Below are 115,343 nucleotides of genomic sequence, written 5' to 3'. Positions count from 1 at the left end.
GATGTCGGACTCGACTACGTAATGTTATCATAAAATTCTTTTGAAAAAACCTGGTAAATGTGTCCAAATGAAATTGGGACCTTAATAAAGTCAAAGAGACCTGCTTCCCGCGGCAGGCCCCATTAACTAGATAATGTCGATGAGCAAAAACTCATCTGGAGTACTTTCATAGTAACAAGTAAAATGTGTTTTGTGTATTGAGAAAGAAGAATTGCATAATTATATGTGAACAATTTAAATCCCAACAATTTATGATTATCATTAATTGTTGGGATTTAAATATGGTTATAAAATGGAAAAAAGACTTGGAAGTGAGATTGAGGTGTAGAAGTAAGTAATCATGAAAAAGACCTGCTAATATAAGCAGGTCAACTTAAGGGGTTTATCCAACAGATTATTATATATGGTAACAACTGAATTGTAGTAAGTCTATACATTTAATATTGAGAAAAATTCTGCAAATGATATATTTTTTGCGCATATATTAACGTCTAAAAAGTTGAGAAAGAAAATTAAAAAGCTTTTTATAAGAGAATAATGGCTGGTACTTATAGTATGATTCATATTTCCACGCATCATTATTAGAGAATTGGAGTTGTGTTGTTTTCTTTTTTGCCGTGATGGAACTCATATTATGATGTTTCATATAGAAACCTCCTGAATTTATACGTATACGATTAGTAGTATTCAAGAAAGGGAAATAAAATGAATATTTAAATTGAAACTCTTTCTTCATGTTTACTGGATTTACGTTATAAATGTTGTAAAACATATAAAACACGGATGCTAATTCATATTAAATAGGTGGAGAAACATAGAATAATGAAAAAACAATAAGCATCTATTCATCCCTTTCAAGTCGCATAAGTGATTGATATAATAGAAGTAGATGAAAGATAAAGAAAAGCAGGTGACTCTTTTTTGTTTACTAAAGCACAAGAACTTTTAGCGTCCTACTTTGGTTATTCTTCGTTTCGAAGAGGACAAGATGAAACAATTAAAAATGTACTAGATGGGAAAGATACAGTATGTATTATGCCAACGGGTGGCGGTAAGTCGATTTGTTATCAAATTCCGGCATTAGTATTTGAAGGAACGACGTTGGTTATATCGCCTTTAATATCACTTATGAAGGATCAAGTAGATACATTGGTACAGAATGGCATTTCAGCTACATATATTAATAGTTCTATTTCTATTGCCGAAGCAAATCAGCGAATTCAATTAGCGAAACAAGGACATTACAAATTACTTTATGTCGCGCCTGAGCGTCTTGATTCGATGGAGTTTGTTGACCAACTTATCGATATGAAAATCCCTATGATTGCGATTGATGAAGCACACTGTATTTCACAGTGGGGACATGATTTCCGTCCAAGTTATTTACATATACATCGCATATTAGATTATCTTCCAGAAAAACCGCTCGTATTAGCATTAACAGCAACAGCAACACCGCAAGTACGTGATGACATTTGTAACACACTTGAAATTAATCAAGAAAATACAATTATGACAACGTTTGAGCGTGAGAACTTATCGTTTTCTGTCATTAAAGGGCAAGATCGAAATGCATATTTGGCGGATTATATTCGTCAAAATCAAAAGGAATCTGGGATTATATATGCAGCTACTAGAAAAGTAGTCGATCAGTTATATGAAGATTTAATGAAGGCAGGAGTTTCTGTATCAAAATATCATGCTGGTATGAGTGATAGTGATCGAAATGAGCAACAAGAACTCTTTTTACGAGATGAAGTAAGTGTAATGGTAGCAACATCTGCATTCGGGATGGGTATTGATAAATCGAATATTCGTTACGTAATTCATTATCAGCTTCCAAAAAATATGGAAAGTTACTATCAAGAAGCAGGACGTGCTGGTCGTGACGGATTAGATAGTACATGTATATTGTTATATTCTTCTCAAGATGTACAAGTACAGCGTTTTTTAATTGATCAATCAACTGGAGAATCACGTTTTTCAAATGAACTTGAAAAATTGCAAAATATGACCGATTACTGTCATACAGAACAATGTTTACAATCATTCATTTTGCAATACTTTGGAGAAGAACCGAAAGAAGATTGTGGACGCTGTGGTAATTGTACAGACAATCGCGAGAGCATCGATGTGACAAGAGAATCACAAATGGTTTTATCATGCATGATTAGAACGAACCAACGCTTTGGAAAGCAAATGATAGCGCAAGTATTAACTGGGTCGAAGAATAAGAAAGTTATTGAATTTAATTTTCATACTTTACCAACGTATGGGCTTTTATCGAACCGTAGTGTAAAAGAGGTCAGTGAGTTTATTGAGTTTTTAATTTCAGACGAGTTAATTGCAGTTGAACATGGCACTTATCCGACGTTAAAAGTAACTGAAAAAGGGAAAGAAGTATTACTTGGTAAAGAGAATGTTTTACGAAAAGAACGAGTAGAGACAAGACAAATTGTTCAAGACCATCCTTTATTTGAAGTGCTTCGTGAAGTACGTAAAGAAATTGCACAAGGAGAAGGTGTACCTCCGTTCGTTATTTTCTCTGACCAAACATTAAAAGATATGTGTGTGAAAATGCCGCAAAATGATTCTGAATTGTTGACGGTAAAAGGTATCGGAGAACACAAACTTGTGAAATATGGCTCGCACTTCTTACAAGCAGTTCAGCATTTTATTGAGGAAAATCCAAATTATGCTGAAACGATTAAGACAGAAGTAGTTTCAGAGCGTAAAAAGTCAGGAAAAGCATCCGCAAATTCTCATTTAGAAACATATGAAATGTATAAACAAGGTATTGATTTGAATGAGATTGCAAAAGAACGTAACTTATCAAGACAAACAATTGAAAACCATTTAATTCGCTGCTATGAGGATGGAATGGAAGTAGATTGGCAAAGCTTTGTTCCAGCAGAGTATGAATCTCTTATTGAAACTGCCGTTCAAAATGCAGAGGGTGGGCTGAAATCTATTAAAGAACAGCTTCCGAATGAAGTGAGTTACTTTATGATTCGTGCTTATTTACAAATAAGAAAGTAGAGACATATAAAGGGGATAAGAATTTATGTATCATGTGTTCGTTTATGGCACATTAAGAAGAGGACAAACGAATGCTCATTATATGCAAGGTGCAACATGCATCGCAGACAGAGCTTGGACATATGGAAAATTATTTGATACGAATGAAGGATATCCGGCCATGACTTATTCGATTGAAGAACAGGTGTATGGAGAAGTTTATGTAGTAAATGATGAGATATTGTGTAAGTTAGATGAACTAGAAGAATATACAGGTAATGCGGAGACTGATTTATATGATCGAATCACGCAAACAGTATATGTTGCTGATAGGGAAATTGAGGCATATGTGTATATCGCTCAGAATAAAAAGATGTTAAAGAAAGTGATAGACTCTGGTGACTGGCTTATGTATCAAAAAATATAATAAGGTAGTTTTAAAAATTGGAAAGCAGATAATGACGAATTCATTATCTGCTTTTTATTGTGTGAATAATTGTCGTTCTCTTTCTATTCTTATAGTTCTTAGTACGATTCCAATTCCGAGAAATAAAACAGTAGCAGCGACCCCGCTAGTAGGATTTAACCAAAAATCACTACTGTTTGTAAGAGTAATAATCCCTGTTATTGTAACTAAAACAGTAGAAACAGCATCCTCGATCGCATGCATGATAACACATGGCCAGACGGATTTTGTAAGTCTATATATTTCAACATACATAATTGACCAACAAACCATAAGGATACAGCCAGATAAAAGCATATTTAATCTTGAGATGGATTCGAAATATTAAAAATATTCATTCGAAGAGCCTCCTTTACTTTTATTTATCCTACTATTTGTGGGCAGTAAAACGCCCATTGATTAAAGTCTTTAATTTTTACAATATTTGTTAATAGATAAATTAAATAGGAGACAAATAGAAAGTAGTATCTTTTGTATGCATCACTATACTATATGTGTATTTGTGTGATTTTGATGTTGCATATTCTTTTTAAATTAGAAAGATGAAAAGTAAGTTTTTTCGGAAAATTTAAACGAAAACTATTGACTTTATGATTGGGTTTTTAATACAATGATACTTCGACTGAAAAATTAGAACGGACAGGAGGGAATCGTCGAAATGAGCAACATATTTGAAGATGAGTTACAAAAAATGAAGGATACTTTACATACGATGGATGAGCAATTGGATAAGCTTGAAAAAACCCCGGTTTATTATGGAGAAGATTTTAAAGAGCAAATTCTTGAAAGTATGAGGGAGTCTAATAGACAAAACTTACGTATTGGTGTGCAAGAGCCGTACTTTGGAAGGTTAGATTTTCAGGAAGATGGAAAAGAAGAAGTTATGCCGATTTATATCGGAAAAGTAGGGGTTTCGGATATGGACACGATGAAGCCAATCATTATTGATTGGCGGGCGCCTGTCGCAAGTATGTTTTATTCATTTACCGGTGGAGAAGAATTAGCATTTTATCAATCACCAGATGGCTTAGTAGAAGGTGATGTGTATTTAAAACGAAACATTTCCATTCGAAAAAGAGAACTTGAACGTGTTGTTGATACATATGTAAAAGGAAATGAAGATGTATCGCATGCCGATGATTTTCTTCTATATCGATTAGGTGAGAATAAAGATAATAAGCTAAAGGATATTGTTTCAACGATTCAATCGGAACAAAATGATATTATTCGAGCGGAAAGAAATTTACCATTACTTATTCAAGGGGTTGCAGGGAGCGGAAAGACAACAATTGCTTTACATCGCCTTGCTTTTTTAATTTATGAATATCGTGAACAACTAGAAGCAGAAAGAATGATCGTATTTGCGCCGAATAGTCTGTTTTTAGACTACATTTCGAGTGTACTTCCTGAATTAGGTGTAGGGAATATTAGTCAAACAACGTTTCTGGATTGGGCATTACGTACGTTAGATGATTCAGTGAAACTAAAGCAGACAGAAGAAAAATTGAAAGAAGCATTTTCAATTAATCGTGATGAAAAGAAGATAATGCTAGGTAAATTAAAGGGTACGTTGGAATTTAAGACGTTTATTGAAGAGAGAATGATCCAATTTGAAAATGAGTTAGTTCCGACAAAAGATTTTGAGGCGTGGGATAGAGCGATTATTCCAGTAGAAGATATTAAAAAATGGATGCAAGTTGAATATAAACATTATCCTTTACAGAAAAGAAGAGAACGATTAGTAGGACGAATGAAGCGCTGGATTGAAATTGAACTTAAAAAATTCGGGGAAACAAACGAGAAAAAATTACTTAAAAAAGAAGCGACTAAGAGACTGAACGCATATATGAAGTTTTGGCCGAAAATGAGTGCTCTTTCACTGTATAGTTCAATAGTAAAAAGTAAAGAAATACTCGAGGTATTACCTGAAGAACTTGTTAAAGAAACAGAAAAGAGTTGTCGTAAAAAAGAAGTGTATGTAGAAGATTTACCAGCTTTAATATACATACATCATCGTATAACAGGGATTGAAATCGGGCAGAAGTTTCATCACGTTGTTATTGATGAAGCGCAAGATTTTTCGCCTTTCCAAGTTTATGTATTAAAAGAAATTACATTAGGTAATTCTTTCACTATATTAGGTGATTTATCGCAAGCGATTTATGATTACCAAGGAATTGAAGATTGGAATGCTTTTAAGGAAGTATTCCAAGAAACCGGTTATTATGAATTGACAAGAAGTTATCGTTCTACAAAAGAAATTATTGAATTTGCAAATGAAATAATTAAAAATGCAGAGATTCCAGTTGGGCTCGCAACACCAGTTTTTCGCAGTGGTGAAGATGTTAAGGTAATCCATGCAGAAGATCAATTTAATGAGATTATGAAGACGTTAAAACATCTACAAAACGAAGATGTGAAAACCATTGCGGTAATAGGAAGAACAGACGATGAATGCCGCGATATATATGAGAAATTAACAAAAGCAGGATTGGCTGTAAACGTTATTGAAGCAGATCAAAGTAAATATGAAGGTGGTATTTCAGTAGTACCTGTATACTTGGCAAAAGGGCTAGAATTTGATGCTGTTCTATTAATCGATGTTGATGAAGAACATTATAAAAATACGAAACATGATGCGAAGTTACTTTATGTCGGATGTACAAGGTCACTCCATGATTTATGGATTTTCCATAGCGGAGAAATATCACCTTTAATTAATGGATTAAAATAAATATTACATACAAGAGGATTTTCTAGTAACAAAAAGAAGAACCTCTTGTTTTTCTATATAAAGACATGGAGAGAGGATAACTATGATAACAAAAGTAATAACAAAAAGAAATTGGGAAATCGCAAAGGTAGATGGAGAAGTTAATGAAGCTTCACTTAAAGAAGAGGGATTTATTCATTGTTCATTTTTACAGCAAGCTTTAAAAGTTGCTGAAAAATATTTTAATCATGAAGAAGATGTTTTATTACTGACAATCGATCCATCCTTAATAAAAGCAGAAATAAAATATGAACTTGCTTCTAACGGTCAAGAATATCCGCATGTATATGGAGTAATTAATATTGAGGCAATTGTAGGCGTTATCCCATTTACTAAAGAAAAAGGAGAGTTTCTATTACAAGAGGTACAAAATTAAGGTTGTAATAGCCGTTCAAATTAACAAGAAAAGCACAAATTATATAGTTTGTGCTTTTTTATTATCTATTTTTTGTAAATACGCATTGTTTTTATCACACTAATACTGTACGATACATAGTATAAAACACACACTGTATGACATATAGTAATGGAAATGAGGTGAGTGAATGGATACTTTATTAAACTCGTTAATTACTGAGTTAAGAAGAGGGACATTAACGTTAGCTGTTTTAAGTCAATTAAGAACGCCGCAGTACGGATATTCACTTGTCCAGTTATTGGAGCAATCAGGGGTTACAATTGATCAAAGTACTTTATATCCACTACTTCGCCGATTAGAAAAGCAGGAATTAGTGACGAGTAGTTGGGATAAAACGGAGAGTAGACCTCGTAAGTATTATGTTTTAAGTGATTATGGATTAGAAATATTTTTGCAGTTGAAAAAAGAATGGATAAAGGATTCGAAAGAACTTTATAACTTATTAAAGGAGGAGGAAGAGAATGAATTTAATTGATCTCTATATCCAAGAGGTTGCGAAGAGATTACCTGAAAAAAATCGTGAAGATATTACACTTGAACTAAGGTCAACTATAGATGATATGTTACCTGAAGATTATAATGAGAAAGATGTAAAGAGCGTTCTCGAAAAATTGGGGAGTCCGGTTTCATTGGCTAATGGTTATTTGGATAGACCGATGCATTTAATTGGACCACGTTATTTTGATGTATATACAACGTTGTTAAAAATGATTATACCAATCGCAGCTGTCATTGCACTCATATCAATGGTTGCAGAAAATTTTATAGGCTATAGTGGTGATCAAGCGGTATTAAATGTTATTTTACAATTGATAGGTAAAGGCATTGGGGGGATTTTTGAAGTGGGCCTCCATGTATTTTTCTGGTTGACACTTGTGTTTGTTATTTTAGAAAGAACAGATAAAGACAAAGGTATCGAGCCGTTGACGACAAGTTTAAAAAAATGGACACCAGATGATTTGAAAAACATCTCGTATATCCCAAAGAAAAAAGCAATCTCGAAGTTTGAAGTTTTTGGAGGTTTAATGTGGACAGCAGTTTGGGCTACACTTTACTTTTATGCGAATTATCTTGTTGGCGTATATAACGGTACGGCAAATGGACTGAAGTTTGTCTCGCCAACTTTTAATCAAGATGTTTTATTGCAGTACTGGCCAATCGTTGTAATTATGATCGTTTTTGAAATATGTATATCCCTTTATAAATTAGTGCAGGGACAATGGACGCAAAGATTGGCGATTGGGAATGCTATTCTTCAAATAGCTGGGACGATAGTATTCATTGTAATTGTAGTAAATCCACATGTATTTAACGCAGGGTTTATTACGTATTTGGCAAATGCATTTACTATTTCCTCAGAGGAGTTTAAAACGTGGCTCATTGGGGGAGGAATTTTCTTCTACATGTTATCTGCTGCAATAAATATATTTGATGGTTTCCGAAAAGCTAGTATTCGTATGTAGATAAAAATCGGAAATTTCGATAAAATAAAACTATTAAAAAGATAGTAAAATAAGGTGAACATGATGAAAGGAAGAAAATAATGATAAGGGAAGCAACGAAAAAAGATTTAGCATACATTTTAGATATTTATAACGATGCGATACTTTATACAACAGCTGTATATGCGTATAAACCTGTAACCCTTGAAAATAGAATAGATTGGTATGAACAAAAAAAGGCTGAAGAGTATCCAATTATCGTATATGAATTAGATAATAAAGTAGTAGGATTTGCGACATTCGGCCCATTTAGAGCGTGGCCTGCTTATAAATATTCAGTTGAACATTCTGTGTATGTAGATAAGGCATATAGAAAAAATGGCATTGGGTCTTCATTAATGAAAGAATTAATCAAAATTGCAAAGGAAAGAGAGTATATGACCTTAATTGCTGGAATTGATGCAGAGAATGAGAAAAGTATTGCCTTGCATCAAAACTATGGATTTGTTCATGCAGGAACAATAAAAAAAGCTGGTTATAAGTTTAATAAATGGCTAGATTTAGCTTTTTATCAGCTGGAACTTAACGGTCCTGAAAATCCTATAGAAGAATAAATATTTTTCGGTAGCAAGAAAAAATTCATGCTACCTTTTTCTTATTTTAATAGCTAATGAAAAGGTTTTTTACATTCAATGTTGAAATATTAGAAGTTAATATAACGATATAAAAAGAGGGATAGAAATGGAAACTGTTATAAATAAAATAAAAGAGGTACAATCTAATTATGTGGGAATGGAAATTTATTCTACAAAAAATAATCGTATAGTTGCTTCGTATAATAGTGAATTAAATATTCCGTTAGCATCAGCAGCAAAATTAGTCATTGGATTTGTAGTAACGCAAATGGTGAAGGAAAATAAACATAATTGGAATGATATACTTCATTACATTAAATTTAATCCACATGAAGATAGTGCGCAGTTATATCCGCATTTACAAGGAAGAACTTCTTTAACACTTAGTCAAGCGGTAGAGGTAATGATTGCTTGTCATGATAGTTACGTTGCACAGTCAGTTGTAATGCACTGTGGTGGATGGGATGCTGTGAAAATGTACGCACAAACGTACTTTTCAAAAATTCATATACAAGAGAATGCTAGAGATGAGAAAAATGTTGGAGAATTAAGTGAAGTTCTTGCCCTTTTCATACAAACCTTTCAAGGTTATAAATCAGAACCAGAATTATGGGAACCAATTATTAGCGGCATGGTAAGACAGCAAGGAGAGTATGAAGAAATTCCATATTATCATATAACTCATATGACAGGTGGATTACTCACAGCTACAATAAATATTGGTATAATAGGAATGTTTAACGAATTTCCACTTCTTTATGTGATTGGGGGAAAAGATTTACCGAATCGCCGTGAAAATAAAGAGGTAGATGAAGCTTTTGCAGTAGTTTTAAAGTACATATACAAAGAATATAGTGAAAGCATGCTAGGAGTGAGCGATTGAAAAGAAACTTAAAGACTTTAACAATCATTATTTTAATTTTAACGATTATTGCTCTTGAAGTTGGAATCGCCCTATATGATCACAATTTGTCATTAGATACAATTTACTTTGCAGCGATCCTTATTTGTATTGTATTGCTTTTTGGCACACGTGTTTCTGAAGAGAAAGAAAGTACATCGAAACGAGGGCGAAGAAAAATAGCTGTTATATTTTGGCCATCTATTTTATTGTCTATCGCTTGTTTTGCAGTTATAAATTACATAAGGGTAGGCTATGTCTCTGTACCAGGGATAATTGGCTTTTCATGCTTTGTTACATATGGTGGATTCGTTTTGATTAGTATTTTAAAGGGGAAAAATAAAATGTAGCTTACTAAGTTGAAAGGAAGCAATGTATATGAAACATATAGAGAACGGTACACGTATTGAAGGAGAATACATTAAAAATAAAGTCATTCAATATAATATGTCCATCTTAACAGATGAAGTAAAACAGCCGATGGAAAAAGTAAGCCTCGTAGTAAAAAATGAAGAAGGAAAAATATTTGGTGGTGTAACAGGTACGATGTATTTTTATCATCTTCATATCGACTTTTTATGGGTTGATAAATCAGTTCGTCATGACGGTTATGGTAGTCAACTGTTACATAAAATTGAAGAAATTGCGAAGGAAAAAGGGTGCAGATTAATATTGCTAGATTCATTTAGTTTTCAAGCGCCAGAATTTTATAAAAAGCACGGTTACCGAGAGTATGGTATCGTTGAAGATCATCCAAAAGGTCATAGTCAGCACTTTTTTGAAAAGAGATTATAATAATATTATGTATACTGATTGATGGGAGAAAGCATATGTACACGTATAAATTGCAACAAGAACAACCAATCTGTGCAGAAAAAATTAAGAAGCTTTATGATTCTGTCGGTTGGTGGCCAGAAAGAAAAGAAGTCGATATTGAAAAAATGTTAAAGAATAGTATAGCCATTGGAGTATGGGAAGAAAATGAATTAGTTGGATTTGCTAGAGTCGTTTCTGATGGTGTTTTTCGAGCATACATTGAAGATGTTGTCGTACATGAGAATGTAAGAAATAAAGGTATTGGAGAGAAAATGCTTACAATATTACTTCGAGAAATATCTCATATTGATATTGTTAGTCTATTTTGCGGAGAGAAGCTAATAAAGTTTTACGGTGAGCAGCAATTTCAAGCAACGAAGCAAATTGTGATGCATCGTAATCAAACAGGGAAAGAATAAGAGGTGCCAATTAAAATGAATGCAACAAGAGCGTACTGTTTATCGAAAAGAAAAGCGACAGAAGATTCTCCAGATGGCTGGAGTGCAACATGTATGAGGCTTAATAATAAAATATTTGCGATAGTAAATCATGAAGAAGGTGAAAAGGCTGCGATTACATTGAAGTGTAATCCAGAAGTCGCATTAAGAATAAGAGAAGATTATCCAGAAACAATTATTCCAGGGTATCATATGAATAAAAAACATTGGAATACCGTTTATATTCATAAGGGTATAGAGCAGGAGCAAATTAATAAAATGATTGATTGGTCGTATGATTTAGTACTACAATCATTTTCAAAGAAAAAGCAGCAGGAGTTAATGGATTAATATGTATTAGGAGTGTGTGTAATGAAAGATTCGATTAAAGATACGTATGATAAATTAGCGAGTACATATAAAGAAAATCTAGATTTCGCAAATCCATATAACAGTTATTATGAAAGACCGGCGATGATGGAGCTTATTCCAAAGGAACTAGAAGGAAAAAAGATATTAGATGCTGGATGTGCAGCTGGATGGTATACTTCTCAATTCATAGGAAGAGGAGCAAATGTTACAGCAATTGATGTAAGTCCTGAAATGGTAAAAGCAGCAAAAGAAAATATAGGAGAAGAAGCGACGTTCCTTTGTCATGATCTGCAAGAAACATTGCCATTTGAAGATAATACGTATGATGTGATTGTAAGTTCATTAACTCTTCATTATATAGAAAATTGGAATCAAGTATTTCAAGAATTTCGTCGTGTATTGAAGCCAGGTGGAGAACTTATTTATTCTATTCATCATCCTTTTATGGATTTCACAAAGTTTCCATGTGAAAATTATTTTGAAAAACAGTTATTAATAGATACTTGGGTTAAACCGAATATTACTATTGAAGTCAAGTTTTTTAGAAGATCATTACAAGACATACTAAATGAAACTACAAATTATTTTGTATTAGAAGAGATAGTGGAACCGAAGGCAATTGAAAAAATGAAAGAAGTAAGCGAAAAATCATATCATTATTTAAATATGAATCCACATTTTCTTATCATAAAAGCAATCAATAAATAGCTAGTAAAATAACTTTGTTTTACTAGCTATTTACAGTTTTATATTACATATTAGGAGACTTTAAAATGAATACGAAACGAAATAGAGTAGTATATGCACTATTTACTATAGTTGTTATTATTTTAGGTCTTAGCTCAAGAAAGTTTGCTTTTGCACTACCACATCTATTAAATGATTATTTAGGTGATGCATTATGGGCATTAATGATTTTCACTGGCTTTGGATTTTTGTTTCCTAAAACAGAGACGAAGAAGTTGGCTTTTATTAGTTTAATGTTTTGCTACGGGATTGAAGCGAGCCAATTGTATCATGCGGAATGGATAGATAGCATTCGTGCAACGACTTTGGGGGGACTCGTGTTGGGATACGGTTTTTTGTGGAGTGATGTAGTGGCTTATACAATTGGTGTTGGAGTGGGAATACTGTGTGAGGTTATTTTTCGGAAGAAATAAGAATTGTAAAAGGGGTATTTGTAAATGGAACAAGCACTGGAAATTGCAAAGCTTTGGTTTCGAAATGAACATGTCACAGCTACTGTAATGCAACCAAAAGTAGCGAAGGTTTTATGCAAGAATAAAGAGTACATTTTAAAGAGAACGGGATCGATAAAGCAACTTCTAGTTGAATTCGATGTTTTGAAGCAACTGTATGAAAAGGGAATTAAAGTACAGAGAGTAGTAAAGACAGAAAATGATGAACAATATGTATTATATAAAGAAAAATATTATTGCTTATATGAGTATGTTGCCGGAAGTGTTTTAGAAATAAAAGATACGAATAAGCTGGAAAGGCTAGCAAGTACAATTGGAGAAGAAATAGCTAATCTGCACAAAGCATTACATTCGGTGAATAGTGACCATGAGTTAATAAAAAGAGATTTATATAAGATGGTATTTGAATGGGCTATACCGATTTTAGAAAAGAATGAGTATGTTCATCGAGAGGTAATTCAAAAGATGGAGCGAATGCACGCAGCTTTCAAGGAAACGGTCCATTCATTACCGAGACAAATTATTCATCGTGATATGCATCTATCGAATGTAATCTTTAAAGATGATAAACTGGAAGGGTTTATAGATTTTGAGATTTTAGAAAATAATGTAAAAATATTTGATTTATGTTATTGCTGTACAAGTGTATTAAGCGAGCTATTTAGTAATGAAAGATTAAGAGGGAAATGGTTACATATCGTTAGCAAAGTCTTTGAAGGTTATTATAAACAAAATGATTTAACGAAAGAAGAACTAAAAGCTATTTGGTATGTTATGCTTTCAATTCAAATTATCTTTATTGCTTATTTTGTCCAGTTACCAGATTTATTAAAGTTAAATGAAGAAATGTTCTTCTGGATTTTTGCTAATAAGGAAGCTATTGAAGAAGTTATAGAATGTATCGTAAAGGTATGAAAAAAATAATATTAATTGGTTCTGGTGGTTCAGGAAAATCTACATTAGCAAGGCAGTTAGGAAATAAATTAAATATTAAGGTGCATCATCTTGATGCATTATTTTGGAAACCGAATTGGGAAGGTGTTCCGAGAGAAGAACAAATAGCAGTTCAAAATAACTTAATTAAAGATGAGAAGTGGATTATTGATGGGAATTATGGCGGGACGATGGATATCAGACTGAATGCAGCTGATACAATTATCTTCCTTGATATTCATAGAACAATTTGTATTTATCGTGCGTTTAAAAGAATTGTAAAATACCGGAATAAAACAAGACCAGATATGGGCGCGGGATGTGAAGAAAGATTTGATTTGCAATTTTTTAAATGGATATGGAAATATCCTAATGCTAAACGACCTACAATTTTAAAAGGGTTAGAGCAATTGTCCGAAGAGAAAAAGGTTATTGTTTTAAAATCTCCAAATGAGGTTCGGAAATTTTTAGAGCACATATAATAATAGAATGTGACACAACAATTCTTTTTGGATCTTACCGATTAGTTTAATTAAACTAATCGTTTTTTATTATGAAAAATTTAACGCTTTTTGAAAATTGTATTTTGTAATGAGTATATGACTATAAATTCATATAAAATGAACGTTTGGAGGAATAGAAAATGACTAATGATTTAATTCAAACAATCGATTCATTAATGGTAAATATTCCAGCTGGAGAGGTAGTATTAAGAGATGATCGAATAAAAAAAGAATGGCTAGTACAAATTCAACCATTTCTTCTTGCAAAGTATGCTGTAACAATCGAACTATATGATGCTATTACAAATAGCACATTAAATAATTTTGAAAAAAATCATAAACCAGTTGTAAATATTTCATGGAACGATGCCATTGCGTTTTGTAATGTACTTTCAAAAATAGCGGGATTAAAAGAATATTATTCTATTAGTGATGGTGGTCAAATTGTGAAATGTAATTTAGATTCAAATGGCTACCGATTACCATGTGAGGCAGAGTGGCAATATGCATGTAAAGCAAGTACAACCGGATATACATACGGGAAACTTCATGATATAGCGTGGTATAATGAAAATTCAAATGGAGAGATTCATGACGTTGGCCAAAAAGAACCGAATGCATGGGGACTTTATGATATGCTAGGGAACGTTTGGGAATGGTGTTATGATTTGTATGATGAAACAGTGTACGGATCATACCGCATTTTTCGTGGTGGTAGTTGGGCTGAAACAGCGAGAGGGTGCGGCGCTACTTGTCGTCGTCGAAGCCATCCTACATTTCATATAGATGATCTCGGTTTTAGACTTGCTAGATCAATTTAGTAGGAACATGATACGAACAACTAAGAAAAGAGTATGGAGAGAATCCGTACTTTTCCAACATAGAAACGATTTAACGTAAGGAGTGTTTATTATGGCGCGTGTTTTATTTATTAACGCTGGATCAGAAGGACATATAAATCCAACTTTACAAGTTGTAGAAGAATTGATTTCTCGTGGTGAAGAGGTCGTTTATTTTTCAATAGAAGCTTTTAGGGAACGAATTGAGAAGACAGGTGCTACTGTACGAACGATTGACGATCAAAAATTTATAAAAGCGTTTCTATCTGGAGGCAGAAATTATTTACAGGAAAGAATAAACGGTCTTCTACATACAGCAGATGTTGTTATACCTAGTGTTCTAGAACAAATTGAAGGTGAACATTTTGATTACATAATTCATGATTCTATGTTTGGCTGTGGGCACTTAATTGCTCAAATTCTTAAATTGCCATCTATAAATTCATGTACATCTTTTGCGCAGGATGAAAAATCTTTTGAGCAAATGTTAGGTCATCTGTCAAAAAATATCCCAGTAGAAATTCATGATAAAATACAGAATGATTTTCAAAACTTAACGAAGGGAATTGCTGAAAAATATGGTGTTGAAATAAAATCACCGTATGAAGTTTTCTGTAATCCTGCACCCCTTACTATTGTGTATACAATTAAGGAGTTCCAGCCTTTTGGTGATACGTTTGATGAAACATATAAATTTGTAGGACCATCTATCTCTGCACAAGTAAAAAACAGAGACGTTGATTTTACTTCAATTCAAGAAAAAAGTCCGATTTATATTTCATTAGGTACTGTTTTTAATGAAGCGATTGATTTTTATAAACTGTGTATGAAGGCCTTTGAGAATAGCGAGCATACAATTGTCATGTCTATTGGTAATAAAACAAAAATAAGTGATCTAGGCGAAATCCCTAAAAACTTCATTGTGAAAAACTATGTGCCTCAAACCGAACTGCTTACTTATACGAAACTATTTATTACACACGGCGGGATGAACAGTGTGCATGAAGGACTGTATAATGGGATTCCGCTCGTTGTAATACCGCAAAGTGCAGATCAGCCAGCAATCGCAAAGCAAGTGGAGAGTCTTGGAGCAGGAGTTCAATTACATATGAATGAATTAACCGTGGAGAAATTGCGTGAAAGTGTGGAGTTAGTTTTAAATAACCCTTCATATAAAGAGGCTGCTTTGAATTTGAAGGAATCATTCCGAACATCGGGTGGATATAAAGAAGCTGTTGATGAAATCTTTACATTTGTAGGTCAGTAATAAATATAAAGTTATACATGAAAAAAGTGTCTATATTAAATGATATAGACACTTTTCTGTTGTAAGAAGAGAAGAATTATTTAAATGGAAAAAATGAAAATACTAAATGTGAATTTTGAGAACTAAGTCTACAATTTCTGCTGCACACTTTTATTTTATCCCGTATTAACCGACCGTAAAACCCCAACTAATTAAAGTTTTACTTTATGATTTCAGGATGTGGTTTTATATGTTAGTAATAATTTCACTGTTTCTGCACAACTTCTGCACATGCTTAGGCGAGTTCTATGTCATGATATATTCATAAAGTGAAATATTTCACAAGGAAAAAATATATTTTCACTGCGGTGTATGCATAATTAACACATACATCGGTACAAGTTTGTCTCTTGTTATTCTTTTACATCAAAGCCCACATTCCACTACAAAGTATAACAAGAAGGGGACATGAACATGAATAATCGATTTTTAAAACAACTACAAAATATGAAAATGAACAAAAAAAGTTTAGGAGTTGTAGCATTAACAGCTGGAATTATTAGTACGACACTTATTCCTCAAAATGCTTATGCGCACGGTTTTGTTGAAAAGCCCGGTAGCCGATCCGCTTTATGTAGTCCAACTTATGGTGCGCTAAATGTAAACTGTGGAAGTGTTATGTATGAACCACAAAGTTTAGAAGCTCCAAAAGGGTTCCCACAAGGTGGTCCAGTAGATGGACAAATTGCTTCAGCAGGCGGAAAATTTGGTGGTATTTTAGATCAACAAACAGCAAATCGTTGGTTTAAAAATACAATCACTGGTGGGGAAAATACATTTACTTGGAAGTATACTGCGCCTCACTTAACGAGTAAGTGGCATTACTATATTACTAAAAAAGGATGGAATCCAAATAAAGCGCTAACAAGAGCAGATTTCGAACCAATTGGAACTGTACAACATGATGGTTCTGCAGCTTCAAATAATTTAACTCATAAAATCAATGTACCTACTGATCGTAGTGGATATCATGTGATTTTAGCAGTATGGGATGTAGCTGATACAGCAAATGCATTCTATAATGTAATTGATGTTAATCTTATTAATGATGTGAAACCAGACATAGAAGCACCAAGTATTCCAAATGGACTTCAGACGCAAAAAGTAACAGCGAATAGTGTAGAACTAACATGGAACGCTTCTACGGATAATGTAGGGGTAAAAGGATATCAAATCTTCCGTAACGGAGAGATGATTGATACAGTACCAGGGACTCATTTTATTGATAAGAAGTTACAACCAAGTACAGAATACTCTTATACTGTAAAAGCAATTGACGCAGCTGGCAATGTATCGACAGAAAGTACAGCGCTTACAGTAAAAACGACAGTTGAGACTCCTGATACAGAAGCACCAACACAACCAAAAGGATTACATGGTATGGGAACGACAGCGTCAAGTGTGGATTTAATGTGGAGTCCATCTGACGATAATATTGGTGTAGACCATTATGATATTTATAGAGAAACAGAAGGATCAATGAAAAAGATTGCAACATCCAATACAACTTCTTATTTGGATAAAAATCTGCTCGCTAATACTACTTATAAATATGTAGTGAAAGCTGTTGATGTAGCTGGAAATGAATCCGTACAGAGTGATATATTCACAATTACTACAAAAACCGAAAGCGCTTCATATGAAGCGTGGGATGCAAAAAAAGCATATAAAAAGGGAGATAGAGTTCTACACGAAGGAAAAGTATATGAAGCAGTCCAGAGTTATCAAGGAAATGGTGATCCAAACTGGATTTATGCATTATCATTATGGAAAACAGTGTAAGCTTTACTTAGGTATGAACTAAGAGATGATGGGCTTTGATGCAAAAGGTAATCTTGAGAATTCACTTTTCTATTAATAAAAAAGGGTAGTGTATGAATACATAAGATTCATATACTACCCTTTTTATTATGATAACATTTTCGTCATAAGTATGTGCGGAATGCCATCTTCCATAAATATATCAGAAGAAGTTTCATAGTCTAATTTTTTATAAAATCCTTCAGCTTGTGTTTGACCGTGTAGTTTCACTTTCGTAACTTGTTCGTTACGAGCAAGTGCTTCTAACGTTTGAATGATGACTTTACCTAATCCGTATGTACGATAATCTTTTAAAATACAAATACGTTCTAATTTTCCTGCGCCCTCAACAAATCGTATACGACCTGTGCCTACAGGAAACTCATGATAATAAACTAAAATATGTTTACATTGCTCTCCGATTTCATCGAATGTATCGAATTCATCTGCAAGAGGGACACCTTGTTCTTTTACAAATACTTCTTTTCGAATGTGAAAGGCAGTTTCTAAATCAGCAAGTTCTGTTATAAGTTTGGATTGCAAAATGTTCAGTCCTTTCTAGTGTAATTAGCTTGTGTTTTCATAGTATATCATAATAAAGTGCTATTAAGAGAAGAAGAACATACTAAAAAGCCAACTTTAAAAAGTCAGCTTTTATTACAATTCCTTTATCCCATTTTTAGTGCCGATAATTGCTTTACTCGTCATACTTATAAACAATCCTGTTTCAACTACACCAGTAATCATTTTTAATTGGGTGTGTAAATGGGCAGGATTAGAAATATGATTAGAGAATATACAATCGATAATCATGTTATTGTTATCGGTTATATAGGTTTCATTATTTTTCAAACGTAATGTTGTTTGAAACCCTAAAGACTGAATTTTATTTTCGGTTTGTTTCCATGAAAAAGGGATGATTTCAACAGGTAATGGAAAATTACCTAAATGTGTTACAAGTTTCGATTCATCAGCAATGATAATTAGTTCTTTAGAGGAAGAGGCAACGATTTTTTCACGAAGTAATGCACCACCACCGCCTTTTATAAGTTGTAAATTTGAACCAATTTCATCCGCTCCATCAATTGTAAGATCAAGACTTTGTACGTCGTTTAACGAAATTAGGGGGATATTTAGTTGCTGTGCTAATGCTTCAGTTTCCTTTGATGTCGGTACAGCTTGAAATGATAATCCTTCTTTTACACGCTCACCTAATTTTTGTATTGTCCAATATACAGTAGAACCTGTACCAAGCCCAATCTTCATGCCATCATTTACAAAGTTAGCAGCATATTCGCCAGCGAGTTGTTTTAAATTCATCGCTTTACTCCGCCGGACGTGGCCCAGCATCAAGACTTGAATTTTCAACTGTAAGTACCGGACGAACGACTATATCTTTATGTACACGCATTTGACAAGATAATCGTAAATGATCTTCAATCCCTTTTTCCGTCATTGCATGTTTCTCATTCGCACTCGCTTCACAGAAATCACCTGCTAGTATTTCTACTCTACAAGTTGTGCAACGTGCATTCCCGCCGCAACGATGGAGAATGTTGACACCGCTATCTTCAATTGCTAGTACTAACTTTGTTCCTTCTTTCACATCAAAAGTTCCCGCACCTTCAATTGTTAATTTTGGCAAATTTGTTCCTCCTCACGTAAAATTGTACATAACATATTTATGACCGCGAATTCTTGAACATAAACATTATTTTTTTATATCCCCGTAACTTTTTTAAATGTAGAATCGTTTATTAAGTAAGCGCTGAAAAGGAGTGGTTATTTTGTGCACAAAAGTAACTCATGTTTTAAAGAACCATATCGATATGAATCATTCAAATATAAATTTTTTAATTGAACAATATGGAGAGCTAAAAAGATACTGTACTTTTTTAACGAAAAACAAATGGGATGGAGAAGATCTCGCCCAAGAAACAGTGTGTAAAGTGCTTCAAAAATATAGAAATAAAGATATTTGTATGACACTCGTCTATAAAATAGCTAGAAATCGTTGGTTAGATCAGATGAAGTCTAAGTCTGTTCATGAAAAAATAAGAGAACAAATCACTTTTGAAGAACCACATGAGAACATTGCAGATTTGCATGAAATGGTAGGGAAAGTATTGTCTTCATTAAATGTACAGCAATCCGCAATTTTATTATTAAAAGATGTTTTTCAATATAGTATCGCTGATATTGCTAAATTGTGTTCTGTATCAGAAGGTGCAGTGAAAGCTTCTTTATTTCGGAGTAGAAATAGGCTGAAAACTGTAAGTGAAGAAGGGATCGAGATAGTCGAATTCACAGAGGATATTGAAGTTGTTGTAACGTCTATTCGTGAGGAAAGACCGGAATTGTTAACGAAACTTCTTCCGACAATAGATTTTACTAAGTTACCATCTAAACAGCCAGTCTTATTATTTAGTGTGAAAGAACCTTCTTCCTACAGTTGTATGCTTTGCGTTGCATAACAAGTATTGGAGGGATTTAAAATGAATGCAATTCCATATGTAGTAGAACAAACAAAATTAGGAGAACGTTCCTATGATATATATTCAAGGCTATTAAAAGACCGCATTATTATTATCGGTTCAGAAATTAATGATCAAGTAGCGAGTAGTGTCGTAGCTCAACTATTATTTTTAGAAGCAGAAGATGCAGAAAAAGATATATATTTATACATCAATAGCCCAGGAGGTTCAACGACAGCAGGTTTTGCAATATTAGATACGATGAATTTAATTAAACCAGATGTACAAACGCTATGCATGGGCTTTGCGGCATCATTTGGTGCATTGTTATTATTATCAGGAGCAAAAGGAAAACGGTTTGCGCTCCCTAACAGTGAAATTATGATTCATCAGCCGCTTGGTGGTGCACAGGGGCAAGCAACAGAAATTGAAATAACAGCAAAAAGGATATTAAAGTTAAAGCATGATATTAATAAAATGATTGCAGAAAAAACAGGCCAACCGATTGAAAGAGTAGCGCATGATACAGAAAGAGATTATTTTATGACCGCAGAAGAAGCTAAGGAATATGGAATTGTAGATGATGTTGTTACGAAAAAATAAGATGAAAAAGGCTAGAGGATATGTTAATTCTCTAGCCTTTTTATTAATCTTTTACCCATTCATCAACTAATGCTTGATTTTTTTTAATCCATTTTCGCGCAGCTTCTTCAGGATCTTTTGTTTTATTTAACGTGACCATTAACGTACCAAGTTGTTCATCGGTCATTTTCCATTTATCAAAGTATTTTATAACATCTGGGTGATCTTTTTCAAAACCTTTACGAACGGAGTAATAAATGTCATCTTTTTCACCATATACTTTCTTAGGGTCTTTTAAATATTTTAAGTCAAATTCTGAAAAACCCCAATGCGGATTCCAAAGCGTAACAGCGATTGGTTTCTTTTTCGTATATGCTTTCTTTAATTCACTCATCATCGCAGCTTCTGAGGATTGGACAAGTTTTAGTTTTATATCATATTCTTTCATTGCTTTATTCGTTAAATTCATAAGACTACTACCAGGTTCGATACCGACAATTTTATTATCTAATTCATCTTTATGAGCATTTAAGTCTTCAATACTGTTAATATTTTTCACATAGGAAGGTACGACTAGACCAAGTCCAGTACCTTCGTACCATTTTGATTTTAAGACAATATCATCTTTATAACGATCGTTTAGCGGCTTATCCGTAACGGGTAGCCATACTTCTAAATTCGCATCAACATCACCACGAGCGACACCAGTCCAAATTGCGGCTTTTTCTAAATACATGAGCTCAACTTTGTAGCCTTTTTCTTCTAATAAAACTTTCCACATGTTTGCAGTTGCAATATTTTCTTTCCAACTTGTTACACCAAGTTTAATTTTTCCTTTCGAATTTGCATTTGTTGCATTACATGAAGTGAAAATCATAGTAATAAATAATGCAAGGCATATAAACCAAATTTTCTTTCGCATCGAAAACCTCCTAAGTAGTGTTTGCCTTATAAAATAAATGTATAAGTAAGCATTCTTATTATGAACGGAAACGAGAATTTTAAAGAAATCTTATGAATGTCATTTTTATGTAATATTTCTTTGCAAAATCGCAACACTATGTGAATAGATGGGTAGAAAAGGAGTAGTGACATGGATAATACAAAGGTGCGTGTTGAAAACGTAACAAAAGTATTCGGGAAACATCCGCAAAGAGCCCTTTCTTTATTAAAAGAGGGGAAAAGCAAATCGGAAATTTTAAAAGAGACAGGAATGAACGTTGGTGTAAAAAAAGCAACGTTTGAGGTATACTCTGGAGAAATTTTCGTTATTATGGGTTTGTCTGGTAGCGGGAAATCTACGCTAGTTCGTATGTTAAATCAATTGATTAAACCAACTGCAGGTCATATATACATAGATGGTGAAGACATCGCAACGATGGGAAAAGAAGAGTTACGGAGAGTAAGAAGAACGAAAATGAGTATGGTATTTCAGAAGTTCGCTCTATTTCCGCATCGTACGGTTATACAAAATGTTGCATATGGTTTAGAAATACAAGGGGTTTCGGTAGAAGAGCGAGAGAAAAAAGCGTTAGAATCGCTACAGTTAGTAGGACTCGATCATCATAAAGATAATTATCCAAGTCAACTTAGTGGTGGTATGCAGCAGCGCGTTGGAATCGCAAGAGCACTAACGAATAATCCAGATGTATTACTAATGGACGAGTCATTCAGTGCATTAGATCCACTTATTCGAAAAGAAATGCAAGATGAATTGTTAGAGTTACAAGATAAAATGGAAAAAACGATTATATTTATTACACATGATTTAGATGAAGCGCTTCGAATTGGGGATCGTATCGCATTAATGAAAGATGGAGAAATTGTCCAAATTGGAACGCCAGAAGAAATTATGATGAGCCCCGCTAATGAATTCGTAGAAAAGTTTGTTGCGGATGTGAATTTAGGAAAAGTAATTACAGCGGAATCTATATTAAAACGACCAGAAACTTTATTAATTGATCGTGGACCACGTGTAGCCCTTCAAATTATGAGGAATGCAGGTGTTTCAACTGTATATGTTGTCAATAAAAAGTATGAGTTTTTAGGTATATTAACCGCGGATGATGCGAGTAAAGCAGTTCAAAAACAATGGCCGATTGCTGATTTATTACTTAATGATATTCCGCATGTGTATTTAGATACTTTACTGGAAGAGACATATGCAAAAATGGCGGAGATGAAATATCCGTTACCAGTAATCGATGAGAAGAAAAGGCTAAGAGGAATTATTAAACGTGAAAGTGTCATTCAAGCTCTTGCAGGAAACATTGAGGAAGAGGTGAAAGACGATGAATAATATACCACGTATTCCTTTAGGAGAATGGGTCGACTCATTTGTTGCAAGTTTATATGAGCACCTTGAAGGCATATTCCGAGGGTTCTCTTATATTATCGGCGGATTCGTTGATTTACTCACTAATTTTTTAACAATAATACCGGCCATATTGATGATTATTATCCTTTGTTTCCTCATTTGGTACACAACGAGAAAAGTATCATTAATTATTTTTACACTAATCGGCTTATTGTTTATTTTAAATATTAACTACTGGGCACAAACGATGCAAACATTAGCACTCGTACTTACGTCTGTTATTATTTCAATTATTGTCGGAATTCCAATTGGAATATTAGCATCTCAAAATGAACGTTTTTCAAAATTTTTAAAACCAACATTAGATTTTATGCAAACAATGCCGGCATTCGTATACCTCATTCCAGCGATTACATTTTTCGGAGTTGGTGTAGTACCTGGAATTATTGCATCGGTAATCTTTGCAATGCCACCTACAATTCGTTTTACTGACTTAGGAATTAGACAAGTTCCAGAAGATTTAATTGAAGCAGCGAATGCATTTGGATCCACAGCATCACAAAAACTATTTAAAGTACAATTACCACTTGCAACCGGAACGATTATGGCTGGTGTGAACCAAAGCATTATGCTTTCGTTATCAATGGTTGTAACAGCGTCACTTGTAGGAGCTCCTGGGCTTGGAGTTGATGTATATCGCTCGGTAACACAAGTTAATATCGGAATGGGATTTGAAGCTGGATTAGCTATCGTAGTAATCGCAATTATATTAGACCGAATTACACAAGGGTTCCATACGAAAAGAAAATAATGACCAAAAAACACACTTTTATAATACAAAGTGTGTTTTTTATTGCATCCAGTTTACTTACGAACGATAACAAAACCTCCAGCTGGTGCACAAACTTGATTTTGCTGTTGTTCCATGGATTTAATTAATTGATTATTTTCTTCGATTAATGAGATTAATTTAGCTAACTGACTTTCAAGGCTAGCGATGCGCTGCATCATATATTGTGAATCATGATGCAATGTAGTCCTTACAGGATGGGGGAATAAACATACTGTTGATTTATATTTGGATTCCAATGAGGATGCATTTGAATCTTTCCTCCTTCAATAAATTACGGATCTTTCTTATAGTAAATGCCTATATATATTTAATGGTTACTTGAAATTTTTTCATTATAAAAGGAGTATGTACAGAAAATGGAAAATATTACATGTGAAGTCAAAGTGCATTTTTTGAAAAGATTCAAGCGAGATAGTGCGTATATTAATACATTTAAGTGAGTGCATGTTGTTTAGGGAGAAATGATGGGAGGAGATGCAATTTTGGCTAAAAATAAAAAAAGAAATGATGCTTTGGCAATAGGTGTCGGTATAGGGGTTGTAATCGGTGTATTTCAAGGGCACTTTACAAATAATTTAGTAATCGGAATTGTGATTGGGATTATAATTGGGATTGCGTTTTTGAAGAAATAATGAGGTGTAAATTCATTTCAAAATTGCAGTATCAAAAGAATGAATATTCGGAATATTAAACCTGTTTTTCCTTTTTTTGTGATATTATATATGAAAAGGATGGTGATGGATATGTCAACAAACAATCAAGTAGAACAAAACTGCTTCATTTGCGAAAAACATAAAGGAAATATTATAGTTCCAGGTGGAGCTATTTACGAAGATGAACTCGTTTACGTTGGACATGTCTACTGGGATAGTGAAGAATCATACCTAGGTTATGTAATGATAGATATAAAAAGACATGTACCTGGCCTCGCTGAACTAACAGATGAAGAAGCGAAAGCGTTCGGACTTATAACAAGTAGAGTAAGTAAAGCGCTAAAAGAAAGCGAAGGTGCAGAGCATATTTACACTTTTGTTTCAGGAAATGGTGTACCACATATGCATATTATTCCGCGTTATCCGAATACACCAAAAGAGTTTTGGTCACCAACCGAGATAGCGAAATGGACTGATGCACCATATGGTGACGAAGAGAAAATAAAAAAACTATGCGAAAGAATACGTAAGTATATGGTAAATGAGTATGCATACAACAAATAATACACATTATTCATGGATTGGAAATACAGAAATGTGCTTAGGAAAAATTTCAGTTAAGCAATATGGTGATATTGTACTTGGTAAATATGGCGGGAATATAAGTGCTGGAGCTAAAAAGAATGAAGATGGTGCATTAGTTTGGTCAAATGGAGAATGGGAATTTGCAGCTATATTAGATGGACATAATAGTGCAGAAAGTGTTGATTTAGTAGTAAATACAATCGAAAAAGAATATGAAAATATAAAAGTAATTTTGAATGAACCAATTAATACAGTGTTCCAATCTGTTGAAAATCATATACTGACAATTTTTCAGTCATCTTCATTTAAGGAAAAGTGCAAAAAAATTAAAGGTGAAACAGCTTGCTTACTATGTGTAAGGAAAGAAAATTATATATGGTGGCTTTCTATTGGTGATTGTTTAGTGTATGTATTTCATGAAGAGTTACATAAGCTAGGACAATATGCATTAAATCAACGTCATTTTTACGAATGGATTGGAAATGTAAACACATTTGATTTACCTGTTCCTTGCTATTCATCAGGTATTCGTGAATTACGTACTGGAAAGAACCAAATTGTAATGGTGACAGATGGAGTATTAGAATGCGGGGAACGCCGATATGAAACACCATTAAATCTATATAATAATATGAACAGAAATAATAAAAAGCTTGAAGAAAGTGTTCATCATGTATTAGAGCACGTTCATCATCAATTCGGACGTGATAGTGCGACTATAATTAGTTGGGACGTTGAAAATAAAGAGAATGCCACGTATCCTAGTGATCAACCTGATAAAAGGTAAAGGAGGAGGCCTTTCTGTTTCTTTTGAAACTAATTGTCTTATTGTTATGGATTATAATTTTAATTTTTTTAGAAAAAATCGTGAGGAAGAAGTTAAATATACCGAGACAAACAGGATGGAATAGTAAATATGTCAGCCAATCACATAAATGGGGACAATGGATTATCATTATTTCTTATGTAGTACTTATGATGATAGGTTCAATGTGGAATCCAATATACATGACTTATATACCAATTTTCTTTTTTATGACGTTGTACATTTTTCAAGGATATATGCAGTGGAAATATGATAGGAAAGCAAAAGAATATATTATTTCGTTTGGAATTGTTCCGTTATTAATAATTACAGGTATTATTTTGAATACATTCTATAATACGTATTGGTGATGAATGGTCATACAAATAAAGGGTGAGAAAATGATAAGACCACGTTTACGGGCTGAAGTAATGATTTTAAATGAAGATCATTCTAAAGTACTTGTACAATGCGATGAAAATGAATCATTTTATCGTTTTCCAGGTGGCTCTATTGAATTTGGTGAAACGTCAAAAGAAGCAATAATTCGAGAGTTAATAGAAGAATACGATTTGAAAGTTGATGTTCAAGAGTTAGCAATTGTAAATGAACACATTTTTGAGTGGGACAACGAAAAAGGTCATCATTGTACATGGATACATTGGGGGACTGTTGAAAAAATCATTACAAATGAAATAAGGCATAAAGAGCATGAGGATATTATATTAATTTGGAAAAGTCTAGAGGAATTACAGGAGAAGCCGACATATCCTGAAGGAATTATAAGTTATTTAGAAGAGGATAACCGTAATATAGTCCAATTTATTTCAAATAATTAAATGAAATAATAGGAGGAGTGAAAATGGGAGCTTCTACTTTTTGGATTATAACTATTGTTTTTTGTATAGCTGTCTATTTTCTCGATAAGTTTTTAAGAAAAAAATTGAATATGCCCAAGGGTGGTTTTTGGGGATATAAGAAACATGTAAATAGTCTACATAAAAAATTGGAAATAGGACTACTTTTTATTTATTTAATAACTAGCTTTATATTTATCTTTAAATTTGAAAGTGTTAATATTGCTTATGTCATTTTTACTTATTTAGGTGGGACGTTAATTTTAAGAGCATTGATGGAATGGAAGTATGATAAAGAATCGAAAGAATATATATTTTCGGTAATTGGGGTATTTACGTTTATTTTTATGACTTCGATACTATTTTACTTCTTTCCACCTGCTATATAATAAAAAAATTGATAGTATAAATAACGAGATGACTAACGAATAAGAAACCATTTACTTAGGAATAAATGGTTTCTTATTCTGTGTATGAAATTCTGTCTTCTTCATTCAATCATTTATTTTAGCTAGTATGAATGTAATGAAATTTGTTTTATCCTCTGCATACTTATGTTTATCAGTAGGATTAGCTTGTGAAAGTTGAATTTTTAATTGTTCATACTGTATACGAGATGTTTTATTGTCTATTAAGTAATCTCGAAATTGTAATTGTTCTATTAAATATTTATTTCCTTGTTCATACATATGAATTTGATGAGTTCGTGGCTTTCCTTTATTAAAATAGTATCGTTCAGGCAGTACATCTTTTCTATATTTATAGTTTAGTAGTTCTAACTTTTTGATACACTTTAAACCATCTTTATAATCTACTAGTTCAATTGCAATATCAATAATAGGTTTTGCACTTAAATGTGGAATAGAAGTACTACCAATATGGTGTATCGCCAAAATATGTTCGCCAATTTGTTCCTCAATGATTTGTTTCTCTTTCATAAACTCAATTTCCCATTCTTCAGTCCACGGCACTAAAAACACTTTCCCATACGGTAAACCTAACATTTAATTAGCACCTCTTTCAAAAAGTTTATTACATTTTCTTAAAGCTTCTCAAAACAAGGTGTTCCCACAATCTCCAAGGAAGAATCTTCTTCATAAAGATCATAAATTTTACACCTTTACCGATTGGATATCGTAAATTTGTACGCTTAGATTCAGCAATTTCTACAATTTTATTAGCAACATCTATCGGATTATCAAATGTATCACTACCGCTATTAATATGTTTTTGTATTTTATCCATATATTCTTTGTAAGGAGATGTTGTATCAGATTGGTTTTCAGCTAGTTGTTTACCAACCGCCCATATATTTGTGTTGTAAGAACCAGGTTCAATTAAAGCGACGTCTATTCCGAAAAGTTTTACTTCTAACCGAAGCGATTCACTCCAGCCTTCTAATGCATATTTTGAAGATACATAAGGAGATAAACCAGGGAATCCAATTTGGCCGCTAATGCTGCTTATATTAATGATTTTTCCGCTTCTTTGTTCTCTCATATATGGTAAAACAAGCTGAGTGATTGATATAGCTCCAAAAAGGTTTGTTTCAAATTGCTTTCGATATTCGTCTACTGGGATTTCTTCTACAAAGCCCCCATTTGCATATCCTGCATTATTTATAAGGAGATCTATTCTATTAATTTCTTTTAAAAACAATTGGAAACTATGTATAGAATTTTGATCTGTTACATCTAATTGTTGAACTTTTATATTTTGCTGTAAGTTGAGTTTAGTAACTTGAGATAGTAAGGTTCCTTGTTTTTCTAGGTTTCGCATTGTAGCGATGACTAAATAGTCTTTTTTCGCAAGTTCAAGCGATGTTAATAGGCCGAATCCACTTGAAGCCCCAGTAATAATTGCAATTTTTTTATTCATTGTTGGCTCGCTTTCTTTTTCTTTTATCATAACGAGATATAAAGGTAAAAGCTATTTATTGTATAAAGATATTTGTTATAATTGAAAATGATTATCAATTAATTTAATTTGTATATAAAAGGGGTGTGGATTTCATGGAGACTAACAGTTTTCATGATATTTTTAATAAATATTTTCATGGGTTACAAGTTGTAGAAGAAAGATATATGTATGTGCCAAAAACAATCGGTAAGGGTGAAGTGCGAAGGTGGAGCTCGTTTTCTGGAATGGAAATAGTGCTATCAAATTATCAGTTTCATAAAAAACATCGTATTCAATTTGCATCGGATGCAGCAATGGTGGAACTTAATTTTTGTTTACAAGGATCCGGGGAAGTACAAGTTGGTCACTCTACAAATAAATTAATGGCTGGAAATAGCTATTTATATTTTATGAATGACTTTGAAGTTCTATTTGAATATGAAAAAGAAACGCCACTATATTCATTAGCAATTGGAATTCCTGTACAGTTGTTTAATCATTTTATGCTAAATTGTGCTATTGAAAAAAGTCATGATTTTCATACTATAATAGGAAATCAATCTTTTAAAAAGTTTCAAACCCCTATTGATGCCCTAACATCTAATCTTATTAAGAGAATGTTAGAGAATCCCCAAAAGGATCGTATTAATCAACTCGAAATAGAAAGTAAAGCGCTCGAATTGCTTTCTATATACTTTGGGAAAGTATTACTTAATGATCGTGACGCAAATAAAAGGAGTCAATTATCCAAAAAGGATTTGAATAAAATAAAACAAGCTGAAGAAATTTTACTTCAAAGAATGGAGTCACCCCCATCATTATTAGAATTGGCTAAAATAGTAGGATTAAATGATTATAAATTAAAAATTGGTTTTAAAGAATTATTTGGCACGTCCACATTTTCCTATTTAAGAGAACAGCGAATGGAAAGAGCAATGCTTTTATTGCGTTCGGGAACTAGTAATGTGACCGAAACGGCAGTTGCTGTTGGATACAATAATATTAGTCATTTTTCAGAGTCATTTAAAAAGAAATATGGAATGAAACCTTCTGAAATTTTGCGTATGTATTAAAAATCCGTTATACCGTAAACTCCTCCGCCATTTGGTAGTTGTGTTTTGTCATAATCATTATAATTACAATCAACATCCAATTGGAAATAACTTTTTATGGAGGAATTTAAATGAAAGAGCGGAATGAAAGTCATTTTTGGATATTTGTATTAATAGGAATCTTTCTTATTATAACAACAACTGGTTTCGCCCGTATGGCATATGGAATTATACTGCCATTTATGCAGGAAGGACTTCATTTGTCTACGGCTCAATCAGGTATGCTAGGAACTATACTTTTTTTAGGTTATTTATTAACTGTAGGAACATCTGGAATATTTACTATCCGTTTTGGCGCAAAATCCGTTTTATTAATAGGCAGTTGGCTGGTCGTGATAAGCTTAATGGGATTAGCGTTTGTTTCTTCATTTTGGATAGTTGCTTTTTGTATGCTATGTGCTGGAGCTGGTAGTGCTCTTGTATATACACCACTCATGTCCATAACGGTAGGGTGGTTTCCAAACAAAAGAGGAACTGTAATGGGGCTGTTATTAAGCGGTGCAGGTATAGGTATGCTATTTAGTGGAATAATTGTTCCTTATGTCGTGCGCACCTTTCCTGAGTATAGTTGGCGTGGTGCATGGTTTTTGTTTGGCGTTATTGCATGTATCGTTGTATTCGCCGCTTCAGTTGTTTTGAAAAATCCAGAAGTTACTGAAGATGAGAGGAAAAGGAGTAATAAATCGCTTTTATGGAAAACGAAAGAACTATATATCATTGCATGGATGTATTTTATTGTTGGTGTTGTATATTTAATTCCAAATTTATATCAAACTAGTTTTATGATTGATAGTGGTATTTCAGCATCAATTTCGGGAACTGTTTATGCGATTGCTGGTATTTGTTCAATAGCAGGAGCACCTGGCTGGGGATTTATTTCGGATCGGATTGGTATAAAGAAGAGTTTATGTATTGCGCTTTTATTAGCTGTTATAGGAGATATGGTTCCAATTATATTTGGAAATATAACTGGTTTTATCGTATCGGCAATGATTTGGGGTTCTAGCCTCGGAGGTATACTTTTATTAATTCAAGTTGCAGCTTCCAAGCAAGTATCTCCGAAATATGTATCAATGGCAATTAGTTTTATTTCTGTTTTCTATGCAGTTGGTCAAATGATTGGACCAGGACTTGCGGGCTTGATTATTGGAGAAAGTGGTTATACAGCAGCTTATGGATTAGGTGCTTTTGGTTTTTTTATGTGCATATGTTTGGAATTGCGTTTAAAAAGAGGAAATCTTACAAACTCAGCGTATTTAGAGAAGTGAGTCTTGTCATGAAATGAATCTTTTTAACAGGAGGGAGAAAAATGGTCCATGTGAAAGATGTATTAGCAGATCAGCTATTAGCGAATGCAAATGATCCTAGTTGGTATATGCCATTTTCCGATGCAGTTAAGGATTTATCTGAGAGGGAAGCTTGCTGGAAACCGAATGAAGAGAGTAATAGTATAGCTGAAATCGTACAACATTTACTGTATTGGAACTCTACGTGGCAAACTAGGTATAAAGAATCAAATGTGAATGCAGTACCCGCTATAGGAGATAATAACAAAAGTTTTATGCTTTCAGATAATCAAACTTTCGATGAATTACGGGAAAAACTACTAGAAAAACTGTTACAATGGCAAAATCTCATCAATGAAGAAAAGGTTGAAAGTGATGTAGTGGGATTTCCTGTTTCTGCAAAGTGGTGGGAAGTGTTAGCGAATGTAACAACTCATAATGCATATCATATTGGGCAAATTATTTACATCCGAAAATTACAGCAGAGCTTTGATAATGAATAAGATAATAGTTCTCAAATTAGGTGAACAAAAGTGGACAAAACGAGACATCTGTCTCATTTTGTCCACTTTTTTATTATGAAAGAAAAGAGAAAACCTATTAAATCAAGGATTAGAATTTGGCATAGTACTTGCAATATAACAGACGAACAAGAAAATAGGAGGGCTGAACATGTTAAAAACAACTGAAAGTAAAGGGAATGAAATTACGAAAGAACAAGCTCGTTGGATGTACAAAAAAATGTTAGAGATTCGTAAATTTGAAGATAAGGTGCATGAATTGTTCGCGCAAGGCGTTCTGCCAGGTTTCGTTCATTTATACGCAGGTGAAGAAGCGGTAGCAGTTGGTGTATGTGCCCACTTAACGGATAGTGACAGTATTACAAGTACACATAGGGGTCATGGACATTGTATCGCAAAAGGTTGTGATTTAAATGGTATGATGGCTGAGCTTTTCGGGAAAGCGACAGGGTTATGTAAAGGCAAAGGTGGTTCCATGCATATTGCCGATTTAGATAAAGGAATGCTTGGTGCAAATGGCATTGTAGGTGGCGGTTTCCCACTTGCTTGCGGTTCAGCATTAACAGCTAAATATAAAGGAACAAAGGATGTAAGTGTTTGCTTCTTCGGTGACGGAGCAAATAATGAAGGGACATTTCATGAAGGGGTTAATTTAGCGGCGATTTGGAAGTTACCGGTTATTTTTATCGCAGAAAATAATGGTTATGGTGAAGCAACTACATTTGAATATGCTTCAAGTTGTGATTCTATTGCCGATCGTGCAAAAGCTTATAATATTCCAGGTGTTCAAGTAGATGGAAAAGATCTTCTCGCTGTATATAAAGCTGCTGCAGAAGCAGTGGAACGTGCGCGTAATGGCGATGGTCCAACAATTATTGAATGTATGACATATCGTAATTATGGTCATTTCGAAGGTGAAGCGCAAACATATAAAACAACAGAAGAAAAAGAAGAACATTTAAATGAAAAAGATGCAATTGTGAATTTCCGTAAGCATTTAATTCATGAAGGTTTATTAACGGAATCTGAACTTGTTGATATGGAAAAAGCAGTAGATGATGCAGTACAAAGATCCATTGAATTTAGTGAAAATAGTCCATACCCAGAGGATGAAGAATTATTAAAAGATGTATACGTTTCTTACAAATAAGAGGAGGGTGAAAAATTATGACTAGAACAGTAAGTATGTCAACTGCAATTAATGAAGCGATGAAAATCTCAATGCGTCGTGATGAAAATGTAATTTTAATAGGTGAAGACGTTGCAGGTGGTGCACAAGTTGATCACCTGCAAGATGATGAAGCATGGGGCGGTGTACTCGGTGTTACAAAAGGACTTGTACAAGAATTTGGCCGAAATCGTATTTTAGATACACCAATTTCTGAAGCGGGTTATATGGGAGCGGCGATGGCAGCTGCGGCAACAGGATTACGTCCGATTGCTGAATTAATGTTTAATGATTTCATCGGCAGTTGTCTTGATCAAGTATTAAACCAAGGTGCAAAATTCCGCTATATGTTCGGTGGTAAAGCGAAAGTACCAGTTACAGTACGTACGATGCATGGTGCTGGTTTTAGCGCAGCAGCTCAGCATTCGCAAAGTTTATATGCATTATTTACGAGCATTCCAGGTATTAAAGTTGTCGTTCCTTCCACTCCATATGACGCAAAAGGCTTATTGTTAGCGGCAATTGAAGATGATGACCCAGTAATCTTCTTTGAAGATAAAACACTTTACAATATGAAAGGTGAAGTGCCAGAAGGATACTATACAATTCCATTAGGAAAAGCAGATATTAAACGGGAAGGTTCTGATGTAACAATTGTCGCAATCGGAAAGCAAGTTCATACAGCGCTTGCAGCTGCAAAGCAATTATCGAAAAAGGGGCTTGAAGTAGAAGTAATTGATCCACGATCTTTATCACCGCTTGATGAAGATACTATTTTATCATCTGTTGAAAAAACAAATCGTCTTATCGTCATTGACGAAGCGAATCCTAGATGTAGTATTGCAACAGATATTGCGGCAATTGTAGCGGATAAAGGTTTTGATTTGTTAGATGCACCTATTAAACGAATTACAGCACCACATACACCTGTTCCATTCTCACCGACACTTGAAAAGTTGTATTTGCCAACGCCAGAAAAAGTAATTGAAACTGTATCAGAAATGATCGGAGACCAATCTTTATTACATGTGTAATAAAACGATGAGAAGGGAGAGAGACACATGGCTGTAGAAGTTGTAATGCCGAAGTTAGGTATGGCGATGAAAGAAGGTATTATTACGAGCTGGAATATTAAAGCAGGCGATAATGTAGCAAAAGGAGAACTGATCGCTAGTATTAATTCAGAAAAAATTGAAACGGAAATTGAAGCGCCAGCTGATGGTACGGTACTTGATATAGCTGTAAGTGAAGATGAAGGAGTGCCGCCTGGTACTGTAATTTGCTACATCGGTAAACCGAATGAAAAAGTAGAGATGAAGGAAAGTACACCTGCTATAGAAGAAAAAACATCTAATATAGAAGCGCAAAATGTACAACATCCAGAACCTTATGCGAAAGAAATGGCGAAGCAACGAATCAAAATTTCACCTGTAGCGAAGAAAATTGCAAAGTCTGAAAATCTGGATATCAAGGTGGTAGTTGGTACAGGTCCTGGGGGAAGGATTACAAAGGCAGATGTATTAAAAGCACTTGAGGTAAGAGAAAACGTTCCAGAAGTATCCGAACGAGAAGAAGATAACGCGGTTCCTGTTACTGGTATGCGTAAAGCAATCGCAAATCGTATGCACGCAAGCTTACAAAATAGCGCACAATTAACGTTAACGATGAAAGTAGATGTAACAGATTTAGTTGCTTTACATAAAGAAATAGCAGAAGTTGTACAAAAAAGATATGATAACAAACTAACCATTACGGATTTCGTCTCTCGTGCTGTTGTATTAGCACTTGGAGAGCATAAAGAAATGAATAGCGCTTATATAGATGATGCAATTCATCAATTTGAACATGTTCATTTAGGCATGGCAGTCGCATTAGAAAAAGGATTAGTCGTTCCAGCTATTCGCTTTGCAAATAATTTATCTTTAGTAGAGTTGTCTAAAGAGATTAAGAATGTGGCACAAAAGGCACGAGCAGGTAGCTTAAGTAGTGATGATATGCACGGAACGACATTTACAATTAGTAATTTAGGTAACTTTGGTATTGAATATTTTACACCGGTATTAAATACACCTGAAACTGGTATTTTAGGTGTAGGTGCAATTGAACATGTTCCTGTATATAAAGGGAAAAAATTTAAAAAAGGTAGTATGCTACCTTTAAGTTTAACATTTGATCATCGTGTATTAGATGGTGCACCAGCAGCTGCATTTTTACGCACAATTAAACATTATTTAGAAGAACCTATAACAATTCTTTTATAAAGAGAAGGTGAGAGAATGGGTAAATTAGTTGTTATTGGGGGCGGACCTGCTGGCTATGTAGCAGCAATTACCGCGGCTCAAAATGGCAAAGATGTCACTCTTATTGATGAAGCTGACCTTGGCGGAACATGTTTAAATGTTGGGTGTATGCCTACGAAATCACTGTTAGAAAGTGCTGAAGTACATGACATTGTGAGAAAAGCGAATGATTATGGAGTTACGATTAATACAGAAAATATCTCAATTGATTGGGGTCAAATACAGGCGAGGAAATCACAAATTGTAATGCAACTCGTCCAAGGAATACAATATTTAATGAAGAAAAATAAAATTAAAGTTGTAAAAGGAAAAGCGAAATTCGAAACGGATCATCGTGTGCGAGTTGTACAAGGAAATAAAGAAGAAGTAATCGATGGAGAGAGCTTTATTATCGCAGCTGGTTCCGAGCCTACAGAATTACCATTCGCTCCGTTCGATGGAAAATGGATTTTAAATAGTAGCCATGCAATGTCTCTTGAGAGTGTACCATCTTCATTGTTAATCGTTGGCGGTGGTGTAATAGGATGCGAGTTTGCAAGTATTTATAGTAGACTTGGCACAAAAGTATCGATAGTTGAGATGGCACCGCAATTACTACCTGGTGAAGATGAAGATATCGCGAATATTTTAAGAGGAAAATTAGAAAAAGATGGTGTGGAAATTTTTACGGGAGCAGTTTTAAAAGGATTAAATAACTATAAGAAGCAAGCTTCATTTGAATACGAGGGAATTACTCACGAAGTAACTCCAGAATTTGTTCTTGTTTCTGTAGGAAGAAAACCACGAGTACAACAATTAGGATTAGAAAAGGCAGGAGTTCAGTTTTCAAATAAAGGGATCGCTGTGAATGAACATATGCAAACGAACGTATCGCATATTTACGCAGCTGGTGATGTGATAGGTGGAATTCAGCTTGCTCACGTTGCCTTCCATGAAGGAACGACAGCAGCATTACACGCAAGCGGAGAAGACGTGAAAGTAAATTATCATGCTGTGCCCCATTGTATATACACAACTCCAGAAATAGCTAGTGTCGGGTTAAGTGAAAAAGGTGCAAGAGAACAATATGGTGATATTCTCATCGGAGAATTCCCTTTTACAGCGAATGGAAAAGCTCTTATTTTAGGAGAACAAGCGGGTAAAGTAAAAGTCATTGTGGAACCTAAATACCAAGAAATTGTAGGGATTTCTATTATCGGTCCTCATGCAACTGAACTTATTGGTCAAGGAACCGTAATGATTCATACAGAAGTTACCGCGGATATAATGAGAGATTATATTGCGGCGCATCCAACTTTATCTGAGGCTATTCATGAAGCGTTAATGCAAGCGGTAGGATATGCTGTACATGCTTAGATGGAAATATAATAAACCACTATTCTCTAAATAAATAAGAGAATAGTGGTTTGATTTTTTATTAGCAATGGAATATATTATTATTTTTTAACTTCAATCGCTGAAGTAATATCGTTCCAATCAGCAGCTAAATTAGCAGTTTTACCGTACCAATCAGCGTGTTTAAATAAAACGCCTTTTCCATATCCTTGTGTTGAAGTGTGTTCCCAAAGTGTTGTTGAATAACTTGCAGAAGGCGACGCTGTACTTACAGAAGAAATTCTGTCATTCCAGCTAGATGGTAAGTTTTTAAAGCCACTGCTCCAGTAAATATATTGACCACCTTTATCTTTATGTTCATAAAAATCAGTACTACCAGCACCGCTACCTAAAGGATTAATATTATTTTTAATTGCTTTTTTATCCTTTGCAATATACGCATCCAATGTTTCGCGGCTAGTAAAACCATAAGCTAGCCAATCTCCATTTTCATTTTGCTTAGGTAATACCATAGTAATTTGGATATCTTTCTTATCATGATCACTTAATTTTGCAAATGAATTAACATTTTGTTCATCCACTTTTAAATAATCAAATGACTTAATTGTGTTACTTTTTTCCTCAGCACTTACCGCACCTAGTCCTCCAGTTAATGCAAAACCCGCTACTAATGTCCCTGCTACTAATTTCTTCAACATATAACCATCCCTTTTTGTTTGAATTTTTGTACAGGTGAATCTTGTACAGCTAAAATGTATTCTAATTTTATACTTTTGTAAATATTATGAAGTTTTAGAAAAAAATAGGCGGAATATTTACAGTTTTACATTATTTCTTTAGAAAAAATGGTTATTGGAATGATATAATAAGTGGATGTATTGTTTTTACTGGATGTAAAGATATTTTAGGAGAGGTGTTATTGGAATATTTCACAAGAGATTGGTATAAAAAAATGCAAGTTTTAGAATTTGTAAGTTTTATAGAGTCTATAAAAGAATGGTCGGAAATAGATATACAAAGTTTAAGGGAAGAAATAGAGGAAAGGAAAATAGATTTATTAAAATTCCTTCCTGAATCGATATACTCAATTATACAAAACATCACAATTAATTCAGAATACCCCTCAGGTGAACTGAAAAAACTTATGCAAGAGTGGACAATAGATTATGAGAAAAGAATGGCACAATTAGATCAATCATACGTAGAATATTTTAATTCCATTGAGAAAAAACTTCCGTCAAATGTCGCTCAGCTACATGAGACATCACTACATGATAGTGTGATTAAAGTAGTAAAGAGAAAATCAGAAGATACTTTGTCTATTGTATTAGATTGCAGTGGTACTTTTAGTGAATTTGATAAACTTGAAGTAACTTTTATCCCGCATTAACGGGCAGTAAGACACCCACCTCAAAATGCAGCGAAAGCAAAGAAGTTAGGTGGGGATCAACTGCCCGTAAAAGCCCGATTGGTTCAACTAATAATCAGTGGGAGATGAACAAAACCCCCACTGATTAAAGTTTCACTTTATAGGAGTAACAAAGTGTTCTATGCCGGAAAACTTTGAAAGTGCTTGGTGGCTATATCATGAAATAGCTCTTACTGAAGATGGTTTTGAACTAGGTGTTTTATTTGACTGTCCATTTAGAGAAGTGACGATTTGCGCAGCAGATGTATTATTTGTGAAGAAATAATGTTGTATGGAGTATTATAAACGTTTGACATAATAAAAAAATAAAGTTATTGTAGATACATGAAGTCTACAATAGGGGCTGTACTATGAAATATTCTAAAGCTACAAATTATGCTCTTCATACAATGCTTTTTCTGGCAAAGGCTACACCAAATAAGTTAGTTAGTGTTCACCAATTAGCAGAAATGCAAAATGTTTCACCAACGTACTTGTCTAAAATACTAACTAAGTTGACGAAGGAAGGGATGATACATTCATCATCTGGTCCAAAGGGCGGTTACTCGCTTAGTAAGAATTGGGAAGATATTTCATTTTTAGATATTATACATGCAATTGAAGGTAAAACATCATTGTTTGACTGTTGTTTACATGACAAACCTGGATGTTTAATTAATGAGGCAATGCTCGCAGCAGAAGAGAAAATGGAAGAAGAGTTAAGAAATCAAAAAATCGTAGATCTTGCGAAAAAAATAAAAGTGGATTTTTAATCTGCTTTTATTTTTAAATTAATTAAGGATAAAAAGACTCTTTAATGTCTTTAATTGTAGTTAGAAAATAATATGAAGAAGGAGAGAAGATGATGAATAACTTTTGGAATGATCGATATAAATTAGATGAATATTTTTACGGGGAAGAACCTAATACATTTATTAAAGAACAAGGATTTCGTTTAGTAAATCACAATAAAGTAATAGCTTTCGCAGAGGGAGAAGGTAGAAATGCTGTATTTCTAGCAAGACAAGGGAACGAAGTAACAGCTATTGATTATTCAGAAGATGGATTAGAAAAGACAAAAAAATTGGCAGAGAAGCATAACGTAAACGTGCATACAAAAAAAGTAGATTTATTAGCTGATAGTTTGCCAGAAAATGAATATGATGCAGCAATTATGGTATTTGGACATTTTCATGATGATCATAAAAAAATGATATTAGATAAAATGATACAAACGATAAAGCCTGGTGGATTAATTATGTTTGAAGTTTACTCAAAAAAACAAATAAACTATGGTACTGGTGGACCAAAAGATGTTGATATGCTGTATGATCCAATTGATATCCTTACTTGGTGTGAAGAACATAAGGTAATTCATTTCTTTAATGGAGAACAAGAGCGAGTTGAAGGGAAAGGGCACACTGGTTTAGCTGATGTTATTCAAGTTGTTATTAGAAAATTAATATAAGTGTTAATGAAAGTTAAATGTATGAATGTAAAAAGACCAGTCGTATAAGACTGGTCTTTCTATTTAGATACTAAATTATCAAGCTTCCAATATGTATTTGTTAACGGCGCAGCTTTGCTATCTATGTATAAATACATATTATTTAAATCTTTTGGTGAAGTTTTCAGTTCAAATACAACGTCAGTAGTTAAAGAGAATTCGTGTGGAACATTTTTATAGTGCTCGTCACCTATCGGATGAGCTTCACCTTCATATTTCTGACCAGTTTTTTCATCTTGTATGAAATATTTTATTTCCGAAAGATCAATAGTTTGTCCATCGTCTCGAACATTATTAATCATAACACGAGTAGTAAGGCGCCGCTCTTCGTCTATTTTTTCAAACTTTGCATTTTCAACTGTCGCTCTATAGTATTCGTTTTTAACTATTTCTCCATAGTGCATTGCATTCTTTTCGAGAGCGCTCTTTTCTTGTTTTGGTGTAGTATTGCTATTACATCCTGTTAATATTCCTGTAAATAATAATGCTGTACATGTCGTTTTGATTAATGATTTCATAGTAATCCCTTTCTGTATTAAAAAGTAAAACATAGGAATAATTTTACATGAATAAGGAAATAAATAGAAGTCTTTTAGTAGAATATGCAAATGTGCATTTATTTTATGTAAAGTTAACAAAATAGAAAAAGAGAGAAAACCTGCATAAAGACGGAAGAAAAAGGATTGAAAATATTGTGAAACGGAAGAAACGTGCATATAATTAACATAAAGTTCAAATTTCTGAATCTTCAATAACGGTGGTGATAACATGTTTACTGAAGAACGTCGAGAGAAAATTTTAGAACTACTTAGTACAGATGGAAGAGTAATCGCAAAGGATCTTGCGGAAAGATTTGATATGTCTATTGATTCTATAAGAAGAGATTTGTCTATTATGGAAAAGGATGGTTTATTACAAAGAACACACGGAGGTGCAATTGAACTTACGCGAGTGAGAAACTTAGCTGCGGAACCAGCTAAATGTTATAGTGATAGCTCAATATATGAGGACACAATTGCAAGAGTTGCGGTATCTTATATACAAGAAGGTAATTCAATTTTTATTGGTGGGGCTTCCGTTCATAATGCGATGCTGAAATATTTACCGGAAGTATCATTTACGGTTATTACGAATTCTATAGAAATAGCTGGTTATCTACGAGAATATAAGAATATTGATACGTATTTAATTGGCGGAAAAGTAAAACCTTCAGGAAATATTACTGATACACTTGCCTCTGAATTGATAAGTAGATTTTCTATTGATCTTTATTTCTCTACAGGTGGAGGCATTTCATTACAAGGTATTAGTACTGCAACACCTGAAGTTGCTTATTTTAGTAAAAGAGTAAGTAAAATTGCTAGAAGAAATATTTGTTTAGTTCCGCATAATAAACTTGGAATAGATTGTTTTATAAGAGGAGAGTCTCTAAAAGAAATTGAAATTATTATAACTGACGAAGAGGCTAGTAAAGAAACTGTTCAGGACTTTGAGAAACAAGGTAAACAAGTTGTAATAGCGCCATTATATTCATTTGAAAGGAGTTTGACATGATTGTAAAAGAGCAAGAGTTTCATATAAATGGATTAACTTATACAATTCGTTCTGCAGCTGAGAAAGATGCTGAGCAGTTATCGAAAATTAGAGTTCAGATTGATGGAGAAACTGAAAATATGGATAGAGATGCTGGAGAGGGATTTATAGATGATATAGGATTTCAAAAAATAATAAAAACAGATAGTGAAGAGACGAAAAATCTCTTTTTAGTTGTAGAAGTGCACAATCGAATCGTTGGATTTTCAAGGTGTGAAGGATCAAATTTCAAGAGATTATCTCATAAAGTGGAGTTTGGCGTTTGTATTTTAAAAGAGTTTTGGGGATATAGAATGGGTAAGAGCCTATTACAACAATCTATTAAATGGGCTGACGAAAATGAGGTAAAAAAGATATCATTACAAGTATTAGAGACAAACGAGAAAGCTATTCATCTTTATAAAAAATTAGGTTTTGAAGTAGAAGGCATTTTGAAAAATGACAAAAGACTATCGGATGGAAAGTATTATAATACAGTAGTGATGGGAAGATCTACTGATACTTTTCATAAAAGAGGTGAAGAGGAATGTTTTACAGAAGGAAGTACTATGTAGTGAGAAATGAATTCATAGAAGTATTTAATGATCATTTCAATAACACGAACTTACCTAATCAATTAAAGTATGGCTCTAGGCTAATAGGACGCTGGATGAAAGGTAATAAGAATGGTACGTCTGAAGCATTCGCCATATGGGAATATGATAGTTTTGAACGGTATAAAGAAATTGAATCGAAAATTAGAAGTGACGAGATTCATGTAAAAAGAATACATGATTGGTATGAAAAACATGGCGGAAGAGAATATGTTTTACAGAAGTACATAGTAGAGATGAAAAATGAAGAGTTAGTATGTACTGTAAAATAATAGGAGCGAAGACTAATGCAGGTCAGAACGAAATTATATATTAGTTTATCAGCGGCTATTTTATTTGCAATAGCCGTGATTGTTTTCTTTATAAATGGTAATCCACAAAAGTGGTTTTGGTTATGTATTTTCTTTGCGTCCATTATACAAAATATGGTGCTACTAAAAAAGAATAAAGACGCGCATTAATATATTCAAATTATTAACATATTTGTGTCATCTTTCTAGTTGTATTGAAAACGCTTTTATTCAGTTTTATAATAGAAGTATGTTTTATAAATCTCCAAAACAATTAAAAGGGAGATGATACAATGTTAGCTTCACCGTTTTACTTACATACATGGAAAAAGTTTATTGATGAAGGAGTCTTTGATTCGAACCGTATAAACGAAAGAATTTCAGAGTCATGGCATCGATGTAGACAAGCAAATGTGAATCCTTATATGAATAAAGGTCAGAAAATTTTGTCTTCTAATGTTTTTCAAGAACAAAAGAAAAAGAGTGAAATTTTTCTTGATATAGCATTACCTCAAATACAAAATATGAGAAAAACCATTGATGAACTACAAATGATGGCATTATTAATCGATCCAGATGGTTATGTTCTATCGTTAAGTGGAAATAAACAAACGTTAAAGCGAGCGAAACATATTAATTTTATTGAAGGTGTAAAATGGACGGAATCAGCTGTTGGCACAAATGCAATTGGAACAGCGCTAGAAATTGAAGAAGCTATTATGATAAGTGGTACTGAACATTATTCCGTGGTATCTCATAGCTGGAGTTGTGCGGCCGCTCCCATTCATAACGATGACGGGAAATTAATTGGTGTTCTAAATTTCTCATGTCCAATTGAATTTTCGCATCCATATATGCTCGGTATGGTAACTTCAATGGCACATGCGATTGAACGTGAATGTAGCATAAGAGTTCATCAAAATGAATTACACTTAATCCATCGTTTTTTAGATGTCATTGATAGTGATGAACAAGTAGTTATTTGTAATCATCGTGATGTTATCGTTTCTGCGAGTAAGAGCGTTCGTGAACGAATAAATAATTGGTCAAGAATGAAACTTGAAGAGTTAATGCACCATGGATTGGAAACTAAATTAGAAATACCAGTATATAGTAATGAAAGAATGATCGGGAAATGTATGTATTTAAAGGAAAACAAACAAATGAATACATATTCTGCTCTCACATTTATAAAAGGGATTACTTTTCCAGGAGTTACCGGGACAAGCAGAGCATTTCAACACACACTAGAAGAAATTAAGCTTGTTTCACCGACTGATGCTAGTGTGTATGTATGTGGTGAGACAGGAGTAGGAAAGGAATATGTCGCGAGAGCGATTCATGAAAATAGTCCAAGAAAAGACGGGCCCTTTATAGCTGTTAACTGCGGTTCTTTGCCTAAAGAATTAATGGAAAGTGAATTGTTCGGTTATGCTGAAGGTGCATTTACAGGTGCGCGACGTCAAGGATATAAAGGGAAATTTGAACAAGCAAACGGAGGAACATTATTTTTAGATGAAATTGGTGAAGTACCACCAGAGATGCAAGTAGCATTATTGCGTGTTTTACAAGAACGCACAATAACTCCAATTGGGAGTTCAAAATTGGTACCAGTAAATATTCGTATTATTACTGCCACACATAAAGATTTACTACGGTTAGTAGAAGAAGGGAAATTCCGTCAAGATTTATATTATCGTTTGCACGTTTATCCGTTATATGTTCCATCGTTAATAGAAAGAAAAGAGGATATCCCATATTTTATACAACACTTTTACGAACGGAAGAATTGGAATGTTGTATTTCCAAAGAGTATATACAATCAATTTTTACAACATACATGGCCCGGAAATATTCGGGAACTAGTAAATGTATTAGAACGCATTTACATTTTGTCGCAAGGACGGGAAATATGCGAAAAACAAGTCGCTTTTTTGCTGCAAACAATGAGGGGAAATCAACAACAACTTGAGTTACAAGTTGAAAATAAAACAGAACATACATTGAATTTTCGTAAAAAAATACAGCGTGATAGCATGATTGAAGCATTACAAAAGACAAATGGAAATGTTTCGTTAGCTGCAAAACTATTAAATGTACCCCGTAGTACATTTTATAAACGAATGCAAAAATATAAGTTATAAAGTAGATTTTTGCAATCTACTTTTTCTTTGTGGGCTCATGTTCTGTCGGAATGTGCGCTTACCGGGGAAATAATAGAATTGTTAGAAGGGAAATTTCCTAATGGAGGTTAGTGTGTGAAGTACATTGAAATTGGAATCGGGAATAGGTGGTTTGTTCGAACGGAAACTGAAAATAAAGATGGGACTGAATTTGAAGAACGAGGTATTATAAAACCTATTTATTTTGAGTCTTTATACGTACGTATTTGGTTTCGGAAAACTTGTTTTATTTTTGATACGAAAGAGGGTTTTAAGAAAGATAAGAAGAGAAGGGTTGAATATAAATTTATTGTTGGAATTGTGAGTAGGATGACTGAAGAAAAAGTACGCTAATGAAAAGCATGTAAAGTAAAAGTGGTACTCAATCTATTGGGTACCACTTTCAATATTTGAAGATTTTTTAGTGAAAATCTCAATAGCTCTTTCATATATTTCTTTATCAATACAAAACTTTTTTGTTATCCAATAAGTAAGTTCAGAAGTGCTAAGGATATGTTCCATTTTCTCATCTGCGAAATATTGCTTTAATACATTCCCATTAATAGAAGTTGGGACACTGTCAACATAACCGAAAATCTGAATCTTTTTTAATACAGGAGATGTACGCCAATCATTAGATTTTATAATTTGTTTTTTCATACTTGTTAATTGTATCGGTTCTGTAATTAAGGTTTTTGTTGGACCAGGATCTCTAGTAATATGAATTTCCTTATTTGATACTTGATAAGTAAAAGTTTCTCTTACGTTACTTACTTGAAATGATTCGTAAAGTGGATAAGCTTGAAATAAAGGTGCACAATAACCAACATCAACATAATAAGGTTGGTCTAAGTTAACTCGTAAGCATAAATGTCCGGGATCCATATACATATAATGAACATTAAAACCAAGATTTGATAATAACCAATGAAATCCAATTGAGTGCGTCCAACAAGTACCCCCGAGACCTTTTGTTGTAATACGGTTTATGTATGTCTCAATGGAAGGAAAATAATTACCTGTTTCATTACCCTTTTCCCAGTCAATTATTTTAGTAAGGGTTTCCCATTTTATTTTTTCTTGATGAGCTTTAATAAGCTCATTTAAAAACTTTAAGCTAGTAGGCTGTTTTGTCGTACCTAAAAATGATAGAAAGCTATTTACTAGTTGTACTTGGGTCATTTTCTTATCCTTTCTATATAGAAATTGTTATTGGTATTATTATACAATAGGTGTCAGAAAATACAGTTGTTTATTATTGGAGTGGGAGAGAATTATATGTCGATGTCGCTATATTATAAAAAAATCCGTGAGCAATTAGGCCATGAACTAATTCTAATACCGAGTGTAGCTGCTGTTATTAAAAATGAGCAAGGGAAAATCTTATTTCAATATCCTGGTGGAGAATACTGGAGTTTGCCAGCTGGAGCAATTGAACTTGGGGAAACTCCAGAAGAAGCAGTAGTTAGGGAAGTTTGGGAAGAAACAGGATTGAAAGTACAAGTGAAAAAACAAAAAGGCGTATTTGGAGGGGAAGAGTTTCGTTATACATATGCAAATGGCGATAAAGTAGAATATATTGTTATTGTATTTGAGTGTGAAATTAGCGGTGGCGAGTTGAAATCGATAGATGATGAATCGTTAAAACTAAAATATTTCCCTTTATCTGAAAAGCCTCTTTTAGCATTGCCATACCCAGATAAAATATTTTTATAGTTGTAAAATAGCACACCGTATTTATTGCAGGTGTGCTATTTATATAACCCCGTCGTATACATCTCCGTCAATGTATGTACTATCTCTTCTAACTCAAATTTTTTATCATTTTTCACAATTTCCCAAAGAAACATCTCATTCATTGCGAACCAAGCACGTGCTACAATTTCTTTATTTAATTCAGGCTGTGCTAATCCACTTTCTTGAGAGTATGTAATATCCTGCGTAATATTGTTTATGAAGCGTTCCCGTATCTCGTCCCATTTTTGACGTATCTCTTTTGATAATCCGATTGCTTCTTCTACAACTTGTAAAATAGCTCGTTCTTTCTTTGCTAGTTGTAGAAATGCTCTAACTTGATTTTGAATCATTTTATGTGCTTCTTCCTTCGTTTGAGGCAAAAAGGAGCGCTTGGCAATATCATAAAATTGATTCATAACATCTTCCATTAAAACGGTGAGGAGATCATCTTTGTTTTTAAAGTATACATATGCTGTTCCGTAACCGGTTTCTGCATGTTTAATAATTTGTGTAATTGTCGTTTTTTGAAATCCGTTATTTATAAAAATAGTGTAACCAGAGTGTAATAGTTTTTTCTTCGTTTCTAAGGAGCGGTGTTTTCTTGATGAAAGGGTACTGTTTTTCAAAGAATCACCTCTTTATACTGAAATATCTGAAAATATAACTATATTGTAAAAGAAATTCATATATAAAGTCAACTGACATAATATCATTGACGTCGTATCAATTGAGGTGATATATTTCAATTAGTTAGAATAAAAAGAAAATTAAGAGAAGGTGACACCATGTATAAAGAACCATTTCAACCGAATTATGAATATGCGCTTGAATGTGATAAACATGATGAACTGAAAGATTTTCAAACTGAATTCTATAAAAAAGAAGGAACGATATATTTAGATGGAAACTCATTAGGACTACTTTCAAAAAGAGCAGAGAAATCATTACTTACGTTGCTAGATTCGTGGAAAGAGTATGGCATTGACGGCTGGACAGAAGGTGAGCACCCGTGGTTTTTCCTTTCAGAGAAATTAGGTAAACTTACAGCCCCTCTTATTGGTGCTTTACCGGAAGAAACTATTGTAACCGGTTCTACAACTACAAATATACACCAAGTTATTGCGACGTTTTACGAACCAAAAGGAATACGTACAAAAATACTTGCGGATGAATTAACTTTCCCATCAGATATTTATGCACTTCAAAGTCAAATTCGTTTAAAAGGATTAGATCCAGAGGAGCATTTAGTAAGAGTGAAAAGCCGAGATGGTAGAACACTTTCTGAAGAAGATATTATTTATGCGATGGAAGATGATATTGCTTTAATTTTATTACCTTCTGTTTTATATAGAAGTGGTCAAATTCTTGATATGAAACTTTTAACAACGGAAGCTCATAAACGCGGCATTCACATTGGATTTGATTTATGCCATTCAATAGGATCTATTCCGCATCATTTCAAAGATTGGGATGTCGATTTTGCTGTTTGGTGCAATTATAAATATTTAAATGCAGGACCGGGTAGTGTTGCAGGCCTTTATGTAAATAGTAAACATTTTAATAGACTGCCAGGATTGTCTGGATGGTTTAGTTCTAGAAAAGATAAACAGTTTGATATGGAGCATACATTAACAGCTGCTGATCATGCAGGTGCTTATCAAATTGGTACACCGCACGTATTAAGTACAGCACCATTAATTGGTTCACTTGAAATTTTCAAAGATGCTGGTATTGAACGTTTACGTGAGAAATCTTTACATATTACGAGATACATGCTGAATTTAATTGGACATGAATTAAAAGATTTCGAATTTACAATTGGAAATCCATTAGAGGATGAAAAACGAGGCGGGCACATTTATTTAGAGCATGCAGAAGCAGCACGTATATGTAAAGCACTAAAAGCAAATGGAGTAATTCCAGATTTTAGAGCGCCAAATGGGGTGAGACTTGCGCCGGTCGCTTTATATAACACATACGAAGAAGTGTGGAAATCTGTACAAATATTAAAGAAAATTATGAAAAATGAAGAGTATAAGCAGTTTGAAAATAAGCGAGAGGTTGTGGCATAGATATGAAAACATCAGAGTGGATTGATATTTCACAACCGCTAAATAATAATATTGCAACGTGGCCAGGAGACACACCGTTCTCGTATGAAGTTTCATGGTCAAAAGAAGAAAGTGGCTCAGTAAATGTCGGAAAGTTAACGATGAGTATTCATACAGGCACTCATATTGATGCACCATTTCATTTTGATAATGATGGAAAGAAAGTATTGGATTTAGATGTTCAAGTTTATGTTGGCCCAGCACGGATTATTGACGTTTCTAATCTTGAAAGCATCGGGAAAAAGGAATTAGAAAGCTTTCATTTAGAAGGTGTAGAACGATTATTATTACGTACATCTTCACATGGAAAAGCTGAAGAATTTCCAGAGGTGATCCCTCATTTACGTGCAGACATAGCGTCGTTTCTTTCAGAGAAAGGTATTTGTTTAATCGGAGTAGATGTACCATCAGTTGATCCGCTAGATGATAAAGAATTAGCAGCGCATTATCAATTATTTAAACATGGAATTCATATTTTAGAAAATGTCGTACTAGATCATGTAGCAGACGGTGATTATGAACTTATTGCATTACCACTTGCATTAACTGATGCAGATGGAAGTCCAGTTCGAGCCGTTATTAGACCAATATAAGTAGAATTATATAAAAGGGGCGTTTGGCTAATATGAAAGAAAATGAAAAAGTAATTATGGAAAAAGGGATTCATACGGATTTTAAAGAGAATATGACGTATGGGGAGTATTTACAATTAGATAGTTTACTATCTTCTCAAAAAAGATTATCGGACCATCATGATGAAATGTTATTTATCGTTATCCACCAAGCAAGTGAGCTTTGGATGAAGCTCATTTTACATGAGCTAAATGCGGCGATTGAATCTATTAAACAAGATAAATTACAACCAGCTTTTAAAATGTTAGCACGTGTATCAAAAATTCAGTCTCAAATTATTCAATCTTGGGATATTCTTGCGACATTAACACCATCAGAATATATTGAGTTTCGTGATTCACTCGGTCAAGCTTCAGGTTTTCAATCGTATCAATATCGTATGATTGAGTATGCACTTGGCTATAAAACGCCGCACGCATTAAAAATTTATGAAAAGGATCCAGAATTACATGCACGGCTTCATAAAGCGCTACATGCACCAAGTCTATATGATGTCGCGATTCAAGCATTAGTAAAAGAAGGATTCCCTATTCATAAAGATGTGTTAAACCGTGATATTACGCAGCCTTATGAAGAAGATGCAACAGTAGAAGCGGCGTGGTTAGAAGTGTATGCGGATGTGAAAAAATATTGGAATTTATATCAGCTTGCTGAAAAATTGATTGATATTGAAGACTGGCTACAACAATGGCGTTTCCGTCATATGAAAACAGTAGAAAGAATTATTGGACATAAAATGGGGACAGGTGGATCCTCCGGTGTTTCTTATTTAAAACGAGTACTTGATCAACAATTCTTCCCAGAGCTTTGGAATATTCGTACGAAATTATAAAAATAAACCTGTCAGTTCATTATGGCTGACAGGTTTATTTTTATTTGAGCACAATTATGTTTAAAATGAAGTAACAAGATATAATAAATGGAGTAACTATTTAAATGGAGGTAAAGTTTTTGGATTTCAAGCAACTAGAAAATAAATTCGAAAAGAAAAAAGTGAATACATTTCTTGTTTATCAAAAAGGGGAATTAACAACTGAGTATTATAAAACACCTAAATGTGCAAATAACTTATATAAAATAAATTCGATTACAAAAAGTATCGTATCTTTATTAATTGGTATTGCAATTGATAAGGGCTATATAAATGATATACATACACCGATTACAGAGTGGATTGAAAATGTACCTGGGGAAAAACATGATTTGACGCTTTATCACTTATTAACAATGACTACTGGTGAGGATTGGAAAGAGTTTGGGAATGGAGTAGTATTCCCAAATGTATTTGTAGAATCAGAGAACTGGGTACAGTACATATTAGAAAAGCCAATAATTGAAAAACCTGCTACAAAAATGAATTATAATTCAGGTTCTTCTCATTTACTGAGCTATATTATTCAAGAAGCTACTGGAATGTCGACAGAGCGGTTTGCAAAGAAATATTTATTTGATCCATTAGAAATTAACGAATACGAATGGCAACAAGATCCGCAGGGTGTATATGTCGGTGGCTTCGGTATGAAAATGAAATCTACCGATTTATTAAAATTAGGAAAATTATGTTTACAAAATGGATATTGGAATGGGGAAGAAATTGTATCAGCGAAATGGTTAGAAGAGTCAAGCAGGGTGCAATTTGAAACATATGAACATGTCGGCGCATATGGATATCACTGGTGGGTATTACATAACGAAAGATTTCACATACCGTATTGTATATATTTCGCTATGGGATACGGCGGACAATACATCGTTATCATTCCTCAGTTAGAAGTAATAGCTGTTATAAGTAGTCATATGCCAAAACGTGGGCTCGTTCCATTAAAATTATTTATTGAGCATGTACAGGGAAATTCCAATTATATATAAGAAAAGGAGGGAATGTATGAGGGATGAAAAAACTTTATCTTTATTTAGATTATGTTTAAGTCTTCTAGCATGTAGCGCCATTATTACGCAATTCATAATCAGGGCACAAGCGAAACCGTTCAATCCAGTTAACTTTTTTAGTTTCTTTACGATCGAAAGTAACATTTTAGTTGCATGTATTCTCCTTTTAAGCAGTATCGGAACAGCTACATTTGGTCGATCAGAGCAGTTTAGTATACTTCGTGGTGCGGCAACGGTATATATACTTACGACAGGACTGATTTATTTTTTACTATTAAGAGGATTAGAAGAATCACTTCAAACTGCAATACCATGGGTAAATACGGTGCTGCATTATATCATGCCAATTACCATGCTTTTAGATTGGATTTTAAATCCACCAAATAAGAAAATCACCTGGAAACAAGCTGCAAGTTGGCTCTTATTCCCGTTTTTTTACGTTGTATATAGCTTATTACGTGGTCCAATCGTAAATTGGTATCCATATCCTTTTTTAGATCCGAGAATAGGAGGATATGGTAGAGTCCTTTTATATAGTATAGGGATAGCTGTTGTAATTGGCGCTATTTGTATATTGGTAAGATTTTTAGGGAATCGAAATTTTAGGAAAGAATTTTAGAAATGCAAGAACCCCCACTGTTTCTGTTTTTAACAGTGGGGGTTCACTTTATCCCGTAAAAGTCCGATTGGTGAGGACTAATAATCAGTGGGAGATGAACAAAACCCCCACTGATTAAAGTTTCACTTTATCTACTCGTCTTCTGAAACGACAACTTTATAAATTTCTCCGTCTTCGTTTCAAATTCTACATCAACAAAAACACCATATTCTTTTCCATCTTCACGTAACCACAATTTAAATTTTTCAACAGTTATTTGAACTGTTTTGGGTTTTCTACCTATATGTAGATAGTCAATAATTTCTGCTTTTGGGTATTGTTCTTTCGTCTTTTCTACGGCAAGTTTACCCCATTTGGCATACGGCGGCTGCGCATGAACAATTGATGAGCCTGTATATATATTTGAACATGTTGTTAGGAACAGAATGACGAGTGCGACACGTTTTAACAATTTCTTCATGATGAACTCCTTTTATCCTTTTTTTATATTGTTTACATATTTTTTCAACGATATTAGTTTGGATTTTTTTGTCTTCTTTACATAAAAGCGAGGCTTTTACAAAACATAACCAAGAAATCATTTCCGTAATTAAGGAGGGAAAATTATGCGCCAAAAAGCTATTTTTAAAATAGCAGTTTTACTTGCGTTCATAGGACTGTCTTTAATGGTCAGTAGTATACAACTAAAGAATGTAGAAGCTTTTTCTAATCAAGTCATTCAAAGAGGAGCATCTGGCGAAGATGTCATTGAACTGCAATCTCGTTTGAAATATAACGGATTTTATACGGGAAAAGTGGATGGTGTTTTCGGATGGGGTACATATTGGGCACTTCGGAATTTTCAAGAGAAATTCGGATTACCCGTTGATGGTTTAGCTGGAGCTAAAACGAAGCAAATGCTCGTGAAGGCAACGAAGTATGACAAGTCCACTGCCAATAAAGGAAATAGTGGTAGTACTGCACAAAAAAATAAACCATCTCAAAATAAAGGGACAAATGTTCCGAATGGTTATTCGCAAAATGACATTCAACTCATGGCAAACGCAGTATACGGGGAATCACGTGGTGAACCGTATTTAGGACAAGTTGCAGTAGCTGCTGTTATTTTAAATCGTGTTACAAGTGCATCATTTCCAAATACCGTTTCAGGTGTAATCTTTGAGCCTAGAGCATTTACAGCGGTAGCCGATGGACAAATATATTTAACGCCAAATGAAACAGCAAAAAAAGCAGTTTTAGATGCGATTAACGGATGGGATCCAACAGGAAATGCTTTATATTATTTCAATCCAGATACTGCGACTAGTAAATGGATATGGACTCGTCCACAAATTAAAAAAATCGGTAAACATATTTTCTGTAAATAGAGCGGAGGTGGGACAATGTTACGAGGTATTATCATTGTATTATTAACAGTTGGCGTAGTAGGAACAGGATACTGGGGCTATAAAGAGCACCAAGAGAAAAATGCGGTTTTAATTCGAGCGGAAAATAGCTATCAACGTGCATTCCATGATTTAGCATACGAAGTCGATTTATTACACGATAAAATTGGCACAACACTTGCGATGAATTCACGATCATCTTTATCACCTGCATTAGCGGATGTATGGCGTTTAACATCTGAAGCTCGCTCAGATGTAGGGCAACTTCCTTTAACATTAATGCCATTTAATAAAACGGAAGAATTTTTAGCGAATATCGGTGATTTTAGTTACCGTGCAGCCATTCGTGATTTAGAAAAAGAGCCGTTAAATGAGCAAGAATATAAAACGTTGCAAACTTTATATTCAAATGCAGGAAATATACAAGATGAACTAAGAAAAGTACAACATCTTGTTTTGAAAAATAATTTACGCTGGATGGATGTAGAAATGGCACTTGCATCAAATCGCGATCCAGCAGATAACACAATTATTGATGGATTGAAAACTGTAGAGAAAAACGTAACATCATATTCTTCTACAAACTTCGGACCGACCTTTACAAGTGCGCAAAAAAATAAAAAAGGTGGATTTGAAGCGAAAGGAAAGGCAATTTCTAAAGATGAAGCGGCGAAAATTGCAAAATCGTTTTTGAATTTAAAAGGAAATGAAAAAGTAGATGTTGAGAAAAGCGGAAAAGGTGCGAAAGAATCCTTCTATAGTGTGAAAATTAAAGATGAAGCAACGAACAATGAGTTCTATATGGATATTACCGGAAAAGGCGGATATCCGATTTGGGTTATGAATAACCGCGAAATTAAAGAACAGAAAGTTAGTTTAAACGATGCAGGTAGTAAAGGTTTGAAATTTTTAAAGGACCATAAGTTTAATAATATGGAGCTTTATGATAGTTCTCAATATGATAATGTTGGTGTATTTACGTATGTAGTAAATGAAAATGGAGTACGAATTTATCCAGAAGCAATTCAAATGAAAATTGCTTTAGATGATGGTTCTATCGTTGGGTTCTCCGCAAAAGAATATTTAGCGTCACATCAAAAGCGAACAGTTCCATCGGCAAAGCTAACTGCAGCAGAAGCAAGAAAGAAAATCAATCCGGATGTAAAAGTCATGGAAGAACGTAAAGCTGTAGTAGTCAATGATTTGCATAATGAAGTACTTTGCTATGAATTTGTAGGCACTTTAGGAAAAGATACGTACCAAATATTCATTAATGCTAATAGCGGGGCCGAGGAAAAGGTAAAGAAAATGCAAGCTGTTGAAAAAATTTATGATTAAACCTTAATAGTGAAGTGGTGAAAATGATGAAAACTCTAATATATATATTGATGCTTTGCTTCGTTATAACTGGATGCAGTATTGGAAAAAAAGACAATCCAAACGAAAAGCCGGAACAAAAAAATGTTTCAATGAAAAATGTTAATTATACGAATAAATCAAATAAGCCAAATGAAAAAGCAGCAGATCATTTAGCATCTTTAGCTGCAAGTGTGCCAGGTGTGAATGATGCGACAGCCGTAGTAGTCGGCAAATATGCAATTGTAGGTATAGACGTAAAAGCAAAACTTGATCGAACTCGAGTTGAATCAATTAAATACTCTGTTGCAGAAAGTTTAAAAAATGATCCTGACGGTGCTAATGCAGTCGTTGTAGCAGATGTTGATACGTATGAACGCCTCAAACAAATTGGAAAGCAAATTAAAAAAGGAAAAACAGGTGAAGGTATACTAGATGAATTAGCGGCTATTGTGGGCCGAGTAATGCCACAAGTTCCAAATGATATGATTGAAAATAGAGAAACGAATCCAATTAAAGATAATGATAAACAATTACCAAAAGATGAAGAACAAAAGCTAAGAAAAGAACAGGATGATCAATCAAATAATCATTTGAATAAATGAAATTAGCCTCGTACTTAATTGTACGAGGTTTTTGAATATAATATTAAATATTCAGTTTATTTTCAAGGGAATATATGGTTTAATTATGATGGGAGGGACAACTGTTATGATGAAAAAAAGCGCATGTATATTGTTTAGTTTTTGCTTAGGTTTCAGTATGACAGCGTGTGAACAAAGAAAAGAAGTGAAAAATCAAACAGCAACTTCTTCTACTGTGATGGAAAAGCAACAGAAAGCGTCTATCAATATAAATCATTTCTCGAACATAAATGAAGGAATGACTTATACAGAAGTAAAAGATTTAATTGGTTTTGAAGGGGATTTACTTATAGAAGAAGGGGTAGAGCATTCTACACAAATTAAACAAATTTTTGCTTGGAAAGGAAACGCTCCAAATTCATTTGTTGAAATTACCTTTTTAGATGGAAGAGTGCATTCAAAAGCACAGCAAGGTATAAGTTAATAAGTAAAAAAATGGGAGAGTTTAGCATGAACATACACACAGGGGAAATTCAATTAGTTCCGTATAAGGAGAAATATAAAGAAGTTATACAAACATTTACTTTACCAAGTGAACAAGTTCAGTTTACATCAGATCCAAGCGCATTACTGGAGAAAGCAAAAAGTGATCGTACAAAAAATGTGATTGTTATTTTAGATTACAATGGGGTACCGGTGGGTCTTTTCGCATTGCAAACGGGAGATAGAGTAAAGGAGTTCACGGATAATGAGAATGCTTTACTTTTAACATCATTTTCTATTAATCACAATAGACAAAAAAGGGGATACGCTAAAAAGTCATTGTTATTATTAGAAGAGTTTGTAAAATGTTATTTTCCAATAAAAAATGAAGTTGTACTTGCTGTGAATGAAAGAAATATTCCTGCACAAAATTTGTATGCAAAAGTCAGCTTCCAAGATAAAGGTTTTAGAAGAATGGGACCAATGGGCCAACAAATAATAATGCATTTACCTATAATGAAATAATGAGATAGAAAACTTACTCTTGAATATTCATGTAGTAGGTTTTTTTATTTTAACAATATATAATATATGTATATAAAATGAAACAGAAATGAAGGATATAAAAAATGAATCAAGATAGACAATGGAATATTGTTGGGGGAAGAGTGATTAAAACTGGGATTGCAGTTTTTCTTACAGTGTTAGTTTGTGAATTTTTTAACATCCCAACTATTTTTGCTGTAATAACAGCAATTGTTACAATTGAACCAACTGCAACAGACTCAATAAAAAAAGGGCTTATTCGCTTTCCGGCCTCAACAATTGGATCGGCATATGCCATGACTTTCACATTTTTCCTAGGCCATCAAGCAATTTCTTATGCATTAGCTGCGATGTTTACGATTGTTACATGTCAAAAACTAAGGTTACATGCGGGAACATTAGTAGCAACTTTAACTGCTGTAGCTATGATTCCAATTACGGCAGATCATTATTTTACTGCATTTTTAATTCGTTTAGCTACTACATCTACTGGTATTATAGTATCTACTTTAGTGAATTTTTTCATTTTCCCACCACACTACACTAAAACGATTTTTGGATGTACAGAGGATCTATTTGCTAAAACAGCAAATATTATGGAAGAATGGATTACTGCATTACTTACAGGAAAAGGTATGAAAAAGGAGACAGCTCAGGATCTATCTAAATTGACTTTATTATTGCATAAGGCAATACAATTTGTTCAATATGAGCAGAAAGATTGGAAATATCATCAACATACAAAAAAGGAAATGAGAAGCTTTTTAACGATGCAGAAGCGACTTCATATATTACAGCAAATCATTTACCATATAGATAATTTAGCTCGAGTGTCAATTGAGACTTGTGACTGGTCACAAAGTGAAAGAGAAATATTACAACGGACAATTCATTCTATAATTGCTATATTAAGAAACTGTTGTAATGAAATTGATGAGGAACATTTTAAACTTATTGCTGAATTAGACAAGCAATTTTGGAGTTATAAAAATGATTTGAAAGATTATAAACCAAATCATTATCATCATCATTTTTCAAGTGAATCTATTATTTTATTTGAGGTATTATCTATTCATGATATGTTAGAAGAATTAAAACAAATATCCGAGAAATATGAGTGGGAAAATCGATTCAATTGATAAGTTCATTTTACTGTGGGGGGAATAATATGACACTTTATATTGCATTACTAAGAGGAATCAATGTCGGTGGCCATAAAGTAATCAAAATGGCTGATTTAAAACGAGTGTTTGAATCAATAGGCTTAAAACAAGTGAAAACATATATACAAAGTGGTAATATTGTGTTCGAATCTGAGGAAGGTATAAACTTTCTAAAGGACCGAATACAATCTGAAATAAAAAAAGAATTTGATTTCGATGTTCCAGTCATGCTAAGAACACATGATGAATTTATAAATATTATTAAACAATGTCCGTATGAAGTTCATTCATTGTTAGAAGGAGAAAGTGTTCATGTTGCTTTTTTAGCTAATGTACTTTCTGAAGAAGAGAGTAGTCAATTGCTTACATTTAAAAGTGAACTTGAAGATTGCTATATAGATGAGAAGGTTGTTTATTTGTTTTTCAAAAATAGCATTCGAAATTCTAAATTAATGAACCAGTTTCAGAAGTTACATACACCAGCTACAGTTAGGAATTGGCGGACTGTGAATAAATTAAAAGCAATTGTAGAGAGTATGTAAATATAAAAAGATGAGGTTTTCTACATATAGAAAACCTCATCTTTTTATTTATATTGTTTTGCAACTACGAGTTCGACAATAGGATAAATAAAGAATGAAGAGCAAATTGCGATGAACAGAGGGAGGTTTTTTACTCCATCTAAATTAGCCCCCATAGAAAATCCTTCAGAGAAGATTAATATAAGGAACATTACAACTACAAGCACAAAATATGCAATTTTAAAGCTTTTATATGTAATTTGTTGTCCCATTTCATCTTGACTTTCTTCTGATACACCGTGGGGATCTCCCCAAGTAATGTAATTAATTAAATTACTAAGTATTAACGAAATAGCAAAAATCGTACCACCCAAAATAGAACCTTCAGTTATGTATTTATATGTGCCATGTACTAGTATTGCAATTAATGCTAAAACAATGATTATAAAAATAGTTTTTTTAGTATTCAATAAATAATTGCCCCCTCGATTGTAAAAAACTCTTTACAAATATAAGTATAAAATTGGAAAAGTATCATGTCAAATACTTTTTACACGAAATATATAAGTATGCAATATTTTGGTTTTATGATAAATAAAAAATTACAATACATTTGAATGTAAAAGAATGGGCTCGCATATATTTGGAAGGGATGTCAGATTAATTTAGGGGGTAGTTATGTCTATACTTTTAAAAGCTGGTGCAGATGCAGGAAACAACGGTTTGAAGTTAATGGTGAAAGGGCAAGACCCTATTTTTATTCCGAGTATTTATTCTTTATATATAGGTGAGCCTACAGGACTCTTAGATGAGGTAGATGTTTCATTATCTGAATTAGAAAACCACATTGATGTGACTATAAGTTCGCCATCGTTAATGCTAAATAATGTACGATACATCGTTGGAGAAAAAGTCATTCAAGATCAATTAAAAGGTACTGAGGTAGAGAAGAAATCAAATAAGTCAACGGATGAGTTAATGGTTATTACAATACTATCAGGTTTGGCGGTAAGCGCTATGCGTCAAAGTCCAACTTCTAGCCATATTAATATTCGTTATGATTTATCTGTCGCTCTTCCTATGCAGCTTATTACACAAGAAATAGCTGCTGAAAATGCAAAACGTTATATGGGAAATCATAAGGTTATTTTCCATTATCCGAACGGACGCGATGTGACAATTAATGTTTCAATTGAGTATTGTAAATGCCTGCCTGAGGGTGCTTCTGGGACGTGGGGCATTGTATACGATGAAGAAGGAAATGTTGTGAAACATAAAATAGAATGTGAGCAAAATCAAGTTTCTGAAATTGATTTTGTAGATAAAACTCTACTCTCTTTTGATATTGGCGCAGGGACGACAGAAGAAGTTGTTTCATTAGGGGTGAATTTCCGTCCGCAACTAAGTAAAGGTTTATCTTATGGTGTAAAAGAGACGTTACTACAAATCATTACGAGATGGAACCGGAAGTATCCAACTAAGACGATTGATAGTATTACAGAATTCAATCAAATTTATTTAAATGATAAGCATCCGAGAAATACCTTATTAGTTGAGGAATCACAGCCAGCGCTATTAGGTTTAGCGGCCCGTGTTGCAACAGATATTATAAATAAAATTGATGATATGAAAGATGATCCATACGTGTTTATTTATGGCGGGGGTGCAGTAATTATTAAAAACAGTTTAAAAATGATTTTAAAGCAAAAAGGACGACTCAAAAATGTAATCTTTGTAGATAATCCGTTATTTACAAATGCACGAGGATTATTAGTTTATACTTGTTCGCCAAAATATAGAGAGCATAAGCAAAAAGAGTTAGGATTTACAAACTTAACGATAAGTTAGTTGGTGGAAGTATGCGATCTAGGCGATATAAACGTGGTGATCGAGTAAAAATCAATATTCATAAATCGGTATCACCTGAAATGCTTGCATGGCTGAATAAACAATCCAATCCAACTAATTTCTTCTTCTTTGCTGCGCAGCAACTATTTAAACAAGTAGGAGATATTGACGTTTCAAAAGCTTTACCAAGCAGCCATGTTTTCTCGTTATATGTGGAGCCTTCATCCTTATTAAAAGTCGAAGTAAACCCTTTTAAAAACATGCCACTAGAAACAAATACACCCACCGAAAATGCAAAAAAAAAATTATGGGAATCTGTTGATCAATTAGATTGTCCATTTTTTTAAACATAGAAAAATATAAGAAGTCCCATCACTATACATACGAATACAGTGATGGGGTTTTGTTTGTAAATGGAAGGGGCACAATACAATTTGTGCCCCTTCCATTAGTTATTTATCCCGCTATTTGCCGGGCAGTAAGACCTCCACCTCAAAATTCAGCGAAAGTAAAGAAGTTAGGTGGGGGATCAATTGCCCGTAAAGGCCCGATTGGTGAGGGCTAATTAAAGTTTCACTTTATCTAAATTTTAGATGTATGTTTAGAAACAGCATTAATTATGCTTTCCCAGTCATCTGGATGGTTTTCATGGCCTGCCCCTTTAAGAGTTACTAGTACTGAGTTTGGAATTTCATCAATTAGTGCGAGGCCATGTTCGAATGGGAGTGCTGTATCATCTGTTCCGTGAATAACCAATGTAGGTGCTTGTATGGAGTGAAGTAAACCTTCATATGCATCATCACCTTGAAGTAAAGCATGATTAAACATACTTAATAAATTGTTTGCGCGTTCTATTTCTTGTTTTACTTGTTTATAAACTCTATTTTCATCAAATTTTCGTTCTGATCCACATAATAGACGAGATCCTGAAACTAAATACTCTGCCACATCATTTTTATTTGTCCAATCTATACTTGTGCCATTTACATGATGTGTTAAAATCCTTTCATCCATTGGAGGTAAATTGCGAGTATTGTCATCAGATCCTATTACACTAGTCGCTAGTAAAGTTAGCGTCAAAATTCTTTCAGGATGTTTTACAGCGGCAATTTGAGCAATCATACCACCTAATGACATACCAAATAGGTGAGCTTTATCAATATGATAAGCATCTAGTACTCCAATTGCATCTTCAGCCATATCTGTTACTGTATAATTGGAAGTTCTAGGTTCATAGGCAACAGAGCGTCCAACATCACGGTTATCAAAGCGAATAACAAATTTCCCCGTACTAGCCAACAGTTCACAAAACTCTTCGTCCCAATAAACCATGGAACATGTAGCGCCCATAATTAATAAAACAGCTGGGTTCTTAGGGTTCCCAAAGCTTTCTGTACATATATCAATTCCGTTTATTTTAAATATCTTTTCACTCATATAGTTAGCCTCATTTCTTTTGAATTTAATTAATAATACAGTTTTGAATGATTCTAAGATGTGTGTAAGATTCGTTTTGGAATTCATCCCGCATTCACGGGCAGTAGGAGTCCCATCTCAAAATTCAGGGAAAGCAAAGAAGTTGGGAGGGGGATCAACTGCCCGAAAAATCACGATTGGTGAGGGCTGATTAAAGTTTCACTTTATAATGCTTCTTGCATAATTACCCCCAAAAATAATTATATGGTAATTCAAGACAAAAAATTTTGAGAAATAATTGTATGTTATTAAAATAAATAGCAAGGAGGAGAGGAAATGAAAGCAATTGTTATTGATCAATATGGTATTGTTGAAGAATTAAAAGAAAGACAAGTTTTAAAACCGGTTGTTCAGAATAACGAGGTATTAATACGCATTCACGCAACATCTGTTAATCCAGTTGATTGGAAAATAAGAAAAGGTGACTTACAAGAACAGTTACGCTTTTCATTTCCAATCACTTTAGGATTAGATGTAGCTGGAGTTATTGAAGAAGTTGGAAAAGATGTAGAGTGTTTCAATATAGGAGATAAAGTGTTTACAAAACCTGAAAATATAGGAAAGGGCTCTTATGCTGAATTCATTGCAGTACAATCAGATTTAGTATCACATATGCCTAATAATATTAGTTACGAAGAAGCGGCTTCTATTCCTCTTGCAGGACTTACAGCGTGGCAAAGTCTTATAGATTACGCAAAAATAAAAGAAAATGACCGTGTATTCATTCATGCTGGAGCTGGTGGAGTTGGAAGTTTGGCAATCCAAATCGCAAAATCATTTGGAGCTTTTGTTGCAACGACTGCTAGTAGTAAAAATAAAGAATTTTTACAGTCTTTAGGAGCCGATCTCGTTATTGATTATAAAAAAGATAAATTTGAAGAACTAGTATCAGATTTTGATATTGTGTTAGATACAATAGGTGGCGAAGTGCAAGAAAAAAGTTTTCGAATTATTAAACCTGGTGGTGTTCTAGTTTCCATTGTTCATGAACCACTACAAAAAGTAGAAGGAATAAAATCAGGATTTTTATGGCTAAAACCAAACGGAAAACAATTAGAAGAATTATCAGCTTTAATTGTACACGGAAAAATCAAACCAATCATAAGTAAAGTGGTGCCATTTAATGAAGCAGGAGTTCGAGAAGCTCATATTTTGAGTGAAGGACAACATGTTAGAGGAAAGATTGTAATTAAAGTGGAATGATAATGAAGATTACAGCTTATAGAGTAACTAGATTTGAATAACGAAAAAGCTCAACAATAAATAATATCCCATACTACACTTTGTCATTTTCGGGCATTATTTATTGTTGGCTATTGTGTTATTACTTCTAGCAAATATTGTTTCGTATTGTATCATGTAATTTCTCTAATCCAATTGCCATATCTTTTTCGTTTAACATTGAATAGCTAATTCTTAATTGGTTATCATTTGTTTCGTAGTTTAATAGACAAGCTGTTCCTGGTAAAAAAGAGACATCTACTTCATTTGCTTTTTGTAATAAGGTAAAGGGATCTATCGAATCAGGCAGTGTCACCCATAAATTAAAACCGCCATTTGGTATCTCAAAGTTTAGTCCTTTTAATGGCGATAATATATCAATTGTTAAATCACGTCTCATTTGTAAAGCTGTACGTAATTTTTCTAAATGATTTTTCATACGTTCCGCACGTAAGAAAGGTAGAAGTGCCTTCTGTGTTAATAAAGGACTACCGATATCCATGGAACCTTTCACTGCATATAGCCATTCAAAAATAGGACCATCGGCAATAAGTGCTGCGATACGCAGTCCTGGTGCTAACGTTTTACTAAATCCTTTTATATATATCACGTGGCCATCCTTATCAAAACTTTTGATTGGTGGTGGGACTATAGCACCTTCAAAATATATTTCTCCGAAAGAATCATCTTCAATGATAAAAAATTGATATAGCTCCGCTAGTTCTATAAGTTCCATTCTTCGTTCTTTACTCATTACTGTACCAGTCGGGTTCTGGAAGGTGGGATTTGTATACAATAAAACGGGATTTTTACTTTGACAAATATCATCAATTAAGTCGGAACGAACTCCATGATTATCAAGAGAAATAGGAATGATTTGAACACCTTTATTGATGAAAACGTCAAGCGCAGCACTGTAACATGGACTTTCTACTAATACGATATCTCCAGGTTTTAATAATGTTTGAGCAATTAAATCAATTCCTTGTTGTGCTCCGCTTGTAATTAATAATTGAGATGGGTCCGTCACTAATTTCTGGTGTTCATTTAAGTAATTTGCTATTTCAACTCGCAGTTCATAATCGCCTTGAACTGGCCCATAAGTTGCTAACAACATCGGATTTTTATCCAGCAATTTATGCATTTCGTCTGCCAAAAATGGATTTGGTAACAGACGAGGATACAGAATTGCTTGTGAAAAATCATAATATTTACGATGTTTATTCATTGCATATTGAGAACGCATAACATTAATAGATCTTGATTGTTGCCATTTATACGGTATAGGTTTAAAATCTTTCTTTACACGTTTATATATGTAAGCACCTTTTCCTTGTTCGATGCGTATATACCCTTTCGTTTCTAACTGTTTATAAGCTTTACGAACAGTTAATACATTGATTTGTAAATCTGTGGCCATACAACGTAAAGAAGGAAGGGATTCACCATGTGAAAGCATACCACTTTGTACTCTTTCAACAATTTGCATATATATTTGCTTGTAATACGGTATGTTTGATTCTTTACGCAATACAATCTTCATAGTTTCACCTATTTTTCTTTTTAATTTAATTAAAGCGAAAAATATATAGGGAATCAACTACAACTTGAAGTAACTGTTATATGTACCGATACACTGTTATACACCATACCCTCTATACTCATTTTAAGAGTAAAAAGGAGGAAGAAAAATGGTCATTTTTAATTACATTTTAGTATGTATTATTTTCGGGACAACATTTTTAACGATAAAAATGGGAATTGAAGCAGGGGCGCCACCGTTGTTTTCAGCAGGAATTCGCTTCTTTTTAGCGGGCATAATCCTTATGATTATTTTTAAATTAAAGCGAAAAGAAATTATGCCACATATATTTTCAAAACGCATTATGTATGCTGGATTTTGTTTAACATTTATGACATTCGCAAGTTTATATTGGTCAGAACAATATATTTCTTCAGGATTAGCTGCTGTTCTTTCTGCTACGGGACCAATGATGATTTTATTAATACAAGCAAAGAGGAATAGGGAGAAACTACAAAAGGAACAACTCGTTGCTTTAGTTATTGCACTAATAGGTGTTATATTTGTTTCTTTACCAGGAATGCATCAACAAGTAAGTTTCATATGGAGTATTGCTTGTATTGTTTTAGTTATAGGAGAGTTGTTTTACGGAATAGGCTCTATTCGCTCAAAAGAAATACTTTCAGATTTATCAAATGTATCACCATTTCTTATTAACGGTATTCAAATGTTTTATGGAGGGATTTTACTACTAATCGCATCTATTATTGTAGAACAACCAAATGTAACTGTATTAACTTCATGGAGTGTACAATGGCCTATTTTATATCTCATATTTATCGGATCGATTGGTGGACACGGATTATATTACTGGCTCTTATCAAAAACAAATCCAGTATTTCCATCGACGTGGTTATATGTATCACCATTAATTGCAATAATTGTGGGATATATCATTTTAGGAGAACCTTTAAATCCTACAATGGGAATGGGGGCTTGTCTTATATTGATTGGTGTATTTTTGGCCAATCGTTCAACACTACGGACTTATTTCAAAAAAGGGCGGTTATTAGAGAAGGAGATGTAGTTTAATAAAGCAACAGCCCTGTATATTACAGGACTGATAAAATAAAAAACACAGTTGGAAAAATAACCAACTGTGTTTTTTATAATTAATTCACTTTTTTAATAAAGCCTTTATAATGACGTTTTACAAGCTGGCTTTCTAACGTCTTCATAGTTTCTAGTGCTACACCAACAATGATAAGTAAGCTTGTACCACCAATTTGAGCAGAAGGTGGTAACGTAGCAATTTTCGTGAATACGAGCGGTAATATAGAAATAGCACCTAAAAAAATTGCACCGATAAATGTTAAACGGTATAGAATTTTAGTTACATATTGTTCAGTTGCTTTACCAGGACGAATACCAGGAACATATCCATTTTGCTTTTTCAAATTCTCAGCCATTTGTTCAGGATTTACTTGAATAAATGCGTAGAAGTATGTGAAAGCAACGATAAGACCGACATAAAGTGTCATTCCAACTGGATGTGCGAAATCAAGATTTGCAACTACCCATTTTGATACGCTTGAATCAGGGAAGAGCTGCGCAATTGTACGCGGCGTCATTAAAAATGCAGAAGCAAAGATAACTGGTATAACACCAGCACTATTTACTTTAAGCGGTAAATGAGTGTTTTTTGCTCCTTGATATTGATTGTTTCCTGAAACAGCTTTTGCATATTGGATCGGTATTTTACGTACAGCTTGTTGAATGTAAATAACACCAACAACTATCGCTAAAATTACGAGTCCAATTAAAACAATTTTTATTATGTGCATGAATAGCTGATCGCCTGCATTTTGGAATTGTTGTAAATAAATTTGATTTGCAACATTTGGAATCGCAGCAACGAGACCTGCGAAGATAATCATCGAAATACCATTACCAACTCCGTTAGCGGTAATTTGTTCGCCTAACCAGAGTAAAAATGCAGTACCTGCAGTTAAAACTGTCGCAATAAATAAGTATGTAGTCCAGCTTTGATCTGTTATTAATTGTCCACCTGCTATATTATTAAAGCCATAAGACATTCCGATGGCCTGTATGAATGCGAGAATGATTGTAAAGTATCGAGTGAATTGAGCTGATTTCTTACGGCCCATTTCTCCTTGCTTTGCCCATTCCGAAAACTTAGGTATAACATCCATTTGTAGTAATTGTACTATGATGGAAGCTGTAATATATGGTGTAATACCTACAGCAAAGATTGAGAAGTGTTGCAGTGCTCCTCCACCAAATACGTTTAACATACCTAGAACGTTAGCTTGATCTTGTACTTTTAATACCTCTGCGTTAGTATGAGGAACTGGAATAAACGTGCCAATTCGAAAAACGATTAACATCGCTAGTGTAAAAAGGATTTTCCTTCTTATCTCAGCTACTCTCATGAAATTTGAAATCGTACGAAACATTATGTCGCCTCCTATATTTTTATCAGTAAAAAACTGATTATTATACCCTATGAAGTAACCACAAACCTCCTTCCGCACTAAATTCATTTGACAAATGGATTTTCATACACTTTGTAGTTTTCACGGATATAAAAATATAAGGTGTTATATAAGCGACCTATACACTTTACGTAATCATTCAATACCCATAATATATCGAATAAATTAACAAATGTACATACATACGCATTAAAAATGAATAAATAGGGTCATTTTTTACATTTATTTAATGATAAATTGATAGGACATTATTATTCAAGATTGTTATACATGTTATAAAAATAAAGGCGAGCCATTATGATTTATAACTAATATTCATTCAAATGTTTCAGCTAATAGTGTCTCCCAATTTTTAAAGGATAAGTTATCAGTTATATGTTTTAGTGCGTTAGGTACAACAATATGACAAATAAGTTCTAAGCTATTACCATCTGGATCAATAAAATAAACAGATGCATTACCTTGATGTGGACGGACAAAGGGTTCAATAGATTCATTACTCCCAAACGGAACAGCTTTAATTTGAAGTGAGTGTAACCAATGTAATGATTCTTTTAAATCCTCATATGAAACTCTAAATGCAATATGACGTAAAGAAGGATGATATTTTGTTTCGTATTCAGAGCCCGCCCATAATCCTAGCCAACTTTTCCCTTCCTCAATCCAAAAGAATGCTGTTGATTCATCGCTCCAGGCTAACTTCAATCCTAGTTTTTCATAAAATTCGATAGATTGTTGTAAATTACTCACTGGTAAATGCGCTTCGTATATTCCTTTAATCAATTAAAATCCTCCACCTTTTTATTTTCTTACAATTAATATATCGATTTAAAAAGAATTTAAAATCAAATAAAAGTATGAAAGTACATACTACTTTAGTAGTAGTAATCCATTATATTACAATTAAAATTCATCCCCCGCTGATTAAAGGTTCACTTTATGTGATTAGAAAATTATTTTTATTTAAGAAGGAATAAATATTAAAGAAAGCTAAATAAACAGTGTACGTATTTATAGGGGAGAAGATGTAAATGAAAGTTGTTATAAAAAAATTACCACCATTAGAAGTAGCGTATATAAGACGAACTGGTAGCTACTTTGAACCGCAAAATCACTGGGGAAAGTTACTGAACTGGTCAATTGAAAATAACCTTTATCCACCAGAGCAATCATTTATCGGAATATCATTAGATAATCCTGAACTTGTTGCAAGCCATAAGTGCCGGCATGATGCATGTGTTACGATTCCTGAAAACTTCGATAAAGAAAAGTATCATGATGTGCAATTTAAAAGATTAGATGGAGGTAACTATGGTCTATACCAGTTTTATGATAAACCTCACAAGTTAAGTGAAGCGTATCAATACATGTATGCAGAGTGGCTACCAAATAGTGAGTATGATGCAGATTATGATAGAGATAATTTAGAGTTTTGCTTAAATAATGTTGCTGAAGATCTAGAAGGAAAGTTAAAGGTTGATTTATTTGTGTCAATTAAAAATATACAAAAAAACAAATAACTTCATTTGTCGCTTTAAATGAAATTGGAATAGTAGTGAAAGAAAAATTTTTCGAAGATAATATTTCTAGCGTAGGAATTTAAGTATGTAGGTTGCAATGAAAGGAGAATCCGCATGGATAAATTTGTGAATGGTAAGTTTTATGAAACGAGAAATCAATTAGTTGAGGAAATTACTTTGTTGAGTGATGCTCAATTTAATAGGAAACCAGATAAGGATAAATGGAGTATTGCACAAGTTTGTCATCATATAGTTTTATTAGATGAGAGAGTTATAACAGTTATTTCCTCAGGATTAAAAAAGTTAGATAGTACCCAAAATGAGCGTAAAGAAATTCACACTATTTTATTAGATAGAACGAAAAAGTTTATAGCTCCAGAAATGATTGAACCAAGTATAGAACCATTTGAAGTGCAGCAAATGCTCAATATGCTAAGCAAATCAAGAAAAGAATTGATGCGTTTCCTGAGTACAATAGAAGATGAGTCTATATTAGCGAAAAAATCAGTGATGCATCCAGCGCTTGGAGATTTACCGCTTGACCAGTGGATAGAACTGATCTATTTGCATGAACAGCGTCATATGTTACAAATCAAAGAGATAAAATTGCTTTGTGAAATTGAAAAGTAAAAATCATTCCCTATTTATTGATACGTATTATAAACAGGGAAAACGGTTGATTCATATTGATTCAGAAGAAAACAAAAATAGAATGAAATTAGTTGAAAGTAACCAATAAGCTTAAGAAAATATGAAACTATCCGATTTTCTGTATAAGTGTAACCCCGTCTTCAATGAAGAGCGGGGTTATTTTTTTGAAAGTGTTTTTATTTAGAAGGAAATAAATCAGCAACGAAATTCAAAAAAATTAGCATCATAACATATTGTATATGCCCGTTTTAATAAATTGAACTGATGATTTTTATGATGATAAATGATATGTCCTTATTTTGAAAGTATACTTCACACCCATAAGGAAGGGGTATTCTGTCAGGAAATGATAAAATACAATTCTGTTAGGGGATGTATGCAATTTATTCTCTTTATTTTTGCAACAGAACCACCTTCAAAATTATCTTTTGTAGTTGAAGTTTCCTGAATAATAAGTTACATTTTTAAAGTTCAAACAACTTTATGAAAGTACAAAAAGGGGAGAAATATTATTATTATGCAAAAAATGAAATGGAAGAACTATGTATGTTACTTTGTAATTCTATTACTGCTTGCAACAGCAGTAATAGTCAAACCACCTATCTCTAAGGCTGAGGAATCTGAAGTAAATATTACATTGTTAGGTACTGCAGATATTCATGGTAGATTTATGCCTTGGGATTATGCACTTGATGGAGCAAATATGAGTGGAAGTTTGACGCAGCTTTATACGGTTATTAAGAAGGTCCGTCAAGAAAATCCAAATACTATATTAGTAGATGCCGGGGATACAATTCAAGGAAACTCAGTAGAATTATTCAACGATAAGCCACAATCGCCAATGATGGTAGCGATGAATACAATGGGATATGACGCCTGGGCATTTGGAAATCATGAATTCAACTTTGGATTAGATACATTGAAAAAAGTTAGTGAGCAATATAAGGGAAAAACGTTAGCAGGTAATATTTATAAGGAAAATGGAGAACGCTTTCTTCCTGCATATACAATTGTTGAAAAAGGTGGAATTAAAGTCGGGATTATTGGTATGAATACCCCAATGATTAGTGACTTTGAAAAAGGAACTGATCATTTAGATGGTTTAGTGGTGAAAAATCCGGTAGAAGAGACAAAAAAGGCAATTAAAGAATTAGAAGGTAAAGTAGATGTAATGGTAGGAGTTATGCATATGGGATTAGAAAATGAGAATGGTATCCCTGGTACTGGTGTTCAAGATATTGCAAATGCTTGTCCGGAACTAAGTGCTATTTTTGCGGCTCACATGCATAAACTTGTAAAAAAAGAAGTTGTAAATGGTGTAATTATTACAGAACCAGATAAATATGGAACACATATTTCACGTATTGACCTTACTTTTACAAAGCAAGATGGGAAGTTGGTTTTAAAAGATAAAACTGCTACCGCTATACCTGTAAAAAATGCTGATGGAACAACGATATTATCTGATCCTACACTTGAAGAAACATTAACACCTTTTCACGAATATGCGAGAGGAGATGCAAATGTTGTAGTTGCTCAATTAAAGGGTAGAAATCTTGTTCCTGAAAATGAAATAAAGGGTATTCCAAGTGTTCAGATTCAAGAAACACCTTTATCAGATTTCTTTCATGAAGTCATGCTCTACTACAGTAAAGCAGATGTAGTAGCCCATCAAATTGATAATGATTATGCCCGTTTAGATACAGGTCCTATTAAGAAAAAAGATATTGCGTACAATTACCAATATGCCTTGGGAGAAATTACAGTATATAAGATTTCTGGAAAAGATTTAAAAGACTATATGGAATGGGCAGCAGGATATTTTAACTCATCTCGTGCCGGAGATGTAACCGTTAGCTTTGATAAAACCCGCCGTGCATCTAAATACAGTACGAACGATTTCTTTGGAGGCGTAAAATACGAAATTGACTTAACAAAACCATATGGAAGCAGAATTACAAATTTACGCTCTATTCGTACAAGCAAACCAATCAAAATGAGCGATGTTATGACGTTGGGAATGAATGCATATAGAATGGAGGCTCTTCAGGCAAAAGGGGGAGCTTTAGAGGGGCGTAAGTTTGAACAAATTTGGTCATCTAAACAAGAGAATGCATTTGGAGAAACAGGCGGAACCATTCGTAACCTTGCTATTACATATTTAAAAGAGGTAAAGAATGGTGTATACACTCCAAAAGTTATGCGTAATTGGAAAATTACTGGTGTAGATTTACATTCTTCAGAGCATAAGGCTGTAGTTGATCTCGTGAATAAAGGGATTTTAGAAATTCCAAAAACAGAAGACGGAAAATACACAAATATAGCATCTATAAATACGAAAGACTCAATTTCAAAAGAAGAAATTGTAGCACTCTCACAAAAAGCAAATATTAATCCAAATGAGTTTAATCATGCAAAGACAAAAGGTGAATTTTATAAAAAACTTAATAGGATTACTAAAAAAATATAAATTATAAGGTTTCTTATAGTAATTGTTATTTTAATAGCATTAAACCCACTCTTAAAATAGTTAAGAGTGGGTTTTTATGTTGTTATTTAGATGTAAGTATACTTTTATTAGAATGAATATAGATAATTAATAACTAACCAATTGGATGAGCGCCTATAAGGAATCTCTTTTATTCAAATTAATGTACATATGTGTTCCGTTCATTATTTATAATATTGACCACAATTTATGTAATTTTGCATAATGTTACATAAATTGTGTATTTTCTCTTTTTTCCGACAGAAATAGACAGTATACTTTGTACAAGCTTTCTATTTCAAAAATTATACGAGGTGAAATAATGAAAAACAAAAAGACATTAACTAAGGTAGCATTAACAACAGGATTAGCTTTAACAGCTGTGGCACCATATGGGGTAGGTCATGCAGAGGAAACAGATCAACTACAAGTTCAAATTCAGGAGGAATCGTTCCGTTCGGGTGAACTTACACAGCCGTCACAAAAGGCACCAGAAAATGTAGTAAAGGATGCACTTAAGGAGAAAACAGAACAAGCTCTGTCCCAAAAACAAGTCAATGGAGAATCTGGAGTAGATTATAAAGTCCTTCAAAAACGTGGTTCGTATGATGGAACTACACTTGTGCGTATGCAGCAAACATACGAAGGAAAAGAAGTATATGGCCATCAATTAACTGCACACGTAGATAATAAGGGTGTTATTAAAAGTGTTTCAGGTGATAGCGCGCAAAATCTAAAACAAGAAGAATTGAAAAAACCTATTAATCTGTCAAAAGATGAAGCAAAACAATTTATTTATACGAAGTACGGGAACGATATCAAGTTTATTACTGAGCCAGAAGTTAAAGAGGTTATTTTTGTTGATGAAAATAATGGACAAGCTAAAAATGCATACCAAGTTACCTTTGAAGCTGCAACACCAAACTATGTTTCTGGTACTTATTTAGTAAATGCACAAAATGGTGATATGTTAAAAAATATGGTACAAGAATCTAACTTAAAGGCTAGTGACAAACTAGTTGGCGCTTTAAAGAAAAGTAAACAAAGCAGTCTTACATCATTAACTGGAACAGGAAAAGATGATTTAGGTATTTCTCGTTCATTTGGTATCTCTAAACAAAGTAATGGCAAATATGCTCTGGCTGATTATACAAGAGGGCAAGGAATTGAAACATATGATGTGAATTACAGAGATATTACTAAAGAAGAAAGCTATTATCCTGGTACATTAGCGACTAGTACTTCGGCAACATTTAACGATCCAAAAGCGGTAAGTGCTCATTACTTAGCAACAAAAGTATTTGATTTTTATAAAGATAAATACAAGCGTAATAGCTTTGATAATAAGGGACAAAAGGTAGTTTCAGTTGTACACGCTTGGGATTCTGAAGAGACGAATGATCCAAAAAATTGGCAGAATGCATTAAGTGCTAATAATGGAAGTATGCTTGTATATGGGGATCCTATTGTTAAAGCATATGACGTAGCTGGACATGAATTTACACATGCTGTTACTTCTAGCGAATCTAACCTTGAATATTTCGGGGAATCTGGTGCGATTAATGAGGCGCTATCTGATATTATGGGAACATCTATTGAGAAATACGTAAATAATGGAAACTTTAACTGGACAATGGGAGAACAAACGGGATCTGTTTTCCGTGATATGGAAAACCCAGCTTCTGTTCCATCTTCACTAGGAGTACCTTATCCAGATGATTACAGTGAATTTAACGATTTTAATGGATGGGATCAAGGCGGTGTTCATTTTAATTCAAGTATTATTAATAAAGTTGCGTATCTCATTGCAAAAGGCGGAACTCATAACGGAGTAACTGTTAAAGGAATTGGTGAAGATAAAATGTTTGATATTTTCTATTATGCAAATACAGATGAGTTAAACATGACTTCTAATTTCAAAGAATTGAGATCAGCATGTATTCGAGTGGCAACTAATAAATATGGTGCGAATACAGCTGAAGTTCAAGCAGTTCAAAAAGCATTTGATGCAGCAAAAATTAAGTAATTTAGAAATATAGTTCTCATTCATATATTAATACATTATGAAAAAAGCTAATATCATTTTAAGGATATTAGCTTTTTTACGTAGCAATGTATTGTTGAAAATAAACTGACTAAGCAATAATTAGGCGCGTTATCTGTAAGAAGTTGCGACAAATAAATAAGGCTTAAAGTATATAAAAACAGAAAATTAATAATATATTGACCTCTTGATAGAAAGTCTATAAAATGAAAGCGATAACAAACGGTTGCTTTAAAATGATTTCCCTGATCTTTTAGCATTTACAAATATATGAGGGCATACACAAATCTATTTTTTTAAGTATTTACGCAAGCGCTTTCGTATTAAAAGGTCATTGAAATACATACGTGAAAATAGCCAATATGGAGGTGAAGCAAAAGAGATTTCTAGATTAATTTAAGCAGTGTTATTCAGTGTAAGCATAATAAATCGCTAGTAATATTTGAAGAAAGGGTGTATGTGGTGCAAATTATAAAAAGATTAATTAACAAAACAGTTTTATTACTTACTTTAATCGTTATGTTATCATCTGTTTTCTCCTTTCAGGGTGTGAAGGCAGTTTCAAATTCGAAAACAACTGAAGTTATCATTCATTACAAAGAGAAGCTTGGAAATACAAAAGACTGGAATCTTTGGTTATGGGGAGAAAATGCAAATGGTACATCTTATGAATTTACTGGTGAAGATGAATTTGGAAAATACGCTAAGATAAAAATAGACGGTGACTATAATCGTGTAGGATTTATAGTTCGAACAAATGAATGGGAAAAAGATGGTGGGGATCGTTGGATTGAAAATATAAAGGGCGGTCGTGCTGAAGTATGGATTCTTTCGGGCGATGAAAAAGTATATAACTCTAAGCCTTCTTCAGATCTCTCAATTCAAAAAGCAACTATTGATAGTTTCCATGAAATTACCGTAACGACTAATGTCCCGTTTCATATTAGGGAAAAGAAAATTGAAATTGAAGGCATTAAAATTAAGAATATTAGTCCTTATGATATAAACAGTGGAGATATTACTAATAAGGTTAAAATAATTACGGAACAGAAAATTGATTTAAAACAAACATACAAAGTTAAAATAGAAAACTTAGCTGATACGAATACTGAAATTGGTAAAGTCATTCGTAGCGAGGAATTTGATAATTTATTTTATTATAGTGGTAACGATTTAGGGAATACATATACCGCGCAACATACAAAGTTCCGTTTATGGGCTCCTACTGCAAGCGAAGCGAAGTTAGTTACATATAAAAACTGGAACGATAAAATAGGTGCTGAAATAAACATGCAACAAGGTGAAAAGGGAACTTGGACAGCAGAACTAAAGGGGAACCAAAAAGGGCTCCTTTATACGTATAAGGTCAAAATTGGTGATAAGTGGACTGAAGCGGTTGATCCATATGTGCGTGCTGCTTCTGTAAATGGGGATAAAGGTGCAGTCGTTAATTTAGAAGAAACAAATCCTAAAAAATGGAAAGTAAACAAAAAGCCAAAATTTAAAACTCCGGAAGATGCTATTATTTATGAGTTACATGTACGCGATCTTTCCATTCAACCTGAAAGTGGTATTAAACAGAAAGGGAAGTATTTAGGTGTAACAGAAAAAGGGACAAAAGGGCCAGAAGGTGTAAAAACAGGACTTGATCATATAAAGGAGCTTGGTGTTACTCACGTTCAGTTTTTACCGATATTTGATTATGCTTCAGTAAATGAAGAGACTTTAAATGAACCGCAATATAACTGGGGATATGATCCTAAAAATTTCAACGTTCCAGAAGGCTCCTATTCTACAAATCCTTATGAGCCAACTGTTCGAATAACTGAATTAAAGCAAATGGTTCAAACACTACATGATAATAATCTTCGAGTAGTGATGGATGTAGTATATAACCATATGTATAACGCTGCTGAATCTAATTTTCATAAGTTAGTTCCAGGTTATTATTATCGTTACAATGAAGATGGAACATTTGCAAATGGAACTGGAGTAGGAAATGATACTGCTTCAGAAAGAAAAATGATGAGGAAATTTATGATAGATTCCGTAACATATTGGGCAAAAGAATACAATTTAGATGGATTCCGTTTTGATTTAATGGGTATTCATGATTATGAAACGATGAATGAAATACGTAAAGCTGTTAATCAAATTGACCCTTCTATTATACTACACGGAGAAGGATGGGATTTAAATACACCTCTTGCAGCTGAGCTGAAAGCAAATCAAAAAAATGCAGAGAAAATGAAAGGGATTGCTCATTTTAACGATAATATACGTGATGGGTTGAAAGGTAGTGTATTTGAGGAGAAAGAAAATGGTTTTATAAATGGAAAGGAAAATATGGAAGATCGTATTAAAAAAGGTATTACGGCAGGTATTGACTACGATACAAATTCGTCTACCTATCAAGATCCGGAACAGGTATTAACTTATGTGGAAGCACATGACAATCATACATTATGGGATAAACTTGAGTTAACTAATCCAGGTGACAGCGATGAAGTGCGAACACAAATGCACAAATTGTCTTCTTCGATTTTATTAACATCACAAGGAATTCCATTTTTACATGCAGGGCAAGAGTTTATGCGGACGAAATACGGTGATCATAATAGTTACAAATCTCCAGACTCAATTAACCAGATGGATTGGCTGCGCCGTGCAACGTTTAATAATGAAGTAGATTATATGAAGGGTTTAATAGAATTACGCAAAAAGTACTCAGCTTTTCGAATGACATCTGCAGAGCAAATAAAAACACACGTATCATTTATTGATGCTCCGAAAAATACTGTAGCTTATACAATAGAGGGGAATAAAAATGAATACTTTACAGTGGCTCACAATGCAAATAGAGAAGCTGTTGAAATAACACTTCCATCGAAAGGGCCTTGGAAAGTACTAGTAGACGGCAAGCAGGCGGGAAGTAAACCACTTTATGTTGTCCATGACAATAAAATTAAAGTTCCTGCATTAAGTTCATTTGTCTTAAAAACAGAGAAACCGATTAAATAAAAGCGAAGAATGTGGAAATAAATACTGCATTGAGCAAATTTAATAAGGATTGCAAATAAAAAAAGCGAAGTGAAGATTATTCTCACTTCGTTTTTAAAGTTAATGTAATATAATTTCACATACTGTAATTATATTACAATTTAATAAAAGAAATAAGCAATAGATTATTTCTTTTGTGACAGTAGGAGGAGAAGATATCTTTGAGTTTATTTATAACATTATCTGAAATACATTCGTAATTCAGATAATGTTTATTATATATTCGAACATATAACGAACTAGATGTTCGAGTTGTATTAATTCCTACAAATCGTTTAAAAATAACAAAGGCGTAAAAAGTATATGGAATTAAAATAGAGAAAAGACACCATTCAAGGTGTCTTTTCTCTATTTTGAATATGAAATGTAAGTAACTCGATTGTATGTAATAGTATGTGATATTTTCACACTAACTGATTAAGAAAAATTTAAAACTCTTTTCTTAATATATTTGTAATAAATTACATCATAAAATTTTATCAATATAATAAATAAAACTTTCTCAACATTATTTGATTTAATAACTATATTCAACCGCTCTCCAATCCATTACAATAATTTCACATTGGAAATACATGAATATTCTCAATGTTATAAATGGTTTATAACTTATAGGATTACTATGGGAAAGGATGTGAAATATCCAAAGAAAAATCATTTTTTATGATGAAATAAAAAATTTTAATGAAGAAAAAGTTATTTCATTATTTTCAAGTTTCGTTAAAGTGCATGTATTTATAATCACTATGAGACAAGGAGCAGAATCTAAAAAAAATTTTGTAGATTAGAAAATTGCATTTCAAAAATAAGTTAAACGTTTATGGAGGGTTATATGAGCGAGAAAATTTATTACTGGTCTCCGATTAAGCATTGGGAGAAGTTGCATAATGAAGTTTTGATAGGGGAAATGAGATTTACAGGTATTCTGTCTGAGTGGTTTCCTGATTTTTATTTTATGGCTCAAAAAGGTGTGAAAATCAGTGAACTAGTAGAGCGCTTTTCGTTAGGAAATGTAGAAGAGACACAAAAAAATATAGAGCTCATGATAAAAAATCGTGTGTTAGTAAGTAACATATTACACCCAAGAGAAGTATTTTCTTCACAAGAAAAGATTTTTTCAAATCCATATAGCAACCAGATTCGCTTTTCTAAAGAAAAGTTAGATAAGTATATGAGTGAACAATTAAATCGCACGCACGTTGCTGCACGGTCAACCAAAATTCAACTTGAAACAACAGATGAGCTACCTACTATAATCAAGGAACGTAGGTCTTGTCGTCAATTTGATATGGAAAAACATATTAGTTTTTCGGAATTTTCCCAATTCTTATCAACTCTAAAACAGGTTAGGGAAGAAAAAATATACTATCATTACGCAAGTGCAGGCGGGCTCTATCCCATTGATATCTTTGTTTATGTAAAACCAAAACGTATAGAGGGTATGAGAGCTGGATTTTATTATTATAACCCATCAAAAAATAGTCTTGTGATTGTAAACAACATTGATCAAGTAATCAAAAGTGATCATGAGTTAATTAATCAGGATTTATTTACTCAATCTGCCTTCTCAGTTTATTTGGTTTATAATGCGAACGCTTCCATACCGAAATACGGTTCAGATGGATATTTATTTGCTTGTATTGAGTCAGGCATTATCACTGCTACCTTAAATATGGTTGCTGAGACATTAAATTTAGGGGTTTGTTCAGTTGGTCATATGAAATTTGAAGAGATTCAGCAATTTTTATGTTTGGATAACCATCAAGTGTTTCTCCATGGGCTTGAAGTTGGCTTGAAAATTAACGAGTAGAAGAAATGAATATTAGGGGGATAAAGATAAAAATGCACATTAAAGATCGAAGTTCGATTCATGAAAATAAAGAAGTAGAAGCGTTTTGGAAGGAGCAATTATCTTCCGAGATTCTCGATTTTTCTGTATTTAATAGCGATTACCAACTAAATAAAGAAACACCTTGTGAGTACGTTCAAATCATAGTGAATGTAGAATTTAGTAAAAGTATACAAAAAATAAGTAAGTCTCAAGATTTATTATTATTTAGCTGGTTTCAAGCCGCTTTAAGGGTTTGTTTGGCACATTATACAGATCAAGAAAGAATTACTATTGGTATTCCTATAATTGAAAAGAATCTTGAACAAAGTGAGAATCTTAATAAGTTGATTCCTTTAGGAAGTGAAATCCATCCGCATCACACCTTTAAACAATTAGTAAATGAGATTGAACAAACGACTTTATTCGGGTATGAAAATCAGGAGTATTCGCTCTCTGAATTATTAGTTAAACACAATTTAACTCCTTTTCAAATTGTAATCGGGATGGAAGGATTACATAATGAAAATTCGCTAGAAGAATACGCAGAGAATAATTTAGCCCTATGGATACGAAGAAAATGGAATGAAATACATAATGAATTTGAATTTCAAATTTCTTGCAAGTCCCGTTCATTCTCTTCTTTGCAACAGTTTGCCAATTCGTATTGTTATGTTTTAAAGCAAGTTTCACAAAACCCGAATTTGGCATTGAAAGATATTTGTATTATTGCAGAAGAAGAAAAAGAGTTGTTAGAAGGATTGAATACTTTTCAAACGGGCATAGACTTGTTTCAATCATTTCAAGATTTGTTTGAAGCGCAAGTATTAAAAACTCCAGATCAAATTGCTGTTGTTTGTAATGATCAATCTTTGACATATAGAGAATTGAATAAGAAAGCGAATCAATTGGCTTCTATTCTTCAAAGTAAAGGTGTTTCAAAAGAAAGTATTATTGGCGTTATGGTAGATCGGTCATTAGAAATGATTATTGGTATGATGGGGATTTTAAAAGCAGGAGCAGCGTATTTACCAATCGACCCTAACTACCCAACTGAACGAATTGAATATATGTTACAAGATAGTCAAGCAAAATATTTACTTAGTAAGCGAACAGAGGAAGTATTGCCGCAATTTGCGGGTGAAGTACTGTATCTTGATAAAGAATATCTTTTCCAAGGTGAAGAAAGTAATTTAGTACGAGAACATAATCCTAATGATTTGGCTTATGTTATTTACACATCAGGATCGACAGGAAATCCAAAAGGGGTAATGATCGAACAAAAATCGCTAGTTCATTTTTTAAATGTAATGAGAGAAAAAGTAAAGGCTAATCAATCATTCTTGTTTCTTGCTAGTGTATCTTTTGATATTTCCTTGTTAGAAATATGTCTTCCTTTAACGCAAGGCTCAAAAGTAGTAATTGCTACAGAGGACCAGTTTGCAACAAAAGAATTGGCTCATTTAGTCAAAAAACATAAGGTAGATTTATGGGAATCAACGCCATCGCGAATGGAAGTGATTTTGAGTGATCCAGAAGGGGCAAATTTTCTAAAAGATTTAAAATCTATTTTATTAGCAGGAGAATCATTTTCCATTGATTTGGTTGAAAAAATTCGTTGTATCAGTGAAGCAACAATTTTAAATATTTATGGTCCCACAGAAACAACCATTTGCGCAACAGTAAAAGACTTGAGCACTTCCAAAGAAGTTACGATTGGCAAACCTAACCCGAATTATCATTCCTATATATTGAATAAGTATGGCCAATTAAAACCATTTGGAATTCCCGGTGAACTCTGCATTGCTGGCGTAGCGGTAGCACGAGGGTATCTTGGTAAAAATAAACTGACAGATGAAAAGTTTGTACCGAGTCCTTTTGCGGCAGGGGAAATGATGTATCATACAGGTGATCTCGTTCGTTGGTTGCCTAATGGAGAACTTGAATATTTAGGTCGAATGGATCATCAAGTGAAAATTCGGGGGTATCGGATTGAATTAAGAGAAATCGAAACTCAATTAAGGGAATATCCAGAAATAAACCAGGCTATCGTTGTTGATCAAGTGTATGGAAATAGGAAATTATTAGCTGCCTACTATGTTTCGGATAACAAGGTGTCTTTTGGTGAAATCAGAAAATATTTAAGTGATAAACTACCTGAGTTTATGATTCCTGAAAAAATGATTCAGGTAGAAGAGATTCCATTGAATCCAAATGGAAAAGTGGATAGAAAAAGGCTGTTGGATATAACACAAACAGATTATGTATCAATTCCATACGTTGCCCCGCGCAATGAAATTGAACAAAAATTAGTGCATGCATGGGAAAAAGTTATGGAGATTGAGGGAATCGGTATTCATGATAATTTTTTTGCATTAAAAGGAGAATCCATTAAAGCACTTCAGGTAATTAATTTATTAAGAAAAGACTGCTTAAAAATAAGTACAACAGATTTTTTTAAGCACCCTACGATTGCTCAACTGAGTTCTTGTGTAAAGTTAGAGCATAAAGAGGAAAACCTTGAAAGTAGACCAACTCGTGTTAAAGATTTATCTAAGCCATTTTCCTTAACAGAAGTTCAGACAGCGTATATGTTAGGACGGAATTCACAGTTTGAATTAAGTGGTATTTCACCTCAAACATATTTTGAATATGAAATAGCGTTGGATATCAATCGTCTTTCAAAAAGTTTTCAAAAGGTAATTCATCGTCATCCAATGTTGCGAGCTGTAATTTTACCAGAGGGAAAACAGCAAATATTACAAAGCGTTCCTGATTACGAGATTGAAATAGTGAGTCTCATAGATTTAGATGATAGGAATCAAAATGCTCGCTTACAAGAAGAGCGTTCTCGAATGACTAACCATGTATTCCCTTTGGGGCAATGGCCTTTGTTCGAATTAAAAGCCTTTCTTTTAAAAGAAGACACGTATTTATTATGTTTTCGATACGATGCTTTATTAATGGACGGAGCAAGCATGAACATTGTTGGACAGGATTTGTTGCATTATTATTATAAACCAAATGAAAAATTAGAATCTCTATCTTTTGATTTTCAAGATTACATGTTTATCTATGATGAAATGGAACAAAGCGAAGAATATAAAACAGCAAAAGATTATTGGACAAGTAAGCTTCCAGACTTTCCGTTTGCACCTTCTTTGCTGTTAAAAAAGGAACCAGCAGAGATTGCTACTCCTAAATTCCAATCACTTACAAAAATCCTGGACAATGAAAAATGGACAAAGCTACGAAAGTTAGCACAAGAGAAAGAGGTAACACCTTCCGCTCTACTTTGTACAATATATGGTGATGTGTTGGCATATTGGAGTAATCAACGTAAATTGGCAATTAATTTGACTGTATTTAACCGTTATCCTGTTCATAATGAAGTAGAACAGATTGTTGGAGATTTCACATCGCTTATTTTGTTGGATGTTGATGTAAAACCAGAGCAAACTTTCTTTACTAGAGTAAAAGAAACGCAATCTACTTTATTAGATGGCCTTGAACATCGTCATTACGATGGAGTTAACTTTATTCGAGATTTTACTCGATATCATCAAATGACGCCAAAAGCAGTTATGCCAATCGTTTTCACCTCGATGTTAGCAGGTGCAGGTGCTTTCTCTTGGGAACAACTTGGTTCTCTTCGCTATATTCATGCTCGGACTCCACAAGTGTATTTGGATAATGTAGTAATTGAAAAAAATGGAGAGTTATTAATTAGCTGGAACTATGTTGAAGAGTTGTTTGATGTTGATGTAATAGAAGCAATGTTTTCCCAATTTGTTTACTTATTGGAACAATTGGTGAAACAAAGCGATATAACATCTTTGCAGATGAAAGAATCGGATCAAACTTTAATTAAACAATACAATGAAACAACAGAAAAAATACCTTCAACTACTCTGTATCAATTATTTACAGACCAAGTAAAACGTACACCGGATGAAGTAGCGGTGGTATTTGAACAAGAATGGTTAACATACTCGGAACTTCATAAACGCTCCAATCAAATTGCCCACTTCTTAAAAGAGCAAGGCATTGGTCTAGGTGACAAAGTGGGTCTTTTAGCAAAAAGGCGAGTTGACACAATTGTTAATATGTTAGGTATTTTAAAAGCAGGAGCAGCTTATGTTCCGATTGATCCCGATCATCCTTTAGATCGCCAAACATATATTTTAAAAAATAGCTCATGCAAACTTTTATTAGAACCTAGTCTTTATGAAGAAAATCATTTGTCATTTTATACAACAGAAGATATGCCCGCTATTGCTGGTCCAGAAGATATTGCCTATATTATATACACTTCAGGAAGTACAGGGAAACCAAAAGGAGTAATTATTACTCACCAAGCGGTTACAAATACGATTCAAGACATAAATCAAAAATATGAGGTAAATGAAGATGATCGTATTATTGGTATCTCTTCCATGTGTTTTGACCTATCTGTATACGATATTTTCGGAGCTTTAAGCACAGGTGCAATGTTGGTAATGATTCGTGATCCAAGAAACATGCAAGAATTAATCCACACTGTCGAACGTAGAGGGATTACAATTTGGAATACAGTGCCTGCAATCATGGATTTGGCATTGGATCAAGTAGGTTCTCATTTTGAACATTCTTCTTTGCGTTTAGTTTTACATAGCGGAGATTGGATTCCACTTTCTTTACCAGAAAAAATAAAACGACATTTTCCGATTGCAGAAGTAGTTTCACTAGGAGGGGCAACAGAAGCATCGATTTGGTCAATTTATTATCCGGTCAAACAAGTGGAATCACATTGGAACAGTATTCCATACGGGATGCCCTTGGCAAACCAAACGTATTATGTGTTGAACTATGAAAAGAAAATGTGCCCTGTTGGTGTAATTGGAGATTTATATATCGGGGGAGTGGGCCTTGCTAAAGGATATTTAAATGATGAAAAGAAAACAAATGAAGCGTTTGTGTCACATCCTGATTTTGGTCTTATATACAAAACAGGAGATTGTGGAAAAATGCATTCTGAGGGATATATTGAATTTTTAGGCCGCCAAGATTACCAAGTGAAAATTCAGGGATATCGAGTAGAGTTAGAAGAAATCTCTCATTGTCTTCTAACTTATAAACAAGTCGAACATGCTGTCGTAATTGATCAAACAGATGAGAACGGAATAAAATTTTTAGTTGCATATGTGGTAACTGAGCAAAATATTAGTACAACAGAACTACGAAAGCATTTGCGAGATTACTTGCCAGATTATATGATTCCTTCTTATTTTGTTTATTTGGACCAATTACCCCTGACTTCAAACGGAAAATTAGATAGAAAAGCGCTCCCTACTCCGGAGAAACAAAAAAATGAAGTATTTATTGCTCCAAAAACTGAAATGGAAAAAATATTAACTAGTATTTGGCAAGAAGTACTCAAAATAGATCAAGTTGGAGTAAATGATCATTTCTTCGCCTTAGGTGGAGATTCGATAAAAGCGATTCAAGTGTCCGTCAGACTGTATCGACAAGGATTCGAGCTTGAACCAAAAAATCTATTTTCATTTCCTATATTAAGGGACATGGTTCAATTTGTTAAAAAGCTAGACCAGTTTTCAAGTTCACAAACAAATGATGTAAATATAATGAACGATAATAAAGCTACATTACTAAATGTTAAAGATAAACAACTTAATCAATATACACTTACCAAAATACAAGAAAAAATGCCGGATATAAAAATAGAGCGTATTTATCCGTTAGCACCTTTCCAGAAAGTTATTTATGAGCATGCTACGAATGAACCTGATACAAATGCATATTTTGAACAAACAATTTGGGCACTTGAGGGGGAGCTGGATATTAAACTCTTTATTCAGTGTTTCCAACAATTAGTTGATCGTCATGATTCTTTAAGAACAATAATTGTGCAAGATGAACAAGCAAAACATTGGCAAGCTGTTCTATATGATGTTCAAATAAATTTAGAAATAAAAAACTTGATTGAGATGACGAAACAAGAACAGCAAGAATTCCTAAAACAGTGGATGAATGAAAATTTAAGCCGAGGATTCAAAAATGATGAACTTATGACACGTCTCTGTATATTCCAACTAGGTAATAACGAGCATAAGGTAATTTGGAGTTCCCATCATCTATTATGTGATGGTTGGAGCGTCAGCATTTTGATAGACGAATTATTCCAGCTCTATGAAACAACAAATGCGGGAACTACGGCGGAGTTACCTATGGTAAAACCTTTTGAAACATTCATAGACTGGACTTTGGCACAAGATCATGAGAAAGCACGTCATTTTTGGCGGGATTATTTATCAGGATATAATCAGAAAATTAGTATTCCTAAAAAGAAAGTCCCATCTAAAAGTGAAGGGTTAAAATTCACTTTTATGGATTTAGCATTAGACAAGGAATTGACTAATCAGTTACAGACATTTGTAACTAAAAACAATATAACTATGAATACAGCACTACTAGCTGTATGGGGAATATTACTTGGCAAATTCAACGGAACGAGAGAAGTAGTATTGCCTAATCTCGTATCAGTCAGACCTCCCGAAGTAGAAGGAATTGAAAATATGTTCGGGCTGTTCACAAATGTTTTGCCTATCCGACTAGCATGGACAGAAACGCAAACTTTTGTAGATTTCCTGCAAAAAGTACAACTAGAAACATTGAAATGTAATGAGTATGCATACTATTCATTTGTTGATATACAAAAGCAAAGTGAATTAAAAACTGACTTGACTGACCATCTTTGGGTTTTTGAAAACTATCCAACTAATCCAGCAATCTTTTCTTCAAATGAAAACAGACATTTTGCCATCACGGATTACGAAGTTGTTGATGAGCCACATGTAAAGTATGGAATTATGTGCTTCCCTGAAGAAAAACTTACAATAAAGTTTGGATATGATCAAACTGTATATGAAGCGAAGAAAATACAGGAAATATTAAATCACATCCATTGCTTAATCAACATGATTCTTCAAAATCCAATACAGGCAATCGATGATTACAAATTATAAAAAATCAAAAGGCGAGCAAGGACTCGCCTTTTTAAATAGAATAGGGGTAAATCAAATGACAAAAAACCTGCAGCTATCAGCCGAAGAGATGCGTCAGTTAGGATATCAAGCGGTTGACTTGATTGTTGATCATATGAATCATTTAAAAAGTAAACCAGTTTCAGAAACGATTGATAGTAATATTTTTAGAGACAAGCTAATTGAAACGATTCCGGAAAACGGATCTAATCCAAAAGAATTACTTCATTTTCTTAATAACAATGTGTTTAATCAAATTACTCATGTGGATCATCCTCATTTTATGGCTTTTGTGCCAGGTCCTAATAATTATGTTGGTGTATTAGCAGATTTTTTAGCAAGTGGGTTTAATGTATTTCCTACAGCTTGGATAGTAGGTGCAGGTGCTGAACAAATTGAATTAACGACAATTAACTGGTTAAAATCAATGCTAGGATTCCCTGATTCAGCTGAAGGCCTATTTGTCAGTGGCGGTTCCATGGCTAATTTGACTGCACTTACTGTAGCGAGACAGGTCAAGCTGAATAATGACATAGAAAATGCGATTGTGTATTTTTCTAACCAAACTCATTTTTCTGTAGATCGAGCACTTAAAGTATTAGGTTTTAAGCAGCATCAAATTTGCCGAATTGAGACAGATGAAGATTTGAAAATTTCAGTTAGTACTTTAAGAAAGCAAATAAAAGAAGATCGACTAAAAGGGAAAAAACCATTCTGTGTTATTGCTAATGCAGGGACAACCAATTGCGGAGCGGTTGATTCCCTCAACGAATTGGCTGATCTTTGTAATGATGAAGATATATGGCTACACGTGGATGGAGCTTATGGTGCTGCAGCAATTCTCAGTGAAAAAGGAAGGGAGTTATTAAGTGGAATTCATCGTGCCGATTCTTTAACGTTAGACCCGCACAAATGGCTTTTTCAGCCTTATGATGTTGGTTGTGTACTCATTCGAAATAGCCAATATTTAAGTGAAACATTCCGTATGATCCCAGAGTATATTAAGGATACAGAAACTAATATAGAAGAAAAAGTGAATTTTGGGGAGCGTGGAATTGAACTTTCTCGTAGATTTAGAGCATTAAAGGTATGGCTTTCTTTTAAAGCATTCGGTGTTACAGCTTTTCGTGAGGCAATTGATCATGGCATTATGCTAGCTGAACAAGTTGAAGAGTTTTTAAGGAAAGAAAAAGATTGGGAAGTAGTAACACCTGCCCAATTAGGAATTGTTACTTTTCGTTATATTCCATGTGAGCTAACATCTACAGATACAATTCATGAAATAAACAAAAAATTGGTGGAAGAAATTAATCAAAGAGGATTTGCTATGCTAAGTACTACTAAATTAAAAGAAAAAGTAGTAATTCGACTTTGCTCTATCAACCCAAGGACAACAAAAGAAGAAATACTTCAAATCATGATGAACATAAAAGCATTGGCAGAGGAAATAAACACATCGCCTAAACATCTTATATCTGTTTCTCAACCTTGATATATTAGGCGGATTTTACATATTAATAGCCGGTTCTCATTTAGAATCGGCTATTATGTTTAAATGATAAATATATATATACTATTTATAAGTGTTTCTCTTGTAATGGGATTAAGCCTCAACCTTGGATACTCGTTTGAAACCAGTCTTTATTGCTTGTACTATTTCGTTCACAGCATAAATAGATACATCGGCATTTGGATTTAGCCCTTCAAACCAGTGATAGGCATTTGGATATAAATGAAACTCCACATCAACACCAGCTTGCGCTAGTTTGCTTACATAGGTTAATGTTTCGCTGCGGAATGGATCTAATTGACCAACAAATGTGTAAGTATACGGTAAGTCACTATAATCCTCAGCTCGAGAAGGTGCTGCATAGGCAGGGATTTGATCCGTTCCATACATTTCTCCTAAATACATTTTCCAGCCAGCTTCATTTGCCTTTTGGTTCCAAACAAATCCCTCTTTAATTTCATTCGCTGAAGGTGTATCATTTCTGTCATCAATCATTGGATATAGTGGCATTTGTAAACAAATTGAAGGATATTTTCGATCTCGGGCTAATAATGATAATGCTGCTGTTAGTCCACCGCCGGCACTTACTCCTGCAACCCCAATACGATTTGAATCAATGTTTAATGACTTTGCATTATCAGCAATCCATTTTAAAGCTGAATAACAATCCTCAATTGGTGCTGGGTAAGGGTGTTCAGGTGCTAAGCGGTAGTCTACAGATACAACCACACAGCCAGCTTCTTTTGCAAACCTCATACAAGTATCATCGTTATCATCTATAGAACCTAAGATATAACCACCACCATGTATCCATAATAAGACAGGTAAAGATTCATGATTTGATTTTGGACGATAAATTCTTAATGGTAACGGATTATCATCAGGTCCAACAATGACTTTATCTTTTAACGAAAGGGAGTCATCAACAACGGTAGGTGGTCTCATTTGAGCTATCCCTTCTCTGATTGATTGCAAGTTTTCCGGGCGTAAATCGAGATCCGGAAACATCTCTAACCCTTGTAATAATTCTGGATTTACTCTAGTTTTCATTTTAGCACCTCTATTTGTAATTGTTTTCAAATAAATGAAGTGTATTCTAAGTAGTTTAATTGTGAAAGAACACCACAATTAAATTGTAAATTGGATATGTTATAACAGTCAACAGAATATTCGGAAATTAAAACCTTTCTCAAGAAGGAGTTTCATGCAATTAATAATACAAGTTGTGGATTTAAGAGCAAAGTGTTTTAATGTCATTGCATTTATGTACATTTAGTTGTCTGATTAAACTAAGTGATACTTGTTCGAATTCATACTCGGAAAAAATTCATGCATATATATATAATTTCATGAAATCCTTATATGCAAGTATTAATATAGGAGAACAATAGAAAAAATTCTTTTTGAGTTTAGAAAAGGGGTAGATTCTTTTTCTTTATCTAGACTCATGAAGAATTTATAGATAGTTAGCTTAAAAAATAAACAAAAAGAGAAAACTAACAATACAAGTATAAGATTATGTACTTAGTAACCTCTCACTTTAAGGCATGACATTGGATAAGTGCGGGGAGTTCAATCTATTTTGAATAAAATTGATAGTATCAGTTGCAATTTTTTTATGTTTAAGAACGATCCCCGCATGCCCACATGTATAAATATATCGTGTAGGTCTTTCCCAAGATTCCCACAAGTAGTCTGTATCCTCAGAATGCACATATAGATCGTGCTTACCTGAAATTAATAAAATATTTTCTTTTTTTACTTTTGGCAATGCTTGACTCGGTTCAGTGATTTTCCAATAATCTATTAAATCATCATACGTAACACCATGATGTTCCAAGTCTTCTCTAATAAATTTACCTGGAGTTGTATTCCAAATAGAATAAGAAAGTCGATTTGCATAGAAAATGGATGCTAACACATCAATTTCTTCTTCAACAAGAGAGGCTAAGTTAGTAATAAATCCACCTAAACTAACCCCTATTAGAATCAGGGGACCATTTTTATTTGCTTTAATCCATTTAATCAAAGCTCGTAAATCAGCTACCGCTTGTCTAGTTGCTTGTACTGTTCGTTCAATATTTGCACTTACCATATACTCTCCACTGAATAAGGATTGATCGGGTTTTCTTTCAAAATGATAGGGTAGAGTGAAATAATACATATTCCACTTGAGGCTGGTCATATGATCGTGGAATATTTTTTTCACACGTTCGTTAGAATCCATTCTCCAACCATGAACAAAGATAACATGAGGTGCATTTTCATTTTTATGTAAGAATAATTCCCCAGTTACAGAGTCGTTGCATGAATCACCGGATTGAACCGAGCTTTTATATTTGAATTGCCCAACCATGTATTCATTTTTTTGCTTTAAATGCTTAATGTCAAAATGAATATAGGATGGTTTTACTTTATAAAAAGATTCTATGTCCTTTATATTTAATGAAGTGTTAGAAAGGGAAGTATACTGAAACGCTACACTTCTTTTTTTGTGTAAATCATATAAGGCGTACCGATCAATGAGTTTTGAAAAAATCAAATTAACCTCCTTCAAAATACATATTGTTTAAAACACAGACAAAATTTATGTTTTAAATTAATTAGGAAATATTCTCTTTTCCTAATAGTAGGTGCTTGAATTATAAAAATAGATGATAAATTTGTATATTATATTATAAATCTTGCAATAAAATAAAACTATAAATAATTTATATTAAAATTTAAGAAGCAAATTAATATTCTTATCCTTATAAAAGAATGCTAACTTGCTTCTTTTCTTATTAAAAGATGTAATTTCTATGAGGAACTTAACAATTCCCATATAGATATTCACAAATAGGTTCTCTATATTTATTGTAAAGAAATTATACAATAAATATTTTTATGTTACATACATTAAATCAAGCTTAACCTCTCTTTTTTCTATAAGTCTCTTAAATTGACTAACTCCTTACCAATATTCTGAATAACTACACATAAACTCCTTATATCTCTAGTTAAACTACCGATTAGCTCCATATAAACTCTAGATAACCTATATAGAATACAAGTTATCAAGGAGGTAAGAAAAAATGAATTTTATGAAACGAGCAATTCTCAGTATGAAAAAAAGGATAGGAACATCATTAATTTTGATGGCAGTTTTTCTGATTGTTACAAATTTGGTTCTTTCAGGTTTCACAATCCAAAATGCATCAAAAAAAGCAGCGGATGCTGCAAGAAAAAAACTTGGTGCAGATGTTACTTTAGGTCTTGATTTCGACAAATTAGGTCAAAAAGCTAAGGAAACTGGAGAAATGCCAAATCCGCCGCAGCTCGATGCAAAAGAAACAGATCAATTAGCGAAGTCCAAGTATGTAAAAGATTATAATTACATAGCTAACACTTTCGGTATTTCTGATGGGCTTAAACTAGTAGGAGCTTCAGAAGGAGAAGAAGAAGGAAAAGGTAAAGTGGGAATGGCGGCTGCGCGAGGCGGTTCAAGCTCTGGTACAGAAATAGATATGAATGCTTCTTTTATGATTGAGGGAGTTCGCAAGACTGCATTACAAGAAAGCTTTAAAAACGGAAAAAGTAAAATCATTGATGGAAAACCAATAACAGAGCAAATGAAGGATCAGAATGTAGCTTTAATGGAAAAACGATTAGCGGAATTAAACAATTTGAAAGTAGGAGACAAAGTTAAAGTGCAATCAGGGGATAAGAAGGAAACCCTTGAGGTTGAAATTATCGGTATTTACGAAACAAATGAGCAAGCAATGGGTCAACAGGCTCCTCCTATTATGGATCCAGCTAATAAACTATATATGCCGCATTCAACTATGAAAAAATTAGAAGTAGACCAAGGTATAAGTAGTGTTCAAGTCGTGTATTTCTTGAATGATCCACAATATATTGATGCATTTAAAAAAGAAGCAAGAAAATCTAATATTGATTTTAATTATTATAAATTAGATGCGCATGATTCATTGTACAAGCAAATGATTGGTCCTATCGAAAATATTTCTTCGACTTCTCAAATGATTATTTATATTGTATCGATTGCAGGTGCGATCATTTTAGGATTAATCATTATGCTATCAATTAAAGGACGTCGTAAAGAAATGGGAATTCTATTGTCCATTGGAGAGAAAAAGTGGAAGCTGATGGCGCAATTCGTAGTAGAAGTAGTGTGTGTCGCTATTTTAGCATTTGGATTATCCATAACAACAGGAGCTAAAGTTTCTCAATATATCGGGGATAATTTACTTTCGAATGAAATTGCTACTTCAAGCGAAGAAACAGATACCTCGCAACATGGTACTGTAATGATGGCTGGACCTGGTGGTACTCTACAAAATCAAAAAGAAGATCCGATTGATAAAATTGATGTAAGTGTAACAGGAGAAGATGTAGGGAAAATGGGTGGAATTGGACTAGCTATTGCTATAATAGCAACGCTTCTTCCAGCATTATCTATTCTACGTTTAAACCCAAAACAAATTCTTTTAAAAGATGAATGAGGAGGCTCGATATGGAGACAATTTTACAGTTTAAAAATTTGGATTATTATTATGAAAGTAATGGAAAAAATGTAGCGATACTAGAAAATGTTAACTTTTCTTTTCAAAAAGGACATTTCTACACGATTTTAGGACCATCTGGATCTGGTAAAACCACAACCCTAAGCTTAGGTTGTGGACTAGATGTCCCTAAAAATGGTTATGTACTGTATAATGGCAAAGATATTAGAAAAATTGGTTTGGATCGATACCGTAATCAAAATGTATCTGTAATTTTCCAATCTTATAACTTAATAACCTATATGACAGCTCTTCAAAATGTCTTAACAGCAATGGAAATTACAGGTGTTAAAGTGCAAAATAAAACAGCAAGAGCATTACAATTATTAGAGAGGGTAGGACTCTCAGAAGCTGAAGCGAAACGAAACGTCCTGCAACTAAGCGGTGGGCAACAACAGCGTGTAGCAATTGCTCGAGCACTATCTTGTAATGTTGATTTATTGATTGCGGATGAGCCGACAGGAAACCTTGATGAGGAAACCGCAATGGATATTATAGAACTGTTTCAAGAACTTGCACATAAAGAGAATAAATGCATTATTGTTGTGACGCACTCACAGGAGGTTGCTAAAAAATCAGATCGTGCAGTGTATTTAAGTAAGAAGAAGTTGGTCGTAAATGAAATCTAATATAAACATCGTAGTTGTTCGATTCACATAATTTTAAAAATTCAGACCTTTCAAAAGATTATATTTATTTTATAATAAAATCAAGCCATAACCAAAATGGTCTCCCTGTACTGAATGTTAAAATAGTTTGTTGTTCCCGTTTTAATAATATTTGAAAAAGAACTTGTAGGATATTCTACAAGTTCTTTTTAGTATAATTGGTTACCTATATCATGGGATAATCACACATAAAAAACGGAACATTACCTAGATGTATAATCTAAATATCGTCCCGTTTACCTACTCTGTATAGTTATTGCAGAATTAAACCTACAATCATAATTAAACTAAATACTATCATCCAACCAAACGCACAATAGCCAAAAATTCTAATCCATTTAGGTAATTGATGCATGTTAATTTTATTTGTGGGAACTCCTTGCATAGAAAACATCATTTTTTGATCTCTATCTCTATTATTTTGTTGTTCATGCATAATATCATCACCTTTCCAGAACTATTGTGTTTATAGTATATCAGCCTAAAGAAAATTATGTACAGAATAAGAGGGGATAGCATAAATATTATGTGGTGAATTTTATAAATAAAGACATTTAATTGCCATGGTTCTAAGCGCTAATACGTTATAAATACTGAACAAGAGCCCTACATAAATAGGACTCTTGTTCTTCAAATATTAAGTTGCTGGATATAGATTAGAACCAAGGTAACGTTCTTTTATAATTTGAAGATGATGAAGCTCATGACCAGCAATGATGTATGCTAATGCACGAACTGTAACTTCAGAATTATTCGCATTTCCTCTTTGTGACCAAGCTTCTTTATCTAAGCTTCTAAGTAAATGCAGGGTAGATTGGCGAACAACTATTAAATTCTCAAGAAGATCTTGCATAGATTGCTTATCAAAAGCAGCTCTAAGAACATACATATCATCATTATAGCCTGGAAGTTCTGCTGTCTCGCCTCGAGCAATTGATAGCAATCGATACGCCATAATCCGTTCTGTATCTGCTATATGACCGATTACTTCTTTTATACTCCATTTAGTAGGAGCATACCGGAAAAGTCCCTCACTATCAGAAATTCCCTTTAATAAAAGATTCGTTTCCTTCATTTGTTGTTCTAGAATATGTATGATATTTCCGTCTGATACCAAGTTGGTATACGTTGCATAATAGGAGTTATATTCACTTGCTTGTGGTCTTATTTGCATACGAATCATCCTTTTTGTTTTATGTTTAATCTTTATATATAGCTTAACATAAAAGAATTCCAAATTAATCTGAAAATGGAGGTGAATATACATTTTTCATCCTCCTTTTCAGTTTCATAGATGAAATGTATCTCAAATAAGAGAATCTAATTTGCTGCTAAGCGTAATTTCGCTTTTTCTGCTGTTATAGTAGAAGGTAAATATTTAAGGTGAATACAGTTTTTCGCTACTTATGACAATCGCCATTTAAAAAGTAGCATACGTCATTAAACGAAAAGCCTGTTAATAAGTTTATACTTACTACAAAAACAAATAAACTCATCCTATTTAAAGGAGAGTTTATTTGTTTTTATGTTTAGATAGCGGAATACTCATGCAAAATTGCACACTATGTTCCATATTTTTTATTGAATACTTTATATCTAACGTTTCAAGAATTTGTTTAACAATATATAGCCCCAAACCACTTCCTCCAGTATTTCGATTCCTTGATTTTTCAATTCGATAAAATGGTTTGAAAATTTGTTGAATATCTTCATCTTTAATATTGATACCTGTATTTATAATTTTCATTTCGATTTGATCTTGTTTAGAATTCTCTCTTAACTTTATATAGACTTTTTCATTATGTGGTGAATACATAACCGCATTGTGGATAATATTTTTACATGCTTTTTCTAAAAGAGCACAATCTGTATAAATAGAAAGGTCAGAATCAATTTCTTTTATTATTTCGATGCTTTTTTGAGAAGCAAAAAATTCGAGATCTTTTGTGATTGTACCTATTAACTTTGAAGGGTTAACTTCCTCTACTTTTAGTTTGAAGGTGTGTTGTTCTAATTTCGATACGCTTAAAATTTCACGAACTAATTGTTCCATACTTTCAATAATTCGATGATTTTTCTTTAAATATTGATCGCGATTTTGATAAGGGCCAATATTGTAAATCATCCCTTCTAAGTAGCCTTTCATTACAGTAAGAGGGGACTTTAATTCATGTGCTACAATCGCAAAAAACTCTCTGCGTTTTGTTTCTATTTCTCTTTCTTTTTCAATATCATTTTTTAATTGTTCATTTGCTTTTTTTAAATCAAACATAGCTTGTTGTAAGTTAATAGACATGTCATTCAAACTATTAGACAATTCTCCTAACTCATCTGTAGAGCGAACCTCAATTTTTTCGGAGAAATCTAAATTTGCCATCTTTTGTGCACCTTCATTAATATAAATAAGTGGCTTTGTAATAAACCTGGAATAAAAATAAGCACTCCCTATACCAATAATGAGCACAATGATACTAATATAGGGGAGAAAGCGTACTAAAACTTGTGAAGCTTCATCAATCGGTTGAAATGTAGCAAACACTACAAGCGTTAAACTACCATCTTGGAATTGAATTGGTTTCGTAACATTATATGAATTGCTAAGGGTACCTACATTCTCGAACCGTGTTGCTCTAGTAACTACTGTTGTTTGCGAACCACTTTGAGTAAAAGAAAATGAAGGAGAGTATTTAATTATTCCCTCATTATTTTGAAGATAAAGCATCGCATTATTTTTTTTTGCATATTCATCAAAAAGTGGTATCGCATCTTGAAACGTAAGATCTTTAGACTTATCAATGATTTCTTTTATCCCTGTTTGAAGTTGATCTGTTTTGTATTGCTCATAAAATGTAGGGAGAAAGAAGTATAAAGTTAAATAAATCAATACTGCAAAGGATAACAAAATGAGAGATGTAGTCATAAAGAGTTTATAAGTAATTTGCTTCATCTTCATGAGTTTCACAATACTATTCATCAATTTTATAACCAATACCCTTTATTGTTTTAATATAAGGGATAGCTAATTTTTTACGTAGATTTTTAATATGTGTATCAATTATTCGTGTTTCTCCAAAATAATCGTACCCCCAAACCTTCTCTACGATATTTTCTCTTGTAAGTACTTTTCTCTCATTTTGAAATAGTAGTTGTAGAATTTCAAACTCTTTTGTCGTTAATATAATTTCAACGTCATTTACATATACTCTATATGCATCCACATCAATACGCACTTCTTTAAATATCAAATGATTATTTACATTTTTATCATAACTTCTTCTAAGTACAGCTTCGACTCGTCTAATCAAAACATGAAATGAAAAGGGTTTTGTTATATAATCATCGATCCCAAGGTCGAATCCTTTCATTTGATCTTCCTCTTCTTCCAACGCAGTTAGCATAATAATTGGTACGTTTGACTGACTTCGGATCATTTTAGAAACTTCAAACCCATTAAGATTGGGCATCATGACATCTAGAAGAATTAAATCAAAGGATTGCTTATTAAATTGTGTCATACCCTCTAGTCCATCTGAAGCGACTACCACTGTATAATGCTGTGTCATTAAAAACTGTTTAATTAATTCCTGAATTTCTTGATCGTCCTCTACCACGAGAATATGATAGTTTTTCATAATATCACCTCTGGTAGTCATTATAGCCGTACTATCTGGAGTTTATGTGGAGATACAGTAGGAAACTGCATAGGGTGTTTAACGTCTTAGCTCCATTTACTTTGTTGTATGGTTGAAAAAACTTATCGTATGAAAAGATGTACGAAAAACTAATGTATAATAATATAAAATGTATGTAATTTCTGAAATTTCGCGAAAATACACTTGTGCTTCTTTACCAAAAGAGGGAAAGGAATTTCAATATAGAAGAAGCTACAGTAATACTAGAGTGTGTGCCAAGAACTTTGGACTTCTTTCATCTAGTTTCTGTTTAATCGTTAATCACTACATAACAATGCTCTTGCTAAACCAAAAGTTTAAAGGTACGAACTTGAAGAGGTTTACATAATACTAGAAAGGTTGTGAAATGATTTGAAGGGTTATAAAGCTATGCTGTTTGATTTAGATGATACGTTACTTGATAGGGATAAGGCAGTAGCGGCATTATTTTTAATTGTTTTAGAAAAGTGTTATGAAAATGTAGATGGTGCAGCTAAAAGCAACATGTTACAGAAATTCAAAGAATACGATAAAAGAGAATATGGCATAAGTAATAAAACGACAATTTTAGAATCATTGTTTGATGAATTCACGCCGAAGTATAGATTGCCACGCAATTATATCCAAGATTTTTGGAATAATAATTTCCCTAGATGTTTTTCAATAGACCCAAATACTATTCATTTCTTAAATCAAATAAAGAAGCACTTTAAAGTTGGAATTATAACAAATGGCTCAACTCAGAGGCAAAAAGCTAAAATATTTAACACGAATTTAAATAGGTATTTTGAAACAATCATTATTTCTGAAGAAGTGGGATTTAGTAAACCTGATAAACGTATATTCGAACTAGCATTAAATAAGCTAAATTTACAGCCGGAAAATACTTTATTTGTTGGGGATGACTTAGAAAAGGATATTGCTGGTCCTCAAAATGTAAATATAAAAGGTGTGTGGTTTAACCCTCAGAAAATCAAGAATACTACCAAAATACAACCATATGCCGAGATTAACACTTTGGATAGTTTGTTAAGTTATGTTACTCCACAATATTTTTATAACAAGTAAAAGTAATCTCATATATATTCAAAAATATAAAAAAGAGAAACAATCATTAATTTCATTGACCGTATTAGTAATAAAAAATATATATTTACAATAAAAAATAGAGGCGATTTTAATAGCTGCGGCTAATTTAATCTATGATTAATACGAAGTTTTGTAAAACAATTTTACTCATACTGTGTAAATTATAAAGGGGTGGGACTATGGAAATAAAGAAAGTAGTAATCGATGGAATCAATATTGCGGTCATTAGAAACGATAAGGTATTAATATCGGATGTTCAGTCTGCATTAGATACTATGGCAACAGTTCAATATGAGGTAGATGCGAAACATATTATTATCCATAAATCTTTAATAAGTGAAGATTTCTTTGATCTAAAAACACGGCTTGCGGGCGATATCCTTCAAAAGTTTATAAACTACAAGGTAAAGATTGCTATTGTTGGAGATTTCTCTATGTATACTAGTAAAAGCTTAAAGAATTTTATTTATGAATGTAATAAAGGGAATGACATTTTTTACTTAGCAACTGAACAACAAGCAATTGAAAAACTAAGTACATTAAAGTAATAATTATATCCTGCTAAATTCCCCCATTTCACTTAGTTCATGATTATATACGATATAGAAGAACTGATGTTTGTGGTAAACTAAGAGATGAATAAAGGGGGAGTTTTCTTGAACAATTTTAATAATATAATCCAAAATTTAAATAATATAGTTTACAAACCTAACAACTTAATGATTACGAATCTAAAAGAAGAAAAGCAAAACGCAGAATATGCAGGATGTTTATTTGACTTAAATAACAAAACCATTCGTTTTAGAAAATCAAAAGTTACACCTAATAAAATTGGTCAATTTGTTTCTTTTTGGGAGAAAGATGACAATATGCAAAATCAAGCATTTTCTTATGACACTGCTCCTGACTTATTAGTTATTACTTGTATAGATGATCATAAACTAGGACAATTTATTTTGCCTAAAGAGATTCTTCTTAAGGAAAAAATCTTGAGAGCACAAAATCAAAAAGGCAAGATGGCTATGAGGATTTATCCTATATGGGATAAGCCTGTCAGCAATCAAGCTAAAAAGAGCCAAATGTGGCAACTTCAGTATTTTGTTGATTTAAGCGATCATAATAATTTACCTATAGACAAACTATTAAATTTGTATTCGTAGCTTCTTATCTTAAGTGATCTTGTCGGTTAGACTTTTTGTACCGGTACAGTTAAATGAAATGTACGTTGTTACAGTACCCCTTAAAATTTACAATCAGCATATATTATTTAAACTTATAAAATTTTAAGGGGTGCTAAATATGACAAGTTTACAAGATCAGCTTTTCACAAGATTAAATCTTAAAAAACGTAATGAAGTAACGTTTGAAGAATTACCTACTATACTCTTTTCATTTGCGCATACTATACCATTTGAGAATTTAGACGTTATAGCACGTAATACGAATCAAATCTCTCTGGAAAACTTACGAGAGAAAATTTTAACTAGTTCCCGTGGTGGACTTTGCTACGAATTAAACACTCTTTTTTACTATTTCTTAAAAGACTGTGGCTATGATGTACAACTGGCATTAGGTACGGTTTATAAAAGTGATATAAATGCATGGGCACTTGAGGATGGCCATATAACAATTATTTTAACTTATGCTAATGTACAGTATTTAATTGATGTAGGTATAGCTTCGTTAGTACCTCTTGTTCCTGTACCTTTTACTGATGAGTCTGTTTCTTCAAAGAATGGTTCGTACCGGGTGAGACGAAAAGATACGAGTAAAGGAAATTATGTTTTAGAAAGAATAGATGCTGCTGGAGAATGGAAAGTATGTCATGCTTTTTATAAACATATTATTGATGAGATAGTAGTAAACGATGTTCAAAGAAGAGTAATAGAAGATGAGAAATCTATTTTTAATAAGGGACCAATTGCAGTGAAATTGACGGACTATGGCCATGTCTCTTTAACGAATAATAGTGTAACTGAAATTATTTATGGAGCAAAAACAAAGCGTGAGGTTACAGAAGAACAATATAGAGAGCTTTTATATACTTTATTTGCTATTAAGTTATGAATAATAAAGATAGCCGGTACTTATTCAGAAGCGGCTATCTTTATTATTTTTTGTGTAAATGGTTTTCGTCTAATATGTTTCGGAAAATGCGGTATAGTTAATGTTTTTAATGTTTTCTCAGTTTCTTCATATGTATGAAAAACTGGTTCTTTTGCAGCAGAATAATATGATTTAAAGTTTGATTTTCTTAATACATATAATACACTAGAACAGTACGAAAAAGTATGTACAATGAACTTTGAATGTAAAGGAAGATTATTATGTCGGTTATTGATAAATTGAAACTTAATAAGTATACAAATATGGTCGTTATTAACGAACCAAGTGAGTATGACATTTTTACAGGTAAAGAAACTGCATTCTCAAAAGAACACGATGCTATCTTTATATTTGTAGAAACGCTTGATGAAATGGTGAAACAAACGAATTTTATTATTAGTAATGAAGAATTACTAATTGAAAAAGGTTACGTGTTCTTCGCATATCCGAAAAAAGGTAATGCTCGTTATAGTACGTTTATTCACCGTGATGAGATGTTTCCGGCATTAAATGTTGGAGAAGATGGTTATGTGGGAGAAAGCGATATTAAATTTGCACGAATGGTAAGTATGGATGAAGTCTTTACTGTTGTAGGTTTAAAACGTGAAAAGAAAAAAACAATGAAAACATCTGCTATGAGTCAATGTGTTGCCGATTATGCAGATCGAATTAAAGATGTTGAAGCATTATTAGCTAATCATCCGAATGAACTTAAGTTTTATCAAAGTTTAACGCCTGGATACCAAAAAGATTGGGCACGTAATCTTTTTTCTGTGAAACAAGAAAAAACACGTGAAAAACGTCTAGAGAAAATGATAGAAATCCTTTCACAAGGCTATAAAACAATTGAATTATTCCGTAAGAAGAAAAAATAATGATTAAGAAAGTCACAATGCTGCAACAATTAATTGTGATGAGTACATTGAAAAAAGTATTCCTTCCATTATACTAAGGAATGTTCTTATATTTATATAATTACCAAAAGAGAAAAGGTGTTTGAAATGAAATCGTATATTGTAGTTGGATCTGGAATTTTAGGAGCGTCTACTGCTTATCATCTTGCTAAGGCAGGTGCGAATGTTACTATCGTGGATCGCCAACAATTAGGACAAGCAACTGATGCAGGAGCAGGTATTGTATGTCCATGGCTATCACAGCGTCGTAATAAAGCATGGTATAAAATTGTTAAAGGCGGTGCACGTTACTATTCTTCGTTAATTCAGCAATTAGAAGAAGACGGTGAAACTGACACAGGGTATAATCGTGTAGGTGCAATTAGTTTACATACTGACGAGAAAAAGTTAGATCAAATGGAAGAGCGAGCTTATAAACGACGTGAAGATGCCCCAGAGATTGGTGAAATCACTCGCTTATCAGCTGAAGAAACAAAAAAATTATTCCCAGCATTATCAGACGAATATAGTTCTGTTCATATTAGTGGTGCTGCACGAGTAAATGGAAGATTATTACGCAATGCATTAATAAGTGCTGCGAAAAAACATGGTGCAACTTTTATAAAAGGCGATGCCATATTAGTACGTGAAGGAAATCATATTACTGGAGTTACAGTAAACGATGAAACAATCTTAGCGGAAAAGGTTATTGTAACTGCAGGCGCATGGGCGAATGAAATCTTGAACCCATTAGGAATTAATTTCTTAGTTACATTCCAAAAAGGACAAATTGTTCATCTGCAAATTGAAAATACAGCAACAGAAAATATGCCAGTTGTTATGCCACCAAACGATCAATATATTTTAACGTTTGACAATGGTCATGTCGTAATTGGTGCAACACATGAGAATGATACTGGTTTCGATCATCGTGTAACAGCAGGTGGTTTACATGAAGTATTCCATAAGGCATTATCAGTTGCACCTGGCTTAGAAAATGCTACAATGCTTGAAACGAGAGTTGGGTTCAGACCATTCACACCAGGATTCTTACCTGTTATAGGACCACTACCTAACTTTGAAGGAATTTTCGTTGCGAATGGATTAGGAGCTTCGGGTTTAACAGCTGGTCCATACTTAGGAGCGGAACTTGCTAAACTATCGCTCGGACAACCGATTGAATTAGATTTAAATGATTATGACGTTGCTGGCGCAATTGAATAATATAGGGTACTGCTAACATTTAGGAAAAACCATGCTAAACAAATTCGACAGGGAATAAGCAGTTTTTCCTCTGTTAAGAGTAAGCCTGTTTATGAAAAGTAAAATTCTTTAAAAATAGAGGGCCGACATTATAAACCTGCATTAATAATGTAGAATTGTGATGTCGGCTCTTTATTCATATTGATTTAAAACTTATTTTCGAGAGGAGATTAAGTAATGAGAGCGCCATATCAAGTATTGATATTTCCTTATATAAAAACTGCCAATTCCATTCAATATGCTATTTTCAACCGAAGTGATTATGGTTATTGGCAAGGAATAGCTGGTGGCGGAGAAGACGGTGAGATTCCTATTGAATCAGCAAAACGGGAAGCGTTTGAAGAGGCTGGTATTACAAGAGAATGTCCATATATACAATTAGATTCTGTGTCTTCACTACCAGTAGAGGATGTAGTTGGAGGATTCCTTTGGGGAGAAGAGGTTTATGTAATAAAAGAATTTTCTTTTGGAGTTAAAGTCCCTACAAAAAACATATCATTATCTAAAGAACACTTCAATTATAAATGGTTATGCTTTGAGGAAGCAGTAACGTTTTTGAAATGGGATAGCAACAAAACAGCATTGTGGGAATTAAACAAAAGATTATTAAAACAATAAAAGTGTTAGCTAACAAAGATAGTAGTGGAACAAGAATTGAACCATTAACAAATCCTTGCTACACTTCTAAACAATGTTTTAGATTATAAAATAGAGTAATATAGATTTTGCATAGGTAATGCACTAAGAGAACTTGCACTAAGAAAAGCTCTATACAGTTGACTCTGAAAAAATGAAAATAGTTAGAAATATTTTTATATCGTACGGTTTTTGGCTATGAATAACGGAATAAATATTAAGTATTCAACAGTTTAAATATAACGAGTTAGCTTTTTATTTTAAGAAGAAAGATGACTCGTTTTATGCTAAAATTCGCTTAGTGTATATTTTCGTTAAAATGTGGGTGGGCCCCTTTTAGCAAAACCGGAGTGGGAATGATGAGTATAAATAGTTTTGTGGGATTGATAAAGGACGAATTATTAAAAGAGGTAAGCATAAGAAGTGAGGATAAATTCGAGCCTGTAGTAGTTAAAGATATTCCTAGACTTTGGAAGTGTTTAGGAACAGGTAATTATGCCGCAGTATTCATGCACAGAGAATACAAAGATTGGGTAGTGAAAGTTTACGTGCGAGAAGGAGAAGGAATTGAAAAAGAGTCAGAAGTATACCGAAGAATTGGAGATCATCCTTCTTATTCAAAACTTATATATAAAGGAGAAAATTTCATAGTATTGAAACGTTTAAAAGAAATTACCTTATACGATGCTATTCATAAGGGTATTAAAATTCCTAAGCAAGTAATACTTGATATTAATGAGGCTTTAGAGTATGCGAGGGAACAAGGGTTAACTCCTTGTGATGTTCACGGGAAAAATGTGATGATGGAAAAAGGAAGGGGATATGTAGTCGATGTATCTGATTTCTTAAAAACAAAAGAAGATAGTAAGTGGAGAGACCTAGAAAAGGCATATTTCACCTTTTATTTTCCTTTCATTTATAAATTACCTTTCCCCGTTAAAATACCGTATTTTATGTTAAACATTGTTAGACGTTCGTACAGAAAATATAAGAAGCTTAAAAAGAAATTCAAATTATAAAAGGACCACATATGTTCCTGAAAACGATTTGAATTCACATAAATAACTTTAGAAAAATTTAAAATTTTGTTTAGGGGCTACTTCAAGACCTTAGCTTGCTGGGTATGTGGTGCTACCCCATTACTATCAACTTAAGAATTGATAGTAATGGGGTATTTAATTTCTTATCTTGATGAGTATGGGATACTGCCAGCATTTCTTCTATATTCTTGTTGTAGGGTGTTATAAAATTTTTAAGTTAATAGGCCTTGAGTGGCATACATAGCAGAATTAACGAGTAAATGTAATAATCTCATCAACAGCTTTGATATAACCACCTGCCTCACGGAATGATTGACTAATTTTTTTGGCATTCTCTTTGTAAATCGAATGCTGAAACACTTCATTAACGGCATGTTTTAAATCCTCGGCCGATAATTGCTGGATATTTAACATAAATCCTGCGCCAAGTTCGTATACTCGCTCAGTAATCGTATGCTGATCATTTATAAATGGGAGCATAACTAGAGGTACTTCAAAATAAAGTGATTCACTTGTGCTATTCATTCCACAATGACTAATAAATACATCCGCTTGACGCAGTATATCTAATTGTGGAAGATAGTTACCAACAATAAAATTATCAGGTATATCTCCTAGCTGCTCCACTGTTAATTGTTTGCCTATACTAAGTACTACTTTCGTATTGAGATCTTTTAAACCGACGAAACATTTTTGATAGAATTCAGGCTGATTATTAATTATGGTTCCCATAGAAATATAAATCACACGTTCTCCTTTTAATTCATCAACCGAAAAATCATTTAGAGTTTCATTTTCAGCAATGGAAGGACCGATAAAAATATAGCCATCCTTAAAATCCTTGCTGTTTCTTTGGAAATAGCGAGAAGTAAAGACAATATTCAAATCGCCTGAACCCGGACAAAGTAAAAAATTATCAGATAGGGATACTTCATATTTTCCTTCTAAATATTGTTTCCTTTTTGCTATTTCTTCTAATTGCAAAAATGCTTGTAGCATGGCTAAACGTTCCTGTTTTTGTCCTATGTTTCTTGTTCCTGTCAGGTTCATATTTTCTTTTAGTTCTTGTGAAAAAGCAAACGTGGTCCAAGTTGCAATAGATGCTAAACCTCTATGGTGAGCAACCCATTTTCCAGGTAAAGACTGTGCATCATAGAGGATGTAATCGTATGTTTCTTTGGAGATTTCTTCAAAAATGGAATCAGTAATTCTTTCCATAGCATGAAGGAAGTGTAATAAGTACTCTTGAGGATGGGAAGTCATAAGATTCATAGTTTCCGAAAGCTCTCTTTGTGCCTCTTGATTGATGGGACGGAATTGTGCACCTGCTTTTTTGATTTTTTCTTCAAAATCATTTGATGAATAATAGACAATGTTGTCTCCACGTTGTACTAAATCATGTACTAATCCTAATGTTGGATTTAAGTGTCCTTCTCCACCTATATTGATGTAAAGTGCTTTTTTCATCTTTATCCCCTCCAGTAAATTTGATATCGTAAAATGTAAACGTTTTTTTATTTTGTTTGAATTATAACAAACGAAGTGAATAAATGTCTATTTTCATTTTTGAATATTCTTAATTTTTAGAGGGTATTTTATTTAGATAACTTGATGGATGTGGCGAGACCCCACATCCATCAAGTTAAGAAAAAGAAACACCCCAAAAACAAAAAAATGAGATGACTTCTCAAAGTAACTAACTGTAGAGAAAGAAAAATTTCATTTAGTGGGTACTTCAAAACCTTAGCTTAATGGCGATGGGTTCACCATATCAAAACAAAAAAATTGTGCGTATAGACATATTTTTCAACCGCTTCCTGTACGTTAAGAGAATCGTTATTTTTTTACAGTTTTTTTATTATGGAATTCAAAATAACTAATTATAATAGGTGAAAAAACAATCAATAGTTGGGTTACGGAAAGGATTCGAATTTACATTCTTTCTCAATACATATTATGGATAAATAAAGTAAAATATGGGTTATGGTTATGTCTCATGTTGTGTTAATCCTAACAATAACTAAGGGTACATAATATGCTTTCATACCTTTGAATAATTTTGTTATAGAAGGGATGGAGATTTAAATGGCTCAAATTGTTGGTATTGATAGATACCTTTGTACTGGGGCTTTAATCTATATGCGTGAGGGCCTTTCCCTAAGTCTTGTTAGGAAGTAAGGAACAGCAAGCAAACACTTATACAATATGAATAGAGGAGAGGAATGCCTTATGAAAATACGTAGTCAAATTACATGTGCAAGTTTGGCCCTTTTAATAGTTGGAAGTTCCCTGTTATATACAACACCAACCTCAATTGTAAAAGCAGAGCCCACTCAAAATGTATCTAGTTCGTTACAAACAAATACTCAACGAGATCATACTTCCGTCAAGCAAGCAATGCGGGATACATTGCAACTTGGATACCCGGGGATACTTGCTAAAACTTCTGAGGGTGGAAAAACGTGGGGGTATGCCGCTGGAATAGCGGATCTGAGAACCAAGAAACCAATGAAAACAGATTTTCGCTTTCGCATTGGGAGTGTGACGAAGACGTTCACCGCAACAGTTGTACTTCAATTAGCTGGAGAGAATCGCCTGAAGCTAAACGACTACATCGAAGACTGGTTGCCTGGTGTCATTCAAGGAAATGGATATGATGGTAACAAGATTACTATCCGGCACATATTGAACCATACAAGTGGTATCGCTGAATACTCAAGGTCAAAAGACGCTGATTTTACGGATACAAAAAAATCGTATACGGCTGAAGAGTTAGTGAAGATGGGGGTTTCTCTGCCTCCAGACTTTGCTCCAGGAAAGGGCTGGTCTTATTCAAACACAGGATACGTATTACTGGGCATTCTTATTGAAAAAGTAACTGGAAACAGCTATGCGGAAGAGGTTGAAAATCGAATTATTGAACCACTTGAATTGTCGAATACATTCCTACCAGGCAACTCAAGTGTTATTCCAGGCACTAACCATGCCCGTGGATATGTCCAACCAGACGGAGCAAGTGAGCTAAAAGACGTTACTTATTATAACCCAAGTGCAGGTAGCTCTGCTGGAGATATGATTTCTACTGCTGACGACTTAAACAAATTCTTCTCTTACTTGCTCGGTGGCAAGTTACTGAAGGAACAGCAACTAAAACAAATGCTTACTACAGTTCCTACAGGAAAAGAAGGAATCGATGGATATGGTCTTGGAATCTATGAAACTAAGCTGCCAAGCGGTGTCTCGATATGGGGACACTCAGGTGGCATTCTAGGGTTTACAACTCTAGTTGGAGGTACACTTGGAGGCAATCATACGTTGGTCGTCAATTGGAATAGTTTGGGTAGAACTGGCAGTCCTAATCCTTTTAAAAATATTTTACTTGCTGAATTTAGCAAGTAGGAAAAAAGGAAAAATTTATCGTAGTTTTCATAATTGAAAATGTACTTTTCTGGTTCAAAAGCCCCAACTTATTTTCAAGAAAACTTTGGGGCTTTTTTTGTTTTGGTGGCGTTTATTCTTAAGTTGATGGATGTGTGGTGCTACCCCAAAATAAAAAGATTAGGAGTGAATCCTAATCTTTTTATTTATACATATTTTTGGTTGTTATATCACTATCAATTCCAAAACGGGATATTTTGAATAAATGAAACCGTCAAAATTAGTGTTGATGCGGAACCAGCAGTTACTAAAGTTACTATTTTTCGTCCATTCTGTTCTTTTGAAGGTTTTATAAGTTCTGTAATTAACACAATCCATATTATGATAGAGACTATTGAAATAATATTTATAGACATATGTATCACATCCCTTCTTGTTTTTACATAAATATTTCTTCTTTTATAAAATAAAAGCAATTTAACAAGAAAACATGTACCTCATTAAAAATCAATATTTCCCTGTTAAACCAACTTTTTTAAATAGAAATACGACTGATAAAACGATAACAACAGCCTTCAAACTTCCCCAATATGGATAAATAGTATGATCTGTTAGACTAGCATATTGAAAAATATTCTCTAAACCGAAAATTCCTATCATGACTGCTAAAATAAATGAAGCTGATCCATACGTCCCGTTATGATAGAGGGTAAATAAGTATATTGCACATATAAGTGGTACGATGATTTGTAATAAGAGTGTCATAATTAGTCCCCCAGTATATTGATACTTATATTATATACAAAATTGTAATAAAAAGGAATGCGACTTATTTAATACTAACAGAACTACTCTAATCATATTCTTCTATAAAAAAGAAGAAAAAGGGGTGTACAGTTAATTGACAAAAGTTAAAGTTAATTTACGACCCATTGTTCATAACGTAAATTTACCAACCGTATTGAAAACAACGATACTTCCAGGTGAATCGACCGAAAGACTATTTATCGCAACTCAATTAGGAGAGATTTTTTACATAGGGGAAGGAGTTATAAAGAAATTTTTAGATATTCGTCACCTAATTATTAAATTAGGTACATCTGAAGAAGGTGTTTCTAGTAGCGGTTATGATGAACGAGGATTACTAGGACTTGCATTTCATCCACAATTTTATCAAAACGGTTTATTTTATCTTCATTATTCAGTAGCCGGAACTCAAGGTCCAGGTGCACTTTCTGAACAATTTAAACCGAATCCTTGTGACCCTAAAACGTTAAATTTAAAGTGGGTTAATAGAAATACGCAATATGATCACATTGATACAGTGGAAGAATGGACTTTACAATCTAACGGCCAAGCTCAAAAGCGACGAACATTACTGAATGTAAGAAGACCATTTTTTAATCATAACGGAGTCAATAGTTTAAATTTTTCACCTGAGACTGGAAAACTTGTTTTTACAAATGGAGATGGCGGATCAGGTTATGATCCATTTAATTTAAGCCAAGATGATTTAGAAATAGCAGGAAAAATAATTGAAATCGATGTAAATAAAAATACATTTATAAATAACCCTCCTGTAGTTACACGCTTTAATGACCTCCCTTTATCTATACAAGAAACACTTACAGTAATTGCAAAAGGAGTACGTAATATAACCGGCATTTCATTTCAAAGGTTTTATAATCAATATATCAAATACACCGGAAATGTCGGACAGGATATTGTAGAGTCTATTTTTTCATTTGTTCAATATAAACCTATACCAGTTACAGAACTTGTTCAAATGCATTTTATGAGGTTAACTCCCAATCAAGATGGTTTTATCAATTTTGGGTGGCGAGGATGGGAAGGGGATTTACCTACTTCTTTTATACGACATTGTTCCGAAAATCAGACTTTGGATGAGAGAACAATAGTTTATTATGATGAAACAATACAAACTTCAGTGAAGCGTATTCTGCCTCTACTTAGTTATTTTCATAAAGATTCTAGAACCGATAAGTTTGGAGGAACTTCACTTACAGGAGTTCAGCCATATATGGGAAATGCAATTTCAAATTTAACGGGTAGCGTTGTTTTTACCGACCTTGCTAAGAAAGAAGATTCTCGACCGCCGGTTAAGGGTGTTTTAGCTTATACTAGAGCAGGTACAGACGGTAAACATGCTGACTTTCGTGTTATTGAAACCAATTATGATTTTGGTACGCAAGCAGCTTATTATATGAGTTTAGGAACAAGTTCGGATCAAACTAGATTATATTTAGGAGTTTACAGTTCTATGAAAGTAACTGATTTTAACAAAGGTACCATTTTTGAAATTATTCCTTGATACGATACAAATACGCAGTCTAAAAACATAAGGAATTTATTCTGTTTCCAAAACGCAAGACTTAACTTATCCCCCTAAAAATCTTCAATGTATTAGCATCTATTAACTTGTAGAAAGTAACTCATAAACCATATGTGTACGAATAATATAGAAAGTAATGAATGAGGTATCTTTAGGGGGAATTTTGATGAATCGGTTTGTACGTTATTGGTATCAACTGATGATAGAACATGATACGAACTTTGTTCATAAAAGAAAATTGTCCCTTGCGAATAAGTTAGTACTTACAGCTTTAATGAGTGCATTGGCCACCATGTTTCAAGCAGCAGGAAACTTAGTTCCTGGTATAGGTTTACTCATTAGTCCATTTTCGACATTGCCAATTTTTTTTGCTATTTTCTATTCTATTCGTGAGGGAATACTTTCTTATATTCTTACTATTTTTCTATTATTTATTATTGAGCCAAGTGAACTAATTGTCTTTCCTTTTACTACAGGCTTATTAGGTCTAGCCTTAGGACTAGCCTTTTTAAAATTCAAGAGGAGAATTTGGATTGTTTCCTTTTCAGCGACTTGTCTACTTATAGGGATTATGATCGTTCTCGATGTTTTCCGTTTTCCGGTACTTGGTCCTACTGTTCATACAACTATGGACATAAAAATTATTTTATCAATATTTATACTGAGCTTTCTATACTGCTGGATTTATGCAGGTTTTTGCAGAATAATGATGAATAGATTATGTAAAGTGTTGTATTGACAATGGCATAATGAAGATTGGAGAATGCATTCATGACTAACGTTGCAGTTAGAAGACCGAATTTGAATGATGTAGATGAACTATATTTATTTTTCCGTATCGTTATTACGAATACATACAAAAATGAAGGATTGTCACAATTATTGGATGACATAGAAAATGAAATTAACTCAAAAAAGCAGTATTTGAAAAGTGATTTTGAAAGTAACGGAGAAAGTCGTTACTTTTTATTAGCGATTGATACAAGTAATGATAAAATCATTGGAACAATCGAAACCGGTCCAGCAAGTACATTGATTACTAGTTGTACAGGTGGTGTACTTAAAAATTTGTATGAAATAGGAACTGTATTCATACTTCCCGAGTATCAAAGAAAGGGAATAGGGAGTTTATTACTACATACAATGTTTCTTACATTACTTAGCAGAGGGATAACAGAATATTGTTTAGATAGTGGATATAAAAATGCGCAAAGTATATGGATGAAAAAGTTCGGAAAACCTAGCTATGTATTGAAAGATTACTGGGGAGAATCCAGTGATCATATGATTTGGAAGAAAAGTTTACATGATACACCTATAATATTTGAATTATAAAATGAAATATGCCCCTGAACATAGCTTTTCTTACTTATGTATGCTATTATTTATCTTTATAATAAAAGAGGACGTGAATGAACTTGATTAAAATTAGTATCCCTGAAGTTGATGTTACAATTACTGAACGTAAACAAGTTATTAAAGGAGACGAGCCAATCATTACTCCAATTAATGGATTTATCGATTTCCACTTGTTCCCTAGAGATAAAGGCGGCATTTTTATGTTTTACAATATTAATGACGAACTACTTTTCGTAGGTAAAGCTCGTAAAATTAGACAACGTATTAAGAAGCATTTTGAAGATAATGTTTCACCAATTAAAAATCACCGTGATGAAGTATACCGCATTGATGCATGTATCGTAGAAGATCCAACAGAAAGAGAAATTTACGAAACATATATCATTAATGAATACAAAGCGAAATATAACGTTGATAAAGTATTCTACAAATAATCAACATTAATAAAAAACAATCCTAGCTAATATGCCAGGATTGTTTTTTATTTAGATTTATTCTTCATATCTTTCTCCTTTTTTTAAATGATTAGCCACAATAAAACAGAATATCCCTATAAATATAAGTACAATACCAAGCGTTTTATGTTTTCCCTCAAAGAAAGGAATATCTGAAATAACATTTGTCATACATAGTCCTAAAAATACAAGGATAGGGCCCATCCAAAGTAATACATTACCGAATTTTGTGTGCTTCCACATAATAACCCTCCTTAATTCTCTTTACATATATATCCATAAATTAAAAGTAAATTCATAGAGAAATATAGTTTTTTTCATATCGAAAATTTAACCCTCATATATTGGTACAAGCAAAAGAGAAAGGAGACCATCATGAATTGGTTAGAAGCTTTCATATTAGGTATAATTCAAGGTTTAACAGAATTTTTACCAATCAGTAGTACCGGACATCTTTATTTAGGAAGACATTTATTTCAATTAGATGAAGCAGGCTTATTTTTAGATACGATGTTGCATATTGGGACTTTACTTGCAGTGTTTATTTATTACAAAAAAGAAGTTATATATTTAATTAAAAACCCATTTTCAAAGCTCATGTTATTACTTATCGTTGGGACAATACCCGCAGTTGTAATTGGTTTATTGTTTAAAGACTTCTTTGAAGATATTTCAAAAACAGGAATCACAATCGGTTGGGAGTTTTTAGTGACCGGATTCTTTCTCTACATGGCAGATAAACAAAAGAATGGTCGTAAAAAAATGGATGACATAACATATAAAGACGCATTAATTATCGGTTCATTTCAAGCGGCCGCTATTTTTCCAGCCATTTCCCGTTCTGGAATGACAATTGTCGCTGCATTATGGAGAAAATTAGACCGTGAAACAGCTGCTTACTTTTCTTTTTTACTTTCGACACCAGCAATCGCCGGAGCTATCATTTTGCAATTTGTAGACGTTTTTCAAGGGAAAGCAGAATCTATTTCTAGTACATCTTTAATTGTCGGAACGTTATCAGCATCGTTTTTTGGATACATAGCCGTTTCATGGATGATTCAATATTTAAAACGTCACTCCTTAAAAGTATTCGCGTATTACGTATGGGGATTAGGTATTTTAATTTTAATGTTGCAATTTACTGATGTATTTTAAGTATAATGATAAAGAAGTTAATTAGTTTAAGATCCTGTTTTATTCATACAAGGCAGGATCTCTTTTTATTAAGGGGGAAAATATGTTTAATACGGCTATCGTTATTGGTGGAAGTATGGCAGGAAAACTCGCAGCAAAAGCATTATCAACTTCTTTTAAAGAAGTAATCATTATAGAAGCTGGTGAAAGATGGGATGGAAAGTCTTCGAGAAAAAGAGTTCCACAAAGTAATCATCCTCATGTGTTATTAAAAGGTGGAGAAAACGCAATTGAGGAATTGTTTCCTAATATTACGAATGAATTAATAGAAGCAGGTAGTATCGTAAATAACTTTACTCGTGATTTAAAATGGCATCAATTTGATTTATGGAAACAGCCATTCATAGGGGAAGTACATATGATTCAACAAAGTCGTCCTTTGCTAGAATGGTATATTCAAAAACGAATACACCAAATTTCTAATATTACTATTAAATATGAAACATTGGTTAAAGGGTTATTGGTAGATGGAAAGCTTAACAAAGTGTGTGGAGTAAAAGTTAAATATTTAGAGACAGACACACAAGAAGAAGTTCATGCAGATATTGTAGTTGATGCAAGTGGATTTGGTTCAAAAAGTATAGAGTGGCTACGAGAATACGAAATTGAAGTACAAGAAGAAAAAGTTCGTATTGATTTATTTTACACAACGAAAATGTTTAAACTTAAAGAAAGTGAGGAGTTAGACTGTTGTAATATGCTAATGTCTCCGAGTTTCCCTGATAACCCTTATGGCGTTCTTATTCAAACGATAGAAGATAATCGTTATTTTGTTACTTTCAGTGGATACGCAAATGAGAAAGCACCACAAACAGATGATGAGTTTTATGATTTTGCTGAAAACCTATCAATTTCTAATGTTACAGAGTTTCTAAACAAAGCTGAGGGGATTACTGATATAAAGACATACAAAATCCCTTATCAAGTACGTCGGCGATTTGATTTAGTGAATAATTTACCAGAAGGATTGTTAGTAGTTGGAGATGCGCAATGTCGTTTTGATCCCGTTTTCGGCCAAGGCGTATCAGTTGCTGCTATGGAGGCTCACCAGTTGCAATTACTTCTGCAAGGTAGAAAACAACTTGATAAAACATTTACACAACAATTTTATAAAAAGGCAGCTACTATAATAGAAACCCCTTGGGATATGACAACGACGGAAATATCACGTCACCCGCAGCTAAAGAGAGAATTAACTACAAAACAAAAATTTCAGCTATGGTATACGAAACAAATATATCGACTATCCGCGAATGATTCTGATGTTTATATTCGTTTAGTACGAGTGATGAATTTAATTCGTAGTCCATTTCATCTTTTTCATCCGAAAGTGCTACTATCTGTATTGCTTAATCGAAAAAAATAGCAGGAATATGATTGATTAAAAAAGAATGTATAACAGTTAGTAAATCAAGAGGGAGAATACGGGATGGAAATATACATAGAGCAACTAAAGAAACAAGATGCTAAGGATTTATTTACGTTTGAACTTACGAATAAATCTTTCTTTGAAACAATGGTACCAAATCGTGGCTCAAAATATTTTGAATTTGAATATTTCCAAAAACTACTAGACGATTTATTAATAGAACAAGCGGATGGAGATTCTTATTTTTATTTAATTCGTAATGAAGAAAAAGAAATTGTAGGGCGAATCAATTTAGTAGATATAGATACGGAAACTCGAATTAGTTCGCTAGGGTATCGGGTCGGAGAAAAATTTACTAAAAAAGGAGTTGCAACAGCAGCCGTAAAATTAATTTTAGATGTAGCGAAAAATAATGAAATTACTGAAGTTCATGCTAAAACAACTACTAATAATCTCGCATCACAAATTGTACTAGAAAAAAGTGGATTTTCTTCTTATCAAAACGAATCAGATACAACATCTGTAGAATTAAATGGAGAACATGTGAAGTTTGTACATTATATTTGGAGAAATACTTCGCGCTTATAATAAGGAGGACTTATTCATGAATGATTTACGTTATCCAATTGGCCAATTTACATACAAACGTCCTATAACTGAAGAAATGATTGATACATGGATTCAAGAAATTGAAGATTTACCTAATGAACTAACAAAGGCAATTAAAGATTTAGATCAGAAGCAGTTAGATACACCGTATCGCGTTGGAGGTTGGACGGTCCGTCAAGTTGTTCATCACGTCGTTGATAGCCATATGAATAGCTACATACGCTTTAAATTAGCACTGACAGAAAAGAATCCAACTATTAAGCCGTATAAAGAAGAGAAGTGGGCAGAGTTACCTGATTCAAAATTACCAGTAGATGTTTCACTAGTAATGCTAGATTCATTACATAAAAGATGGGTTAACCTTTTATATTCTCTAGAAATTGAAGATTTAGAAAAGACATTTAACCATCCTGAAACTGGTGAAACAAAACTTGCTGTTGCAATAGGACTATACGCATGGCATGGTCGTCATCATACAGCTCATATTACATCTTTAAGAAAGCGTCTAAATTGGTAACATGGATATCATATTAGAGAAGGCGACAGAAACTGATGCAGAAGTTATATTTCAAATGCAAATAGACTCATTTAGCCCTTTATTACATAAATATAAAGACTATGAAACAAATCCAGCAAATGAAACTATCGAAAAAACTATTTGTAGAATAAATCATGTAGACGGTGGCTTCTATAAAATAATAGTGGCTATGAATCTTGTTGGAGCGATATGCATTTCACAAAAAGAAACACCCTCTAAATTTTGGATCAGTCCAATGTTTATTCATCCGGGTTATCAAGGAAAAGGAATTGCTCAAAAGGTGATTACATTAATTGAGGAAATGTTTCTTAAAGCAACGAGCTGGGAACTTGCTACTATTTTAGAAGAAGAGAAAAATTGTTTTTTGTATGAAAAGATGGGGTATAAAAGAACAGAAGTTATAAAGAAATTAAATGATGAAACTACACTTATTTATTACAAAAAAGAAAGGTAAAGCATTTAAAATACGCTTTACCTTTTTATGTTACTTTAGATTAAATATACAAAAACAATGTATGTTCTTCCAAAATACTCGGGTTAGTAATTTTAAAAGTGAATAAAAATACAAAAACTACTAATTTGTCGTAAATGTTACTAACGCTTTTTGAATGCTTAAAATACTATCGTCACCTTTAAATTCTTTCGTAATTGGATCCTCCATACTAGACACCCAAATTTTAAGTTCTGCATCTAAATCAAAATGCCCAGCCGTTTCGATGCTATATTGTGTAATACTTTTATAAGGAATAGAATGGTATTCTGTTTTTTTGCCAGTTACTCCTTGTTTATCTACTAAAATAAGACGACGATTTGTAAATACGATTAGATCACGAATTAATTTATAAGCATGCTCTACTTTTTCATCGTCTAGCATAATCTTCTCTAAATCACGTTCTACACTTTCAGAACTCGTATTTGATGCATTTCCTAAAATACCGCTAAATAAACCCATATTAAATTCCTCCTTTAATATATGTGGAATGAATTACTTATATTGTAACATGTTACTCACAAAGATATTATGACATTACTTTAGTATTTTCTGGTTATTGTTGTAATTAGTTTATATAACCTCATCTTAAAATCTTATGCTAATATGAAATTAAGAAAAAAGAAGCAGAGGGATATAGCATGAAGAATATAGGTTTAGTATTAGAAGGCGGAGGAATGAAAGGTTTATATACTGCAGGTGTACTCGAATATTTCATGGAAAAGAACTTATTCTTTCCGTATGTAGTCGGCGTATCAGCTGGAGCCTGTATGGGAGCAACTTATTTATCACGTCAAAAAGGGAGAAATAAGAAAGTAAATACAGAGCTAGTAGCAGATCACCGTTATATATCTTATCGAAATTTGATTCGAAAACGCGAATTATTCGGAATGGATTTTTTATTTGATGAAGTACCTAATAAAATTGTACCATTTGATTTTCAAACTTTCTTAAAATGTAATGAACAGTTTGTCATAGGGACGACTGATTGCGAATCAGGACAAGCCATTTATTATAATAAAGCAGAACACGGAAATGATATTTTAAAAATCATTCGCGCCTCAAGCTCTGTACCGTTTATAGCACCTGCTGTAGAATATAATAATCGAAAATTATTAGATGGAGGGATTATAGACCCTATACCAGTTTTGAAAGCCCAAAAGGATGGTTATGAAAAGAACGTTGTCATTATGACAAAGCCAGAAGGATATGAGAAGCAGCGAAATAAATTTTCAGGCCTGGCTAAAATTTTATATAGAAAATATCCGAAAATCGCAGAGAATTTAGTAGACCATTATCGTTTTTATAATGAGACGATATCTTATATGAATCGGGAAGAACAAAAAGATAATTTTTATGTAATTCAACCAAGTGTACAGCTTCCTATAAGCGGAATAGAAAGAAATAAGGAAAAGCTCGTTAATCTATATAATCTTGGGTATATAGATGCTCAATATCATTATGAAAACTTATTAAATTGGATAGAGAAATAAAGGGGTGGAAAGTTGAAGTTAGGAAAAAGGGTTATTTTTAATGAATTGCAGAAAATGCATATTCCACTTCATAAACCGTTTCCTTATCGTGCTACAGCAAAATTGCAGCGAGACTTAAAAAGTAAATTTACCGAAGATGATTGTATAAACGCTGATTTTAATCATTATTGGATGCATACAGCAGCTACTTTAAATTCTATACTAAATGGAAACGAACAGAACATTACGTTTCAACAAATAAAGTGGTTAAGAAAATCGTTT

The 115,343-nt window shown here is 33.3% G+C and carries 119 protein-coding genes and 4 pseudogenes (1 of these 123 running past the window's edge); 94 read left to right on the top strand and 29 right to left on the bottom strand.

Annotated features, from left to right (window positions below; all coding sequences use genetic code 11):
- The first annotated feature begins 921 nt into the window (after window positions 1–921).
- Window positions 922–3,039, top strand: a complete 2,118-nt coding sequence (gene recQ / locus MHI26_RS14230) for a DNA helicase RecQ (protein WP_000494270.1) — start codon at window positions 922–924, stop codon at window positions 3,037–3,039.
- 25 nt (window positions 3,040–3,064) lie between these two features.
- Window positions 3,065–3,445 carry a gamma-glutamylcyclotransferase family protein gene (locus MHI26_RS14225; protein ID WP_000274915.1) on the top strand — a complete coding sequence of 127 codons (381 nt, stop codon included), beginning with the start codon at window positions 3,065–3,067 and terminating at the stop codon, window positions 3,443–3,445.
- A 54-nt stretch (window positions 3,446–3,499) separates the two neighbouring features.
- On the opposite strand, the pseudogene MHI26_RS14220 reads toward MHI26_RS14225, so the two are convergent.
- A pseudogene (locus MHI26_RS14220) lies at window positions 3,500–3,808 on the bottom strand (CPBP family intramembrane glutamate endopeptidase); the annotation flags it as partial.
- Between the two features lie 334 nt (window positions 3,809–4,142).
- Here MHI26_RS14220 and MHI26_RS14215 point away from each other — a divergent pair.
- The 17 genes from MHI26_RS14215 to MHI26_RS14135 all read left to right on the top strand — a co-directional run bounded on the left by MHI26_RS14215 (window position 4,143) and on the right by MHI26_RS14135 (window position 17,840).
- The gene (locus tag MHI26_RS14215; RefSeq protein ID WP_061666083.1) at window positions 4,143–6,218 is read left to right on the top strand and encodes a HelD family protein; all 2,076 of its coding nucleotides are present in this window, start codon (window positions 4,143–4,145) and stop codon (window positions 6,216–6,218) included.
- An 82-nt stretch (window positions 6,219–6,300) separates the two neighbouring features.
- On the top strand, window positions 6,301–6,633 hold the full coding sequence (locus tag MHI26_RS14210; protein ID WP_000629076.1) for a DUF952 domain-containing protein: 333 nt from the start codon (window positions 6,301–6,303) through the stop codon (window positions 6,631–6,633).
- A gap of 169 nt (window positions 6,634–6,802) precedes the next feature.
- The gene (locus tag MHI26_RS14205) at window positions 6,803–7,150 is read left to right on the top strand and encodes a PadR family transcriptional regulator (RefSeq protein ID WP_000380301.1); all 348 of its coding nucleotides are present in this window, start codon (window positions 6,803–6,805) and stop codon (window positions 7,148–7,150) included.
- The gene (locus tag MHI26_RS14200) at window positions 7,137–8,138 is read left to right on the top strand and encodes an HAAS signaling domain-containing protein (RefSeq protein ID WP_001048879.1); all 1,002 of its coding nucleotides are present in this window, start codon (window positions 7,137–7,139) and stop codon (window positions 8,136–8,138) included. Before MHI26_RS14205 ends, MHI26_RS14200 begins: the two co-directional genes overlap by 14 nt.
- An 80-nt stretch (window positions 8,139–8,218) precedes the next feature.
- Window positions 8,219–8,731, top strand: coding sequence for a GNAT family N-acetyltransferase (locus tag MHI26_RS14195; protein ID WP_000617511.1), 513 nt, complete (start codon window positions 8,219–8,221; stop codon window positions 8,729–8,731).
- 127 nt (window positions 8,732–8,858) lie between these two features.
- A complete protein-coding gene (locus MHI26_RS14190; RefSeq protein ID WP_000450758.1) occupies window positions 8,859–9,635 on the top strand; it encodes a serine hydrolase in 777 nt (258 codons plus the stop codon).
- Window positions 9,632–10,003, top strand: coding sequence for a hypothetical protein (locus tag MHI26_RS14185; protein WP_000827981.1), 372 nt, complete (start codon window positions 9,632–9,634; stop codon window positions 10,001–10,003). Before MHI26_RS14190 ends, MHI26_RS14185 begins: the two co-directional genes overlap by 4 nt.
- Before the next feature lie 28 nt (window positions 10,004–10,031).
- The gene (locus MHI26_RS14180; RefSeq protein ID WP_000680418.1) at window positions 10,032–10,448 is read left to right on the top strand and encodes a GNAT family N-acetyltransferase; all 417 of its coding nucleotides are present in this window, start codon (window positions 10,032–10,034) and stop codon (window positions 10,446–10,448) included.
- Between the two features lie 35 nt (window positions 10,449–10,483).
- A complete protein-coding gene (locus MHI26_RS14175) occupies window positions 10,484–10,888 on the top strand; it encodes a GNAT family N-acetyltransferase (RefSeq protein WP_000288969.1) in 405 nt (134 codons plus the stop codon).
- Window positions 10,889–10,903: 15 nt separating this feature from the next.
- The gene (locus tag MHI26_RS14170) at window positions 10,904–11,257 is read left to right on the top strand and encodes an MmcQ/YjbR family DNA-binding protein (RefSeq protein ID WP_000994626.1); all 354 of its coding nucleotides are present in this window, start codon (window positions 10,904–10,906) and stop codon (window positions 11,255–11,257) included.
- A gap of 21 nt (window positions 11,258–11,278) precedes the next feature.
- On the top strand, window positions 11,279–11,986 hold the full coding sequence (locus MHI26_RS14165) for a class I SAM-dependent methyltransferase (protein WP_000655256.1): 708 nt from the start codon (window positions 11,279–11,281) through the stop codon (window positions 11,984–11,986).
- A 65-nt stretch (window positions 11,987–12,051) separates the two neighbouring features.
- Window positions 12,052–12,438 (top strand): ribosomal maturation YjgA family protein, encoded by a 387-nt coding sequence (locus MHI26_RS14160; RefSeq protein ID WP_001093461.1) that lies wholly within the window; start codon window positions 12,052–12,054, stop codon window positions 12,436–12,438.
- A gap of 24 nt (window positions 12,439–12,462) precedes the next feature.
- Window positions 12,463–13,392, top strand: coding sequence for a phosphotransferase enzyme family protein (locus MHI26_RS14155; RefSeq protein ID WP_000434098.1), 930 nt, complete (start codon window positions 12,463–12,465; stop codon window positions 13,390–13,392).
- Window positions 13,389–13,892, top strand: a complete 504-nt coding sequence (locus MHI26_RS14150; protein WP_000720552.1) for a DNA topology modulation protein — start codon at window positions 13,389–13,391, stop codon at window positions 13,890–13,892. The genes MHI26_RS14155 and MHI26_RS14150 overlap by 4 nt, the downstream gene beginning before the upstream one ends.
- Before the next feature lie 161 nt (window positions 13,893–14,053).
- Window positions 14,054–14,734, top strand: coding sequence for a formylglycine-generating enzyme family protein (locus tag MHI26_RS14145; RefSeq protein ID WP_044584535.1), 681 nt, complete (start codon window positions 14,054–14,056; stop codon window positions 14,732–14,734).
- Window positions 14,735–14,825: 91 nt separating this feature from the next.
- A complete protein-coding gene (locus tag MHI26_RS14140) occupies window positions 14,826–16,019 on the top strand; it encodes a macrolide family glycosyltransferase (protein WP_000124891.1) in 1,194 nt (397 codons plus the stop codon).
- Window positions 16,020–16,472: 453 nt separating this feature from the next.
- Entirely contained in the window at window positions 16,473–17,840 is a 1,368-nt protein-coding gene (locus tag MHI26_RS14135; RefSeq protein ID WP_061666084.1) for a lytic polysaccharide monooxygenase, read from the top strand.
- Between the two features lie 126 nt (window positions 17,841–17,966).
- Here MHI26_RS14135 and MHI26_RS14130 read toward each other — a convergent pair whose 3' ends face one another.
- From MHI26_RS14130 to MHI26_RS14120, 3 genes are all read right to left on the bottom strand, one after another.
- Window positions 17,967–18,401 carry a GNAT family N-acetyltransferase gene (locus tag MHI26_RS14130; RefSeq protein WP_061666085.1) on the bottom strand — a complete coding sequence of 145 codons (435 nt, stop codon included), beginning with the start codon at window positions 18,399–18,401 and terminating at the stop codon, window positions 17,967–17,969.
- 114 nt (window positions 18,402–18,515) lie between these two features.
- Window positions 18,516–19,178 (bottom strand): ribose 5-phosphate isomerase A, encoded by a 663-nt coding sequence (gene rpiA / locus MHI26_RS14125; RefSeq protein ID WP_061666086.1) that lies wholly within the window; start codon window positions 19,176–19,178, stop codon window positions 18,516–18,518.
- A 4-nt stretch (window positions 19,179–19,182) separates the two neighbouring features.
- Window positions 19,183–19,503, bottom strand: a complete 321-nt coding sequence (locus MHI26_RS14120; protein ID WP_001125391.1) for a 2Fe-2S iron-sulfur cluster-binding protein — start codon at window positions 19,501–19,503, stop codon at window positions 19,183–19,185.
- A gap of 142 nt (window positions 19,504–19,645) precedes the next feature.
- On the opposite strand from MHI26_RS14120, the gene MHI26_RS14115 reads away from it, so the two are divergent.
- Both MHI26_RS14115 and clpP read left to right on the top strand, forming a co-directional pair.
- The gene (locus tag MHI26_RS14115; protein WP_000337514.1) at window positions 19,646–20,332 is read left to right on the top strand and encodes an RNA polymerase subunit sigma-70; all 687 of its coding nucleotides are present in this window, start codon (window positions 19,646–19,648) and stop codon (window positions 20,330–20,332) included.
- 21 nt (window positions 20,333–20,353) lie between these two features.
- Window positions 20,354–20,935 (top strand): ATP-dependent Clp endopeptidase proteolytic subunit ClpP, encoded by a 582-nt coding sequence (gene clpP, locus MHI26_RS14110; RefSeq protein WP_000991620.1) that lies wholly within the window; start codon window positions 20,354–20,356, stop codon window positions 20,933–20,935.
- A 43-nt stretch (window positions 20,936–20,978) separates the two neighbouring features.
- Here the strand turns inward: clpP and MHI26_RS14105 are convergent, their stop codons facing one another.
- The gene (locus MHI26_RS14105; RefSeq protein ID WP_001227627.1) at window positions 20,979–21,836 is read right to left on the bottom strand and encodes a glycine betaine ABC transporter substrate-binding protein; all 858 of its coding nucleotides are present in this window, start codon (window positions 21,834–21,836) and stop codon (window positions 20,979–20,981) included.
- Between the two features lie 171 nt (window positions 21,837–22,007).
- Here MHI26_RS14105 and MHI26_RS14100 point away from each other — a divergent pair, with 171 nt between their 5' ends.
- Both MHI26_RS14100 and MHI26_RS14095 read left to right on the top strand, forming a co-directional pair.
- Complete coding sequence (locus tag MHI26_RS14100) at window positions 22,008–23,213, top strand: quaternary amine ABC transporter ATP-binding protein (RefSeq protein ID WP_000370608.1); 1,206 nt, start codon at window positions 22,008–22,010, stop codon at window positions 23,211–23,213.
- A complete protein-coding gene (locus MHI26_RS14095) occupies window positions 23,206–24,042 on the top strand; it encodes an ABC transporter permease (RefSeq protein WP_001059837.1) in 837 nt (278 codons plus the stop codon). Before MHI26_RS14100 ends, MHI26_RS14095 begins: the two co-directional genes overlap by 8 nt.
- Window positions 24,043–24,095: 53 nt before the next feature.
- Here MHI26_RS14095 and MHI26_RS14090 read toward each other — a convergent pair.
- Window positions 24,096–24,331: pseudogene (locus MHI26_RS14090) on the bottom strand (hypothetical protein).
- A 217-nt stretch (window positions 24,332–24,548) separates the two neighbouring features.
- Here MHI26_RS14090 and MHI26_RS14085 point away from each other — a divergent pair.
- The 6 genes from MHI26_RS14085 to MHI26_RS14060 all read left to right on the top strand — a co-directional run bounded on the left by MHI26_RS14085 (window position 24,549) and on the right by MHI26_RS14060 (window position 27,373).
- Entirely contained in the window at window positions 24,549–24,716 is a 168-nt protein-coding gene (locus tag MHI26_RS14085) for a hypothetical protein (RefSeq protein WP_000508401.1), read from the top strand.
- A 90-nt stretch (window positions 24,717–24,806) separates the two neighbouring features.
- Window positions 24,807–25,301 (top strand): HIT family protein, encoded by a 495-nt coding sequence (locus tag MHI26_RS14080; protein ID WP_141529795.1) that lies wholly within the window; start codon window positions 24,807–24,809, stop codon window positions 25,299–25,301.
- Window positions 25,285–26,109 (top strand): PP2C family serine/threonine-protein phosphatase, encoded by an 825-nt coding sequence (locus tag MHI26_RS14075; RefSeq protein ID WP_000557594.1) that lies wholly within the window; start codon window positions 25,285–25,287, stop codon window positions 26,107–26,109. The genes MHI26_RS14080 and MHI26_RS14075 overlap by 17 nt, the downstream gene beginning before the upstream one ends.
- A gap of 23 nt (window positions 26,110–26,132) precedes the next feature.
- Window positions 26,133–26,498, top strand: a complete 366-nt coding sequence (locus MHI26_RS14070; RefSeq protein ID WP_042972512.1) for a DUF4181 domain-containing protein — start codon at window positions 26,133–26,135, stop codon at window positions 26,496–26,498.
- 30 nt (window positions 26,499–26,528) lie between these two features.
- Complete coding sequence (locus MHI26_RS14065; RefSeq protein ID WP_061666088.1) at window positions 26,529–26,966, top strand: NUDIX domain-containing protein; 438 nt, start codon at window positions 26,529–26,531, stop codon at window positions 26,964–26,966.
- Window positions 26,967–26,989: 23 nt separating this feature from the next.
- A complete protein-coding gene (locus MHI26_RS14060) occupies window positions 26,990–27,373 on the top strand; it encodes a DUF4181 domain-containing protein (protein WP_061666089.1) in 384 nt (127 codons plus the stop codon).
- 105 nt (window positions 27,374–27,478) lie between these two features.
- Here MHI26_RS14060 and MHI26_RS14055 read toward each other — a convergent pair whose 3' ends face one another.
- Window positions 27,479–27,988, bottom strand: a complete 510-nt coding sequence (locus tag MHI26_RS14055; RefSeq protein ID WP_000901206.1) for a GrpB family protein — start codon at window positions 27,986–27,988, stop codon at window positions 27,479–27,481.
- A 28-nt stretch (window positions 27,989–28,016) separates the two neighbouring features.
- A complete protein-coding gene (locus tag MHI26_RS14050) occupies window positions 28,017–28,862 on the bottom strand; it encodes an oxidoreductase (protein ID WP_061666090.1) in 846 nt (281 codons plus the stop codon).
- Window positions 28,863–28,996: 134 nt separating this feature from the next.
- On the opposite strand from MHI26_RS14050, the gene MHI26_RS14045 reads away from it, so the two are divergent.
- The 7 genes from MHI26_RS14045 (at window position 28,997) to lpdA (ending at window position 36,626) form a co-directional block, all read left to right on the top strand.
- Complete coding sequence (locus MHI26_RS14045; protein ID WP_061666091.1) at window positions 28,997–29,956, top strand: helix-turn-helix transcriptional regulator; 960 nt, start codon at window positions 28,997–28,999, stop codon at window positions 29,954–29,956.
- 110 nt (window positions 29,957–30,066) lie between these two features.
- On the top strand, window positions 30,067–31,263 hold the full coding sequence (locus tag MHI26_RS14040; RefSeq protein ID WP_000664569.1) for an MFS transporter: 1,197 nt from the start codon (window positions 30,067–30,069) through the stop codon (window positions 31,261–31,263).
- Between the two features lie 41 nt (window positions 31,264–31,304).
- Window positions 31,305–31,784 (top strand): DinB family protein, encoded by a 480-nt coding sequence (locus MHI26_RS14035; protein ID WP_000233788.1) that lies wholly within the window; start codon window positions 31,305–31,307, stop codon window positions 31,782–31,784.
- A 169-nt stretch (window positions 31,785–31,953) separates the two neighbouring features.
- The gene (acoA, locus tag MHI26_RS14030) at window positions 31,954–32,952 is read left to right on the top strand and encodes an acetoin:2,6-dichlorophenolindophenol oxidoreductase subunit alpha (RefSeq protein ID WP_000921298.1); all 999 of its coding nucleotides are present in this window, start codon (window positions 31,954–31,956) and stop codon (window positions 32,950–32,952) included.
- Window positions 32,953–32,969: 17 nt separating this feature from the next.
- Window positions 32,970–34,004, top strand: a complete 1,035-nt coding sequence (gene acoB / locus MHI26_RS14025; RefSeq protein ID WP_000198900.1) for an acetoin:2,6-dichlorophenolindophenol oxidoreductase subunit beta — start codon at window positions 32,970–32,972, stop codon at window positions 34,002–34,004.
- Window positions 34,005–34,031: 27 nt separating this feature from the next.
- Entirely contained in the window at window positions 34,032–35,231 is a 1,200-nt protein-coding gene (locus MHI26_RS14020; protein WP_061666092.1) for a dihydrolipoamide acetyltransferase family protein, read from the top strand.
- A 15-nt stretch (window positions 35,232–35,246) separates the two neighbouring features.
- Window positions 35,247–36,626: a dihydrolipoyl dehydrogenase gene (gene lpdA, locus MHI26_RS14015; protein ID WP_061666093.1), complete on the top strand. Its 1,380-nt coding sequence runs from the start codon at window positions 35,247–35,249 to the stop codon at window positions 36,624–36,626.
- Between the two features lie 80 nt (window positions 36,627–36,706).
- On the opposite strand, the gene MHI26_RS14010 is transcribed toward lpdA, so the two are convergent.
- Entirely contained in the window at window positions 36,707–37,303 is a 597-nt protein-coding gene (locus MHI26_RS14010; protein ID WP_000914431.1) for a hypothetical protein, read from the bottom strand.
- Between the two features lie 221 nt (window positions 37,304–37,524).
- Here MHI26_RS14010 and MHI26_RS14005 point away from each other — a divergent pair.
- The 4 genes and pseudogenes from MHI26_RS14005 to MHI26_RS13990 form a co-directional block, all read left to right on the top strand.
- Window positions 37,525–37,980 (top strand): annotated as a pseudogene (locus tag MHI26_RS14005) (DUF4085 family protein); the annotation flags it as partial.
- Window positions 37,981–38,131: 151 nt separating this feature from the next.
- Window positions 38,132–38,299 (top strand): annotated as a pseudogene (locus tag MHI26_RS14000) (DUF4085 family protein); the annotation flags it as partial.
- 85 nt (window positions 38,300–38,384) lie between these two features.
- Window positions 38,385–38,786 (top strand): Rrf2 family transcriptional regulator, encoded by a 402-nt coding sequence (locus MHI26_RS13995; protein WP_000877649.1) that lies wholly within the window; start codon window positions 38,385–38,387, stop codon window positions 38,784–38,786.
- Window positions 38,787–38,875: 89 nt separating this feature from the next.
- Complete coding sequence (locus MHI26_RS13990) at window positions 38,876–39,481, top strand: class I SAM-dependent methyltransferase (RefSeq protein ID WP_061666094.1); 606 nt, start codon at window positions 38,876–38,878, stop codon at window positions 39,479–39,481.
- A gap of 59 nt (window positions 39,482–39,540) precedes the next feature.
- Here the strand turns inward: MHI26_RS13990 and MHI26_RS13985 are convergent, their stop codons facing one another.
- The gene (locus tag MHI26_RS13985) at window positions 39,541–40,038 is read right to left on the bottom strand and encodes a hypothetical protein (RefSeq protein WP_000838461.1); all 498 of its coding nucleotides are present in this window, start codon (window positions 40,036–40,038) and stop codon (window positions 39,541–39,543) included.
- Between the two features lie 250 nt (window positions 40,039–40,288).
- On the opposite strand from MHI26_RS13985, the gene MHI26_RS13980 reads away from it, so the two are divergent.
- The 6 genes from MHI26_RS13980 (at window position 40,289) to MHI26_RS13955 (ending at window position 44,512) form a co-directional block, all read left to right on the top strand.
- A complete protein-coding gene (locus MHI26_RS13980; protein WP_061666095.1) occupies window positions 40,289–41,074 on the top strand; it encodes a DeoR/GlpR family DNA-binding transcription regulator in 786 nt (261 codons plus the stop codon).
- The gene (locus MHI26_RS13975; RefSeq protein WP_061666096.1) at window positions 41,071–41,667 is read left to right on the top strand and encodes a GNAT family N-acetyltransferase; all 597 of its coding nucleotides are present in this window, start codon (window positions 41,071–41,073) and stop codon (window positions 41,665–41,667) included. The genes MHI26_RS13980 and MHI26_RS13975 overlap by 4 nt, the downstream gene beginning before the upstream one ends.
- Window positions 41,640–41,978, top strand: a complete 339-nt coding sequence (locus MHI26_RS13970) for an NIPSNAP family protein (RefSeq protein WP_061666097.1) — start codon at window positions 41,640–41,642, stop codon at window positions 41,976–41,978. Before MHI26_RS13975 ends, MHI26_RS13970 begins: the two co-directional genes overlap by 28 nt.
- Window positions 41,979–41,993: 15 nt before the next feature.
- Window positions 41,994–42,167: a hypothetical protein gene (locus MHI26_RS13965; protein ID WP_001198098.1), complete on the top strand. Its 174-nt coding sequence runs from the start codon at window positions 41,994–41,996 to the stop codon at window positions 42,165–42,167.
- Window positions 42,168–42,289: 122 nt separating this feature from the next.
- Window positions 42,290–44,140, top strand: coding sequence for a sigma-54-dependent Fis family transcriptional regulator (locus tag MHI26_RS13960; protein ID WP_061666098.1), 1,851 nt, complete (start codon window positions 42,290–42,292; stop codon window positions 44,138–44,140).
- Between the two features lie 114 nt (window positions 44,141–44,254).
- Window positions 44,255–44,512, top strand: a complete 258-nt coding sequence (locus tag MHI26_RS13955; RefSeq protein ID WP_061666099.1) for a DUF3977 family protein — start codon at window positions 44,255–44,257, stop codon at window positions 44,510–44,512.
- A gap of 33 nt (window positions 44,513–44,545) precedes the next feature.
- Here MHI26_RS13955 and MHI26_RS13950 read toward each other — a convergent pair whose 3' ends face one another.
- Entirely contained in the window at window positions 44,546–45,340 is a 795-nt protein-coding gene (locus tag MHI26_RS13950; RefSeq protein WP_000195531.1) for an arylamine N-acetyltransferase, read from the bottom strand.
- 96 nt (window positions 45,341–45,436) lie between these two features.
- Between MHI26_RS13950 and MHI26_RS13945 the strand changes: the two genes are divergently transcribed.
- Window positions 45,437–45,874: an NUDIX hydrolase gene (locus MHI26_RS13945; protein ID WP_000062934.1), complete on the top strand. Its 438-nt coding sequence runs from the start codon at window positions 45,437–45,439 to the stop codon at window positions 45,872–45,874.
- A 35-nt stretch (window positions 45,875–45,909) separates the two neighbouring features.
- Here MHI26_RS13945 and MHI26_RS13940 read toward each other — a convergent pair whose 3' ends face one another.
- Window positions 45,910–46,521, bottom strand: a complete 612-nt coding sequence (locus MHI26_RS13940; RefSeq protein WP_061666100.1) for a TetR/AcrR family transcriptional regulator — start codon at window positions 46,519–46,521, stop codon at window positions 45,910–45,912.
- Window positions 46,522–46,680: 159 nt separating this feature from the next.
- On the opposite strand from MHI26_RS13940, the gene kynU reads away from it, so the two are divergent.
- From kynU to MHI26_RS13915, 5 genes are all read left to right on the top strand, one after another.
- Window positions 46,681–47,967 (top strand): kynureninase, encoded by a 1,287-nt coding sequence (gene kynU, locus MHI26_RS13935; protein WP_061666101.1) that lies wholly within the window; start codon window positions 46,681–46,683, stop codon window positions 47,965–47,967.
- Between the two features lie 2 nt (window positions 47,968–47,969).
- Entirely contained in the window at window positions 47,970–48,599 is a 630-nt protein-coding gene (kynB, locus tag MHI26_RS13930; RefSeq protein WP_061666102.1) for an arylformamidase, read from the top strand.
- Window positions 48,600–48,631: 32 nt separating this feature from the next.
- A complete protein-coding gene (gene kynA / locus MHI26_RS13925; protein WP_000661956.1) occupies window positions 48,632–49,471 on the top strand; it encodes a tryptophan 2,3-dioxygenase in 840 nt (279 codons plus the stop codon).
- Between the two features lie 119 nt (window positions 49,472–49,590).
- The gene (locus MHI26_RS13920; protein ID WP_061666103.1) at window positions 49,591–50,508 is read left to right on the top strand and encodes a serine hydrolase domain-containing protein; all 918 of its coding nucleotides are present in this window, start codon (window positions 49,591–49,593) and stop codon (window positions 50,506–50,508) included.
- A 16-nt stretch (window positions 50,509–50,524) separates the two neighbouring features.
- Window positions 50,525–51,148: a Pr6Pr family membrane protein gene (locus tag MHI26_RS13915; protein WP_001204115.1), complete on the top strand. Its 624-nt coding sequence runs from the start codon at window positions 50,525–50,527 to the stop codon at window positions 51,146–51,148.
- A 127-nt stretch (window positions 51,149–51,275) separates the two neighbouring features.
- Here the strand turns inward: MHI26_RS13915 and MHI26_RS13910 are convergent, their stop codons facing one another.
- On the bottom strand, window positions 51,276–51,608 hold the full coding sequence (locus MHI26_RS13910) for a DUF3889 domain-containing protein (protein WP_000734901.1): 333 nt from the start codon (window positions 51,606–51,608) through the stop codon (window positions 51,276–51,278).
- Window positions 51,609–51,753: 145 nt separating this feature from the next.
- Between MHI26_RS13910 and sleB the strand changes: the two genes are divergently transcribed.
- The 7 genes from sleB (at window position 51,754) to MHI26_RS13875 (ending at window position 57,207) form a co-directional block, all read left to right on the top strand.
- Window positions 51,754–52,515 carry a spore cortex-lytic enzyme gene (gene sleB / locus MHI26_RS13905; protein WP_001249046.1) on the top strand — a complete coding sequence of 254 codons (762 nt, stop codon included), beginning with the start codon at window positions 51,754–51,756 and terminating at the stop codon, window positions 52,513–52,515.
- Between the two features lie 15 nt (window positions 52,516–52,530).
- Window positions 52,531–53,871, top strand: a complete 1,341-nt coding sequence (gene ypeB / locus MHI26_RS13900) for a germination protein YpeB (RefSeq protein ID WP_000943735.1) — start codon at window positions 52,531–52,533, stop codon at window positions 53,869–53,871.
- 26 nt (window positions 53,872–53,897) lie between these two features.
- Window positions 53,898–54,494 carry a YhcN/YlaJ family sporulation lipoprotein gene (locus tag MHI26_RS13895; RefSeq protein ID WP_000854055.1) on the top strand — a complete coding sequence of 199 codons (597 nt, stop codon included), beginning with the start codon at window positions 53,898–53,900 and terminating at the stop codon, window positions 54,492–54,494.
- A gap of 106 nt (window positions 54,495–54,600) precedes the next feature.
- A complete protein-coding gene (locus MHI26_RS13890) occupies window positions 54,601–54,957 on the top strand; it encodes a hypothetical protein (protein WP_061666104.1) in 357 nt (118 codons plus the stop codon).
- Between the two features lie 11 nt (window positions 54,958–54,968).
- Window positions 54,969–55,481 carry a GNAT family N-acetyltransferase gene (locus tag MHI26_RS13885; protein ID WP_141526893.1) on the top strand — a complete coding sequence of 171 codons (513 nt, stop codon included), beginning with the start codon at window positions 54,969–54,971 and terminating at the stop codon, window positions 55,479–55,481.
- 104 nt (window positions 55,482–55,585) lie between these two features.
- Window positions 55,586–56,641 carry an aromatic acid exporter family protein gene (locus MHI26_RS13880; RefSeq protein ID WP_061666106.1) on the top strand — a complete coding sequence of 352 codons (1,056 nt, stop codon included), beginning with the start codon at window positions 55,586–55,588 and terminating at the stop codon, window positions 56,639–56,641.
- Window positions 56,642–56,670: 29 nt separating this feature from the next.
- Window positions 56,671–57,207, top strand: coding sequence for a DUF1697 domain-containing protein (locus tag MHI26_RS13875; protein WP_061666107.1), 537 nt, complete (start codon window positions 56,671–56,673; stop codon window positions 57,205–57,207).
- Between the two features lie 44 nt (window positions 57,208–57,251).
- Here MHI26_RS13875 and MHI26_RS13870 read toward each other — a convergent pair whose 3' ends face one another.
- Window positions 57,252–57,656, bottom strand: a complete 405-nt coding sequence (locus MHI26_RS13870; RefSeq protein ID WP_001093144.1) for a hypothetical protein — start codon at window positions 57,654–57,656, stop codon at window positions 57,252–57,254.
- Window positions 57,657–57,864: 208 nt separating this feature from the next.
- Here MHI26_RS13870 and MHI26_RS13865 point away from each other — a divergent pair, with 208 nt between their 5' ends.
- From MHI26_RS13865 to MHI26_RS13855, 3 genes are all read left to right on the top strand, one after another.
- The gene (locus MHI26_RS13865; RefSeq protein WP_000025622.1) at window positions 57,865–59,034 is read left to right on the top strand and encodes a ParM/StbA family protein; all 1,170 of its coding nucleotides are present in this window, start codon (window positions 57,865–57,867) and stop codon (window positions 59,032–59,034) included.
- An 11-nt stretch (window positions 59,035–59,045) separates the two neighbouring features.
- The gene (locus tag MHI26_RS13860; RefSeq protein ID WP_061666108.1) at window positions 59,046–59,381 is read left to right on the top strand and encodes a hypothetical protein; all 336 of its coding nucleotides are present in this window, start codon (window positions 59,046–59,048) and stop codon (window positions 59,379–59,381) included.
- A gap of 89 nt (window positions 59,382–59,470) precedes the next feature.
- A complete protein-coding gene (locus MHI26_RS13855; protein WP_254905279.1) occupies window positions 59,471–59,599 on the top strand; it encodes a hypothetical protein in 129 nt (42 codons plus the stop codon).
- A 17-nt stretch (window positions 59,600–59,616) separates the two neighbouring features.
- Here MHI26_RS13855 and MHI26_RS13850 read toward each other — a convergent pair whose 3' ends face one another.
- Window positions 59,617–60,471 (bottom strand): alpha/beta fold hydrolase, encoded by an 855-nt coding sequence (locus MHI26_RS13850; protein WP_061666109.1) that lies wholly within the window; start codon window positions 60,469–60,471, stop codon window positions 59,617–59,619.
- 315 nt (window positions 60,472–60,786) lie between these two features.
- On the opposite strand from MHI26_RS13850, the gene MHI26_RS13845 reads away from it, so the two are divergent.
- Window positions 60,787–61,713: an NADP-dependent oxidoreductase gene (locus MHI26_RS13845; RefSeq protein ID WP_061666110.1), complete on the top strand. Its 927-nt coding sequence runs from the start codon at window positions 60,787–60,789 to the stop codon at window positions 61,711–61,713.
- Window positions 61,714–61,840: 127 nt separating this feature from the next.
- On the opposite strand, the gene pdxR is transcribed toward MHI26_RS13845, so the two are convergent.
- The gene (gene pdxR, locus MHI26_RS13840; protein ID WP_000706775.1) at window positions 61,841–63,274 is read right to left on the bottom strand and encodes a MocR-like pyridoxine biosynthesis transcription factor PdxR; all 1,434 of its coding nucleotides are present in this window, start codon (window positions 63,272–63,274) and stop codon (window positions 61,841–61,843) included.
- A 148-nt stretch (window positions 63,275–63,422) separates the two neighbouring features.
- On the opposite strand from pdxR, the gene MHI26_RS13835 reads away from it, so the two are divergent.
- Window positions 63,423–64,340 (top strand): DMT family transporter, encoded by a 918-nt coding sequence (locus MHI26_RS13835; RefSeq protein ID WP_000234369.1) that lies wholly within the window; start codon window positions 63,423–63,425, stop codon window positions 64,338–64,340.
- A gap of 85 nt (window positions 64,341–64,425) precedes the next feature.
- Here MHI26_RS13835 and secY read toward each other — a convergent pair whose 3' ends face one another.
- Window positions 64,426–65,730 (bottom strand): preprotein translocase subunit SecY, encoded by a 1,305-nt coding sequence (secY, locus tag MHI26_RS13830; RefSeq protein ID WP_000490137.1) that lies wholly within the window; start codon window positions 65,728–65,730, stop codon window positions 64,426–64,428.
- Window positions 65,731–66,084: 354 nt separating this feature from the next.
- Window positions 66,085–66,552: a VOC family protein gene (locus tag MHI26_RS13825; RefSeq protein WP_000589641.1), complete on the bottom strand. Its 468-nt coding sequence runs from the start codon at window positions 66,550–66,552 to the stop codon at window positions 66,085–66,087.
- A gap of 248 nt (window positions 66,553–66,800) precedes the next feature.
- Between MHI26_RS13825 and MHI26_RS13820 the strand changes: the two genes are divergently transcribed.
- From MHI26_RS13820 to MHI26_RS13785, 8 genes are all read left to right on the top strand, one after another.
- Complete coding sequence (locus MHI26_RS13820; RefSeq protein ID WP_061666111.1) at window positions 66,801–67,289, top strand: AraC family transcriptional regulator; 489 nt, start codon at window positions 66,801–66,803, stop codon at window positions 67,287–67,289.
- Between the two features lie 114 nt (window positions 67,290–67,403).
- The gene (locus MHI26_RS13815) at window positions 67,404–67,919 is read left to right on the top strand and encodes a DinB family protein (protein WP_000357358.1); all 516 of its coding nucleotides are present in this window, start codon (window positions 67,404–67,406) and stop codon (window positions 67,917–67,919) included.
- Window positions 67,920–68,457: 538 nt separating this feature from the next.
- Window positions 68,458–70,410: a bifunctional metallophosphatase/5'-nucleotidase gene (locus MHI26_RS13810; RefSeq protein WP_061666112.1), complete on the top strand. Its 1,953-nt coding sequence runs from the start codon at window positions 68,458–68,460 to the stop codon at window positions 70,408–70,410.
- Window positions 70,411–70,750: 340 nt separating this feature from the next.
- A complete protein-coding gene (locus MHI26_RS13805) occupies window positions 70,751–72,454 on the top strand; it encodes a M4 family metallopeptidase (RefSeq protein WP_000791455.1) in 1,704 nt (567 codons plus the stop codon).
- A 480-nt stretch (window positions 72,455–72,934) separates the two neighbouring features.
- Window positions 72,935–75,493 carry a type I pullulanase gene (gene pulA, locus MHI26_RS13800; protein ID WP_061666113.1) on the top strand — a complete coding sequence of 853 codons (2,559 nt, stop codon included), beginning with the start codon at window positions 72,935–72,937 and terminating at the stop codon, window positions 75,491–75,493.
- Window positions 75,494–76,364: 871 nt separating this feature from the next.
- Window positions 76,365–77,342 carry a SagB/ThcOx family dehydrogenase gene (locus MHI26_RS13795; protein ID WP_061666114.1) on the top strand — a complete coding sequence of 326 codons (978 nt, stop codon included), beginning with the start codon at window positions 76,365–76,367 and terminating at the stop codon, window positions 77,340–77,342.
- A 32-nt stretch (window positions 77,343–77,374) separates the two neighbouring features.
- Window positions 77,375–84,385, top strand: a complete 7,011-nt coding sequence (locus tag MHI26_RS13790; protein WP_061666115.1) for a non-ribosomal peptide synthetase — start codon at window positions 77,375–77,377, stop codon at window positions 84,383–84,385.
- Window positions 84,386–84,440: 55 nt separating this feature from the next.
- Complete coding sequence (locus MHI26_RS13785; protein WP_000164810.1) at window positions 84,441–85,895, top strand: pyridoxal phosphate-dependent decarboxylase family protein; 1,455 nt, start codon at window positions 84,441–84,443, stop codon at window positions 85,893–85,895.
- Between the two features lie 111 nt (window positions 85,896–86,006).
- Here the strand turns inward: MHI26_RS13785 and MHI26_RS13780 are convergent, their stop codons facing one another.
- Complete coding sequence (locus MHI26_RS13780) at window positions 86,007–86,963, bottom strand: alpha/beta hydrolase (protein WP_000857934.1); 957 nt, start codon at window positions 86,961–86,963, stop codon at window positions 86,007–86,009.
- Between the two features lie 490 nt (window positions 86,964–87,453).
- Window positions 87,454–88,455: an alpha/beta hydrolase gene (locus MHI26_RS13775; RefSeq protein WP_061666116.1), complete on the bottom strand. Its 1,002-nt coding sequence runs from the start codon at window positions 88,453–88,455 to the stop codon at window positions 87,454–87,456.
- A 532-nt stretch (window positions 88,456–88,987) separates the two neighbouring features.
- Here MHI26_RS13775 and MHI26_RS13770 point away from each other — a divergent pair.
- On the top strand, window positions 88,988–90,418 hold the full coding sequence (locus MHI26_RS13770) for an ABC transporter permease (protein ID WP_061666117.1): 1,431 nt from the start codon (window positions 88,988–88,990) through the stop codon (window positions 90,416–90,418).
- Between the two features lie 11 nt (window positions 90,419–90,429).
- Window positions 90,430–91,107: an ABC transporter ATP-binding protein gene (locus MHI26_RS13765; protein WP_000447864.1), complete on the top strand. Its 678-nt coding sequence runs from the start codon at window positions 90,430–90,432 to the stop codon at window positions 91,105–91,107.
- Window positions 91,108–91,399: 292 nt separating this feature from the next.
- Here the strand turns inward: MHI26_RS13765 and MHI26_RS13760 are convergent, their stop codons facing one another.
- The 4 genes from MHI26_RS13760 to MHI26_RS13745 form a co-directional block, all read right to left on the bottom strand.
- The gene (locus MHI26_RS13760; RefSeq protein WP_061666118.1) at window positions 91,400–91,582 is read right to left on the bottom strand and encodes a hypothetical protein; all 183 of its coding nucleotides are present in this window, start codon (window positions 91,580–91,582) and stop codon (window positions 91,400–91,402) included.
- A 201-nt stretch (window positions 91,583–91,783) separates the two neighbouring features.
- Complete coding sequence (locus MHI26_RS13755; protein ID WP_042973330.1) at window positions 91,784–92,320, bottom strand: DinB family protein; 537 nt, start codon at window positions 92,318–92,320, stop codon at window positions 91,784–91,786.
- 339 nt (window positions 92,321–92,659) lie between these two features.
- Complete coding sequence (locus MHI26_RS13750; RefSeq protein WP_061666119.1) at window positions 92,660–94,120, bottom strand: sensor histidine kinase; 1,461 nt, start codon at window positions 94,118–94,120, stop codon at window positions 92,660–92,662.
- Window positions 94,113–94,778, bottom strand: coding sequence for a response regulator transcription factor (locus MHI26_RS13745; protein ID WP_000800727.1), 666 nt, complete (start codon window positions 94,776–94,778; stop codon window positions 94,113–94,115). Before MHI26_RS13745 ends, MHI26_RS13750 begins: the two co-directional genes overlap by 8 nt.
- Before the next feature lie 429 nt (window positions 94,779–95,207).
- Between MHI26_RS13745 and MHI26_RS13740 the strand changes: the two genes are divergently transcribed.
- From MHI26_RS13740 to MHI26_RS13705, 8 genes are all read left to right on the top strand, one after another.
- Window positions 95,208–95,885 (top strand): HAD family hydrolase, encoded by a 678-nt coding sequence (locus MHI26_RS13740; protein ID WP_000895694.1) that lies wholly within the window; start codon window positions 95,208–95,210, stop codon window positions 95,883–95,885.
- Window positions 95,886–96,085: 200 nt separating this feature from the next.
- A complete protein-coding gene (locus tag MHI26_RS13735) occupies window positions 96,086–96,454 on the top strand; it encodes a DUF4180 domain-containing protein (protein ID WP_061666120.1) in 369 nt (122 codons plus the stop codon).
- Between the two features lie 87 nt (window positions 96,455–96,541).
- Window positions 96,542–97,066: a MepB family protein gene (locus MHI26_RS13730; protein WP_003307143.1), complete on the top strand. Its 525-nt coding sequence runs from the start codon at window positions 96,542–96,544 to the stop codon at window positions 97,064–97,066.
- Between the two features lie 139 nt (window positions 97,067–97,205).
- Entirely contained in the window at window positions 97,206–97,973 is a 768-nt protein-coding gene (locus MHI26_RS13725) for an arylamine N-acetyltransferase family protein (protein ID WP_000202754.1), read from the top strand.
- 260 nt (window positions 97,974–98,233) lie between these two features.
- The gene (locus MHI26_RS13720; RefSeq protein WP_000110856.1) at window positions 98,234–98,887 is read left to right on the top strand and encodes a YdeI/OmpD-associated family protein; all 654 of its coding nucleotides are present in this window, start codon (window positions 98,234–98,236) and stop codon (window positions 98,885–98,887) included.
- A 126-nt stretch (window positions 98,888–99,013) separates the two neighbouring features.
- Complete coding sequence (locus tag MHI26_RS13715) at window positions 99,014–100,129, top strand: NAD(P)/FAD-dependent oxidoreductase (RefSeq protein ID WP_061666122.1); 1,116 nt, start codon at window positions 99,014–99,016, stop codon at window positions 100,127–100,129.
- Window positions 100,130–100,345: 216 nt separating this feature from the next.
- The gene (locus MHI26_RS13710) at window positions 100,346–100,786 is read left to right on the top strand and encodes an NUDIX hydrolase (RefSeq protein WP_001202592.1); all 441 of its coding nucleotides are present in this window, start codon (window positions 100,346–100,348) and stop codon (window positions 100,784–100,786) included.
- 377 nt (window positions 100,787–101,163) lie between these two features.
- Complete coding sequence (locus MHI26_RS13705; protein ID WP_000026525.1) at window positions 101,164–101,823, top strand: serine/threonine protein kinase; 660 nt, start codon at window positions 101,164–101,166, stop codon at window positions 101,821–101,823.
- Between the two features lie 270 nt (window positions 101,824–102,093).
- On the opposite strand, the gene MHI26_RS13700 is transcribed toward MHI26_RS13705, so the two are convergent.
- Complete coding sequence (locus MHI26_RS13700; protein WP_061666121.1) at window positions 102,094–103,311, bottom strand: macrolide family glycosyltransferase; 1,218 nt, start codon at window positions 103,309–103,311, stop codon at window positions 102,094–102,096.
- Window positions 103,312–104,073: 762 nt separating this feature from the next.
- Here MHI26_RS13700 and MHI26_RS13695 point away from each other — a divergent pair.
- Entirely contained in the window at window positions 104,074–105,243 is a 1,170-nt protein-coding gene (locus tag MHI26_RS13695) for a serine hydrolase domain-containing protein (protein ID WP_000702514.1), read from the top strand.
- 215 nt (window positions 105,244–105,458) lie between these two features.
- Here the strand turns inward: MHI26_RS13695 and MHI26_RS13690 are convergent, their stop codons facing one another.
- Both MHI26_RS13690 and MHI26_RS13685 read right to left on the bottom strand, forming a co-directional pair.
- Window positions 105,459–105,638, bottom strand: a complete 180-nt coding sequence (locus tag MHI26_RS13690) for a hypothetical protein (protein ID WP_000026325.1) — start codon at window positions 105,636–105,638, stop codon at window positions 105,459–105,461.
- Window positions 105,639–105,729: 91 nt separating this feature from the next.
- A complete protein-coding gene (locus tag MHI26_RS13685; RefSeq protein ID WP_061667892.1) occupies window positions 105,730–105,987 on the bottom strand; it encodes a hypothetical protein in 258 nt (85 codons plus the stop codon).
- Window positions 105,988–106,123: 136 nt separating this feature from the next.
- Here MHI26_RS13685 and MHI26_RS13680 point away from each other — a divergent pair, with 136 nt between their 5' ends.
- The 4 genes from MHI26_RS13680 (at window position 106,124) to MHI26_RS13665 (ending at window position 109,368) form a co-directional block, all read left to right on the top strand.
- A complete protein-coding gene (locus MHI26_RS13680; RefSeq protein WP_000169962.1) occupies window positions 106,124–107,554 on the top strand; it encodes a PQQ-dependent sugar dehydrogenase in 1,431 nt (476 codons plus the stop codon).
- 187 nt (window positions 107,555–107,741) lie between these two features.
- Window positions 107,742–108,314 carry a hypothetical protein gene (locus MHI26_RS13675; protein WP_061667893.1) on the top strand — a complete coding sequence of 191 codons (573 nt, stop codon included), beginning with the start codon at window positions 107,742–107,744 and terminating at the stop codon, window positions 108,312–108,314.
- A gap of 32 nt (window positions 108,315–108,346) precedes the next feature.
- Complete coding sequence (locus tag MHI26_RS13670) at window positions 108,347–108,910, top strand: GNAT family N-acetyltransferase (RefSeq protein ID WP_016081371.1); 564 nt, start codon at window positions 108,347–108,349, stop codon at window positions 108,908–108,910.
- A 77-nt stretch (window positions 108,911–108,987) separates the two neighbouring features.
- Entirely contained in the window at window positions 108,988–109,368 is a 381-nt protein-coding gene (locus MHI26_RS13665; protein ID WP_001048947.1) for a nucleotide excision repair endonuclease, read from the top strand.
- 57 nt (window positions 109,369–109,425) lie between these two features.
- Here MHI26_RS13665 and MHI26_RS13660 read toward each other — a convergent pair whose 3' ends face one another.
- Window positions 109,426–109,632, bottom strand: coding sequence for a hypothetical protein (locus tag MHI26_RS13660; protein ID WP_000265470.1), 207 nt, complete (start codon window positions 109,630–109,632; stop codon window positions 109,426–109,428).
- 132 nt (window positions 109,633–109,764) lie between these two features.
- Between MHI26_RS13660 and MHI26_RS13655 the strand changes: the two genes are divergently transcribed.
- The 5 genes from MHI26_RS13655 (at window position 109,765) to MHI26_RS13635 (ending at window position 113,553) form a co-directional block, all read left to right on the top strand.
- Window positions 109,765–110,544: an undecaprenyl-diphosphate phosphatase gene (locus MHI26_RS13655; RefSeq protein WP_061667894.1), complete on the top strand. Its 780-nt coding sequence runs from the start codon at window positions 109,765–109,767 to the stop codon at window positions 110,542–110,544.
- An 82-nt stretch (window positions 110,545–110,626) separates the two neighbouring features.
- A complete protein-coding gene (locus MHI26_RS13650; protein WP_000483451.1) occupies window positions 110,627–111,949 on the top strand; it encodes an FAD-dependent oxidoreductase in 1,323 nt (440 codons plus the stop codon).
- Window positions 111,950–112,012: 63 nt separating this feature from the next.
- Window positions 112,013–112,540, top strand: a complete 528-nt coding sequence (locus MHI26_RS13645) for a GNAT family N-acetyltransferase (protein WP_061667895.1) — start codon at window positions 112,013–112,015, stop codon at window positions 112,538–112,540.
- A 16-nt stretch (window positions 112,541–112,556) separates the two neighbouring features.
- A complete protein-coding gene (locus tag MHI26_RS13640) occupies window positions 112,557–113,078 on the top strand; it encodes a YfiT family bacillithiol transferase (protein ID WP_000999070.1) in 522 nt (173 codons plus the stop codon).
- Between the two features lies 1 nt (window position 113,079).
- A complete protein-coding gene (locus tag MHI26_RS13635; RefSeq protein WP_061667896.1) occupies window positions 113,080–113,553 on the top strand; it encodes a GNAT family N-acetyltransferase in 474 nt (157 codons plus the stop codon).
- A gap of 120 nt (window positions 113,554–113,673) precedes the next feature.
- On the opposite strand, the gene MHI26_RS13630 is transcribed toward MHI26_RS13635, so the two are convergent.
- Window positions 113,674–114,051 (bottom strand): PH domain-containing protein, encoded by a 378-nt coding sequence (locus MHI26_RS13630; RefSeq protein ID WP_000522473.1) that lies wholly within the window; start codon window positions 114,049–114,051, stop codon window positions 113,674–113,676.
- 179 nt (window positions 114,052–114,230) lie between these two features.
- Between MHI26_RS13630 and MHI26_RS13625 the strand changes: the two genes are divergently transcribed.
- Window positions 114,231–115,082, top strand: a complete 852-nt coding sequence (locus MHI26_RS13625) for a patatin-like phospholipase family protein (RefSeq protein ID WP_000789260.1) — start codon at window positions 114,231–114,233, stop codon at window positions 115,080–115,082.
- A 12-nt stretch (window positions 115,083–115,094) separates the two neighbouring features.
- Window positions 115,095–115,343, top strand: the 5' portion of a protein-coding gene (locus MHI26_RS13620) for a YxiJ-like family protein (protein ID WP_061667897.1). 123 nt of this gene lie beyond the right edge of the window; the window shows 249 of its 372 coding nt (coding positions 1–249); the start codon lies at window positions 115,095–115,097; the stop codon falls past the right edge of the window.

The sequence above is a fragment of the Bacillus sp. FSL K6-1218 genome, from assembly GCF_038006445.1.
Taxonomy (GTDB): Bacteria; Bacillota; Bacilli; order Bacillales; family Bacillaceae_G; genus Bacillus_A; species Bacillus_A thuringiensis_S.
The sequence above is the reverse complement of the archived record's forward strand: the minus strand, read 5'-3'. Positions and strand labels throughout refer to the sequence as shown.

Coding starts and splice junctions, on each gene's coding strand:
- MHI26_RS13740 (WP_000895694.1), top strand. CDS start 95,208: ATGCTGTTTGATTTAGATGATACGTTACTTGATAGGGATAAGGCAGTA.
- MHI26_RS13950 (WP_000195531.1), bottom strand. CDS start 45,340: ATGACCCAAGTACAACTAGTAAATAGCTTTCTATCATTTTTAGGTACG.
- MHI26_RS14040 (WP_000664569.1), top strand. CDS start 30,067: ATGAAAGAGCGGAATGAAAGTCATTTTTGGATATTTGTATTAATAGGA.
- MHI26_RS13675 (WP_061667893.1), top strand. CDS start 107,742: ATGAATCGGTTTGTACGTTATTGGTATCAACTGATGATAGAACATGAT.
- MHI26_RS14175 (WP_000288969.1), top strand. CDS start 10,484: ATGTACACGTATAAATTGCAACAAGAACAACCAATCTGTGCAGAAAAA.
- ypeB (WP_000943735.1), top strand. CDS start 52,531: ATGTTACGAGGTATTATCATTGTATTATTAACAGTTGGCGTAGTAGGA.
- MHI26_RS13760 (WP_061666118.1), bottom strand. CDS start 91,582: ATGCATGAACAACAAAATAATAGAGATAGAGATCAAAAAATGATGTTT.
- MHI26_RS13725 (WP_000202754.1), top strand. CDS start 97,206: ATGACAAGTTTACAAGATCAGCTTTTCACAAGATTAAATCTTAAAAAA.
- MHI26_RS14165 (WP_000655256.1), top strand. CDS start 11,279: ATGAAAGATTCGATTAAAGATACGTATGATAAATTAGCGAGTACATAT.
- pdxR (WP_000706775.1), bottom strand. CDS start 63,274: ATGAAGATTGTATTGCGTAAAGAATCAAACATACCGTATTACAAGCAA.
- MHI26_RS13705 (WP_000026525.1), top strand. CDS start 101,164: ATGAGTATAAATAGTTTTGTGGGATTGATAAAGGACGAATTATTAAAA.
- MHI26_RS14095 (WP_001059837.1), top strand. CDS start 23,206: ATGAATAATATACCACGTATTCCTTTAGGAGAATGGGTCGACTCATTT.
- kynU (WP_061666101.1), top strand. CDS start 46,681: ATGTATAAAGAACCATTTCAACCGAATTATGAATATGCGCTTGAATGT.
- MHI26_RS13820 (WP_061666111.1), top strand. CDS start 66,801: ATGAAAGTTGTTATAAAAAAATTACCACCATTAGAAGTAGCGTATATA.
- MHI26_RS13785 (WP_000164810.1), top strand. CDS start 84,441: ATGACAAAAAACCTGCAGCTATCAGCCGAAGAGATGCGTCAGTTAGGA.
- MHI26_RS13910 (WP_000734901.1), bottom strand. CDS start 51,608: ATGAAGAAATTGTTAAAACGTGTCGCACTCGTCATTCTGTTCCTAACA.
- MHI26_RS13975 (WP_061666096.1), top strand. CDS start 41,071: ATGATTGTAAAAGAGCAAGAGTTTCATATAAATGGATTAACTTATACA.
- MHI26_RS14195 (WP_000617511.1), top strand. CDS start 8,219: ATGATAAGGGAAGCAACGAAAAAAGATTTAGCATACATTTTAGATATT.
- MHI26_RS13895 (WP_000854055.1), top strand. CDS start 53,898: ATGAAAACTCTAATATATATATTGATGCTTTGCTTCGTTATAACTGGA.
- MHI26_RS14135 (WP_061666084.1), top strand. CDS start 16,473: ATGAATAATCGATTTTTAAAACAACTACAAAATATGAAAATGAACAAA.
- MHI26_RS14225 (WP_000274915.1), top strand. CDS start 3,065: ATGTATCATGTGTTCGTTTATGGCACATTAAGAAGAGGACAAACGAAT.
- MHI26_RS14085 (WP_000508401.1), top strand. CDS start 24,549: ATGGGAGGAGATGCAATTTTGGCTAAAAATAAAAAAAGAAATGATGCT.
- lpdA (WP_061666093.1), top strand. CDS start 35,247: ATGGGTAAATTAGTTGTTATTGGGGGCGGACCTGCTGGCTATGTAGCA.
- acoB (WP_000198900.1), top strand. CDS start 32,970: ATGACTAGAACAGTAAGTATGTCAACTGCAATTAATGAAGCGATGAAA.
- MHI26_RS13655 (WP_061667894.1), top strand. CDS start 109,765: ATGAATTGGTTAGAAGCTTTCATATTAGGTATAATTCAAGGTTTAACA.
- MHI26_RS14180 (WP_000680418.1), top strand. CDS start 10,032: ATGAAACATATAGAGAACGGTACACGTATTGAAGGAGAATACATTAAA.
- MHI26_RS14060 (WP_061666089.1), top strand. CDS start 26,990: ATGGGAGCTTCTACTTTTTGGATTATAACTATTGTTTTTTGTATAGCT.
- MHI26_RS13625 (WP_000789260.1), top strand. CDS start 114,231: ATGAAGAATATAGGTTTAGTATTAGAAGGCGGAGGAATGAAAGGTTTA.
- MHI26_RS13765 (WP_000447864.1), top strand. CDS start 90,430: ATGGAGACAATTTTACAGTTTAAAAATTTGGATTATTATTATGAAAGT.
- kynB (WP_061666102.1), top strand. CDS start 47,970: ATGAAAACATCAGAGTGGATTGATATTTCACAACCGCTAAATAATAAT.
- MHI26_RS13750 (WP_061666119.1), bottom strand. CDS start 94,120: ATGAATAGTATTGTGAAACTCATGAAGATGAAGCAAATTACTTATAAA.
- MHI26_RS13845 (WP_061666110.1), top strand. CDS start 60,787: ATGAAAGCAATTGTTATTGATCAATATGGTATTGTTGAAGAATTAAAA.
- MHI26_RS13650 (WP_000483451.1), top strand. CDS start 110,627: ATGTTTAATACGGCTATCGTTATTGGTGGAAGTATGGCAGGAAAACTC.
- MHI26_RS13880 (WP_061666106.1), top strand. CDS start 55,586: ATGAATCAAGATAGACAATGGAATATTGTTGGGGGAAGAGTGATTAAA.
- MHI26_RS14160 (WP_001093461.1), top strand. CDS start 12,052: ATGAATACGAAACGAAATAGAGTAGTATATGCACTATTTACTATAGTT.
- MHI26_RS13735 (WP_061666120.1), top strand. CDS start 96,086: ATGGAAATAAAGAAAGTAGTAATCGATGGAATCAATATTGCGGTCATT.
- MHI26_RS13685 (WP_061667892.1), bottom strand. CDS start 105,987: ATGACACTCTTATTACAAATCATCGTACCACTTATATGTGCAATATAC.
- MHI26_RS13860 (WP_061666108.1), top strand. CDS start 59,046: ATGCGATCTAGGCGATATAAACGTGGTGATCGAGTAAAAATCAATATT.
- MHI26_RS14035 (WP_000233788.1), top strand. CDS start 31,305: ATGGTCCATGTGAAAGATGTATTAGCAGATCAGCTATTAGCGAATGCA.
- MHI26_RS14100 (WP_000370608.1), top strand. CDS start 22,008: ATGGATAATACAAAGGTGCGTGTTGAAAACGTAACAAAAGTATTCGGG.
- MHI26_RS14075 (WP_000557594.1), top strand. CDS start 25,285: ATGCATACAACAAATAATACACATTATTCATGGATTGGAAATACAGAA.
- MHI26_RS13915 (WP_001204115.1), top strand. CDS start 50,525: ATGAGGGATGAAAAAACTTTATCTTTATTTAGATTATGTTTAAGTCTT.
- clpP (WP_000991620.1), top strand. CDS start 20,354: ATGAATGCAATTCCATATGTAGTAGAACAAACAAAATTAGGAGAACGT.
- MHI26_RS14020 (WP_061666092.1), top strand. CDS start 34,032: ATGGCTGTAGAAGTTGTAATGCCGAAGTTAGGTATGGCGATGAAAGAA.
- MHI26_RS13715 (WP_061666122.1), top strand. CDS start 99,014: ATGAAATCGTATATTGTAGTTGGATCTGGAATTTTAGGAGCGTCTACT.
- MHI26_RS14050 (WP_061666090.1), bottom strand. CDS start 28,862: ATGAATAAAAAAATTGCAATTATTACTGGGGCTTCAAGTGGATTCGGC.
- MHI26_RS13960 (WP_061666098.1), top strand. CDS start 42,290: ATGTTAGCTTCACCGTTTTACTTACATACATGGAAAAAGTTTATTGAT.
- MHI26_RS14055 (WP_000901206.1), bottom strand. CDS start 27,988: ATGTTAGGTTTACCGTATGGGAAAGTGTTTTTAGTGCCGTGGACTGAA.
- MHI26_RS13885 (WP_141526893.1), top strand. CDS start 54,969: ATGGGAGAGTTTAGCATGAACATACACACAGGGGAAATTCAATTAGTT.
- MHI26_RS13965 (WP_001198098.1), top strand. CDS start 41,994: ATGCAGGTCAGAACGAAATTATATATTAGTTTATCAGCGGCTATTTTA.
- MHI26_RS14210 (WP_000629076.1), top strand. CDS start 6,301: ATGATAACAAAAGTAATAACAAAAAGAAATTGGGAAATCGCAAAGGTA.
- MHI26_RS14105 (WP_001227627.1), bottom strand. CDS start 21,836: ATGCGAAAGAAAATTTGGTTTATATGCCTTGCATTATTTATTACTATG.
- MHI26_RS14215 (WP_061666083.1), top strand. CDS start 4,143: ATGAGCAACATATTTGAAGATGAGTTACAAAAAATGAAGGATACTTTA.
- rpiA (WP_061666086.1), bottom strand. CDS start 19,178: ATGAATTTAAAACAACTCGCTGGCGAATATGCTGCTAACTTTGTAAAT.
- MHI26_RS13790 (WP_061666115.1), top strand. CDS start 77,375: ATGCACATTAAAGATCGAAGTTCGATTCATGAAAATAAAGAAGTAGAA.
- MHI26_RS13945 (WP_000062934.1), top strand. CDS start 45,437: ATGTCGATGTCGCTATATTATAAAAAAATCCGTGAGCAATTAGGCCAT.
- MHI26_RS13795 (WP_061666114.1), top strand. CDS start 76,365: ATGAGCGAGAAAATTTATTACTGGTCTCCGATTAAGCATTGGGAGAAG.
- MHI26_RS13980 (WP_061666095.1), top strand. CDS start 40,289: ATGTTTACTGAAGAACGTCGAGAGAAAATTTTAGAACTACTTAGTACA.
- MHI26_RS13810 (WP_061666112.1), top strand. CDS start 68,458: ATGCAAAAAATGAAATGGAAGAACTATGTATGTTACTTTGTAATTCTA.
- MHI26_RS13730 (WP_003307143.1), top strand. CDS start 96,542: ATGAATAAAGGGGGAGTTTTCTTGAACAATTTTAATAATATAATCCAA.
- MHI26_RS13780 (WP_000857934.1), bottom strand. CDS start 86,963: ATGAAAACTAGAGTAAATCCAGAATTATTACAAGGGTTAGAGATGTTT.
- MHI26_RS13865 (WP_000025622.1), top strand. CDS start 57,865: ATGTCTATACTTTTAAAAGCTGGTGCAGATGCAGGAAACAACGGTTTG.
- MHI26_RS13665 (WP_001048947.1), top strand. CDS start 108,988: ATGAACTTGATTAAAATTAGTATCCCTGAAGTTGATGTTACAATTACT.
- MHI26_RS14045 (WP_061666091.1), top strand. CDS start 28,997: ATGGAGACTAACAGTTTTCATGATATTTTTAATAAATATTTTCATGGG.
- MHI26_RS13660 (WP_000265470.1), bottom strand. CDS start 109,632: ATGTGGAAGCACACAAAATTCGGTAATGTATTACTTTGGATGGGCCCT.
- secY (WP_000490137.1), bottom strand. CDS start 65,730: ATGTTTCGTACGATTTCAAATTTCATGAGAGTAGCTGAGATAAGAAGG.
- MHI26_RS13745 (WP_000800727.1), bottom strand. CDS start 94,778: ATGAAAAACTATCATATTCTCGTGGTAGAGGACGATCAAGAAATTCAG.
- MHI26_RS14010 (WP_000914431.1), bottom strand. CDS start 37,303: ATGTTGAAGAAATTAGTAGCAGGGACATTAGTAGCGGGTTTTGCATTA.
- MHI26_RS13640 (WP_000999070.1), top strand. CDS start 112,557: ATGAATGATTTACGTTATCCAATTGGCCAATTTACATACAAACGTCCT.
- MHI26_RS13630 (WP_000522473.1), bottom strand. CDS start 114,051: ATGGGTTTATTTAGCGGTATTTTAGGAAATGCATCAAATACGAGTTCT.
- MHI26_RS13890 (WP_061666104.1), top strand. CDS start 54,601: ATGATGAAAAAAAGCGCATGTATATTGTTTAGTTTTTGCTTAGGTTTC.
- MHI26_RS14140 (WP_000124891.1), top strand. CDS start 14,826: ATGGCGCGTGTTTTATTTATTAACGCTGGATCAGAAGGACATATAAAT.
- MHI26_RS13690 (WP_000026325.1), bottom strand. CDS start 105,638: ATGTCTATAAATATTATTTCAATAGTCTCTATCATAATATGGATTGTG.
- MHI26_RS14190 (WP_000450758.1), top strand. CDS start 8,859: ATGGAAACTGTTATAAATAAAATAAAAGAGGTACAATCTAATTATGTG.
- MHI26_RS13635 (WP_061667896.1), top strand. CDS start 113,080: ATGGATATCATATTAGAGAAGGCGACAGAAACTGATGCAGAAGTTATA.
- acoA (WP_000921298.1), top strand. CDS start 31,954: ATGTTAAAAACAACTGAAAGTAAAGGGAATGAAATTACGAAAGAACAA.
- MHI26_RS13875 (WP_061666107.1), top strand. CDS start 56,671: ATGACACTTTATATTGCATTACTAAGAGGAATCAATGTCGGTGGCCAT.
- kynA (WP_000661956.1), top strand. CDS start 48,632: ATGAAAGAAAATGAAAAAGTAATTATGGAAAAAGGGATTCATACGGAT.
- sleB (WP_001249046.1), top strand. CDS start 51,754: ATGCGCCAAAAAGCTATTTTTAAAATAGCAGTTTTACTTGCGTTCATA.
- MHI26_RS13805 (WP_000791455.1), top strand. CDS start 70,751: ATGAAAAACAAAAAGACATTAACTAAGGTAGCATTAACAACAGGATTA.
- MHI26_RS14080 (WP_141529795.1), top strand. CDS start 24,807: ATGAAAAGGATGGTGATGGATATGTCAACAAACAATCAAGTAGAACAA.
- MHI26_RS13700 (WP_061666121.1), bottom strand. CDS start 103,311: ATGAAAAAAGCACTTTACATCAATATAGGTGGAGAAGGACACTTAAAT.
- MHI26_RS13755 (WP_042973330.1), bottom strand. CDS start 92,320: ATGCAAATAAGACCACAAGCAAGTGAATATAACTCCTATTATGCAACG.
- MHI26_RS13670 (WP_016081371.1), top strand. CDS start 108,347: ATGACTAACGTTGCAGTTAGAAGACCGAATTTGAATGATGTAGATGAA.
- MHI26_RS13985 (WP_000838461.1), bottom strand. CDS start 40,038: ATGAAATCATTAATCAAAACGACATGTACAGCATTATTATTTACAGGA.
- MHI26_RS13990 (WP_061666094.1), top strand. CDS start 38,876: ATGATGAATAACTTTTGGAATGATCGATATAAATTAGATGAATATTTT.
- MHI26_RS13695 (WP_000702514.1), top strand. CDS start 104,074: ATGAAAATACGTAGTCAAATTACATGTGCAAGTTTGGCCCTTTTAATA.
- MHI26_RS13970 (WP_061666097.1), top strand. CDS start 41,640: ATGTTTTACAGAAGGAAGTACTATGTAGTGAGAAATGAATTCATAGAA.
- MHI26_RS14155 (WP_000434098.1), top strand. CDS start 12,463: ATGGAACAAGCACTGGAAATTGCAAAGCTTTGGTTTCGAAATGAACAT.
- MHI26_RS14145 (WP_044584535.1), top strand. CDS start 14,054: ATGACTAATGATTTAATTCAAACAATCGATTCATTAATGGTAAATATT.
- MHI26_RS14150 (WP_000720552.1), top strand. CDS start 13,389: ATGAAAAAAATAATATTAATTGGTTCTGGTGGTTCAGGAAAATCTACA.
- MHI26_RS13995 (WP_000877649.1), top strand. CDS start 38,385: ATGAAATATTCTAAAGCTACAAATTATGCTCTTCATACAATGCTTTTT.
- MHI26_RS13815 (WP_000357358.1), top strand. CDS start 67,404: ATGGATAAATTTGTGAATGGTAAGTTTTATGAAACGAGAAATCAATTA.
- MHI26_RS13710 (WP_001202592.1), top strand. CDS start 100,346: ATGAGAGCGCCATATCAAGTATTGATATTTCCTTATATAAAAACTGCC.
- MHI26_RS13770 (WP_061666117.1), top strand. CDS start 88,988: ATGAATTTTATGAAACGAGCAATTCTCAGTATGAAAAAAAGGATAGGA.
- MHI26_RS14170 (WP_000994626.1), top strand. CDS start 10,904: ATGAATGCAACAAGAGCGTACTGTTTATCGAAAAGAAAAGCGACAGAA.
- MHI26_RS13850 (WP_061666109.1), bottom strand. CDS start 60,471: ATGAGTGAAAAGATATTTAAAATAAACGGAATTGATATATGTACAGAA.
- MHI26_RS13645 (WP_061667895.1), top strand. CDS start 112,013: ATGGAAATATACATAGAGCAACTAAAGAAACAAGATGCTAAGGATTTA.
- MHI26_RS13835 (WP_000234369.1), top strand. CDS start 63,423: ATGGTCATTTTTAATTACATTTTAGTATGTATTATTTTCGGGACAACA.
- MHI26_RS13720 (WP_000110856.1), top strand. CDS start 98,234: ATGTCGGTTATTGATAAATTGAAACTTAATAAGTATACAAATATGGTC.
- MHI26_RS14205 (WP_000380301.1), top strand. CDS start 6,803: ATGGATACTTTATTAAACTCGTTAATTACTGAGTTAAGAAGAGGGACA.
- MHI26_RS14200 (WP_001048879.1), top strand. CDS start 7,137: ATGAATTTAATTGATCTCTATATCCAAGAGGTTGCGAAGAGATTACCT.
- MHI26_RS14065 (WP_061666088.1), top strand. CDS start 26,529: ATGATAAGACCACGTTTACGGGCTGAAGTAATGATTTTAAATGAAGAT.